The 114519-nt window shown below is 64.6% G+C and carries 103 protein-coding genes (2 of these 103 cut by a window edge); 53 read left to right on the top strand and 50 right to left on the bottom strand.

Annotated features, from left to right (window positions below; genetic code table 11):
* Together ACZYTC_RS22015 and ACZYTC_RS22010 are read left to right on the top strand one after the other, a co-directional pair.
* A protein-coding gene (locus ACZYTC_RS22015; RefSeq protein WP_488990528.1) for a Gfo/Idh/MocA family protein crosses the window boundary here: on the top strand, positions 1–98 show its final stretch. The gene continues 943 nt to the left of window position 1, outside the view; the window shows 98 of its 1041 coding nt (coding positions 944–1041); the start codon falls outside the window, past its left edge; its stop codon occupies positions 96–98.
* A gap of 191 nt (positions 99–289) precedes the next feature.
* Positions 290–1474, top strand: coding sequence for an ABC transporter ATP-binding protein (locus ACZYTC_RS22010; RefSeq protein ID WP_488990527.1), 1185 nt, complete (start codon positions 290–292; stop codon positions 1472–1474).
* A gap of 123 nt (positions 1475–1597) precedes the next feature.
* On the opposite strand, the gene ACZYTC_RS22005 is transcribed toward ACZYTC_RS22010, so the two are convergent.
* On the bottom strand, positions 1598–2500 hold the full coding sequence (locus tag ACZYTC_RS22005) for a LysR family transcriptional regulator (RefSeq protein ID WP_488990526.1): 903 nt from the start codon (positions 2498–2500) through the stop codon (positions 1598–1600).
* A 162-nt stretch (positions 2501–2662) separates the two neighbouring features.
* Here ACZYTC_RS22005 and ACZYTC_RS22000 point away from each other — a divergent pair, with 162 nt between their 5' ends.
* From ACZYTC_RS22000 to ACZYTC_RS21990, 3 genes are all read left to right on the top strand, one after another.
* The gene (locus ACZYTC_RS22000; RefSeq protein ID WP_488990525.1) at positions 2663–3862 is read left to right on the top strand and encodes an MFS transporter; all 1200 of its coding nucleotides are present in this window, start codon (positions 2663–2665) and stop codon (positions 3860–3862) included.
* Positions 3863–3959: 97 nt separating this feature from the next.
* The gene (locus ACZYTC_RS21995) at positions 3960–4160 is read left to right on the top strand and encodes a hypothetical protein (RefSeq protein WP_434958392.1); all 201 of its coding nucleotides are present in this window, start codon (positions 3960–3962) and stop codon (positions 4158–4160) included.
* Complete coding sequence (locus tag ACZYTC_RS21990; protein WP_434958393.1) at positions 4157–4498, top strand: DUF2569 domain-containing protein; 342 nt, start codon at positions 4157–4159, stop codon at positions 4496–4498. Before ACZYTC_RS21995 ends, ACZYTC_RS21990 begins: the two co-directional genes overlap by 4 nt.
* 2 nt (positions 4499–4500) lie before the next feature.
* Here ACZYTC_RS21990 and ACZYTC_RS21985 read toward each other — a convergent pair whose 3' ends face one another.
* Positions 4501–5541, bottom strand: a complete 1041-nt coding sequence (locus ACZYTC_RS21985) for a carbohydrate kinase family protein (protein ID WP_481273099.1) — start codon at positions 5539–5541, stop codon at positions 4501–4503.
* A gap of 494 nt (positions 5542–6035) precedes the next feature.
* Between ACZYTC_RS21985 and ACZYTC_RS21980 the strand changes: the two genes are divergently transcribed.
* From ACZYTC_RS21980 to ACZYTC_RS21925, 12 genes are all read left to right on the top strand, one after another.
* Positions 6036–6515 carry a hypothetical protein gene (locus tag ACZYTC_RS21980; protein ID WP_434958395.1) on the top strand — a complete coding sequence of 160 codons (480 nt, stop codon included), beginning with the start codon at positions 6036–6038 and terminating at the stop codon, positions 6513–6515.
* A gap of 190 nt (positions 6516–6705) precedes the next feature.
* Positions 6706–7194, top strand: coding sequence for a formate dehydrogenase subunit gamma (locus ACZYTC_RS21975; RefSeq protein ID WP_454816348.1), 489 nt, complete (start codon positions 6706–6708; stop codon positions 7192–7194).
* Entirely contained in the window at positions 7191–8744 is a 1554-nt protein-coding gene (locus ACZYTC_RS21970; RefSeq protein WP_488990524.1) for a formate dehydrogenase beta subunit, read from the top strand. Before ACZYTC_RS21975 ends, ACZYTC_RS21970 begins: the two co-directional genes overlap by 4 nt.
* Before the next feature lie 19 nt (positions 8745–8763).
* Positions 8764–11595 carry a formate dehydrogenase subunit alpha gene (gene fdhF / locus ACZYTC_RS21965; protein WP_488990523.1) on the top strand — a complete coding sequence of 944 codons (2832 nt, stop codon included), beginning with the start codon at positions 8764–8766 and terminating at the stop codon, positions 11593–11595.
* A 215-nt stretch (positions 11596–11810) separates the two neighbouring features.
* The gene (gene fdhD, locus ACZYTC_RS21960; protein ID WP_488990522.1) at positions 11811–12641 is read left to right on the top strand and encodes a formate dehydrogenase accessory sulfurtransferase FdhD; all 831 of its coding nucleotides are present in this window, start codon (positions 11811–11813) and stop codon (positions 12639–12641) included.
* Entirely contained in the window at positions 12631–12885 is a 255-nt protein-coding gene (locus ACZYTC_RS21955; protein ID WP_434958400.1) for a formate dehydrogenase subunit delta, read from the top strand. The genes fdhD and ACZYTC_RS21955 overlap by 11 nt, the downstream gene beginning before the upstream one ends.
* 26 nt (positions 12886–12911) lie before the next feature.
* Positions 12912–13277, top strand: coding sequence for a cupin domain-containing protein (locus ACZYTC_RS21950; protein ID WP_434958401.1), 366 nt, complete (start codon positions 12912–12914; stop codon positions 13275–13277).
* A gap of 321 nt (positions 13278–13598) precedes the next feature.
* Positions 13599–15296 (top strand): 30S ribosomal protein S1, encoded by a 1698-nt coding sequence (gene rpsA, locus ACZYTC_RS21945; protein WP_434958402.1) that lies wholly within the window; start codon positions 13599–13601, stop codon positions 15294–15296.
* A gap of 443 nt (positions 15297–15739) precedes the next feature.
* Positions 15740–16705: an ABC transporter substrate-binding protein gene (locus tag ACZYTC_RS21940; RefSeq protein WP_434958403.1), complete on the top strand. Its 966-nt coding sequence runs from the start codon at positions 15740–15742 to the stop codon at positions 16703–16705.
* A 96-nt stretch (positions 16706–16801) separates the two neighbouring features.
* The gene (locus ACZYTC_RS21935; RefSeq protein ID WP_481273104.1) at positions 16802–17782 is read left to right on the top strand and encodes an ABC transporter substrate-binding protein; all 981 of its coding nucleotides are present in this window, start codon (positions 16802–16804) and stop codon (positions 17780–17782) included.
* Positions 17783–17852: 70 nt separating this feature from the next.
* Positions 17853–18794 carry an ABC transporter permease gene (locus tag ACZYTC_RS21930; protein ID WP_488990521.1) on the top strand — a complete coding sequence of 314 codons (942 nt, stop codon included), beginning with the start codon at positions 17853–17855 and terminating at the stop codon, positions 18792–18794.
* A 10-nt stretch (positions 18795–18804) separates the two neighbouring features.
* Positions 18805–19599, top strand: coding sequence for an ABC transporter ATP-binding protein (locus tag ACZYTC_RS21925; protein ID WP_434958406.1), 795 nt, complete (start codon positions 18805–18807; stop codon positions 19597–19599).
* A gap of 255 nt (positions 19600–19854) precedes the next feature.
* On the opposite strand, the gene ACZYTC_RS21920 is transcribed toward ACZYTC_RS21925, so the two are convergent.
* Both ACZYTC_RS21920 and ACZYTC_RS21915 read right to left on the bottom strand, forming a co-directional pair.
* The gene (locus ACZYTC_RS21920; RefSeq protein WP_481274378.1) at positions 19855–20376 is read right to left on the bottom strand and encodes a GNAT family N-acetyltransferase; all 522 of its coding nucleotides are present in this window, start codon (positions 20374–20376) and stop codon (positions 19855–19857) included.
* 200 nt (positions 20377–20576) lie between these two features.
* Positions 20577–21554, bottom strand: coding sequence for a quinone oxidoreductase family protein (locus tag ACZYTC_RS21915; protein WP_488990520.1), 978 nt, complete (start codon positions 21552–21554; stop codon positions 20577–20579).
* A 98-nt stretch (positions 21555–21652) separates the two neighbouring features.
* On the opposite strand from ACZYTC_RS21915, the gene ACZYTC_RS21910 reads away from it, so the two are divergent.
* Positions 21653–22042: a winged helix-turn-helix transcriptional regulator gene (locus ACZYTC_RS21910; RefSeq protein WP_434958408.1), complete on the top strand. Its 390-nt coding sequence runs from the start codon at positions 21653–21655 to the stop codon at positions 22040–22042.
* 23 nt (positions 22043–22065) lie between these two features.
* On the opposite strand, the gene addA is transcribed toward ACZYTC_RS21910, so the two are convergent.
* From addA to ACZYTC_RS21845, 13 genes are all read right to left on the bottom strand, one after another.
* Complete coding sequence (gene addA / locus ACZYTC_RS21905; protein ID WP_488990519.1) at positions 22066–25509, bottom strand: double-strand break repair helicase AddA; 3444 nt, start codon at positions 25507–25509, stop codon at positions 22066–22068.
* Positions 25506–28616, bottom strand: coding sequence for a double-strand break repair protein AddB (gene addB, locus ACZYTC_RS21900; RefSeq protein ID WP_488990518.1), 3111 nt, complete (start codon positions 28614–28616; stop codon positions 25506–25508). The genes addA and addB overlap by 4 nt, the downstream gene beginning before the upstream one ends.
* A gap of 43 nt (positions 28617–28659) precedes the next feature.
* Entirely contained in the window at positions 28660–29196 is a 537-nt protein-coding gene (locus ACZYTC_RS21895; protein WP_488990517.1) for a GFA family protein, read from the bottom strand.
* Positions 29193–29828, bottom strand: coding sequence for a TetR/AcrR family transcriptional regulator (locus ACZYTC_RS21890; RefSeq protein WP_434958412.1), 636 nt, complete (start codon positions 29826–29828; stop codon positions 29193–29195). Before ACZYTC_RS21890 ends, ACZYTC_RS21895 begins: the two co-directional genes overlap by 4 nt.
* A 171-nt stretch (positions 29829–29999) precedes the next feature.
* Positions 30000–30788, bottom strand: coding sequence for an enoyl-CoA hydratase-related protein (locus tag ACZYTC_RS21885; RefSeq protein ID WP_434958413.1), 789 nt, complete (start codon positions 30786–30788; stop codon positions 30000–30002).
* Between the two features lie 79 nt (positions 30789–30867).
* Positions 30868–32934, bottom strand: a complete 2067-nt coding sequence (locus ACZYTC_RS21880; RefSeq protein ID WP_434958414.1) for an acetate--CoA ligase family protein — start codon at positions 32932–32934, stop codon at positions 30868–30870.
* A gap of 163 nt (positions 32935–33097) precedes the next feature.
* A complete protein-coding gene (locus ACZYTC_RS21875; RefSeq protein ID WP_434958415.1) occupies positions 33098–33835 on the bottom strand; it encodes an SIS domain-containing protein in 738 nt (245 codons plus the stop codon).
* Positions 33836–33948: 113 nt separating this feature from the next.
* Complete coding sequence (locus ACZYTC_RS21870) at positions 33949–35112, bottom strand: acyl-CoA dehydrogenase family protein (RefSeq protein WP_434958416.1); 1164 nt, start codon at positions 35110–35112, stop codon at positions 33949–33951.
* A 126-nt stretch (positions 35113–35238) separates the two neighbouring features.
* Positions 35239–36831, bottom strand: coding sequence for a 5-guanidino-2-oxopentanoate decarboxylase (locus ACZYTC_RS21865; RefSeq protein ID WP_434958417.1), 1593 nt, complete (start codon positions 36829–36831; stop codon positions 35239–35241).
* Positions 36832–36957: 126 nt separating this feature from the next.
* A complete protein-coding gene (locus tag ACZYTC_RS21860) occupies positions 36958–38145 on the bottom strand; it encodes a pyridoxal phosphate-dependent aminotransferase (protein ID WP_488990516.1) in 1188 nt (395 codons plus the stop codon).
* A gap of 200 nt (positions 38146–38345) precedes the next feature.
* The gene (locus ACZYTC_RS21855; protein ID WP_488990515.1) at positions 38346–39236 is read right to left on the bottom strand and encodes an NAD(+)/NADH kinase; all 891 of its coding nucleotides are present in this window, start codon (positions 39234–39236) and stop codon (positions 38346–38348) included.
* A 72-nt stretch (positions 39237–39308) separates the two neighbouring features.
* Entirely contained in the window at positions 39309–40364 is a 1056-nt protein-coding gene (locus ACZYTC_RS21850; protein ID WP_488990514.1) for an SPFH domain-containing protein, read from the bottom strand.
* A gap of 176 nt (positions 40365–40540) precedes the next feature.
* Positions 40541–40846 carry a hypothetical protein gene (locus tag ACZYTC_RS21845; protein WP_488990513.1) on the bottom strand — a complete coding sequence of 102 codons (306 nt, stop codon included), beginning with the start codon at positions 40844–40846 and terminating at the stop codon, positions 40541–40543.
* 242 nt (positions 40847–41088) lie between these two features.
* Here ACZYTC_RS21845 and ACZYTC_RS21840 point away from each other — a divergent pair, with 242 nt between their 5' ends.
* The 4 genes from ACZYTC_RS21840 (at position 41089) to ACZYTC_RS21825 (ending at position 45509) form a co-directional block, all read left to right on the top strand.
* The gene (locus tag ACZYTC_RS21840; protein WP_488990512.1) at positions 41089–41784 is read left to right on the top strand and encodes an NUDIX hydrolase; all 696 of its coding nucleotides are present in this window, start codon (positions 41089–41091) and stop codon (positions 41782–41784) included.
* 122 nt (positions 41785–41906) lie between these two features.
* Positions 41907–42308 carry a RidA family protein gene (locus ACZYTC_RS21835; RefSeq protein ID WP_434958423.1) on the top strand — a complete coding sequence of 134 codons (402 nt, stop codon included), beginning with the start codon at positions 41907–41909 and terminating at the stop codon, positions 42306–42308.
* A 276-nt stretch (positions 42309–42584) separates the two neighbouring features.
* The gene (locus ACZYTC_RS21830; RefSeq protein ID WP_441771088.1) at positions 42585–43943 is read left to right on the top strand and encodes a hypothetical protein; all 1359 of its coding nucleotides are present in this window, start codon (positions 42585–42587) and stop codon (positions 43941–43943) included.
* A 324-nt stretch (positions 43944–44267) separates the two neighbouring features.
* Entirely contained in the window at positions 44268–45509 is a 1242-nt protein-coding gene (locus ACZYTC_RS21825; RefSeq protein WP_441771087.1) for an MFS transporter, read from the top strand.
* Between the two features lie 119 nt (positions 45510–45628).
* Here ACZYTC_RS21825 and ACZYTC_RS21820 read toward each other — a convergent pair whose 3' ends face one another.
* Complete coding sequence (locus ACZYTC_RS21820; RefSeq protein WP_481273116.1) at positions 45629–46639, bottom strand: GlxA family transcriptional regulator; 1011 nt, start codon at positions 46637–46639, stop codon at positions 45629–45631.
* Between the two features lie 128 nt (positions 46640–46767).
* Here ACZYTC_RS21820 and ACZYTC_RS21815 point away from each other — a divergent pair, with 128 nt between their 5' ends.
* Positions 46768–47589 carry an alpha/beta fold hydrolase gene (locus ACZYTC_RS21815; protein WP_441771085.1) on the top strand — a complete coding sequence of 274 codons (822 nt, stop codon included), beginning with the start codon at positions 46768–46770 and terminating at the stop codon, positions 47587–47589.
* A 75-nt stretch (positions 47590–47664) separates the two neighbouring features.
* On the opposite strand, the gene ACZYTC_RS21810 is transcribed toward ACZYTC_RS21815, so the two are convergent.
* Positions 47665–48441: a HugZ family pyridoxamine 5'-phosphate oxidase gene (locus tag ACZYTC_RS21810; protein ID WP_488990511.1), complete on the bottom strand. Its 777-nt coding sequence runs from the start codon at positions 48439–48441 to the stop codon at positions 47665–47667.
* Positions 48442–48642: 201 nt separating this feature from the next.
* Between ACZYTC_RS21810 and ACZYTC_RS21805 the strand changes: the two genes are divergently transcribed.
* The 6 genes from ACZYTC_RS21805 (at position 48643) to htpG (ending at position 55559) form a co-directional block, all read left to right on the top strand.
* Positions 48643–49341, top strand: coding sequence for a response regulator transcription factor (locus ACZYTC_RS21805; RefSeq protein ID WP_149253366.1), 699 nt, complete (start codon positions 48643–48645; stop codon positions 49339–49341).
* 130 nt (positions 49342–49471) lie between these two features.
* Positions 49472–51214, top strand: coding sequence for a stimulus-sensing domain-containing protein (locus ACZYTC_RS21800; protein WP_434958429.1), 1743 nt, complete (start codon positions 49472–49474; stop codon positions 51212–51214).
* 10 nt (positions 51215–51224) lie between these two features.
* Positions 51225–51692, top strand: a complete 468-nt coding sequence (locus tag ACZYTC_RS21795) for an HPr kinase/phosphorylase (protein ID WP_441771083.1) — start codon at positions 51225–51227, stop codon at positions 51690–51692.
* A 295-nt stretch (positions 51693–51987) separates the two neighbouring features.
* Positions 51988–52389, top strand: a complete 402-nt coding sequence (locus tag ACZYTC_RS21790) for a PTS sugar transporter subunit IIA (protein WP_068296680.1) — start codon at positions 51988–51990, stop codon at positions 52387–52389.
* Between the two features lie 188 nt (positions 52390–52577).
* Positions 52578–52919 (top strand): HPr family phosphocarrier protein, encoded by a 342-nt coding sequence (locus ACZYTC_RS21785; protein WP_488990652.1) that lies wholly within the window; start codon positions 52578–52580, stop codon positions 52917–52919.
* Positions 52920–53642: 723 nt separating this feature from the next.
* On the top strand, positions 53643–55559 hold the full coding sequence (gene htpG, locus ACZYTC_RS21780) for a molecular chaperone HtpG (RefSeq protein WP_488990510.1): 1917 nt from the start codon (positions 53643–53645) through the stop codon (positions 55557–55559).
* Between the two features lie 91 nt (positions 55560–55650).
* On the opposite strand, the gene ACZYTC_RS21775 is transcribed toward htpG, so the two are convergent.
* The 10 genes from ACZYTC_RS21775 to ACZYTC_RS21730 form a co-directional block, all read right to left on the bottom strand.
* The gene (locus ACZYTC_RS21775) at positions 55651–56625 is read right to left on the bottom strand and encodes an ABC transporter permease (protein WP_488990509.1); all 975 of its coding nucleotides are present in this window, start codon (positions 56623–56625) and stop codon (positions 55651–55653) included.
* 25 nt (positions 56626–56650) lie between these two features.
* Positions 56651–58546 carry a sugar ABC transporter ATP-binding protein gene (locus ACZYTC_RS21770; protein WP_488990508.1) on the bottom strand — a complete coding sequence of 632 codons (1896 nt, stop codon included), beginning with the start codon at positions 58544–58546 and terminating at the stop codon, positions 56651–56653.
* Between the two features lie 202 nt (positions 58547–58748).
* The gene (locus tag ACZYTC_RS21765) at positions 58749–59732 is read right to left on the bottom strand and encodes a substrate-binding domain-containing protein (protein ID WP_488990507.1); all 984 of its coding nucleotides are present in this window, start codon (positions 59730–59732) and stop codon (positions 58749–58751) included.
* A gap of 98 nt (positions 59733–59830) precedes the next feature.
* A complete protein-coding gene (locus ACZYTC_RS21760; RefSeq protein WP_434958435.1) occupies positions 59831–60592 on the bottom strand; it encodes a FadR/GntR family transcriptional regulator in 762 nt (253 codons plus the stop codon).
* Positions 60593–60818: 226 nt separating this feature from the next.
* Positions 60819–61586, bottom strand: coding sequence for an ABC transporter ATP-binding protein (locus tag ACZYTC_RS21755; protein ID WP_488990506.1), 768 nt, complete (start codon positions 61584–61586; stop codon positions 60819–60821).
* Positions 61587–61781: 195 nt separating this feature from the next.
* Positions 61782–63140, bottom strand: a complete 1359-nt coding sequence (locus tag ACZYTC_RS21750; protein ID WP_488990505.1) for an ABC transporter substrate-binding protein — start codon at positions 63138–63140, stop codon at positions 61782–61784.
* Positions 63141–63242: 102 nt separating this feature from the next.
* On the bottom strand, positions 63243–64310 hold the full coding sequence (locus tag ACZYTC_RS21745) for a branched-chain amino acid ABC transporter permease (protein ID WP_434958438.1): 1068 nt from the start codon (positions 64308–64310) through the stop codon (positions 63243–63245).
* A 2-nt stretch (positions 64311–64312) separates the two neighbouring features.
* Positions 64313–65194, bottom strand: coding sequence for a branched-chain amino acid ABC transporter permease (locus ACZYTC_RS21740; RefSeq protein WP_434958439.1), 882 nt, complete (start codon positions 65192–65194; stop codon positions 64313–64315).
* Positions 65195–65203: 9 nt separating this feature from the next.
* Complete coding sequence (locus ACZYTC_RS21735; protein WP_434958440.1) at positions 65204–65974, bottom strand: ABC transporter ATP-binding protein; 771 nt, start codon at positions 65972–65974, stop codon at positions 65204–65206.
* Positions 65975–65979: 5 nt separating this feature from the next.
* The gene (locus tag ACZYTC_RS21730; protein ID WP_434958441.1) at positions 65980–67404 is read right to left on the bottom strand and encodes an LLM class flavin-dependent oxidoreductase; all 1425 of its coding nucleotides are present in this window, start codon (positions 67402–67404) and stop codon (positions 65980–65982) included.
* A gap of 229 nt (positions 67405–67633) precedes the next feature.
* Between ACZYTC_RS21730 and ACZYTC_RS21725 the strand changes: the two genes are divergently transcribed.
* Both ACZYTC_RS21725 and ACZYTC_RS21720 read left to right on the top strand, forming a co-directional pair.
* Complete coding sequence (locus tag ACZYTC_RS21725) at positions 67634–68872, top strand: acyl-CoA dehydrogenase family protein (RefSeq protein ID WP_434958442.1); 1239 nt, start codon at positions 67634–67636, stop codon at positions 68870–68872.
* Positions 68873–69304: 432 nt separating this feature from the next.
* A complete protein-coding gene (locus tag ACZYTC_RS21720; RefSeq protein ID WP_441771076.1) occupies positions 69305–70255 on the top strand; it encodes an AEC family transporter in 951 nt (316 codons plus the stop codon).
* Positions 70256–70264: 9 nt separating this feature from the next.
* Here ACZYTC_RS21720 and ACZYTC_RS21715 read toward each other — a convergent pair whose 3' ends face one another.
* Positions 70265–71182, bottom strand: a complete 918-nt coding sequence (locus ACZYTC_RS21715; RefSeq protein ID WP_434958444.1) for a LysR family transcriptional regulator — start codon at positions 71180–71182, stop codon at positions 70265–70267.
* 220 nt (positions 71183–71402) lie between these two features.
* On the opposite strand from ACZYTC_RS21715, the gene ACZYTC_RS21710 reads away from it, so the two are divergent.
* Positions 71403–73427, top strand: a complete 2025-nt coding sequence (locus ACZYTC_RS21710) for an FUSC family protein (protein WP_488990504.1) — start codon at positions 71403–71405, stop codon at positions 73425–73427.
* A gap of 90 nt (positions 73428–73517) precedes the next feature.
* Here the strand turns inward: ACZYTC_RS21710 and glnT are convergent, their stop codons facing one another.
* From glnT to ACZYTC_RS21660, 10 genes are all read right to left on the bottom strand, one after another.
* The gene (gene glnT, locus ACZYTC_RS21705) at positions 73518–74825 is read right to left on the bottom strand and encodes a type III glutamate--ammonia ligase (protein ID WP_441771073.1); all 1308 of its coding nucleotides are present in this window, start codon (positions 74823–74825) and stop codon (positions 73518–73520) included.
* A 221-nt stretch (positions 74826–75046) separates the two neighbouring features.
* Positions 75047–76372 carry an FMN-binding glutamate synthase family protein gene (locus ACZYTC_RS21700; protein WP_434958447.1) on the bottom strand — a complete coding sequence of 442 codons (1326 nt, stop codon included), beginning with the start codon at positions 76370–76372 and terminating at the stop codon, positions 75047–75049.
* A gap of 90 nt (positions 76373–76462) precedes the next feature.
* Positions 76463–77191, bottom strand: a complete 729-nt coding sequence (locus ACZYTC_RS21695; protein WP_441771072.1) for a GltB/FmdC/FwdC-like GXGXG domain-containing protein — start codon at positions 77189–77191, stop codon at positions 76463–76465.
* A 3-nt stretch (positions 77192–77194) separates the two neighbouring features.
* Positions 77195–78091, bottom strand: a complete 897-nt coding sequence (locus tag ACZYTC_RS21690; protein ID WP_434958448.1) for a class II glutamine amidotransferase — start codon at positions 78089–78091, stop codon at positions 77195–77197.
* Between the two features lie 147 nt (positions 78092–78238).
* Entirely contained in the window at positions 78239–78550 is a 312-nt protein-coding gene (locus tag ACZYTC_RS21685) for a hypothetical protein (protein ID WP_441771070.1), read from the bottom strand.
* An 86-nt stretch (positions 78551–78636) separates the two neighbouring features.
* Positions 78637–79338 (bottom strand): hypothetical protein, encoded by a 702-nt coding sequence (locus ACZYTC_RS21680; RefSeq protein ID WP_434958449.1) that lies wholly within the window; start codon positions 79336–79338, stop codon positions 78637–78639.
* A gap of 21 nt (positions 79339–79359) precedes the next feature.
* Complete coding sequence (locus tag ACZYTC_RS21675) at positions 79360–80784, bottom strand: APC family permease (protein ID WP_434958450.1); 1425 nt, start codon at positions 80782–80784, stop codon at positions 79360–79362.
* Complete coding sequence (locus ACZYTC_RS21670; RefSeq protein WP_434958451.1) at positions 80781–80963, bottom strand: hypothetical protein; 183 nt, start codon at positions 80961–80963, stop codon at positions 80781–80783. The genes ACZYTC_RS21675 and ACZYTC_RS21670 overlap by 4 nt, the downstream gene beginning before the upstream one ends.
* Positions 80964–80973: 10 nt before the next feature.
* Positions 80974–81372 carry a hypothetical protein gene (locus ACZYTC_RS21665; protein ID WP_434958452.1) on the bottom strand — a complete coding sequence of 133 codons (399 nt, stop codon included), beginning with the start codon at positions 81370–81372 and terminating at the stop codon, positions 80974–80976.
* A gap of 9 nt (positions 81373–81381) precedes the next feature.
* Entirely contained in the window at positions 81382–81675 is a 294-nt protein-coding gene (locus ACZYTC_RS21660; protein WP_434958453.1) for a hypothetical protein, read from the bottom strand.
* A 716-nt stretch (positions 81676–82391) separates the two neighbouring features.
* On the opposite strand from ACZYTC_RS21660, the gene ACZYTC_RS21655 reads away from it, so the two are divergent.
* On the top strand, positions 82392–83195 hold the full coding sequence (locus ACZYTC_RS21655) for a helix-turn-helix domain-containing protein (protein ID WP_434958454.1): 804 nt from the start codon (positions 82392–82394) through the stop codon (positions 83193–83195).
* A gap of 9 nt (positions 83196–83204) precedes the next feature.
* On the opposite strand, the gene ACZYTC_RS21650 is transcribed toward ACZYTC_RS21655, so the two are convergent.
* The gene (locus tag ACZYTC_RS21650; RefSeq protein WP_488990503.1) at positions 83205–84308 is read right to left on the bottom strand and encodes a hypothetical protein; all 1104 of its coding nucleotides are present in this window, start codon (positions 84306–84308) and stop codon (positions 83205–83207) included.
* A 313-nt stretch (positions 84309–84621) separates the two neighbouring features.
* Here ACZYTC_RS21650 and ACZYTC_RS21645 point away from each other — a divergent pair, with 313 nt between their 5' ends.
* The 9 genes from ACZYTC_RS21645 (at position 84622) to ACZYTC_RS21605 (ending at position 91945) form a co-directional block, all read left to right on the top strand.
* Positions 84622–85827, top strand: a complete 1206-nt coding sequence (locus ACZYTC_RS21645) for an ABC transporter substrate-binding protein (protein WP_434958456.1) — start codon at positions 84622–84624, stop codon at positions 85825–85827.
* A 104-nt stretch (positions 85828–85931) separates the two neighbouring features.
* Complete coding sequence (locus tag ACZYTC_RS21640) at positions 85932–87773, top strand: ABC transporter permease (RefSeq protein WP_434958457.1); 1842 nt, start codon at positions 85932–85934, stop codon at positions 87771–87773.
* A complete protein-coding gene (locus tag ACZYTC_RS21635) occupies positions 87770–88558 on the top strand; it encodes an ABC transporter ATP-binding protein (protein WP_481273130.1) in 789 nt (262 codons plus the stop codon). The genes ACZYTC_RS21640 and ACZYTC_RS21635 overlap by 4 nt, the downstream gene beginning before the upstream one ends.
* Positions 88555–89259: an ABC transporter ATP-binding protein gene (locus ACZYTC_RS21630; RefSeq protein WP_434958459.1), complete on the top strand. Its 705-nt coding sequence runs from the start codon at positions 88555–88557 to the stop codon at positions 89257–89259. Before ACZYTC_RS21635 ends, ACZYTC_RS21630 begins: the two co-directional genes overlap by 4 nt.
* Before the next feature lie 55 nt (positions 89260–89314).
* Positions 89315–89575 carry an antitoxin gene (locus tag ACZYTC_RS21625; protein ID WP_488990502.1) on the top strand — a complete coding sequence of 87 codons (261 nt, stop codon included), beginning with the start codon at positions 89315–89317 and terminating at the stop codon, positions 89573–89575.
* Positions 89572–90003 carry a type II toxin-antitoxin system VapC family toxin gene (locus tag ACZYTC_RS21620; protein ID WP_434958461.1) on the top strand — a complete coding sequence of 144 codons (432 nt, stop codon included), beginning with the start codon at positions 89572–89574 and terminating at the stop codon, positions 90001–90003. Before ACZYTC_RS21625 ends, ACZYTC_RS21620 begins: the two co-directional genes overlap by 4 nt.
* Before the next feature lie 153 nt (positions 90004–90156).
* Positions 90157–90450 (top strand): hypothetical protein, encoded by a 294-nt coding sequence (locus ACZYTC_RS21615; protein WP_434958462.1) that lies wholly within the window; start codon positions 90157–90159, stop codon positions 90448–90450.
* A gap of 35 nt (positions 90451–90485) precedes the next feature.
* Positions 90486–91160, top strand: coding sequence for a sigma-70 family RNA polymerase sigma factor (locus ACZYTC_RS21610; protein WP_434958463.1), 675 nt, complete (start codon positions 90486–90488; stop codon positions 91158–91160).
* A gap of 2 nt (positions 91161–91162) precedes the next feature.
* Positions 91163–91945 (top strand): anti-sigma factor family protein, encoded by a 783-nt coding sequence (locus tag ACZYTC_RS21605; protein ID WP_488990501.1) that lies wholly within the window; start codon positions 91163–91165, stop codon positions 91943–91945.
* Positions 91946–92015: 70 nt separating this feature from the next.
* On the opposite strand, the gene ACZYTC_RS21600 is transcribed toward ACZYTC_RS21605, so the two are convergent.
* Positions 92016–92876 carry a DUF2189 domain-containing protein gene (locus ACZYTC_RS21600; protein ID WP_434958465.1) on the bottom strand — a complete coding sequence of 287 codons (861 nt, stop codon included), beginning with the start codon at positions 92874–92876 and terminating at the stop codon, positions 92016–92018.
* A gap of 234 nt (positions 92877–93110) precedes the next feature.
* On the opposite strand from ACZYTC_RS21600, the gene ACZYTC_RS21595 reads away from it, so the two are divergent.
* Complete coding sequence (locus ACZYTC_RS21595) at positions 93111–93653, top strand: NADPH-dependent FMN reductase (RefSeq protein WP_454816452.1); 543 nt, start codon at positions 93111–93113, stop codon at positions 93651–93653.
* Between the two features lie 11 nt (positions 93654–93664).
* Here the strand turns inward: ACZYTC_RS21595 and olsA are convergent, their stop codons facing one another.
* The 3 genes from olsA to ACZYTC_RS21580 all read right to left on the bottom strand — a co-directional run bounded on the left by olsA (position 93665) and on the right by ACZYTC_RS21580 (position 99192).
* A complete protein-coding gene (olsA, locus tag ACZYTC_RS21590) occupies positions 93665–94432 on the bottom strand; it encodes a lyso-ornithine lipid O-acyltransferase (protein WP_488990500.1) in 768 nt (255 codons plus the stop codon).
* A 297-nt stretch (positions 94433–94729) separates the two neighbouring features.
* Positions 94730–97924, bottom strand: a complete 3195-nt coding sequence (locus ACZYTC_RS21585; RefSeq protein ID WP_434958468.1) for an efflux RND transporter permease subunit — start codon at positions 97922–97924, stop codon at positions 94730–94732.
* A 17-nt stretch (positions 97925–97941) separates the two neighbouring features.
* On the bottom strand, positions 97942–99192 hold the full coding sequence (locus tag ACZYTC_RS21580; RefSeq protein ID WP_434958469.1) for an efflux RND transporter periplasmic adaptor subunit: 1251 nt from the start codon (positions 99190–99192) through the stop codon (positions 97942–97944).
* Positions 99193–99554: 362 nt separating this feature from the next.
* Here ACZYTC_RS21580 and ACZYTC_RS21575 point away from each other — a divergent pair, with 362 nt between their 5' ends.
* The 5 genes from ACZYTC_RS21575 (at position 99555) to ACZYTC_RS21555 (ending at position 104698) form a co-directional block, all read left to right on the top strand.
* Entirely contained in the window at positions 99555–101138 is a 1584-nt protein-coding gene (locus ACZYTC_RS21575) for an ABC transporter substrate-binding protein (protein ID WP_434958470.1), read from the top strand.
* Between the two features lie 96 nt (positions 101139–101234).
* Positions 101235–102293: an ABC transporter permease gene (locus tag ACZYTC_RS21570; RefSeq protein WP_434958471.1), complete on the top strand. Its 1059-nt coding sequence runs from the start codon at positions 101235–101237 to the stop codon at positions 102291–102293.
* Complete coding sequence (locus ACZYTC_RS21565; RefSeq protein ID WP_434958472.1) at positions 102293–103129, top strand: ABC transporter permease; 837 nt, start codon at positions 102293–102295, stop codon at positions 103127–103129. Before ACZYTC_RS21570 ends, ACZYTC_RS21565 begins: the two co-directional genes overlap by 1 nt.
* On the top strand, positions 103122–104000 hold the full coding sequence (locus ACZYTC_RS21560; protein ID WP_441771060.1) for an ATP-binding cassette domain-containing protein: 879 nt from the start codon (positions 103122–103124) through the stop codon (positions 103998–104000). The genes ACZYTC_RS21565 and ACZYTC_RS21560 overlap by 8 nt, the downstream gene beginning before the upstream one ends.
* Complete coding sequence (locus tag ACZYTC_RS21555; protein ID WP_434958474.1) at positions 103997–104698, top strand: ABC transporter ATP-binding protein; 702 nt, start codon at positions 103997–103999, stop codon at positions 104696–104698. The genes ACZYTC_RS21560 and ACZYTC_RS21555 overlap by 4 nt, the downstream gene beginning before the upstream one ends.
* Before the next feature lie 81 nt (positions 104699–104779).
* Here the strand turns inward: ACZYTC_RS21555 and ACZYTC_RS21550 are convergent, their stop codons facing one another.
* Together ACZYTC_RS21550 and ACZYTC_RS21545 are read right to left on the bottom strand one after the other, a co-directional pair.
* Positions 104780–105910, bottom strand: a complete 1131-nt coding sequence (locus ACZYTC_RS21550) for a lysozyme inhibitor LprI family protein (RefSeq protein WP_434958475.1) — start codon at positions 105908–105910, stop codon at positions 104780–104782.
* Between the two features lie 134 nt (positions 105911–106044).
* Positions 106045–106455 carry an OsmC family protein gene (locus ACZYTC_RS21545; RefSeq protein ID WP_434958476.1) on the bottom strand — a complete coding sequence of 137 codons (411 nt, stop codon included), beginning with the start codon at positions 106453–106455 and terminating at the stop codon, positions 106045–106047.
* A 234-nt stretch (positions 106456–106689) separates the two neighbouring features.
* On the opposite strand from ACZYTC_RS21545, the gene ACZYTC_RS21540 reads away from it, so the two are divergent.
* On the top strand, positions 106690–107430 hold the full coding sequence (locus tag ACZYTC_RS21540; protein ID WP_434959715.1) for a superoxide dismutase: 741 nt from the start codon (positions 106690–106692) through the stop codon (positions 107428–107430).
* Between the two features lie 87 nt (positions 107431–107517).
* Here the strand turns inward: ACZYTC_RS21540 and ahcY are convergent, their stop codons facing one another.
* Positions 107518–108918 carry an adenosylhomocysteinase gene (ahcY, locus tag ACZYTC_RS21535; RefSeq protein WP_434958477.1) on the bottom strand — a complete coding sequence of 467 codons (1401 nt, stop codon included), beginning with the start codon at positions 108916–108918 and terminating at the stop codon, positions 107518–107520.
* Positions 108919–109092: 174 nt separating this feature from the next.
* Positions 109093–109575 (bottom strand): YidB family protein, encoded by a 483-nt coding sequence (locus ACZYTC_RS21530; protein ID WP_434958478.1) that lies wholly within the window; start codon positions 109573–109575, stop codon positions 109093–109095.
* A 231-nt stretch (positions 109576–109806) separates the two neighbouring features.
* Between ACZYTC_RS21530 and ACZYTC_RS21525 the strand changes: the two genes are divergently transcribed.
* Positions 109807–110055: a GlsB/YeaQ/YmgE family stress response membrane protein gene (locus ACZYTC_RS21525; RefSeq protein WP_434958479.1), complete on the top strand. Its 249-nt coding sequence runs from the start codon at positions 109807–109809 to the stop codon at positions 110053–110055.
* A 116-nt stretch (positions 110056–110171) separates the two neighbouring features.
* On the opposite strand, the gene ACZYTC_RS21520 is transcribed toward ACZYTC_RS21525, so the two are convergent.
* Entirely contained in the window at positions 110172–111281 is a 1110-nt protein-coding gene (locus tag ACZYTC_RS21520; protein WP_434958480.1) for a hypothetical protein, read from the bottom strand.
* A 254-nt stretch (positions 111282–111535) separates the two neighbouring features.
* Here ACZYTC_RS21520 and ACZYTC_RS21515 point away from each other — a divergent pair, with 254 nt between their 5' ends.
* The 3 genes from ACZYTC_RS21515 to ACZYTC_RS21505 all read left to right on the top strand — a co-directional run.
* Positions 111536–112210, top strand: a complete 675-nt coding sequence (locus ACZYTC_RS21515) for a GntR family transcriptional regulator (RefSeq protein ID WP_434958481.1) — start codon at positions 111536–111538, stop codon at positions 112208–112210.
* A 125-nt stretch (positions 112211–112335) separates the two neighbouring features.
* A complete protein-coding gene (locus ACZYTC_RS21510; RefSeq protein WP_488990499.1) occupies positions 112336–113619 on the top strand; it encodes an ABC transporter substrate-binding protein in 1284 nt (427 codons plus the stop codon).
* Positions 113620–113892: 273 nt separating this feature from the next.
* Positions 113893–114519, top strand: partial view of a carbohydrate ABC transporter permease gene (locus ACZYTC_RS21505; protein WP_454816477.1) — the 5' portion only. The gene runs 252 nt beyond the window's last position; only the first 627 of its 879 coding nucleotides appear in the window; the start codon lies at positions 113893–113895; its stop codon lies beyond the right edge, outside the window.

Here is a 114519-nt window from a genome sequence, read left to right as displayed (position 1 = left end):
TGGCCGATGCGACGGACGGTCTCAAGGTTACGCGCGTGCTCGCGGCCATCGAGCAGGCCGCCGCCAGCGGCAACGCCGTGACGTTGGCGAAGGGCTGAGGAAATACCCTCCCCTGGAGGGGGAGGGTCGACACGCAGTGTCGGGGTGGGGTGATTTTACGGCTGAAGTACATGGTGGCCGATCCGTCGAATCATAGAGAGGCGGCTTTCACCCCACCCCGGCCTTTCAGGCCGACCCTCCCCCTCCAGGGGAGGGTAAAGGTCGCTTCCCCCCAAAAGGCAGGTGCTTGATGGCAACTCTCTCCTTCAAATCCGTCGGTAAACGCTTCGCCGATGGCACGCTGGCGCTCGCCAATGTCGATCTCGACATCAGGGATGGCGAATTCCTGGTGCTGGTCGGCCCCTCGGGATGCGGCAAGTCGACCTTGCTGCGCAGCGCCGCCGGCTTGGAGGACCTGTCGCAGGGCCAGGTGCTGATCGGCGGCCGCGATGTCACCAATGCCGATCCGGGCGATCGGGACGTCGCCATGGTGTTCCAGAACTATGCGCTCTATCCGCATATGGACGTCTATGAGAACATGGCCTTCGGCCTCGGCCAGCGCAAAGTGCCGCCGGCGGTGATCAAGGAGAAGGTGGAAAAGGCCGCCCGCATTCTCGATCTCACCCCTCTGCTCAGGCGCAAGCCCGGTGCCCTGTCCGGCGGCCAGCGCCAGCGCGTCGCCATGGGCCGGGCCATCGTGCGCGATCCGCAATGCTTCCTGATGGACGAGCCTCTTTCCAATCTCGACGCCAAGCTGCGCGTGCAGATGCGCGCGGAACTCAAGCTGCTCAACGCCCAGCTCGGCGTCACCACGCTTTATGTCACCCACGACCAGGTCGAGGCCATGACCATGGGCGATCGCGTCGCGGTGCTGCGTCCGGTGACGAAGGAGGGCGAAAGCAATCTCCAGCAATGCGCCCCGCCGCGCGAGCTCTATGAGAACCCGGTCAACCTGTTCGTCGCCGGCTTCATCGGCTCGCCGGCCATGAATTTCTTCACCGTGCGCCTCGGCGAGGAGGCCGGCGCCGCCTTTGCAGCGATTGCCGGCACCTCGCTACGCCTGCCCCTACCGGCGGGACTGCTTCAAGCCAATGCCGGGCTCGCCGCCTTCAAGGGTCGCGACGTCATCCTCGGCCTGAGGCCCGAGAGCTTCCGCCTGCCCGTTGCCGCGGGTGAAGGCATTTCCTGCGAAGTGCTGCTCACCGAGATGACCGGCGCCGACGCCTATATCTTCTTCGACCTGCCCGCCGCCTCGTCGGTGGCAGGAACCGTCCGGCTCGCCACCGGATCGGAGGCGGGTGCCGGCGCAGCCAACCGCATCACTGCGCGCGTCGAGCCGGCCCGGCTGCCTGAACGCGGCGCCCATATCGAGATCGGCGTCGACATGGGCCAGGCCCGTTTCTTCGCGCCCGACACCGGCCTCGCGCTGCGATAGGTTGAAAAGCGCTCCGTCATCCCCGGCGGGGCTCTAGGCCCCGGGAAGGGGATCCAGGGGCCTACGTCGCAGTGATTGCCCCTCGATTCCCTTCCCTCGCTTCGCTCGCCGGGAATGACAGCTTCAGGGAGGGGCGAGGGGCGGTATCAGGTCGCTCGCCGCCAGGAAGTCCACGAAAGCGCGCAGCTTGGGGGACAAGTGCCGGCTGGACGGCCACATCACCTGGATGCGGGTGGCCGTTTCGAGATAATCGCCGAGCACGCTCACCAGCGTTCCCGCGCGCAACTGCTCCCGGACGGCCAGATCGGGGACGCAGGCAAGGCCGAGCCCCTCTTCCGCCAGGGTGATCTGCGGCTCCAGCGTGTTCATCACCATGCTGACAGGCAGGTCGATATCCAGCCATTCTCCGTCCCGACGCAGCGGCCATCTGTCGAGCTTGCCACTCGTCCGGAAGCGATAGACGAGACAGGCATGCCCGCTCAGATCCTCGGGGCGCCGGGGCAGGCCGGCCTGGTTGAAATAGCCGGGAGATCCGACGATGGCCCGGCGATAGAAGCCGAGCGTGCGGCTCATCAGGCGGGAATCGGCCTGCTCCCCGGTGCGGATCACCGCATCGAAACCGTCCTCGATCACATCGACGAGCTGGTCGGAGAAATCGAGTTCGATCTCGATCAGGGAATAGAGCCGCCGGAATTCGGCCAGCTTCGACAGGAAGCGCAGCCCCATCGAGGGCAGGCTGATGCGCAGTTTGCCCTGTGGGGCGGCTTGGTTGCGGGCGAGTTCGGTTTGCGCCGCCTCGAATTCACCGAGGATGCGTCGGCAGCGTTCGAGGAACAGCGTGCCTTCCGCCGTCAGGGTGACGCTGCGGGTCGAACGGTGAAACAGGCGCGTGCCCAGCCGGTCCTCCAGCCGCGCCACCGCCTTGCTGACGGCGGAAGGCGAAATGCCGAGCCGCCGGCCAGCCTCAGTGAAGCCGCCGGCATCCACCGCCTGCACGAAGGCATTGAGGGCGCCCAGACTGTCCATGACGGTTCCCGCATCGAGCATTCATGACATAAATGTCAAAAGTGTTTTGCACTATAGCCAGTTATTCGCCCTTGCGAAAACGGCTAAGGTCATGCCCGTACGGCCGGCAAGTCGCCTCCTGTGAAGGGCCCTTTCCATGGCCTTCCCTCAGGAGTTCTTGCAATGAGTTCGACTGTTTCGATCGGCGGCCCTTCGCCCGCCGTCGATCGCCTGCCGGTCGGCGGGCTGCTGGCCCTTGCCATGGCCGGTTTCATCACCATCATGACGGAGGTGATGCCCGCTGGACTGCTGCCGCAGATGGGCGGGAGCCTAGGCGTCTCCGACGCCGTCGCCGGCCAGTTCGTCACCACTTATGCGGCCGGTTCGCTGGTGACCGCCATTCCCTTGATGACGCTGACCCAGGCCCTGCCACGGCGCCTGTTGCTGCTCATCGCCATCATCGGCTTTGCCGCACTCAACGCCGTCACGGCCGTGTCCTCGAGCCTTCCCGTTACGATGGTGGCCCGTTTCCTCGCCGGAGCCTGCGGCGGCCTGGTCTGGGCCTTGCTCACCGGCTATGCCGCCCGCATGGCGCCCTCGCATCTTGCTGGCCGGGCCATTGCCCTCACCGGCATTGGCGCGCCGCTGGCCTTTTCGCTCGGCGTGCCGGCCGGCACCTTCATCGGCACCTTGATCGGCTGGCGCCTCGCCTTCGGCCTGATGAGCGTGGTGGCCCTGCTGCTGGCCGGCTGGATCCTCGCCGTCCTTCCCGATTTCGCCGGCCGCCGCCAGGATCAGCGCCTGGCGCTGCGACCCATCCTGAGCCTGCCCGGCATCAGGCCGATCCTCGCCGTGATGGGGCTGTTCGTCGTCGCCCACAACCTGCTCTACACCTATATCGCCCCCTTCCTGGTACCCTCGGGCCTGGCCGAGCGGGTGGATGTCGTGCTGCTGTGCTTCGGCCTGGCCGGGCTGGCGGGCCTGTGGGTGGTGGGGGCCCTGATCGACCGGCGCCTGCGCCTGATGGTGCTGGGCAATCTCGTCCTTTTCGGCGCCTGTGCGGTCGCTCTCGGCCTGTGGCCGGCTTCTCCCGTCGTCGTGCTGGCCGCCGCGGCCGTGTGGGGCATGGTCGCCGGCGGCATACCGACCCTGTTCCAGACCGCGTCGGTGCAGGCGGCCGGCGAAGCAGCCGATGTCGCCCAAGCCTTGTTCGTCACGGTCTGGAACAGCGCCGTGGCGCTGGCCGGCCTCACCGGCGGCCTGCTGCTCGGCGCCCTGGGCGCTTCAGCCCTGCCCTGGGCCATGGTGGGCCTACTGGCCCTGGCCTGGCTCACGGCCTGGCTGGCGAGGTCGACGGCCTTTCCAAAGCCTCCTGCGATCTGACGGACGCCGCGAGAATCGCCAGGACGCCGGCCGTGCGGTGTTGCATAGGCAGGCATGGGCGTTCGATTATGATCCCCGGCGGCGGCAGGGGGACAACATGACCAATTCGAGCGACACCATAACGGCAGCAGCACAAGTACAGGACGGGCCACGCGGCATCGGCGGCTGGATGATCCTGCCGATCATCGGCCTGGTCGGGACCTTGGTGTTCACCTTGATCAACCCTACAGCGTCGTCACGGAATGGGAAGGCATCAAGGCCATCATCGCCGGCAGCAACCAGACGACGGCAGCCTTGAGACTGCCGGTCGCGGCATCATTCCTTGGCGGCCTTGTGCTGATCGGCCTCGCTGCCCTGTGCCTCTATCGCATCTTCACCTATTCGCCGAGCGTACCCCGCCTGATGACGATCTTCTATATCGGGCTGGTCGTGGTCTCGTTGGCGGAACTGGCCGGGGACTCCTATGTCTCGAGCCTGACCGACACGCCGAGCGATCCGACCCATATCAAGGATCTCGTCCGGGCGCTGGTAGGTTCGGCGATCTGGATTCCCTATTTCCACCGCTCGCGCCGTGTCGCCAACACCTTCCGTACGCAGGAGGCCGCCGTCGATCGCAAGATCGGCGAAATCTTCTGACCTCAGCCGATCTTGTCGTTCCAGCCCCATTCATCCGCGAGGGCGAGGCATTCGCGCCAGGAAGCCACAGCGTCGCAGGTCGTCACCGAGCGCAGCGATGCCGCCGCGGCGGCGTGGGCGAGCGCCAGGCAGCGCCGGAGGTCCCAGCCCTCGTGAAAGCCATAGAGAAAACCGGCGGCAAAGGCATCACCCGCCCCGTTGGCGCCGGCGATGACCTGCTTGGGCACACGGATGGAGGGCTGGGTGACGATGTCGCCGTCCCGGGTCACGGCGACCGCGCCCGTCGGAAAATGCGCCGCCACCACTTGGCAACTGCCGGTTTCCAGGACCTTTCGCGCGGCGTTGATGCAGGCTTCCACCACCGTGCGGTCATCCCGCACCGTCTCTTCCTCGCCGATCGCTCCCATCTCGCTGTCATTGACGATGAGAAGATCGAGATGGGCCAGCAGCGGACGAACCAGTTCGCGCAGCCGTGCCGGCGAAGCGGTGGCCAGTTCCAGATTGGTGATGAGGCCTGCCTGCCTGGCCTTGCGCAGCACGGTCAGCCAGCCATTGGCATCGCCGTTCCAGGGGACATCCATCGTCTTGTGCACGCCGGGCAGGCCGAGATGGAGGATGCGTCCCCGTGTGTCTGTGAAATCGAAATGCTCCGGCGTCATCAGCGAGGCTGCGCCGGGATTGAAGATGTGGGTGCGCCGGCCGCTGCGTTGGGAGGTATAGGCATCGGTGTGCAGCGTACGGGCATCGCGGGTCATCGCCAGGCGGCGGCGGTCGATGCCATAGCGATCGGCCTCGGCATGGAGCAGGCGGCCATCCTCGTCGTCGCCGATCAGCCCCTGCGTCTCCACCCACATATTCGGATCGAGGCGCTTGATATCGATGGCGAGGTTGCAGCCGGAACCGCCGCCGCGTGATTCCTCGTGCAGGATTTCGACGAGGCCGTCTTCACCCGGCCAATACTCCACCAGTTTGTTGCCATCGACGCACCAGGTTCCGGCCGTGATGATCCCGGAACGCGTCGAGGCTGGACGCTCACCCTGCATTTCCTCTACCTGTCGAAATGTCCGGTTGCGATGAATCGCGATGACGACTCACCGGCTGCCCGAGTTTATTTGTAGCGAAAAGAAACAATCATTCGAGGCCATTTGCAATGGCGCGATTGCCACGCCTGGGCGGCGCGTGTCCAGCTGCGCATCAACCTCGAGTAGTATCGCGGAGCGAATACTTGCCGGAACCGGGCGGTTGCAGCGATCGGCCCATGCTCTTTTCAGCTGAAAGACATACACCGGAAATCCCCGACTTGGAATTGTCTCGGTTCGGGCCGCCTCGTCATTTCATGACAAACGCGTCGTTTTGTGCTATCATCTCAAGATCTTAGACGGCTCTACCCGCCAAGATGAACGCCACATGAACGGCGTTGATAGCAAGAGTTCATCTATTCTGGCTTAATGGTTAACTTAAGGTAATTTCCAGGTGGAGAGGCTGCCCGCCGGCCCTGGTACGACGAAGGCCGGAGCCACCTCTCAAGGAGTGTTCCATGTTTCGCAAATTACTAGTGGCCGCATTGGCGGCCGTCACCCTGAGTGCTGCGAGTTTGACGGCGACAGCTCCGGCCGAAGCGCGCAGCAACGGTTATTTCTTTCCCCACCATGGCGGCGGCGGCAACTGGGGCGGCGGTGGCCGTCACTGGGGCGGCGGTGGCGGCTGGGGTGGCAATCGCTGGGGCGGCGGTGGTTGGCGCGGCGGCGGCTGGGGTGGTCGTCACTGGGGTGGCGGCGGACGGCGTTGGTATGGCCGCGGCTATGGCCGGGGCTGGCGCGATGACGGCTGGGGCTTGGGGGCCGGCCTGGCGCTCGCTCCCCTGTTGATGACGCCCGGCCTCTATGGCGGCTATGGCGGCGGCTATTACGACGACGGCTATTATGATTATGCTCCGGCCTGCCGCTGGCGGCGGGTGCGGATCTACACCGATTATGGCTGGCGCATCCGCCGTCAGCGTGTCTGCTACCAGTACTGAGCGTTTTCATGCCCCTCCCGTCTCTCGCCGCTACCGCGGCTGGAGGTTGGAGGGGCGACGCGTCTTGCAGTGTCTCTCGTGACTTGTGGAGCTTAATAGAGAATCTCTATCGTCCGACGAAAATTGATGCTTGATCGCCTTGGAACGAGGGCACATTCTTCCTCTCTAGAACTAGTCGAAAGAGAGTGGCATGCCAGCCCACGAAGATTGGAATACCGCACGCGCGGCTGAACTCATCGCGGCAGGCCAGACGTTGGAAGGCCCGCTTTTGCCGATCCTCCACTCTTTTGTGGAAACCTTCGGCTATGTCCCCGACCCGGCCGTCCCCATGGTGGCCGAGGCGCTCAATCTTTCCCGCGCCGACGTGCATGGCGTGGTGACGTTTTACCATGATTTCCGCAGGGAACCCGCCGGCGAGCATGTCATCAAGCTTTGCCGTGCCGAAGCCTGCCAATCCGCCGGCTGCGAGGCTCTCGCCGACCATCTCGTCGAAAAGCTCGGCATCGAGTTCGGCGAAACGACGCCGGATGGACGGATTACGCTTGAGCCGGTCTATTGCCTCGGCCTGTGCTCCATCTCCCCCGCCGCGATGATCGACGGTCGCCTGGTGGCGAGGCTCGATGCCAAGCGACTCGACCAAGCCATCGAGACTCTGGCCTTGGAAGAGGTGGTGCGATGACCATGCGCATCTACGTTCCACGCGATGCAGCCGCCGTCGCCTGCGGTGCCGACGAACTCGCCGCCGCCCTCAAGGTCGCCGCGATCGCCCGCAGGCTCGACATCGAAATCATCCGCAACGGCTCGCGCGGCCTTGCCTGGCTCGACCCGCTGGTGGAACTGGTGACCCCGGAAGGCCGCATCGGCTATGGCCCGGCCGAGCCAGAGGATGCCGACAGCCTGATCGCCGCCTTTACTGGCGATGGCGCCCATAAATTGCGGGTGGGCAAGCCCGAGGAACTGCCCTTCCTCAAGCGCCAGACACGCTTGACCTTTGCACGCGTCGGCATCGTCGATCCGCGCGATCTCGACGACTACAAAGCCCATAGTGGCCTCAAGGGCCTGGAAAAGGCGATTGCCATCGGGCCATCAGCCATCGTGGACGAGGTTACCAAATCCGGCCTGCGCGGCCGCGGCGGCGCAGGCTTTCCGACCGGCATCAAATGGAAGACGGTCGCCGATACGGCCGGCCCGCAGAAATATATCGTCTGCAATGCCGACGAGGGCGACAGCGGCACCTTCGCCGACCGCATGCTGATGGAAGGCGATCCCTTCTGCCTGATCGAGGGCATGGCGATTGCCGGCGTCGCCACTGGTGCGACCAAAGGCTATGTCTATATCCGCTCCGAATATCCCCATGCCATCGCGGCGATGAATGCAGCCATCGAGAAGGCCCGTCGCGCCAATGTGCTCGGCAAGGCTATCCTTGGCTCGACCCATGATTTCGACATGGAAACCCGCACCGGCGCCGGCGCCTATGTCTGCGGCGAGGAAACCTCGCTGCTCGAAAGCCTGGAAGGCAAGCGCGGCACCGTGCGCGCCAAGCCGCCGCTGCCGGCCCACAAGGGCTTGTTCGGCAAGCCGACCGTGATCAACAACGTGCTCTCGCTCGCCACCGTGCCGATCATCCTGGCCGAGGGCGCCGAGCACTACCGCGATTTCGGCATGGGCCGTTCGCGTGGCACCATGCCGATCCAGCTCGCCGGCAATCTCAACTATGGCGGCCTGTTCGAGACGGCCTTCGGCATCACGCTGGGTGAACTCGTCGATGATATCGGTGGCGGCTGCTTCACCGGCCGTCCTGTGCGCGCCGTGCAGGTCGGTGGCCCGCTGGGCGCCTATTTCCCGCGCGAGCTCTTCGACACGCCCTTCGACTACGAAGCCTTCGCAGCCAGGGACGGGCTGATCGGCCATGGCGGCATCGTGGTGTTCGACGATACCGTCGACATGCGCCGCCAGGCTCGTTTCGCCATGGAATTCTGCGCCATCGAGAGCTGCGGCAAGTGCACGCCCTGCCGCATCGGCGCGATCCGCGGCAAGGAAACCATCGAGAAGATCATCGCCGGCAAGGACGTGACGCGCAACATCGCCGTGGTCGAGGACCTCTGCCAGACCATGAAGTTCGGCTCGCTCTGCGCGCTCGGCGGCTTCACGCCCTATCCCGTCCTTTCGGCAATCCGCCATTTCCCCGAAGATTTCCACGGCACGCCCCAGCGCATCGCCGCCGAATAATCGCCCAAGGAGACAGTCAATGTCCCTCGTCCACGAAGTCGACTACGGCACGCCGCTCTCCAAGTCGGAGAAGATGGTCACTCTGACCATCGACGGCCAGGAAATCACCGTGCCCGAGGGCACCTCGATCATGCGCGCCGCCATGGAGATGGGCACGCAGATCCCCAAGCTCTGCGCCACCGACATGGTGGACGCCTGGGGCTCCTGCCGCATGTGCCTGGTCGAGATCGAGGGCCGCAACGGCACGCCGGCTTCCTGCACGACACCAGTCGCGCCAGGCATCAAGGTCAAGACCCAGACCTCGCGCCTCGCCGAGATCCGCAAGGGCGTGATGGAGCTCTATATCTCCGACCATCCGCTCGACTGCCTGACCTGCGCCGCCAATGGCGACTGCGAATTGCAGGACATGGCTGGTGCCGTCGGCCTGCGCGAAGTGCGCTACGGCTATGAGGGCGACAACCATCTCGGCCTCGACAAGGATACCTCCAACCCCTATTTCACCTTCGACACTTCCAAATGCATCGTCTGTTCGCGCTGCGTGCGCGCCTGCGAGGAAGTGCAGGGCACTTTCGCGCTGACGATTTCCGGCCGCGGCTTCGAAAGCCGGGTCTCGCCGGGCATGAACGAGGCTTTCCTCGATTCCGAATGCGTCTCGTGCGGCGCCTGCGTGCAGGCCTGCCCGACGGCCACCCTCACCGAAAGCAAGGTGATCGAGATCGGCCAGCCCGAACATTCGGTGGTGACGACTTGCGCCTATTGCGGTGTCGGTTGCGCCTTCAAGGCCGAGATGCGCGGCGAGGAAGTCGTGCGCATGGTGCCCTATAAGGACGGCAAGGCCAATCGCGGCCATAGCTGCATCAAGGGCCGCTTCGCCTGGGGCTATGCGACCCACAAGGAGCGCATCCTCAAGCCGATGATCCGCTCCAAGATCACCGATCCGTGGAAGGAAGTGAGCTGGGAAGAGGCGATCGCCTACACCGCTTCCGAGTTCAAGCGCATCCAGGCCAAGCACGGCAAGGCCTCGATCGGCGGCATCACCTCCTCGCGCTGCACCAATGAAGAGACCTATCTGGTCCAGAAGCTGATCCGCGGCGGCTTCGGCAACAACAATGTCGATACCTGCGCCCGTGTCTGCCATTCGCCGACGGGCTATGGCCTCGGCCAGACCTTCGGCACCTCGGCCGGCACGCAGGACTTCGACTCGGTCGAGGACAGCGACGTCATCATCGTCATCGGCGCCAATCCGACGGACGGCCACCCGGTCTTCGGCTCGCGCATGAAGAAGCGCCTGCGCCAGGGTGCCCGCCTGATCGTCATCGATCCGCGCAAGACCGACATCGTGCGCACGCCCCATGTCGAGGCCGATTATCATCTGCCGCTCAAGCCGGGCACCAATGTTGCGGTGGTGACGGCGCTTGCCCATGTCATCGTCACCGAGGGTCTGGTCGCCGAGGACTATGTGCGTGAGCGCTGCGACCTGGACGAATTCCAGAACTGGGCCAGCTTCGTCGCCGATCCCAGGCATTCGCCGGAAGCGGTGGAAAAATATACCGGCGTGCCGGCCGAACTGGTGCGTGGCGCCGCCCGCCTCTATGCCACCGGCGGCAATGGCGCCATCTATTACGGCCTCGGCGTCACCGAGCACAGCCAGGGTTCGACCACGGTGATGGCGATCGCCAACCTCGCCATGGCCACCGGCAATATCGGCCGCCGCGGCGTCGGCGTGAACCCGCTGCGCGGCCAGAATAACGTGCAGGGCTCTTGCGACATGGGCTCGTTCCCGCATGAACTGCCGGGCTATCGCCATATCGCGGGCGATGAAGTCCGTCACATGTTCGAGGAATTCTGGGGCGTCCATCTCGACAAGGAACCAGGGCTGCGCATTCCCAACATGCTCGACGCCGCCGTCGAGGGCTCCTTCCTCGGCCTCTATGTGCAGGGCGAAGACATCGTTCAGTCCGATCCCGACACCAAGCATGTCACGGCGGGCCTCGCTGCGATGGAATGCGTCGTCGTGCAGGACCTCTTCCTGAACGAAACCGCCAATTATGCCCATGTTTTCCTGCCTGGCTCCTCCTTCCTGGAGAAGGACGGCACCTTCACCAACGCCGAACGCCGCATCCAGCGCGTACGCAAGGTGATGGCGCCCAAGGCCGGCTATGCCGACTGGGAAATCACGCTGTTGATCGCCGAAGCCATGGGCTTCCCCATGCCGTACGAGCATCCCTCGCAGATCATGGACGAGATTGCCCGCCTCACGCCTTCCTTCGCCGGCGTCTCCTATGAGAAGCTGGAGCGGGACGGCTCGGTGCAGTGGCCCTGCAACGACAAGGCGCCCGAGGGCACGCCGATCATGCATATCGACCATTTCGTGCGCGGCAAGGGCCGCTTCATGGTCACCGAATATATCCCGACCGACGAGCGCACCGGCGCACGCTTCCCGTTGCTGCTCACCACCGGCCGCATCCTGTCGCAATACAATGTCGGCGCGCAGACGCGGCGCACCGAAAATTCGATGTGGCACGAGGAGGATGTGCTGGAAATCCATCCGCACGACGCCGAGCAGCGTGGCATCCGAGATCATGACTGGGTGCGCCTGGAAAGCCGCTCCGGCTCGACTTCGCTGCGCGTCACCATCACTGATCGCGTGGCGCCGGGCGTGGTCTACACCACCTTCCACCATCCCTCGACGCAGGCCAACGTCATCACCACCGACTATTCGGACTGGGCGACCAACTGCCCCGAATACAAGGTGACGGCGGTGCAGGTCATGCCTTCCAACGGCCCGTCGCAGTGGCAGGAGGAATATGAGGCGATGGCGAAGAACTCGCGTCGCATCGCGGCGGAGTGAGAACAGTACCCTTCTTCCCTTGCGGGACCTAAGGCACTTCCCATGGAAGTGCCTTAGGTCCCGGCGGGGGGATGAGGGGTCTCGTGACCTATGCGAATCATATTGCTGAAATCAGGGATTGAGAGGTTGATCCACCCCCTCGTCCGGCCTTCGGCCACCCATGGCACTTCCATGGGAAGTGCCAGGTCCCACAGGGGGAGAAGGAGAAAAACACCATGACCGATCCCGTCCGTTCCATCTCCCGCTTTGCCTGGCGTGACGGCGTGTTCACGCCGGGCGAGCGCACGGTTCCCGAGGAGATGGCGATCTCGCTGGTCTATGACGGCGGCTCCCATGCCGTGATGATGGGAAGCCCTGTCGATCTCGAGGACTTTGCCTACGGTTTCTCTCTGACCGAAGGCATCATCGCCTCTCTCGACGACATTACCGAGTTCGAACGCGTCGATTACGAGGAAGGCGTCGAATTGCGTATGTGGCTGAGGGGCGATCGCGGCTCAGCGCTTGCCGCCCGCAGGCGCATACTGGCCGGGCCCACGGGCTGCGGCCTGTGCGGCATCGACAGCCTGACCGAGGCAGTGCGCAAGCCGCGACCGGTCACCGGTGAGCTCAAGCTGTCACCGGCCGATATCGAAACCGCCCTCGCTTCGCTCACGTCCGCCCAGGTACTGAACCACAAGACCCGTGCCGTGCATGCCGCTGCCTTCTGGACCAAGGCGGATGGCCTCATCGCCCTGCGCGAGGATGTCGGCCGGCACAATGCGCTCGACAAGCTGGCCGGCGCCCTGGCCAGGCGTTCGATCGCTCCCGCTTCCCAGAGCCTTCCGGGCATCGTCGTCCTCACCAGCCGGATCTCGGTGGAGATGGTGCAGAAATCGGCCGCGATGGGTGCATCCATCGTGGTGGCGGTCTCCGCCCCCACGGCGCTGGCCATCCGCACCGCCGAGGAAGCGGGTATCACGCTGATCGGCATCGCCCGCTCCGACGGCTTCGAGATCTTCACCCATCCCCATCGCATCGTTTCGGAGAAACTCGCCCATGTCGCATGATGAAGCCGCGCATGATGGCCATGCACATGACCCGTCTGCCAAACTGGTGAGGATGGCCAACCAGATCGGCATGTTCTTCGCGTCCCAGCGCGAGGAGGTGCGAGTCCCCGGTATTGCCGAGCATATCCGCAAATTCTGGGAGCCGCGCATGCGCAACCAGATCTTCGCCCACCTGGACGCAGGCGGCGAAGGCATCGATCCGCTGGTCAGGAAGGCTCTGGAGACATTGCGCGAGAAGGCGTGAACTCTCTGGCATCCCAGGAGACTTCCATGTCCGGCACCCTCTTCGACTGGGACAAGATCGAACCACGTACAGTCATTCCCGGCTTCCACGGTCGTTTCATGCATTCGGCTTCGATGACTTTCGTACTCTGGCAGATCGACGCGGGAGCCACGCTGCCCTTGCATTCACACCCGCATGAGCAGGTGGTGCATCAGTTCGAAGGCGAATTGGAAGTCACGGTCGACGGCCAGAGCACGGTGCTGAAGCCGGGCATGGTCGCGGTGGTGCCGCCCCATGCGCCGCATTCCGGCCGGGCGTTGACGGCCTGCCGGACCATGGACGTCTTCCATCCCCTGCGCGAAGACTATCGCACAGGCGCCCCGAGCGTGCTGCAGCAGGCGATGCCGGAATAAGCGGGCGCTTTGCCGCCGCTCAACCGCATCCATCGTCGTTTTGGCCGGGTTCCTGCTCTGAGCGCCCGGGAAACGGCGAAAAATCGCCTTTCATCTTGCTCTACCCCTTCCATCTTGATATGGAACCGCCCATGTGACGCTCAGCTGTCATCTTCGATGAGACAAGCGTCCGAAAAATAGACCAGAAAGACGTTTCCGCAGTGCGGGCCTTGCGCCGGCCGGGCGTGTTTTTCCTAAAACACCCCGCCTGTGGCTGCTCCAGCAGCCCTGCCGCCTTCCGGAAACGATGATCAACACCAACCGCCGGCGCCAGGAAAACATATGTCCGTACAGACAAACGTGCTGCGTGAAGATTTCGCTGCGATGCTCGACGAGACGTTCGGCACCAGCGACATGGCCGAAGGTTCGGTCGTCAAGGGTACTGTCGTCGCCATCGAGAAGGACCTTGCGGTCATCGATATCGGCCTCAAGACCGAAGGCCGCGTAGCTCTGAAGGAATTCAACGGCCCGGGTCGCGACAGCGCGATCAAGGTCGGCGATATCGTCGAGGTCTATCTCGAGCGTATCGAAAATGCCCTGGGCGAAGCCGTCATCTCGCGCGACAAGGCTCGCCGCGAGGAGAGCTGGGTCAAGCTCGAGAAGTCGTTCGAAGCCAATGAAAAGGTCGACGGCGTCATCTTCAACCAGGTCAAGGGCGGCTTCACCGTCGACCTCGACGGCGCCGTGGCCTTCCTGCCGCGCAGCCAGGTCGACATCCGTCCGATCCGCGACGTCACCCCGCTGATGAACGTTCCGCAGCCCTTCCAGATCCTCAAGATGGATCGCCGCCGCGGCAACATCGTCGTCTCCCGCCGCACGGTCCTCGAAGAGAGCCGCGCCGAGCAGCGTCACGAGATCGTCCAGAACCTCGAAGAGGGCCAGGTGGTCGACGGCGTGGTCAAGAACATCACCGATTACGGTGCGTTCGTTGATCTCGGCGGCATCGACGGCCTCCTGCATGTCACCGACATCGCATGGCGCCGCGTGAACCATCCGACGGAGCTTCTGACCATCGGCCAGCAGGTCAAGGTCAAGATCATCAAGATCAACCACGAGACGCACCGCATCTCGCTGGGCATGAAGCAGCTCCAGGCCGATCCGTGGCTGGGCATCGACGCCAAGTACCCGCTGCAGGCCAAGTTCACCGGCCGCGTCACCAACATCACGGACTACGGCGCGTTCGTGGAACTGGAGCCGGGCATCGAAGGCCTGATCCACGTCTCCGAAATGTCGTGGACCAAGAAGAACGTCCACCCCGGCAAGATCGTCTCCACCTCGCAGGAAGTGGAAGTGCAGATCCTCGAGGTCGACCCGATCAAGCGCCGCATCTCGCTCGGCCTCAAGCAGACCCTTTCCAACCCCTGGGAAGATTTTGCCGACAAGCATCCGAACGGCAGCGTCGTGGAAGGCGAAGTCAAGAACAAGACCGAGTTCGGCCTGTTCATTGGCCTCGACGGCGATGTGGACGGCATGGTCCATCTCTCCGACCTCGACTGGAACCGTCCGGGCGAGCAGGTCATCGACGACTTCCGCAAGGGCGACATGGTCAAGGCCGTGGTGCTCGACGTGGACGTCGAGAAGGAGCGCATCTCGCTGGGCATCAAGCAGCTCGCCGGTGACCCCTTCGTCGATGCCGGCGAACTGAAGAAGAACCAGGTCGTCACCTGCGAAGTCACCGACGTCAAGGAAGGTGGCATCGACGTCAAGATCACCGGCACCGATCTCACGGCCTTCATCCGCCGTGGCGATCTGGCCCGCGATCGCGCCGATCAGCGCCCCGAGCGCTTCGCTGCCGGCGAAAAGGTTGACGCCCGCGTCATCCAGTTCGACCGCAAGGCCCGCAAGGTCCAGGTTTCGATCAAGGCCCTCGAAATGGCCGAAGAGAAGGAAGCCATCGCGACCTACGGTTCGTCCGATGCCGGCGCTTCGCTCGGCGACATTCTCGGCGCCGCGCTGCGCGCACGCACCGAGAAGAAGTAAGGTCGGGAACGCCGGCCTCTCAGCCGGCTCTCGGAGCCACCACGATTGCAGAAAGGGCGCGACCTACAGGGTTCGCGCCCTTTCTTTTTGGTCCTCTCGCCAACGTCGTGTGGCCCATGCTGGTCTTCAGACCGGCATGGAAGCACCGTCTGCAAAGAACAGATTGCATGGCTGACCTTACACCACTCGGCCAAAAGCTGCTCAGCCCGCAAAGTTGGTGCTAACGATACACAGGCAAGATTTCGCGTCAGAGCCTCTCAGTTTAATAATCTTTCCAAAACGGGCGCTTGAATGGGCGCCCTTCCATGTTTGGTGAATTTTTCCGCTTTCGAGCGCACGAGCATCTTGCATTGCCGCAGCGTTTGGTTGATCGGTTGTCGCTTGCAAGCCCCGAATGGCCGCCACCCTGGCGGAAAATTCGCGAGCAAGGGGGAAACAACCACATGCGTATCAATCGTTTGACACTCGTAGCCGGCGTGGCACTTGCCCTCCTCGGCAGCGCCGCCTTTGCTGCCGACAAGAAGACCGTGGCCGTAACCTCGATCGTCGAGCATCCGGCTCTCAATGCCGCCCGCGACGGTGTCAAGAAGGCCCTGGAGGATGCCGGCTACAAGGATGGCGATACCCTCTCCTTCCAGTTCGAGACGGCTCAGGGCAGCCCCGCCACCGCAGCGCAGATCGCCCAGAAATATGTCGGCGAGAAAGCCGATGTGATCGTCGGTATCGCCACGCCATCGGCCCAGGCTGCCCTCGCTGCCACCAAGGACATTCCGATCGTGTTCACCGCCGTGACCGATCCTGTCGCGGCCCAGCTCGTCAAGGACCCCGCCAAGCCCGAAGGCAACGTCACCGGCGTGACCGACGCAACCCCGATGCCCGACCAGGTCAAGCTGATCCAGGCGATTGCGCCCAACGCCAAGAAGATCGGCTTCATCTTCAATCCCGGCGAGGCCAATTCGGTCGTCCAGCTCGAGGCCATGAAGAAGGCGACCGCGGCCCTTGGCCTGGAGACGATCGAGGCACCGGCCACCAAGTCGGCCGATGTCGGAGCTGCGGCCCAGAGCCTGATCGGCAAGGCCGACGCCATCTTCGTGCCGACCGACAATCTGGTGGTCTCGGCCCTGGAAGCGGTGATCACGGTGGGAACCGAAAACAAGATCCCCGTCTTCTCCGGTGACACCAATGGCGTCGAGCGCGGCGCGGTCGCTTCCATCGGCGTCGACTATTTCAAGTCCGGCGTATTGGCCGGCGAGATGGTCGTCCGCATCCTCAAGGGTGAGAAGCCCAGCGCCATTCCCGTGGCCGTCCCCTCCGCCACCGACCTCTTCCTCAACCAGAAGACCGCCGGCCCGATGGGCGTGACGCTGCCAGCCGATCTGGTCGCCAAGGCCAAGACGGTCGTGAAATGAGCCTCTCCAAGTAATCCGGATCATCATAACCGGGCAGGCGGCCGCGCGTTGCGCGGCCGCCCTCATAAGATCAACCCATTCCGAGCAAGCCGCGCCATGATCCCCCTCCGTTCTCTCGGCCTTGCCGCCGTTCTTCTCGCCAGCTTCGCCCAGGTCGCGACCGTCACGGGCGCCGCTGCTGCCGACAAACCGGTGGTCGCGATCACCGCCATCGTCGAACATCCCTCGCTCAACGCCATCCGCGAGGGCGTGAAGGCCGGCCTCAAGGACAAGGGCTATGCGGAGGGCGAGGCCATCACCATCCTCTATGAATCGGCGCAGGGCAGCCCGGCCACAGCGGCCCAGATTGCCCAGAAATTCGTCGGCGAAAACCCGGCCGTGATCGTGCCGATCACCACCCCCTCCTCCCAGGCCGTCGCCGCGGCAACCAAGGACATCCCCATCGTCTTCGCCGCCGTGACCGATCCGCTCGGCGCGCAATTGGTGAAGACCCTCGACAAACCCGGCGGCAATATCACCGGCGTCAGCGACTTTCCGCCCGCGGCCGGCCAGCTCGACCTGATCAAGGAGGTCCTGCCCAAAGCCAAGGTGGTGGGCGTCGTCTATAATTCCGGCGAGGTCAACAGCCTGTCGGTGATCGAGGCGCTACGCAAGCTGGCAGGTGAACGCGGGCTGGAAATCCTGCCTTCTCCCGCAACCAAATCCTCCGATGTGGGCGCAGCCGCGCAAAGTCTGGTGGGCAAGGCCGATGCGATCTACATCCCCAACGACAATCTGGTGGTCTCGGCCCTGGAATCGGTGCTGCAGGTCGGCTTCGACAGCCGCCTGCCGGTGTTCGCCAGCGATCCCGACAGCGTCGGGCGTGGCGCGGTCGCCGCTCTCGGCCTCGATCAGTTCGAGATTGGCCGTCAGGCCGGCCATGTCGCGGCCCGCGTGCTGAAGGGCGAGAAGCCCGGCGACATCCCGGTCGAGAATTCCAAAGGCGTCAGCCTGGTCGTCAACGCCAAGGCCGCCGAAAAGATGGGCGCTCCCTTGCCGCAGGCCGTATTGGCGCGTGCCAAGGACGTTGCAAAGTAATAACAAGCCTTGGAGAACGCCGGGGCATGCCAGCGCCGGCGTCTTCTCCTGTTCCTGTTGGGATTGATGCATGAGCCTATTCGCTTTTGTCGGTTCGATTGAAATCGGCCTGATCTATGCGCTGATCGCGCTGGGCGTGTTTTTATCGTTCCGGGTGCTCGATTTTCCCGACTTGACAGTCGATGGTTCCTATCCGCTCGGTGCCGCGACGGCCGCCGCCGCCATCGTTGCGGGCTTCGATCCCTTCAGCGCAACGGCTCTGGCCATCTTTGCCGGAGCTCTGGCCGGGATGATGACGGCCTGGCTCAACATCCGCTTCCGCATCCTGCAATTGCTCGCCAGCATCCTGACCATGACGGCGCTCTACTCGATCAATCTGCGCATCATGGGCAGGCCCAACGTCCCTCTGCTCAACCAGGAAACGCTGGTGACCTGGACACGCGACCATCTGATGGCGATCTTCGGCTGGGCTCCGCCTTCCTATCAGCTGAAAGTCTGGATGCTCGGCGTGATCGTGCTGATCGTCTGGGCGCTGCTCAGCTGGTTTCTCAATTCCGAATTCGGCCTCGCCATGCGGGCGACCGGCGCCAATCCGCGCATGGCGCGGGCGCAAGGCGTCTCCACCCAGCTGCATAATTATGTCGGCATGGCGATCTCGAACGCCCTGGTCGCCCTCGCCGGCGCCCTGTTCGCCCAGACCAGCGGCTTTGCCGACATCACGCTCGGCACGGGCACCATCGTCGGCGGCCTTGCCTCGGTCATTCTCGGGGAGACGTTGTTTCGCACCCGCTCCATCGCCTGGTTGCTGGGCGCCTGCGTTGTCGGCGCCATCCTCTACCGCCTCGCCATCGCGCTCGCGCTCAATTCCGAGTGGTCGCGCACCATCGGGCTCAATTCCAGCGACCAGAACCTGGTGACCTCGGTTCTGGTTGGCCTGGCACTGATCCTGCCGAGCCAGTTCCCCCGCCTGCGTGCGATCTTTGCGCCCGCGCCCAAGTCAGCGTCCAAGTAAGGAGGCGGCGATGATCGAGATCAAGGACATCCACGTCACCTTCGGCCGCGGTACGCCGCTTGAGAACCGCGCCTTGCGCGGGCTCTCGCTGACGATTCCGACCGGCCAGTTCCTCACCGTGATCGGTTCGAACGGCGCCGGCAAATCCACCCTCCTGAATGTCCTGAGCGGTGATGCCCCGGCCGAACGCGGCCGCATCGTTATCGAGGACGTCGATGTGCTGCGCTGGCCGACGCCACGCCGCGCCGGGCTGATCGCCCGCGTATTCCAGGATCCGATGGCCGGCACCTGCGAGAGGCTGTCGATCGAGGAGAACATGGCGCTCGCCTTCGCGCGCGGGCACTCGCGCGGCTTCGGCGCTTCGCTCAACGGCTCCAGGCGCGCGCTGTTTCGCGACAAGCTTTCCATTCTCGGCCTCGGACTGGAAAACCGCCTGGGCGACTCGATGGGGCTGCTTTCAGGCGGCCAGCGCCAGGCCGTCAGCCTCTTGATGGCGACGCTGACGGGTATGAAGATCCTGCTGCTCGACGAGCATACCGCGGCGCTCGACCCGCGCACCGCCGACTTCGTGCTGGAACTCACCCGCAAGATCGTCGAGGAACAGCAGCTCACCGCCCTGATGGTGACCCATTCGATGCGGCATGCCCTCGACTACGGCACCCGCACGGTGATGCTGCATGAGGGACAGGTCGCCTTCGATCTCGACGCCGAGCATCGCCGCGGCCTCGACGTGCCCGATCTCCTCAAGCTGTTCAGCAAGGTGCGCGGCGAGCAGCTCGACGACGACAGCCTGCTGTTGGGTTAATGCCCCCGGGGAGCGCGGACGTCTCAGCGACATGCCTGCATGTCGCGATGTCCGCTTCCTGAAAGCACTGAACAGAGGAAGAGCGGAGGGGACGTCCGCGATTCCAGGAAGACACGTCTTCAATGTGTCATACCAAGCCTCGAATATATTGATGCATACGAGACTTGCCCCCTCCCCGCGATTTCCGACACCAAATCAAAGATTTGGCAAAAATCGCGGGATGGACCCATGAGTCATTTTCAATGCCTCTTGGTATCAGTATCTTCCAGGCTTGGTTTCAAACCGAAAATACCAGAACAGGGCGATTTCTTCGGTACCGGGATGCAGAGCCTCGTAGAAATGGCGATCATAGCCGCCGAGCTCGAAACCATAGCTCTCATAGAAGCGACAGGCGCCGACATTGTTGGATTGCGTCTCCAGGCGTATGCCGGGCAGGCCCTGGCGTAAACCCCAGGCCACCGCGGCATCCATCAATTGCCGGGCCAAGCCGCTGCCTCGATGGTTCGCATCAACCGCAATGTCGTCGACAAAGGCAAAGTCATTCCAGCCATGCGAAACCGCAGCATAGCCGACGGGCAGGCCAACCTGCGTCTCGACCACGAACAAAGTGCTGTCCTCGCCGTCGATATAGCTGCCGACCTCTTGCCCATCGAAGCCATAGTTCTTGCGATAGGCCGGTTCGACCTGCGCGACCCGCCCCAACCGAGGCCCGTCGAATGGGCCGACGGCTATCTGCGTGATGAGGAAGGAGAAGTCGCAGGCGGCAAGCAATGCCATATCCTCGGCTTTGGCGATCCTGACCGCCTTGCATGGCCCTGTTCCATTCCGTGTCCAGGGCGCGTCCACGCCGTATTTGTCTGACGTCATGAACCCTCATCCGTCCGGTGGGCAGCGCGATTGCCGATCCTGAGGCGACCGAGAAAATCGGTTGGCCGCTCCTTCTAGATGGGTGTTGCAAGGGCATGAAGGAAGCCCCGTCATGGCACTAAAACGAGCTTGCCCACGCTCCGGCGCGATTGCAGGCTCTCATGTGCCTCGGCGGCCCGTTCCAAAGGAAAACGGCCTCCGATTGTTACCTTGAGCGAGCCTGCCATTGCTTGCGCGAAAAGATCACCGAGATCGGCGTGCAACGTGTCCGATGTCAGCAAGGGCAGCAAGGCGAAGCCTTTCACGGACTGGTTGCGCCCCAGCAGGGCTTCGACCTCGGGCTTGCCGAGCTCGAATCGCCCCATGGCCGCACAGACGAGCTCTCCAGCCGGAGCGAGCCCTTCCAGACAGGCCCCGGTGCCTGGCCCGCCGACGAGGTCATAGGCGATATCGACACCCAGCCCGCCGGTCGCCGCCAGCACCTGCCCGGTCCAGCCGGCGCTGCGATAGTCGACGCCGAGATCCGCCCCGAGGGATCGTGCAAGATCGAGCTTCTCCGCCGACCCGGCAGCGGCGATTATCTGGCGGGCACCGGCGCTATGCGCGAGCTGGATCAGCAGCGATCCTACCCCGCCCGCGGCGGCGTTGATCAGGATCGACTTAGCCTGCGGCGGGGCCCGGCGAAGGAGGTGCAGGGCGGTCAGCCCCTGCACCATCAGAGCGGCCGCCACCTCGAAGGACAGGCCGTCCGGGAGCGGCACCAGCGAGGCGGCTTCGGCAATGACATAATCGGCATAGCCACCGGCACGGCCCATGGCGAAGAGGGGCACGGCCACTCGCGTACCAATCGCCGGCATGGTGACGCCGGGCCCGAGCGCCTCGACGATACCGGCGACTTCGACACCCAGCACCATCGGCAGTTCGAGCTTCACCGCGTAGCGATCCTGCCGTATCAGCACCTCGAAATAGTTCACCCCGGCGGCCTGCATGCGGATCAGCGCCTCCCCCTCGGCGGGAACGGGGACGGGCAGGTCAATGGGCTTGAGGACGTCGGGAGCGCCGAAGCGGCTCAAACGAATGGCTTTCATGGTTCACCGGGGGGTTGGTCTCGAATGACCCCGGTTCTGTGGTATTTACCGTTTTGTCTCTACACACTCTTTTGTGCCATACAGACTTGGAGGTAACCATGACGGAGCCGATCAAGCGCCTGCCCATGCTCCCCGTCGAGCGAGCCCTCAAGGTGATCTCAGGCCGTTGGAAGGCGGTGATCCTGTATTATCTGCTGGATAGCCCCAAGCGCCTTTCCGAACTGAAGCGACTGGTGCCCGAGATCAGCCAGAAGGTGCTGATCCAGCAATTGCGCGAGATGGAGGAGCATGGGCTCGTCCATCGCGAAATCTTCCGGCAGGTCCCGCCCCGTGTCGACTATTCGGCAACGCTGCTCGGACAAAGCCTCGAACCGGTGCTGCTGGCTCTGTGCGACTGGGGACAGCGACACGCCGCCGAACTGGATGAACTCGACCACACGCGGGATTGCATCATCAGGCCTGTCAGGCATGTGGCGGCAGCCGGATGAGGGGTGAAGCATCCATGCCGATGCTACCCGATGATCGCCCGCACCGCCTCCTCCAGCCGCTCCGCCGGCAACTCCATGATCTCCGCCGTCGCCGTCCAGACCAGGGCGACCCGCACATCTTTCGCCGGATAGAGCCTCTTCATCAGATGTCGGTAGAGCCCAAGCTGGCTGAGATAGGCCTGCGGTACCGCGTCGAGCCCGCGGGGAGGCTGGCGGTTGGTCTTGAAGTCGACGATCCAGACAGCATCCGGCCCGACGGCCAGGCGGTCGATCCGCCCGGACACGGCATAATCCGCCCGGCCTGGACGGGCGATGCGGCCGGCCAAGGCGACCTCGGCACGACTGCCGGGGACGAAGAACGGTTCGAGGGCCGGTAAGGCCAGCACCGACAGGGCCTCCTCGGCCCAGGCTGCGTGATCCTCCGGCCATTGCGCCGCCGCCCGGTCCAGGAAGGCGAGCGCCTGCTCGCGCCGAGCCGACGCATCGACATCGGGCAGATATTGCAGCAAGGCGTGAATCAGCGCTCCGCGCCGCAAGGTCCTGCCGTCAGGCGCCGCCGCGCCCACGAGCCCGGGCAGTTCCTCGGGATGCTCGGTCTCGGAGGGGGCAAGGGAGACCTCCTCGGCCCGCTCCGGCGCCGCCTTCTGGCGCAGCCAGGCCGGCGCCGGCACCGCCGCATCCTCACGCCTTGCCGGCCGGCCTTCGACCGCGCGTCGCGGCGTCGGCTCATAGACCAGCCTTTCGCCCTCGCCGTCCGGCTCGACCCTGGCACCCGCCTCGCGCAGGGCGTCGGCGATCATGTCGTACCAATTGCCTGCCCGCCGCGCCGTGGCACCTTCGAAGCCGGCGATGACGAGCCGGTCTTCGGCCCTCGTCAGGGCGACATAGAGCAGGCGGCGGTGCTCAGCCTCGTTCTCGGCCCGGATCGCATCGCGGGCGGCTGCGACCGGCGTCGGGTCGGAGGCCTTGCTGGGCGACCAGACCGGGATCTCGCTGCCAGCGGGCCGCCCCGGTGCCTGCAAAAAGAAGAGCTTGGGATCGTGCCGTCCGTCCGGTGCGCTGCAGGTATCGGCCAGGATGACGACGCGCGCCTCCAGCCCCTTGGAGCCATGCACCGTCATCACGCGCACTTCGCCGCGCGCCACATCCATGTCGCGTTTGATCTCGGCCTTGGCCTCGGCGAGCCAGGCGAGAAAGCCCTGCAGGCTGGCGGTGTTGGCCCGCTCATAATCGCCGGCCACGCGGAGGAACTCGTCCAGCGCATCGGCGGCCTCCGCCCCGAAGCGGGCGAGCATGATACGCCGGCCGCCGTCGCGAGCCAGGATGTCGGCGAAGAAGGCGAAGGGCGTCTTGCCGGCGGCCTCCGTACGCCAAACGGTGAGGCGGGCAAAGGCGGAGGCAAAGCGCTCATCCTCTTGCGCAGCCACGGCCAAGGCGGCCCAGAGCGTACCCTTGCGGCCCGGCGCCAGGCGGATGAGATCCTCGTCGTCGAGCCCGACGAGCGGGGTCTTGAGCACCGTCGCGAGGGTGAGGTCATCGGCAGGCAGCAAAGCAAACCGGGCAAGCGCCATGAGGTCCATCACGGCGATATGGTCGGTCAAGACGATGCGGTCGGCACCGGCCACCGGCACACCGGCGAATTTCAGGGCGCGGATCACCGCCTCGAACAAAGCGTTGCGGCTTCGCACCAGCACCATGACGTCGCCGGCATCGTAGCGCGCGCCGGTGGCGGAATCACCCTCCCGGATGAGGCTGCTCACCTCGGCGGCGATCTTGCGGGCGAGACGCACCACCGGGCTGGAGACGGGCGTCTCGTCGAAAGGCGCGTCCCAGGCGGTGATCTCGACCGCCGGTTGCGGCTTTTCCACCGGCCAGACCTCGACACGGCCGGGATCGAGAGCCCGCACGGTCTCATGCACGGTGGCGACGTCGTCCGAGGACAGTCCGCGGCGGTTGTCGGCGGCGGCGAAGACATGATCGACCGCCTTGAGGATATCGGGCGTCGAGCGGAAGGATTGCTTGAGCTCGATCGCCTCGAAACGCTCTTCCGCCTCATCCACCTTGTGGCGGAAATGGCTGCGCATGCGGGCAAACTCCGCCGGCGCCGCGCCCTGAAAGGAGAAGATCGACTGCTTCTCGTCGCCCACGGCGAAGATGGTGCGCCGCTCGCTGCGCGCACCCGAGCCCGAGGTGAATTCATGCGCCAGCATCGCGATGATATGCCACTGGGCTGGGCTGGTGTCCTGGGCTTCGTCGACCAGGATATGGTCGATGCCGCGATCGAGCTTGTAGAGCACCCATTCGGCGCCGGCCCGGCTGAGCAGATCGGCCGTACGCTGAACGAGATCGTCGAAATCGAGCGCTGCCCGCATTACCTTGCCGGCTTTGTATCGCCCGAGCAAAGCCGCCGCGACGGCAATCAGAGCCTCGCTGCGCTCATAGGCGGCCGCCGCCTTCCGGCGCTGCAGGAGGTCGGCGATCCGCTCCAACTCGGCGAGGAGTTGCTCGGCATAAGCCGGGTAGTCCTTGCTGAAATCCTTGACGAGGAAGGCATTGGCCGAGCGCGCCTCGCCCGTGCCGGTGAGATAGACAGCGCGCCAGGCTTCACCACGCCGTGCCGGCGCAGCCGCGATTGCGGCGCCGAGCCTGTCGGCAAGATCGAGGATGCGCTTGCTGTCATAGTCCCGCATGGCAGCCTCGATCGCCGCCCATTCGGTGAGGGGGATCGAGGCTTCATCGATCTCGGCTTCGATGGTGGCGACGCTTTCGCCCTCCTTCAGTTCGAGCAGGCCGCGCAACTGGCTAAGCGCATCGGCAGCGCCCTTCCCGCTCAGGAAGGGACGCAGGGCTTCGCGTTCGAAGGTGATTTCGGCGAGCAGACCGTCAAAGGCGCCCTCCCCGGTATCTTCCAGGAGTCGCGCCATGGCGCGCCCGAGCCCGCCGTCCGGATGCGCATTCGCCTCAAGGATCAGGCTGGTGCGGGCTGTATCGAGCAGTTCGCGCGCGGCCCTGTCGTCCAGCACCGAAAACTGCGCCGGGACGTTGGCCTCGAAGGGAAACAGGTGCAGCACGCGCTCGCAGAAGGCATGGATGGTGAGGATCTTCAGGCCGCCGGGTGTCTCGATCGCCGCTGCGAAGAGCTGGCGCGCGCGCTTGAGGCCGGCGCCGTCGGGCTTGAAACCGGTGATGCCCTCGATCGCCTCGATGAGCTTGCCCTCCTCCTCGACGGCCCATTGGCCGAGCGTGGCGAAGATGCGATTCTGCATGTTCGCCGCCGCGGCCTTGGTGAAGGTGAGGCATAGAATGGCGGATGCATCGATACCGGCGAGCAGAAGGCGGATGACACGCCGCGTCAGCACGGTGGTCTTGCCCGAGCCGGCATTGGCCGACACCCAGGCCGACAGCGAGGGATCGGAGGCCAGGCGTTGATGGTGAACCGTGTCGGCAGAGGGCTTGCGCGGGGTCATGCTTCCTCCGCGCTCACAGACCATTCGCGCACCCGGGCAAGATGGTCATAGTCGCCATAGCGCCGCCCCTTGAACATCGGGTGCAGCAGGGAGGTGTAGGGCGTTCTCTCGTTCTCGAAACGGTCGATCAGGGCTTTGAGCCGTTCGAGGCTCTGCAGGGCCACCTCGATCGGCGTGGTGTCCTTGAAGATCAACGGCTTTTCGCTCGGCCCCTTGCCGCCGCCGGCAAGATGCACGATGGCGGGATCGCCCAAAGCCTCGGGTGCCGGCACGCCGCTGAAACCGGCCTCGAGTAGCATCGCCATTTCCAGCGCCAATTGCGGCGCGAGGCCCGTTTCCACCTGCCTGGCCGTCGGCGCCTGACCGGTCTTGAAATCGAGGATGGCAACCCGGCCATCGGGGGCGACCTCGATGCGGTCGGCACGGGCGGACAGTGTGAAGGCCCGGTCGGCCAGGGTCGACCAGGTGAGCTTGCCGGGGATCTCGCTCAGCACGCGGGCAAGGCGTGGCCGACGCTCGCGTTCCCATTCCACCAGGAATTCGGCGATGGCCGCAAAGCGCGGCCGCCAGAAGGCTAGAACCTCGGGAAAATCGACGAGAGGGATGAAGAGCTCCTCGCCGATGGCCATCAAGCGCGCGAGGGCATCCGGCGGCACCCCGTCTGCGCAAAGGGCGGCGAAACGTTCGAGCGCGCCATGGATCAGCGTGCCCCTTTCAGCCGCCCCGGGCGGCATGGCAATCTCGTCGAGCGGTTCGAGCCTGAGGATGTGGCGGGCATAGATCGTATAAGGATCGCGCACGAGGTGCTCGATCTGCGTGACCGACAGACGGGTCGGACGCAGCGCAAGCGATGGTGTGGGCTTGGGCGCGGTGAGCAGGGGCGGTGGCCCTTCGGCCGCGTCGAGCTGGCGCGCGAGGGCGCAATAATGCTCGCCTCTTGCACGCATGGTCCCGAAAACCGGCCCCAGAAAGGCGCCGAGCCGCTGCAGCCAGCGCGACGGCACGCTGGGCGAGCCGCCGCGCTTCAGCGACCGCGTGATCACCACATCGCGATAGCCGAGCGCCTGCTCGAAGTCGTGCGCGGCGAGGCCGATGCGTTTTTCCGGCGGCGACAGGCCGATTGCCGCCCGCATCGGCCGGTTCAGCCAGGGATCGGTCTTGACGTCGGGCGGCCAGACGCTTTCGTCGAGCCCTGCCAGCACCAGCCGGTCGACCGGCAGAAGGCGGGCCTCCAGCAGGCCGTAAATGGCGATGCGTGGGTGCTTGGGCTCGCCGCCCCGAACCGAGCGCCCGGCGATCAGGGCCGCGAACAGGCCGGGATACTCATGCGCCGGCAGGCAGAGAGCCTCGGGCGCGATGGTGCCGAGATCGTCGAGGAAGCCCGTAAGCGCTTCACCGGCTTCACCTTGCTTGAGCCCCTCAACTTCGTCGGGCGCCACTTCGCCCAGGGCCTCCACGGCAGCGCGATGCGCGGCGAAAAAGCTGGCGGCAGGCAAGGGTTCGGATTGGCGCAGCAGTGCCGCGAAGGGTTCGAGCCTGGCGGTCAAGGCCTCGATCACAGCCTCGGCTCCGGTCCATTCCTCCTCGCTCAAAGCCCGCCGGGCGGGTGGGCAATGGGGATCGCCGAGCGAGGCCTTGCCGAGCGCCAGGGCCGCCACAAGACCGGCGGGACCGCCGGCCGGCCTGGGGCCACGCAGGGCGCCGATCTCCAGCGCCGTCACCGCCCGCTCCAGATCCGCACGTAACAGACCAAGGCGCGCCAGCGGGTGCTTGAGCAGGGACAACAGCGTGATGGGGTCGAAATCATGCAGCGCGGCGTCGAGCACCAGGCGCGCGAACAGGCCGGGCGGAGTTTGGGTCAGCGGCTGGCCGGCGCTGTCGTCAGCCTCGATGCCCCAGCGGCCGAGTTCGGTGACCACGCGCTCGGCGAGTTGGCGGTTCGGCGTCACCAGCGCCGCCTTGCGGCCTGCTACCGTCAAGGCCTCGCGTAGCACCAGAGCCGTCGCCAGGGCTTCTTCGCCCTCATGCACCGCCTCTATCAGGGCGACGCCTGCAAAAGCCTCGGTCATCGCCGCGGGATCGACATGCCGCTGGCCGGCCCACAGATCCGTGGTTTCCGCCGGCCGCAGGGCCTGCGACACCAGGGCTGCGCGTAGCGCCAGAGGCGAGGGCGGCGAGGCGAGCTCGGTCACGCTGACGCGTTCGGCGCCGATATCGGTCAGCAAGGCAGCAAGACCCGCCTGGGGATGGCCGGGGGCTCCTTCGCCCTTGCCGATGGCGTTCCAGCCGATGGCGTCGAGGTCGAGGTCAAGGCCCGGCAGGACGACCGCGCCCCGGGGATGGGCGGCAACCGCCTTGATGAGGTCGCGGGTGGCCGGAATGGAGCCGGTCGAGCCGGCCACGATCACCGGGCCTGTCTTGGGGTTTTCGGAAAGCCTGGCGGCCTCGCGCTCCATGCGGGCATTGCGCAGGAGCACGGCGTCGCTGCGGCCGATCTCCTTGAGATGGCCTGGCCAATGCACGGTGGCGATCTCGAGGAAGCGCAGCGTGATGTCCCAATATTTGTCGTAGAGGCCGGCATGGCTCTCGCCGAGATTGAGGATTGCCTCAGGCACCACCCGGTCGATCTGCAGGCCGTCGAGGAAATTGCCGAGCTCGGCCGCGAGCCCTGCCGCATCGCCCGGCGAGGAGGGAATCAGCAGCGGTTCAACCCCTTCCTCACCCGGCACCGGCAGGAGGGCCTGCTTCAGCGCCGCGCTCCATTGCAGGATCAGCCGCGTCAGGGCGACCTGGCGGTCGAGCCCGGCGACCGGTTCCGGCAGATCGTCGCTCGCCTGCGCAAAGGCGACCTCGTCATCGTCGATTTCGCCGAGCGCCCTCAGGCGCGGCAGCAATGCGGCGTCACTGCCCAGCCTGTCGAGGAAGATGCCGCGCAAGGCGCGGATGGCGCGGCGGGTAGGCAGATAGAGCGTCGCGCTTGCGAGCGCGAGCGGATCCTCGCGCGGCGCAAAGCCCGGCACCAGCCGGCCATCCAGCAGGGCGTCGACCAGCGTCTCCAGAAAAGGCGAGCCGGGAGCGATGGTCAGGAGATTCGGGCGATGCGCCATGGCCCAGAGATAAACAGCGCGATCGCCGCCATGACAAGAGGTGTCAGGCCTCGACCTTCGTCGCGACGTCCAGCTTCGGAACGCGGAAGCCCATGGCGATCCAAGCCCCGAGCAGCTTGGCATAGAAGGATATCGTATGGGTTTTCAGATTGGGGATGTCATCAGGCAGGCCGGACGCATCGGGCAGGTCGCCGACCATCGTGCGCATCTGGGCCTTCGGCCGCGCCCGTTCGGGCCACAGATGGAGATAGAGGCTGATCCAATGTGCGCCCTTCATTTCCAGGAAGACCGGGGTATTGCAGCAGGTGGCGACGATACGGCGTGACCCTGCCTTGTCGGAAAGCCGGAATTCGCTCAGATGCTCGGCGCCGGACAGTATCCGCATGCGGTCCTTGCGATATTCGGCGCTGGGCGTGGCCTCGTGGCAGGTGAGTATGGGCCTGGCGCCGGGCAGCTTCACCAAGCGGCCCGCGGCAGCCCGGCAGGAATTGCACAGGCATTCGGACACCAGGATGGGTGCGCCCCTGACCTCCAGGCGTGTCCGTCCGCAGTCACAGCCGATCGTCGTAGTCTGGCTCATTGCGTGTGCTCCCCACTGAGATGAAACAAGTGACGGATGTATCGGTCGAGATGATCGAGGCTTTCACGCGCCAGTTCGGGATCGTTGCCCGCCTTGGCCAGGACGAAGCCGCCCTGGATGACGGCCTGGGTGTGCCGCGCCAGGCTTTCGGCTGTCCAGTCGCCGGCAATGCCGTGCTCGCGCCGCGCCGCCTCGATATCGGCCTCCAGCGTGGCGGCATGGCCGAAAATGCTGTGCCCGCAGGCATCGCGAATGTCGGGGGCGGTCGCATAGACCTCCTGCGCCATGGTGCCGACCAGGCAGGTGAACTCGGGCAGGTCGCCCACGATGATCGCCTTGCGGAAGGCCACATAAGCGAGAACGCGCTCCAGGGGATCCGCCGGGGCGTGATAGGGCGCGACCTGAAAGAAGCCGGTGGTCGTCTCCTCCCAGAATTCCGCCGCGGCGACGCCGAGCGCTTCCTTGCTGCCGAAATGATGGAAGAAGGCTCCCTTGGTGACATCGGCCGCGCGGCAGATGTCATCGACGGAGGTGGCGGCGAAGCCCTTGGCGCGGATGACGTCCCGCGCCGCCTCCAGGAGGCGGTTTCGGGCATGGCCACGTTCGGGCGATTGCTTTGTGGGTCTTGACATGCGATAAACATACCAAATGGTTGGTATGCGTCAAGTATAAATACAAGATGGCGCGCGGGGATCATCGTTTTCCTCCGCACGAGCTCCATCTTGCACACGGCTTTGTCAGGTGTGTCTGGAGAGACCGATACCAGGCCGCAATAAGCCGGCTCTTCCTGGGAGTGCCCCCGGTTACCGCCCCTTCCAGACCGGTGCGCGCCTTTCGACGAAAGCCTTGGCTCCCTCGCGTGAATCCTCGGAAAGCTGCATGGCGCGGTGCTCCGGCACCTTGCCGGCATAGACATGCTCATAGGCCTCGCGCACGCCCATGCCTTCGGTGGCGGCGAGGATGGCCTTGACCGCGGCGATGGACAGCGGCGCGTTGGCCGCGATGGTATCCGCCAACTCCCGCGCCGTGGTCATCAGCTCGGCCATCGGCACGACGCGGTTGGCGAGACCCCAGCCATGCGCTTCCTGTGCCGTGAAGCGGCGGCCAGTGAGCAACAATTCGCTGGCGATGGCGAGCGGGATGCGGCGCGGCAGGCGCTGAATGCCGCCGGCATCCGCGACGAGGCCGACGGTGACTTCCGATAAGGCGAATTCGGCGTGATCGGCCACCACCATGAGATCAGCGGCCAGCGCTAATTCGCAGCCACCAGCGATGGCGACGCCGTTGACGGCTGCGATCACCGGCTTGGTCAGTGCCCAGAAGGCGGTCAGGCCGGCAAAGCCGCCCGGCCCGAAATCGGTGTCCGGCTCTTCGGCGCCGGAAGCGGCGGCCTTCAGGTCCCAACCGGCGGAGAAGATGCGCTCGCCTCCACCCGTGAGGATCGCCACACGCAGCTCCGGATCATCCTGCAAGGTGCGGAAGGCGGCGTGCAGGGCCTTGGAGGTGGCGAGATCGATGGCATTCGCCTTCGGGCGATCCAGCGTGACCTCCAGCACCGCGCCGCGGCGTTCGAGCTTGACGGATTCAGACATGGCAATCTCCCTGGCAGGCCGGTTGCCCGCTCTAAAATCAGCAAATGGCAGAGCGAACTGGAAGTCCGCACTCCTGGTCTCAATCCAGCATGCGGACCAGCGCGTCGGCTGCGATGGCCCCACGGCCCTCGGGCAGCACGAAGAGCGGATTGACGTCGAGTTCGACCAGCCGGTCGGCATGGCGCTCGGCAAAGTCGGCGATCGCCAGGATGGCCTTGATGGTGCCGCGAATGTCGCCGCGCGGCTTGCCGCGAAAGCCTTCCAGCAGGCGGGCGACACGCAGGCTCATCAGCTTTTCTCGGATCTCCTCGGCGGTAACAGGCAGCAGCATCACGGCCGCGTCCTTGAGCATCTCAACCAGGACGCCACCGGCCCCGACGGTGAGCGTCGGCCCGAACTGGGGATCGCGCACCACGCCGACGATGAGTTCGGCGACGGCACCCTCCACCATGCGCTCGACCAGGAAGCGATCGCCGAGATGCGACATGGAGGCGACGGCATCGGTCACGTCGGCGCGCGAGCGCAGGCCTAGCTTGACGCCGCCGACATCGGATTTATGGGCGATCTTGTCGCTGTGGATCTTGATCGCCACCGGAAAGCCGAGAGCGGCAGCCGTCGAGGCGGCCTCGACCGTGCCGGCGATACGGCTGGGCGGCAGCTCCAAGCCGTGACGGCCGAGCAAATGCTTGGATTCATATTCGCTGAGCAGGCGCGCCTTGCCGACCTCGATGCGCGCGACCTTGCGCAGGGGGACGAGCTTCTCCCAGCCTGCGCGCGCCGTGGTGAAGTCGACGCCGTGGGTGATGGCGGTCAGCGCGTCGCCCATGCCCTGCATCGGCAGCACGCCATCGGCGAGCAGCGCCTTGGCATCTTCCTCCTGCATGTTCTCCGGAAGCGAAGAAACCACGGCGGCGCGGGCACCCGATGCTGCGGCAGCCCGAGTGATCGCCGCGCGGGCGGCGGCAAAGCCGCCATCCGGCACCAGGCCGCGATCGGTGCGCGGCTGATCCAGCACCAGCAGGTTGAGGTCGAAGCCCGAGTTCAGCATCTCGGTGAAAACCGCCTCGTTGGCCGGCTCATTGCCCCAGATATAGGTGTGGTAGTCGAGCGGGTTGGAAATATGCACCTTGTCGGTGAGCAATTCCTGCAGGCGCGCCGCGTTCTCCGGCGGGATCGGCGCGAAATCGAGATCCCGGTCGGCCGCGAGGTCGGCAATCAGGGCCGCCTCGCCGCCCGAGCAGCTCATCGAGGAGATGCGCTTGCCGGGCAGGCCACCGAACAGATGCATGAGCTTCAGCGTCTCGACGAAGGCCGGTACATCGATGACGCGGGCGACACCATAGCGGGCGAACAGGGCGTTGTAGAGCGCATCGGCACCGGCGAGCGAGGAGGTGTGGCTCATGGCGATCTCGGAGCCGATCTCCGAGCGGCCCGTCTTCAGGACCACGAGCGGCACGCCCTTTTCCAGCGCCTTGATCGCCGCCTTGGAGAACAGGGCGACATCATCGATCGATTCCACATGCAGCCCGATGGCGGTGACGCGCTCGTCCGCCAGCAGCGCCTCGATATAGTCGCCATGATCGCCGACCGCCTTGTTGCCGACGGCGATGACATAGGCGATCGGCAAGGCGCGCCGCTGCATGGTCATGTTGAGGGCGATATTGCCGGACTGGGTGATGATGGCGACGCCCTTCTCCACCCGCTCGGCGCCATGGGTATCGGGCCAGAGCACGCAGCCATCGAGCAGGTTGAGCACTCCATAGCAATTGGGGCCGACGATCGGCATGCCCTTGGCGAGCTCGACCAGTTTCTTCTGAAGCGCCGCGCCCTCCTCGCCGACTTCGGCGAAACCGGCGGCATAGCAGACGGCCGCGCCGGCTCCCCGCTCGGCGAGGGCCGCGACGATGTCGACTGTGGGCTCGCGCGGCGTCGCCACGAAGACCGCGTCGGGCGCCTCCGGCAGATCCGCTACGGTCTTGTAGGCCTTGTGTCCCGCGATTTCGGTCTTGTCGGGATGAATGGGCCAGATCGGTCCGGCATAGCCGATGCGGTCGCATTCGCGGATGATCACGGACGCCAATCGCCCCCCCGCGACGGCGATATGGCGGGGTTTGAGCAGGCGGCGGAGGCCATCGACGACGGACATGCGGTAGGACCTATCGAGACAAAGCGGGCGGGAAACCTCGCACCCTAGGGAGGAGGCGTTGCTACAAGGTTGACGAGCGCGGCATCGGCGTCAATCTGCTCATGTAGATTGATACCGCTTCGCGTAAAAATTCTGTCATGGACCGCCCTTATCGACGATGGTCTCATAGATGCGGATTGCGTGGTCGATACCGCGCAACCAATCCGGCATTGATCTCCTGGGCGCCCGGCATATTGGCGCTGCGATAGATCGGAGCATTGCCGCCCTCGGCCTGCAGGCGCGCAGCCGCCTCCGCAAAGACCGCGTTGAGCAGGGCCGCGCCAATCGAGGTCGACACCGGGCCGGTGCGCAATTCGCTGCCTGGCAGCACCATCACGGCATCGCCGGGCGGAGCGCCATTGTCGAGCACGACATCGGCCAGATCGGCAAGCCGGGGCCGGCCCCGCGCCACCTGGCTCGAATAAGCGAGCGAGGTGATGGCGACGATGGTGGCGCCGGTAGCCTTGCCGATCTCCGCCGCCTCGATGATGGCGGCGTTGACACCGCTGTTGGAGGCGATGAACAGCACGTCCTTGGCCCCGATCGGATAGCGCGCCAGCACGGGAGCGACCAGGCCCGGGATCCGCTCGAAGACCGTGCTGGCCACCGAGCCGTCATGCAGCATGGTCACCGCCGACAGGATCGGCACGGTCAGTGCGAGGCCGCCGGCGCGGTAGTGCGCCTCCTCCGCCAGCATGTGACTGTGGCCGGTGCCGAAGACATAAACCAGGCCGTCCTGCCGAGCCGTGCGCTCGACGGCGGCTGCCGCTGCCGCGATCGCCTCGGCATTGGCCCAGAACAGGGCTCCGATGCGCCGGGTGAGCTCGGCGAGATAGGCGGCGGCGGTCGGTATTTCGGTCATGGCAATCTTCCGGGAACTGGCTATTGCATGCGGGAGAGGTGTTCCTTCCTGCACGATCATGATGCTCCCGCCAAGCATTGCCTCTCATCCAAGCGCCGCCGTTTACCGCCGCCTCAACGCCCCTCATGCGGGCGCAGCATCTGGCGCGCGATGATCAGGCGCTGGATCTCGCTGGTGCCGTCCCAGATGCGCTCGACCCGGGCATCCTTCCACCAGCCGGCGATCGGCAGGGTGTCCATGAGGCCCATGCCGCCGAAGGTCTGGATGGCGCGATCGGTCAGCTTGCCCAGCATCTCGGACGCCGCCAGCTTGGCCATTGCGAAATCGGCATCGGTGGCCTTGCCCTGGTCGAGCAGCCAGGCGGCCCGCAGGGTGAGAAGATCGGCCGCCTCCAGCTCCACCGCGAGATCCGCCAGCGGGAAGGAGATGCCCTGGAACTGCGAGATCGCCTGGCCGAACTGCTTGCGCTGGCCGGCCCAGGCCAGTGTCTCGTCCATGACGCGGCGCGCCCGGCCGACGGAAGTGGCCGCCACGGTGAGGCGGGTGGCGCCCAGCCATTCGCTCATCAGGTCGAAGCCCTTGCCTTCCTCGCCGAGAAGCTGGTCGGCCGGAATGACGCAGTCGTCGAAATAGAGCTCGCAATTGTGGTAACCGCGATGCGACAGCGCATGCGGGCCTGGGCGCACGGTCAGGCCGGGCGTATCCTTGTCGACCAGGAAGCCGGAGATCTGATTGCGCGGGCCGCGCTTGGTCTCCTCGGTTCCGGTGACGGCGAACAGGATGATGAAATCGGCCTTGTCGGCATGGCTGATGAAATGCTTCTGGCCGTTGATGACGTAGCTGTCCCCTTTACGGACAGCCTTGGTCTTCATCGAGCGCACGTCGGAGCCGGCGCCCGGCTCGGTCATCGCCAGACAGTCGACGCGCTCGCCACGAATCGCGGGCAGCAGCCAGCGCTGGCGCTGGGCGCCTTTGCAGCCCTGGAGAATGTTGGAGGGACGGGCCACCACCATCTGCAGGCCGTAATTGGCCCGGCCAAGCTCGCGCTCCAGAAGTGCGACGCCGACGGCGTCGAGACCACCGCCCCCTAGTTCCACCGGCATGTTGGCGGCGTAGAGGCCGAGTTCCATCGCCTTCTTCTTGATCCCGGCGGCGAGGTCGTCGGGCACTTCGTCGGTACGCTCGACCAGCGCCTCATGCGGATAGAGCTCTTCCTCGACGAAACGGCGCACCGTTTCGACCAGCATGTCCTGCTCTTCGGTCAATGCGAACTGCATCGGCGTTTCCCCTCCAGTCGAGCGGAATTCGATTCGCGCCCATCGATCGGCGCTCGAAACTTCCAGCAAATGAAGGCGCCATTTCTAGTCTTTTCAGGGCGCCCTTCATGCCGATCGCGACATGGATCAGGCGTATTGCGACGCGTCCATCTCGATGATGGTGGTGACCGGCGCACCGGCCGCGGCAAGCAGGGCTTCCTTGACCTCGTCGAGGGAGCGGGCGGCGACATGCTTCGCCCCGAAGGCCTTGGCGGCGGCACTGAAATCGGTCGCCTGCAGACGCACGCCGAGCGGGGCGATCTGATTGCGGATCATATATTCCTCGATCTCGCCATAGCGCTGGTCGTTCCACAAGAGCACGATGATCGGCGTACCGGCGTCGGCCGCGCTGGCAAGTTCGGGCAGCGTGAACTGCAGGCCGCCATCGCCGATGATGCAAACCACCGGCACCGTGGGACGGCCGACCTTGGCGCCGACGGCGGCCGGCAGGGCATAGCCAAGCGTGCCGAAGCCGGTTGCCGCGCTCATCCAGCGTCGGGCCGCCGGCGGTTCGGCCATGAAGTTGCCGCCATAGCTGGCCGCGGTTGAGTCGGCCGCGACGACGGCCTCCGGTAGTACCTGCCAGATCGCGTCGAGCAGCGGACGATGCCGGACATAGCGCGGGTCTGCCCCGTCGAGGCGCGCGGCCTGCAGCTGTTTGGCATAGGCCGCCCCGCCCTCGGCCGTCTTTACCAGCGGCGCCAGCGCGGCGGCAAAGCGGCCGGCATCGCCCACCACCGGAAGGATCGGGCGGGCATTGCGATGCAGCTGGCGCGGATCGATGTCGACGCGGATCACCGCCCCGTTCAGCTTCAGCCCCTCGAGTTCGTACCAGAATTCCGTCTCGCCGAGCTCGGTGCCGAGGGCCAGCACGAGATCGGCCTCGCCGATCGCCTGATGCAGCGCCGGCGTGAGCATGCAGCCGCCGGCCAGCAGCGGATGACCTGATGGCAGGATGCCCTTGGCATTGGCGGTGAGCAGCGTAGCGGCGCCCAGCTTCTCGATCAGCCCGCGAACGGCATCGCCACCTGTGACGGCACCACCACCGGCGATCACCAGCGGCTTTCTCGCCTTGGCGATCAAAGCGGCCGCGGCTTCGACGTCATCGGCGCGCGGCACCGGCGGCCCCGCCGGCTTGCGCATGGCGGTCACGGGGGCCGGGAAGGGTTCGGACAACAGGTCGATCGGAATCTCGATCAGCACCGGGCCGGGTCGCGAGGAGGCCATGAAGGCGAAGGCCTCGTCGAAAGCGGGAATGAGCTGATCCTTCGTCCAGATCGTCAAGGCGAGTGCGGACACCTCGCGGCCGACCACGGACTGGCCGCGTAATTCGTGAAGGCGTCCCTCGCCGCGACCAAGGGTCTGGCGCGGGTTCAGCGTGGTGATCACCAGCATGGGGATGCTGTCGGCCAGGGCCTGCCCCATCGCCGTGGCGATGTTGAGAAGCCCGGGGCCGGTGACGATGAAGCAGGCGGCGGGCTTGCCGGTCGCCCTGGCATAGCCATCAGCCATGAAGCCGGCGCCCTGCTCGTGGCGCGGCGTGATGTGGGTGAGCCCGGAGCCGGGAATGCCGCGATAAAGCTCGACCGTGTGCACGCCGGGAATGCCGAACACCGTGTCGATGCCGCGTTCGACCAACAATTGCGGAATGAGCGTGCCGAGATGAGGATGTTCGGCCATGGTTCCCCCGGGAATGGATTTGTCTTTGATTGGATCGGTCTTGCAGAACTATCGCCTTCTCCCCTTGCGGGTGTCGTCAACTCAAGAGAGTTGACGACACCCGCAAGGGGAGAAGGGAACGTAGGCTCAGGCGGCCTTGCCCTGGCTCAGCCGGATCGCGAGGCGAACCATGCGGCTGGCAGCCTCGCGCAGTTGCGAGGCATCGGAACTGAGGGCGACGCGGACATGGCCCGCCGCCTGCTGGCCGAAGGAGGCGCCGGGCATGACGGCGACCTTCTCCTCCTCGAGAAGGCGCCAGGCAAAAGCCTCGCCGTCGATGCCCGTGCCGGAGACGTCGACCATGGCGAACATGCCGCCTTCCGGCTTGGGGCAGCGCAGGCCCGGTGCATTGGCGAGCATCTCGGGCAGGATCTCGGCCCGCACCCGGAAGCTCTCAGCGCTCTCGGCGCATTCGGTGAAGGTTTCGCTGAGCGCATAGGCCGCCATGTCCTGGATGAAGGGCTGGCCGCCGAACAGCATCATCTCCGACAGCGGCAGCAGGCGCTCGATGAATTCCACCGGCCCGACGCACCAGCCGGCGCGCATGCCCGGTACCATATGCGACTTGGAGAGCGACGACACCACCACGGTGCGCTCAGCTCCCTCCGGCAGGTCGAAGGGCGAAGCGAAGGGCGCGCCATAGGACAGCATCTCATAGACTTCATCCGAGACGATCCATAGATCGTGGCGGCGGCAGACGTCGACGATGGCGGCGATCTCGTCACGCGACAGCGTGGCGCCGGTCGGGTTGTGCGGAGAGTTGAGCAGCAGGACGCGCGAGCGCGGCGTGATGCGGGCCTCCAGGTCCTCGGCGCGCAGATGGAAGCCATTGGCCGGGTCGAGCGGCACCAGCACGATGTCGGCGCCGCTGGCACGGATCACGCCTTCATAGGTGGCATAAAGCGGATCGCCCACCAAGACCTCGTTGCCGGCTTCCGCCAAGGCGGCGATGGCGGCATAGAGGGCGGTCTGGGTGCCGGGCATATAGGCAGCGTTATCGGTGGTGACGGTGCGGCCGGTGCGCTTGGAATATTTGGCGGCGATCGCCTGCAGAACGGCCGGCTCTCCACGCCCGCCCGAATAGCGGATGCGACGGGCCTGGAGGCTGGCAATGGCGGTGTCGACCAGCGCCTGGGGCGCCGGCGTGTCGGGTTCACCGATGGTGAGCTCGATGATCGGCTCGCCGGCAGCGACCCGGCGGCGCGCCTCAAAATGCACGGCCCATTTCGCCGCACCCAAATCGGCCAAACGATCGGTCACGGAAGCAAAGCGCACAGTACACTCCTAAGAACAGGCCTCCCGGGATGTCGGTGTTTCGGGGAGGAGACGCATCGAGGCCAACCTGACGGACGGTTGACGACACCGAATGAGATGAGCAAGCGGATACCATGGCGCGCGATCCGGCGTAACCCCCGCGACGTCTTGCCCCAAGGGCCTGACACCAAAGGCCTGACACCAAGGCCTGGCCCCAACGCTCACGGCACGGCCAGCCTCAGCCGCCTTGCCGATGGCGCGATCTCGACGCGGCGGCCCCAGTCGAAGGCGAGATGATCGCTTTCGATGCCGTCGGCAAAAATGGTGCCGCCATCCATTTCGGAAGTCACGACGACAGGTGCATCCTCGACCAGGCCTCTGACGAGTTCGGTGCCGGTTGCCGGGCCGGGCCAGGCCTCGCGCACCAGGAAGCCGAGACGAGGCTGCACCGGCGAGAGGTCCAGGCTGGCATGGGTGGCGTTGAGGATCGAGGCTGCCCAGCCGGTCGCTCCGGTCCCCGTGGCGACGATGAGGCCGGAGGAGGATTGGCGCTCGCTTTGCCCGCCTGATGACAGCGTGTAGCGTGCCGACTGATGGCTGGCATGGCCTACGAAAATCTCGTTGAGGGCCAGCAGGCGTTCACCCTGATCGAGGCGCGCCTCCGCCATCACCCGCTCCTCCACCCGGATGCTGCCCTTCACCGCCTCCCGCAAGGCCTGCGCGATATCGCCGACGCCGAACCGGACCAAGGCGCCGGCATTCAGGCCCGGGAAGGGGTCGATGCCGATGACGACCTGCCCATCGAGATATTTGGCGACATTGGCGACAAGACCGTCCTGCCCGACCGCCAGCACGACATCCTCGGGGCCGAAGACGAAGCGCTCGACATCGGCCCTCAGAATGGTGGCCTGGCGCCAGTCGGCCGGAATGGCGGCCCTGATGCGATGCAGCGCCTCGGTGAAACGCCGATGCATGTCCTCCACCGCTTCCAGGCTCAGGCCCTTGCGCTCCAGCACGAAGCGCGCCGCGGCAGCGCTGGTGTAGCTTGCCCGGATGCGATCGAGATCGGTCTCGCGCCTGACAAGGATGACGCGGGGGGCGAGAAGGGACATGGCGGATTCCGAGGTTGAAGGGATCGGAGGAATGTCTCCTTCACCCCTTGCGGGAGAAGGAAAACGTGGAGGCTACCCACCCTGCTTCTCGCCCTTGGCGAGGGCCGCGCCGAGCACGGTGCCGAGCTGGGCCAGTACGTCGGGGCCGAGATTGAGCGTGCCGACCTTGGCATTGACGAAGGCTTCCTTCAGGGCCTCCGCCACCGGGATCAGCACCGGCAGAGTGTTGGCGATCTCGGCTCGGACGCGTTCGCCGACGAGCTTCGCCTCGTCGAGCCGGCGGATCGCTTCGGCTTCGGCCGCGGAAGCGACACCGCGTGTCACCGCCTGGCTGCGCGCCGTCAGCTCACGCGCCGTCGCCTCGCCCTCGGCTGCCACTATGTTCTTGTCGACAGCCGTGCGTGCCTGCGCGAGTTCGTTTTCGCGCTCGCGCTCGAACAGCCTGCCGCGCTCTTCCTCCAGCCGGATCTTCGCCTTGGTCTCGTTCTCGGCGATCGCAGCCTCCTTCTCGACCGCAGCGGCGCGGCGGGCAAAGGTCGCCTCGTCGGCGGCCTGCTGCAGCTTCTCCGCCGTCGGCTGGCGCAGGGCCCTCACCAGTTCCGGTGCGGGAGTGAGATCGGACAAATGAATGCCGGTGAGGGCAATGCCGATCACCGACAGCGCTACGGTTGCGGCAAGATCCCGCTCCACCTCGGCCAGCAAAGCGCCGACGCCTTCGGCCAGCACGGCACCGATGCTGCGGGCCGAGAGGAAACGCTCGACCGTCGTCTTTACCAGACCGTCGATCAGATTCTCGACCTGGGTCAGAGGATCGGCGCGATAGGAGCCGGTGCGCAGATCGATGGAAAAATCGATGCGCTCGGCCAGTAGTGCCGGCTCTTGAGCACGCCAGCTCGCAAGCCCCTGCACGCTCACCGCCTGGAAATCAGCAGTGCGCCCGGCGACAGCAACGACATGATTGCGGTCGTCGGCCGGCACCTCGACCAGCGAAGTGCTGCCCTGGGGCGAGAACCACACGGCCTGCCCCCTGCCCGACCGGGCGAGGCGGCCTTGCCGGTAGACGCCGAGGAAGGACGAAGCCTCGACGCGGGCGTGGCTGAAGAATGGATAGCGGCGAATGGTGGCCATGGCTGGCTCCTGGGCTGGTCGAGATCGATTGGGTTCGTTGTAATTCATTAAATTACAAAGTGCAAATTGTATTTTGTATATTTATTCCACGCCGATATTGGATGTGTGTCGGACCACACATGCAGATGGGTGGAGCGCGCAAACTCCGCCCGGGAAAGACGGAGGCCAGGCTTCTCCTACCGCCTATCCTTGGTCCGATAGCCGTGCTTGTTGCACCAGCGATAGGAACTGTGCGTGGGCGTGACGACCCCGGCACAATAATTCTCGTCGACAGAGTTCCCTGTCTGATCGAACGAACTGCTTGAAGAGGAAGGCGGTGCCGGCTCCGGCCGCGGAGGCTCCGGCAATCGGGCCGCCGCTTCGTAGTTGCCGGGTATCCTCGGCACATGGCCGATAAAAGGCTTGATGACGACTTCAGATTGCGGCGCCGTGCAGCCCGCGACGAAGACGGCAAACAAGGCAGCCGACAGAAACGAGCGCATATCTTCCTCCGCTCCGGATCGGATGTCGTTTCACCACGGATCGCACCGCCGGTCAGTTCCCGAGCGAACACGCGGTGACAGGAATGCACCTCCGCCAGCCAAAAAATCACAAATTGCATTTTGCGCCTTGCTCTTGCCTCCGCGTCCGGCTTTGCTATGGCGACTTGGTGGAATTGGCAGCGCAGGCGAGGAGCGTTCACAGACCCCGCCATTGCTCCATGCTCTAGCGAATGGATGTCGAAATGCCCTCCGCTCCCCCTTCCGGGCCTGAACAGCGCCCGATCGCTACGGTCGATATCGTGCTCGTCACCTTGAACGAGGATGGCCTGCGGCTCTGCCTGCAACGGCGCGAATACGATCCCCATGCCGGCGAACTCGCCCTGATCGGCGGCTATGTCAGGCCGGAGGAGGATGCCGACATCGAGGCATCGGCGCGGCGCATCCTGGCCAACAAGGCGAGGCTCGACGGCCTCTATCTCGAACAAGTGCGTAGCTTTGGCGGTCCGCACCGCGACCCGCGCGGTTGGTCGATCGCCATCGTCTATCTCGCTTTGGTGCCGGAAGAGCGCCTGGCCGCCGCCGAGGCGGCCGGCGCGCCCCGTTTCGAGCGCATCGATCCCGACCACTGCCCGTCCTTGCCCTTCGACCATGGCAGGCTGATCGCCGCCGCCCTGGCACGGCTGCGCTCGAAGGCGAGCTATTCCACCCTGCCGGCCTTCCTGCTCGGCGAGCGGTTCACTTTGCCCGAACTCAAGGCCGTCTATGAGAAGGCCATCGGCACCCCGCTCAATGACAGCGCCTTCCGCCGCAAGCTGATGGAAATGCAGATTCTCGAGGAGATCGACGCCAAGGCGAGCGCCACCGCCGAACGCAAGCGCCCGGCACAGTTTTACCGGCTGGCTAAACGCGCACTGACGGAATTCGACAGGACGGTGTGATCCAGCCTTTCTCCGTCCTGCATCCCTAACCAAGAACCCTGCCAGCCTTCCTGGAGAGTGTTCCAGTCGAGGCAGCGTCATCATCGTCTGCGAAAATAGGCCGACAGATTGAGGAGATCTTCATGCTGCGCCCGATCAATCCGCCCGGCTCCACCATTCCTGGCATCTCGCAGGCCATGCTGGTCGAAAGCGGCCGCCTGTTGCTGCTCTCGGGCCACGTCCCCTTTGACGAAGCGGGCAAGGTCGTGGGCGACGACCTCGCCTCCCAGCTCGACAAGGTCTTCGCCAATCTTCTCGCCACGCTGCAGGCGGCCGGCGCCGATTTCAGCGCCCTGGCGCGGGTGACCATCTATGTGCGGGACTACGATCCCAGCCAGTTGCCGACCATCCGGGCCGTGCGCGATCGCTGGATCGGCAAGGAGCGACCGCCGGCCAGTTCCCTCGTCGGCGTCGCCTCGCTGTTCCTGCCCGATGTCCTGGTGGAGATCGACGCCATCGCCGTGCTGCCGGACGAGAAGCCATGAACGTCTCGGCGGTGCCGGGCAGCGACGGAAAGTGCGTCATTTTCAATGGATCTTGGTTCCATCGGAGCAGGCGATACCACAACGCGCCCCCAATGTACGCCCGCCCGTCCTGATCTCACCCACCGCCCGAAGCAATGGACACGGGCCGACACCGGGCAGGTCACGCGTCTTCCCCTATAAAGTGGATACTCAAAACGCCGGGCTTCACTAAGGTCAGGCAATCCGAGACAGTACCGATCGCGAAAAACAGTGCCAATCGCGAGAAGGAGGATCGCCATGCCCCTTCGTGCGCGCGTAGGTCGCCACGCCTCGACCGGCGCCCAGTGTCAGAACTGGGCCGAAGACCAACAGATCGTCATCGCGCTCCTCAACCTCATTCCCAGGATTGACGGCGGAACCGAGGCCGGCATTGCGGGCCGTGTCGTCGGCGGCATTGCCAGCGATGCGCTCTGCAGCGCCATCCTGACGTTCCAGAAGAAATATTTTCCCGCGCAACAAACCGGCTTCATTGAACCCGTGGGCGCGGCGATCGCCAAATTGGAGGAGCTCGCGACACGTCCCTCACCGACACCGACTGCCGCTCCCACCGGGCCGTGGGGCGTGTTCCAGAGCAGATCGGTGCCGAAGGCGCTGCGCGCAGCCCTGCAGGACGATCGCCTTCTCAATCATGTCGAGATCGTCGAGATCCTGCGCGCCACCATGCAGGATGGTCGCGTGACGCAGAATGAACTCGCCGACCTGAAGATGATCAGCGAGAAATCCAACACCATCATGCCGCGTTCGAAGACAATGCTGGAGACCTTCGTCGACCAGGCCGGCAAGATGATCGCCAAATGGCCCTTCGACGTCTCCTCGGTCCAGCGCAGCTATGCCGTTGGCCGCGCCTGCGACTTCATGCGCAAGCTCGGTCGCGGCCAATGGCCCAACCTCGACCGGGACGAAGTCGGCATCGGCATCATCATCCGCGTCGCCTATCCGGGCACGCTCGACCAGAACCAGACGAATTTGTGCGGACCGGCCGCGCTGGTCTTTAACGTCCTGCGCGACCGCCCGGGAACCTATGCCGCCTACGCCTGCGACATGTACGACAAGGGCGAGGGCAAGCTCTACAACCTGCCGATCAAGCCGAAATCCGATCTGCGCCACGCCACGCCCTCGTCCTCCGACATTGCTCCGGTCGACTGGCTGACGCTGGCGAGCATCCGCAACTCCAACGACTGGGTCATTCATTACGATTCGACCGCTGGCGCGTTCTCGGGCATGACGACACCCATGGAACTGGCCTATTGGTTCGACCAGGCCGGCTACACGGACGTGCGGGAGGATGCGAACTTCTTCCGCCACCAGCGCGACACGGACAACATGAAGGAAGCCAACCGGCTGCTCGCGGCGGGCTACCATGTCGTCCTGCTCATCGGCTCCAACATGGTCGACGGCCATCAGACCCAGAGTTCGGACATCCGCGACGATCATTGGGTCGTGCTGCAATCCGAGATGAAGCTGGAGAACGGCGAGGTCAAGTTCCACATCTACACTTGGGGCGACGGCTATCGCGAGGTACCCCTGGGTGGAACGCTCAAGCTGGATGACTTCCTGATGAACTACTATGGCTATGTGGCGGCGAAGCCGTATTAGCCGACGCGACATCTTGGGCTCGCGGGCATCCTTGCCTGCCCTTGGAAATGACAGTTGGCTAATCCCGTGAGAAAATCCGGATATTGGCGCTTCCGGCCGAAACTCCGCTTCCCCGGGCCGCCGCATTTCCCCCGGGCATAGCTCGGCCCCGAGCCATGCCGAAATGCAGACGTAAACCGATTTACTTTTTGCCTGCCGCCAGCGATATTGCGACGCAATAGATAGTTCCCAAATCGCTGATTCAAGCCATTGCCAGCCTGCGGCTCCGCGCTGCCGGCTTTCTCACTTCGTTTGTTTCGCGCCGTTCGCCCTGAAAGACTTCCCGTGACCCATCCGGCCACCGCCTCCCTCGCCGATCTGCCCGCAGACAGCTCTTCCCATCGCCATCGCGCCGCCTGGATCGAATTCGCCCTTGCCGTCGGCGCTTTCGGCGTCGGCGCCGGGGAATTCGCCTCGATGGGCATCCTGCCCAACGTCGCCAACGGTCTCCTGGTCACCGAGCCGCAGGCCGGCCACATGATCAGCGCCTATGCGCTCGGTGTGGTCGTCGGCGCGCCGGTGATCGCCGTGCTTTCGGCCCGGATGGCACGACGCACCCTGCTGCTGTGGCTGATGGTGGTATTCACCGCCGCCAATGCCGCCAGCGCCCTGGCGAACGGCTATTACCAGTTGATCGGTTTCCGCTTCCTGGCGGGCCTGCCGCACGGCGCCTATTTCGGCGTCTCCTTCCTGGTCGCCGCCGGCATGGCCGAACCCAATCGCCGCGCCCAAGCGGTCGGGCGGGTGATGATGGGAATCACGCTCGCGACGCTGGTGGGCTCCCCCCTCGCCACCTGGCTCGGCCAGGCCCTGGGCTGGCGCCTCGCTTTTGCAACCGTCGGTGCCATCGGCGCTCTTACCGCCGTGCTGATCCTGGCCTTCATGCCGCTCGACAAGGTCCAGCCGGGCGCCAGCCCGCTGCGCGAACTCGGCGCCCTCAAGCGCAAGCAGGTCTGGCTGACCCTGGCGATCCCGGCTATCGGCCTCGGTGGCATGTTCGCCGTCTACACCTATGTCGCCTCCACCCTCACCCAGCTCAGCGGTTTCTCGCCTGCTTTCGTGCCGGTGGCGCTGGTGCTGTTCGGCATCGGCATGAATGTCGGCAACATCGCCGGCTCCTGGCTGGCCGATCGCGCCCTGATGCCCACTATCGGCGGCATGCTGGTCTGGGTCACCGTGGTGATGGCGCTCTACAGTCTCACCGCGACCAACCCGTGGATGATCTCGCTCTGCATCTTCCTGATCGGCTGCAACTTCGCCATCTGCCCGGCGATCCAGACCCGCCTGATGGACGTGGCGGGCGATGCCCAGACGCTCGCGGCCGCGCTCAACCATTCGGCCTTCAACATCGCCAATGCCCTCGGTGCCTGGCTCGGCGGCGTCGCCGTCGCGGCCGGCTTCGGCTGGGCGTCGACCGGCTGGGTGGGAGCCCTCCTGGCCGTAGCCGGCCTCATGGTCTTCCTGGTGTCCTGGATCCTGGAACGAGCCGACAGGCGCGAGCCCGAAGCCGCCGCCGTCGCGGGCTAAGAGCCAAGGGGAACCCGCTTAGAGCGTTTTCCAGAAAAGTCGACAGACTTTTCGATTAGGAAAACGCGTCTAAACAAAGGGTTAGAGACAATGACGATTCAGAGAAAAGTCATTTTGCTCTAGGCGGCCACCCCGATCGCCGGCCCTGCGGCGAAGCGGCGCCTATAGTCGCGCGGCGACAGACCCATCAGCTTGGCGAACACCTTGCGGAAGGCAGCCGGATCCTCATAGCCGACCGACCAGGCGATCTGATCGACATTGCGATTGGTGGTTTCGAGCAGCGAGCGGGCCCTGCTGACGCGGATATGCTGGAAATATTCGGTCGGCTTCAGGCCCGTCGCCTTGTGGAAGCGACGCAGGAACGTGCGCTCCTCCAGGCCAGCCCTTTCAGCCATCGCGGACAGGGAAACCGGCCGCATGTCTTCCTCGGCTCCCTCCTGGTCCTGCAGCCAGCGCTGTACCTTGAGCACGGCTTCATCGCCATGGCGCAGATTGGGCACGAAGCTCGAGTAATAGCGCTGTTCTCGTCCGGGCGGATCGACCAACAGAAAGCGTGCGGTTTCCAGCATCACCTCCGGCCCCAGCACCCGATCCACCAGCGTCAGCCCGAGATCCGTCCAGGCCATGATGCCACCGGCTGTAATGATATCGCCATCGTCGACGATCATCTTGTCCGTATCGATCAGGATATCGGGAAAGCGCTGGGACAGGGCCTGGGCAAAGCTCCAATGCGTGGTGACCAGCCGCCCGGCCAACAGACCGGTCTCTGCGAGCAGGAAGGCGCCGGCGCAGACCGAGCACAGCATGGCGCCCTCGTCATGGCGCTGGCGCAGCCAGGCGGCGAAGGGAGCGGAGACGGCATGGGACGGCAAATCGCCGAGCCCCGGCAGGGCAACGATCGCCACCGGCTTGTGGGGCGCCTGACCATGGCTGTCCGCCACGCATTCGATGCCGCCCCCCTCGGCGATCTTCCATTGGGAGACACGAATGCCGATACTCGCATCGCCAGCCCTGCGGCGTGCGATGTCGTTGGCGGCGTCGAAAAGATCGACCATGCCGTAGACAGCGGCCGTGCGCACACCAGGATACAGCAGCAGGCCAATCTCAGGTAGAGTGCTACCCATCGCCATTTGTCAGTTTTGCCCCGAACAATGTCAGTTTCGCCAATCCGTATCACGCCCATGGCGCGTTATTCAATGTTTCACAAGGCCGGCACGTACCGAGGCGCCCCGCATTTCAACCCAGCAGGAGACGGACGATGAGCACGATCACCACCGAAGACGGGACCCAGATCTACTATCGAGATTTCGGCAGCGGGCAGCCCGTGGTGTTTTCGCATGGCTGGCCTCTGAGCGCCGATGCCTGGGACGCCCAGATGGTGTTCCTCGGACAGCACGGCTACCGGGTGATCGCGCATGATCGCCGCAGCCATGGCCGCTCGACCCAGACCTGGGACGGCAACCACATGGACCAATATGCCGACGATCTCGCCGAACTTATAGAGGAACTGAACCTCAAGGATGCCGTTCTCGTCGGCCACTCCACCGGCGGCGGCGAAGTTACCCGCTATCTCGGCCGCCACGGCACCAAGCGCGTCGCCAAGGCCGTGCTGGTCGGCGCCGTGCCGCCCCTGATGCTGAAGACCGACGCCAATCCCGGCGGCCTGCCGATCGAAGTCTTCGACGGCATCCGCAAGGGCACCTTCGACAACCGCTCGCAGTTCTACAAGGACCTGACCCTGCCCTTCTACGGCTACAACCGTCCGGGTGCGCAGGTTTCCGAGGGTGCGCGCGAATCCTTCTGGCTGCAGGGCATGCTGGGCGGCCTCAAGGGCCAGCTCGACTGCATCAAGCAGTTCTCGGAGACCGATTTCACCGAGGATCTGAAGAAGATCGACGTGCCGACCCTGATCATTCATGGCGACGACGACCAGATCGTGCCGATCGGCGCTGCCGCACATCTATCGGTCAAGCTCATCCCCAACGCCACCCTCAAGGTCTATCCGGGCGGCTCGCACGGCCTGACCCTGACGCAGCAGGACCAGTTCAACGCCGACCTGCTCGCCTTCATCAAGGGGTGATGCAAGCCGGAAAAGACGCAGACAACCTTCTCCCCCCGCGGGAGAAGGTTTTGTTGCGGTTCTTTCTGCCTGCCTTCAGCCTCGCGCCTTCTCGGCCAGGTGCACCAGGGTCAACCGCAGGGCCGTGGCGTCCAGGACGGGCTTGTCGAAGACAAGGCGCAGCGTGTCGTCGGCAAAGGCGAGATCCAGGCCTTCGGGATCGATGCCGGTGATGCGCCACGGCCCCTCGCGGCCACCGAGCAGCTTGGTGGCGTACAGCCTGACCGCGTCGGCATGGTCCGCGTTCATATGCTCGATCGCCCCTGCCTCCGCCGTGCGCAGGGCCTCGGCGCCGGCGACATCGCTGAGGAGTTCCTCGGCCGACAACAGCGCAGCACGCGCAAAACCGCCATTGAGATGGCCACCGCCTACCGTCACGCGAAAGAAGCTGAAATCGGGAAAATCGGCATAGAGCGCTGATTTGGGGTGCCGGGCGAGGAAGCGGGCCTTGCAGCGAGCCTTGGCGCCCTCCTCCTCGACGATCTCGGCCAGTCCTTTCACGGTCAAGCGGGCATGGGCGAGCGGATCGCCCTTGCCGCCTTCGCTCAGCAACAGGGAAATACGTGCATCCTTCTCGATATTTGTGCGGTGAGCCGCCAGTTTCGACAGGAGCAGCAGCGGCGCGCCGTCGAAGTCGGTGGCGACGTTGACGAGGCTGGCGAAGGGGGAGCCGTCGGCCGAATCGAGCGTCGCCAGCGCGCCGGCGCGGACACGCCGCAACAGAGTCTTGGCCTCCGTGACGGGCTCGAAATCGGCAGGCTGGTTCGCCGGGACCGGCTGGCCGGGCAGACGCGTGGTATCGCTCGAAGACATCGCTCTAGAAGACTCGGTTGGATTGAGAAGATACGAAAATGCCGTTTTGCTGCCGACTGGCAACAAGAAGTACCGTTTTGAACCGATAATTGTCACACTTCCGCCGGTTTAGGCGTAGAATGGCAAGGCAAGTATGGTGATTTGCCGCGCAAAGCATCATAATAGCCTTTGGCGGTTACACCGCGTCATGAAAGGATTGCAATGCCGACGATTGCGCTGGTCGATGACGACCGCAACATTCTGACCTCAGTTTCCATCGCGCTGGAGGCGGAAGGCTATCGCATCCAGACCTACAATGACGGCATGTCGGCCCTGGACGGCTTGAAGGCCAATCCGCCGGACCTCGCCATCTTCGACATCAAGATGCCCCGCATGGACGGCATGGAGCTGCTGCGTCGCCTGCGCCAGAAGTCCGAGCTGCCGGTGATCTTCCTCACTTCCAAGGACGAGGAGATCGACGAATTGTTCGGCCTGAAGATGGGCGCCGACGATTTCATCCGCAAACCCTTCTCGCAGCGCCTGCTGGTGGAGCGCGTGAAGGCGGTCCTGCGCCGTTTCCAGCCCAAGGATGCCGCCGCCGCCAAGGCCTCGGACGCCAAGATCCTGGAACGCGGCCTGCTGCGCATGGATCCCGAGCGCCATACCTGCACCTGGAAGGGCGAGGCCGTGGTGCTCACCGTCACCGAGTTCCTCATCCTGCACGCCCTGGCCCAGCGCCCGGGCGTGGTCAAGAGCCGCAACGCCCTGATGGATGCGGCCTATGACGATCAGGTCTATGTCGACGATCGCACCATCGACAGCCACATCAAGCGCCTGCGCAAGAAGTTCAAGCAGGCCGACGACGATTTCGAGATGATCGAAACGCTCTATGGCGTCGGCTATCGTTTCAAGGAAGCGTGAGGCTTTCCTCCCGGCCAGTTCCGAGGGCCTTCTCCGCGCAACGGAGAAGGCCACTCTGTCAAACGATGCCTTCTTCATGCCGTGAAACAGGCTTTCGCGCTCCTCTCGATAGAATTTCGTACCAGATCCGATGAGCCCCGAGCGCGCGCACCAATCCGAGCACCTGAAATCGAGATCAATCATCCGGCGGCGTTTGCGGCTGGCCCTGCGCGCCATCACCGTGCAGACCTTCTCGAGCCTGACGCGGCGCATCGTTGTGCTGAACCTGGCCGGCCTGGTCGCCCTGGTCGTCGGCATCTTCTATCTCAACCAGTTCCGCGAAGGCCTGATCGACGCGCGTGTGCAGGCCCTGCTCACCCAGGGTGAGATCATGGCGAGCGCCGTGGCCGCATCGGCCTCCGTCGAGACCGGCTCGATCCGCATCGATCCGGAAAAGCTGCTGGAACAGCAGGCGGCGGGCGAGGACGACAGCGACGACGCAAGCTCGCTCGATTTTCCGATCAATCCCGAGAAGGTCGCGCCCTTGATGCGGCGCCTGATCTCGCCGACGAAATTGCGCGCCCGGGTCTATGATCGCGACGGCAATCTGGTCATCGATTCCCGGGCCCTGTTCATCTATTCCGACATCGTCCGCACCGACCTGCCGCAGCCCAAGCAGGAACCGAACCTGGCGGAGCGCGTCTGGAACACGGTCAAGCGCTATCTCTTCCGTTCCGATGCACCGCTCTACAAGGAACTGGGCAACCAGAACGGCAAGGGCTATCCGGAGGTGATAACGGCGCTCGACGGCGCTCCCTCCACCCAGGTGAGCATCAACGAGCAGAATGAATCCATCGTGTCGGTGGCGGTGCCGATCCAGCGCTTCAAATCGGTGCTGGGCGTGCTGCTGCTCTCCACGCGTCCCGGCGAGATCGACGAGATCGTCACGGCCGAGCGCCTCGCCATCCTGCGTGTCTTCGCCGTCGCTGCCGTGGTGATGGTGATCCTGTCGATCCTGCTGGCGAGTACCATCGCCGGCCCGATCCGCCAATTGGCGCGGGCGGCCGAGCGCGTGCGCTACGGCGTGAAATCGCGCCAGGAAATCCCCGATTTCACCGAGCGCTCCGACGAAATCGGCCACCTCTCCGGCGCCCTGCGCGACATGACCAACGCGCTGTTCAAGCGCATCGAGGCGATCGAGAGCTTCGCCGCCGATGTCGCCCACGAACTCAAGAACCCGCTGACCTCGCTGCGTTCGGCCGTCGAAACCCTGCCGCTCGCCCGCAACGACACCTCGCGCACCCGGCTGCTCGAGGTGATCCAGCACGACGTCCGCCGGCTCGACCGCCTGATCTCGGACATCTCCGACGCCTCTCGCCTCGATGCCGAGCTGCTGCGTTCCGGCGCCGAACCCGTCGACCTCGTCAGGTTGCTCACCGCCCTTACCGGCGTGTTCAACAGCGTCGAGCGCGAGGACGGGGTCACGGTGCGCCTGTCGATGCCGACAGGCCTGCCGCCGACGGCCCTCTTCATCAGCGGCCACGATTCCAGGCTCGGCCAGGTCATCAACAATCTCGTCGACAATGCCCGCTCCTTCTCGCCTGAGAACGGCGAAGTACGGGTCGAATTGCGGCGAAACAAGAACGACGTCGAAATCACGGTGGAGGATGACGGACCGGGCGTGCCGGACCACGCCATCGAGCGGATCTTCGAGCGCTTCTACACCGACCGCCCCGAGGAGCAGGGCTTCGGCCAGAATTCGGGCCTCGGCCTGTCCATCTCCAAGCAGATCATCGAGGCCCACGGCGGCAAGCTCTGGGTCGAGAACCGCAAGGATGGCGACAAGGTGCTCGGCGCCCGTTTCGTGGCGCGCCTGCCGGCCGCGCAGGCTTAGGCCCTTAGCCATGCCAACCTCGCCGACCGTGCATGCCACCTGCTTCGTCATCGACGGGCAGGGTATCTTGCTGCGCGGGGCCTCCGGCGCCGGCAAGAGCCGGCTGGCGCTGCATTTCATCGAGACGGCGCCGGCTCGCGGCCGCCAGGCCCGCCTGGTGGGTGACGACCGCGTCTATCTCGAACCCGTCGACGGCAAGCTGATCGCCTCCGTGCCATCAACCATCGCCGGCCTGATCGAACGGCGCACCACCGGCCTGCGGGATTCGGGCATCGAGAGGATCGACTGGCAACCCTCGGCGCCGGTCAGCCTGATTGTGGATATTCTCGACGATGACGCAGAGATCGTCATCCCCAGCAAAAAAATTCGGCACATCCGCCTGAAGGGCGTGAACTTGCCCTATTTGCCGGTTCCGCGCGATTTTCACGGGGCTGTCGCCCTGATCGAGGCAATCCTGCCGCAATTGCCGCCGGTTTGACCTGATTTTTGGGCACGAACCGCCCCTGGCTCCGTTAACGAAACATTGACGCCTATGGCCGTGATGTGACGAGACTGCGACAATGTGAGCCGGACAGAGGCTTGTTTTTGTGCAGCGCGGGAATAATATCAGCGCTCGGAGCTACGGGTTGCAGGGTGTCCGAAGGGCATCCTGGCCGTGCGTTGCGGAGGCGTCGTCTCATTTTGCTCAACACCGGGTGGCGCGAAAGCGAAACGGACCTGGATAGTTGTCGCGATAGCGACGGCGACCGGAAAGATTCAATGCGGATCATCCTATGATCGGCATGGTGCTTGTCACGCATGGTCATCTCGCAACCGAGTTCCTGTCGGCCCTCGAGCACGTCGTGGGGCCGCAGCGAAATGTCGAGGCCATCGATATCGGCCCCGAAGACGATGTCGAGCAACGACGCCGCGACATCATCGATGCCATCGGCCGGGTCGAAGACGGCTCCGGCGTGGCGGTTCTCACGGATATGTTCGGAGGAACACCTTCAAATCTGGCGATTTCCGTGATGAGCGGCCCCTCCATCGAGGTCGTGGCCGGCATCAACCTTCCCATGCTCGTCAAACTGGCGCGGCTCCGCAGCGAGGTTCCCCTCGCCGAGGCAGTCACGCGCGCCCAAGAGGCAGGCAGGAAATATATCAATATTGCCAGTCGTGTGTTGTCAGGCCAATGATTCGACGTTCGCTTAACTATGCTGGCCGCGGCCAGAAACTTGCCGAGGCGGCTCTTGCGGTACCGCTCGCATTCAGCAATCCTTGGGCAAAATGTTGGGGCAGCAGTGCCCCAAGCGGGTGCACCCCGGTGCAGATGCAGGCGGAGACCCCCTCGATGCACAAGCAGCAGATGCAAGGCGGCCAGCAGATGCAGGCCGACAGCACCGACGGCCAAGCCTGCGCGGAACCGGAGGCAGTTCCCGCTCCCTCGATGGAAGGCGGTATCGTCCGCATCCTCCCGATCATCAACCTCAAGGGCCTGCATGCCCGCGCTTCGGCGAAATTCGTGCAGACAGCCGAAGCCTTCGATGCCACCGTCAAGGTAACGCGCTGCGGCGAAACGGTCGGCGGCCAGTCGATCATGGGCCTGATGATGCTGGCTGCGGCGCGCGGCACCAGCATCGTGGTCGAGACATCGGGCAATGATGCCCAGGCTTGCATGGACGCCCTGGAAACTCTGTTGGCTGACAAGTTCGGCGAGGAAGCCTGACGGTAGAAGGCGCCCCTCTGGCAGCGTCAAGGTATCAGCGGCGACACAAGGGCGGTAGCCGCCCATTTCTCCAATTCTCCTCATCATACCCGCCAGCATTGCCGTGGCGGGATTTTCATGCGTGGGTTGCACCCTTCGCAGCGGCCAATTTTGCTGCAGCGCACACCGGCAATATAACTTCACCAAAAGTCACAACTTTGCCGCAATCCAGCCAAGGGGCCGCCCCAGCCCGGCGCGACCTTCCTCCTCGTTACCTCGGCACCCGGTCCGGCGTAAGCCGGAAACCTCAGCCCCCCAGCCCCCCGACTTTGTCGGACCGGGTCCGCCGAGGTGGCGTTTGACGACATGTCTTGAGATTAAAGGCCGGCTCCTCTGGAGCCGGCCTTTCTTTTTGTGCGCCAATCTTCCGGGTGCACGGACGTCACAGCCACATGCCCGCATGTGGCGCGTCCGTTCTTGGAAACGCTGCATTTGCAGGAGAGGAAGAACGGACGAGACGTCCGTGCACCCGAAGATTCAAACCCGCTCTTGAATCCCCCGGCCAGATTGTCCATCTGTGCAGCGGCGTTTCCGTTGCCGGACACGCCAAGAGCAAAGCGCGTTCAAGCGTGAACGCTTATTTGCTCTAACTTCTCGTTCCGACGCGTCTTTGCGATTCTTGGTGATTCCACCAAATCGCAAAACGCTTTAGCCAAGACGATCATCAAACAAGAGTGAGTTTTCATGAGCGCTGAAGCCGAAAGCGCCGGCCCGGACATTGCCGCGCCGCAGAGCCATACCTTCGAGGCCGACGTCGCCAAGCTGCTGCATCTGATGGTGCACTCGGTCTATTCCGACAAGGATGTCTTCCTGCGCGAATTGATCTCCAATGCGGCCGATGCCTGCGAGAAGCTGCGCTACGAAGGCCTGTCCGACCCCGCTTTGCTCGGGGAAGACCAGAAGGGCACGATCCGCATCATCCTCGATGCGGATTCACGGCGCATCACGGTTGAAGACAACGGCATCGGCATGAGCGCGGAGGAGATGATCGAGGCTCTCGGCACCATCGCGCGCTCCGGCACCAAGGCCTTCGTCGAGCGCCTGGAAACGGCGCAACAGGCCGAGGGAACCCAGCTGATCGGCCAGTTCGGCGTCGGCTTCTATTCGACCTTCATGGTGGCAGACAAGGTGGAGGTGTTCTCCCGCCGCGCCGGCAGCGATGTCGCCAATGTCTGGAGCTCGGATGGCAAGGGCTCCTATTCTGTGGCAGCGGCCAGCCTCGACGAGGCCCCCGCCCGCGGCACCAGGGTGGTGCTCCACCTGATGGAGGACGCCAAATCCTATGCCGAGAGCTACACCATCGAGCGGCTGATCAAGACCCATTCCGGCCATGTCCCGGTGCCGATCCTGCTCGCCGACAAGCCGGACGCCGAGCCACAGCAGATCGGGGACGGCGCGGCCCTGTGGACCCGTCCAAAGTCCGATATTTCCGAAGCGGACTACACCGATTTCTACCGCAGCGTCGCCGGCCAGTTCGACGATCCCGCGCTCACCATCCATTTCCGCGCCGAGGGCCGGCAGGAATACACGATGCTGGCCTTCGTGCCCGGCTCGCGCCCGTTCGACCTGTTCGACCCGCAGCGCAAAGGGCGCATGAAGCTCTATGTGCGGCGTGTGCTGATCACCGACGAAGCCGACCTGCTTCCCGGCTATCTGCGCTTCGTACGCGGCCTGATCGATTCCGCCGACCTGCCGCTCAACGTCTCCCGCGAAATGATCCAGGAAAGCCCGCTGCTCACGGCGATCCGCAAGGCGGCGACCGGCCGCGTGCTCTCCGACCTCGAGAAGCTCGCCACCTCGGACGCGGCAGCCTATGCGAAGGTCTGGGAGAATTTCGGCTCTGTCCTGAAGGAGGGCCTCTACGAGGACTTCGAGCGCCGGGACGCCCTGCTCGGCCTCGCCCGCTTCAAGAGCACGACCTCCGGCGGCGAATGGCGCTCGCTCAAGGATTATATCGCCAGCCTCAAGGACAACCAGACGGCGATCTATTATCTCGCCGGCGACGACGCCAAACGCCTGGAGAACTCGCCTCATATCGAAGGTTTCCGGGCACGTGGCATCGAGGTACTGCTGCTCTCCGATCCGGTCGACAGCTTCTGGGTGACCTCGGCACTCGGCTTCGAAGGCAAGCCCTTCAAGTCGGTGACGCAGGGCACCGCCGATCTCGACCTGATCCCGCTCGCCGAAAAGCCGGAGGAGCAGACGCCGGAAGTGAGCGCGGCTATTGCCTCCTACATCGCCTATCTCAAGACCACGCTGGGCGAGGATGTTTCTGACGTGCGCGCTTCCGAGCGGCTGACTTCCAGCGCGGTCTGCCTGGTGGCGCCTGATAGCGGCATGGACAAGCGCATGGAGCAGATCCTCGCCAGCGCCGGCAAGCTCGACGGTGCCCTGCAGAAACCGATCCTTGAGATCAATCCGCGCCATGCGCTGGTGACGCGCCTCGCCACCGCCCGTGAGGCCGGCGGCGACGCCGCCCTCATCGAGAGCGCCACGCGGCTTCTCCTCGACGAGGCCCGCATTCTCGACGGTACGGTGCCTACCGATCCGGCCGGCTTTGCCGAGCGTCTGTCGCAGGTGCTGGCGAAAAGCCTGGGGTAAAGAGTTTGGGGTGATTTGGGGAGCGGGTCTTCGGACCCGCCTCTCTCTTTCAAACGAACAGCATTCCGGCTGGTCTGACGACCCGCCCGCCTCACCGTCCAACCCGCTGCCCGATCAGGCGCTCGAACAGCAGCGCCACGATGATGATGGTGCCGATGGCCGAGCCCTGCCAGAAGGGCGAGACACCCATCAGATTGAGGCCGTTGCGAATCATCACCATGATCAGGACGCCGATCAGCGTGCCGATGATCGAGCCACGCCCACCGAACAGGCTAGCGCCGCCGATCACCACGGCAGCGATGGCGTCGAGTTCCCAGGCGTTGCCCATCAGCGGATCGGCCGAGAGGATCTGGCCGATCGAGAAGGTGATCGCCACCGCCGAGAGCGCGCCCGAAATCACATAGGGCAGGATGGAGTAGAACATCACGCTGAGGCCCGCCGCCCGCGCCGCCTCCTTGTTGGAGCCGACGGCATAGATGGTGCGCCCGCCCTTGGTGCAGGTCAGATAAGCCCAGGCGAGGAGATAGAGCAGCGCCAGGAATAGCACATTGGCCGGAAGGCCGAAAAAGTCGGTATAGACGATCGCCTGCATAGAATCGGGGATCGAGGCGATTGCCGTCTGGCCGGAGAGGATATAGGCGAGGCTGCGGCCGATCGCCATCATGCCCAGGGTCACCACGAAGGCGGCGAGCCCGAAATAGGCGATCAGAACGCCCGAGATGAGGCCGATGCCGGCTCCGCTGAGAATGGCGAGCGCCACGGCCAGAGCCGGCGGATATTGCTGCACGGCAAGGCCCAGGATGATGCCGGTCAACCCGGCGACCGATCCCACCGAAAGGTCGATGCCGCCGGTGAGGATGACGAAGGTCATGCCGACGGCGACGATGCCGATCACCACCGACTGATCGAGAATGTTGAAGATGTTCGATCGCGTCAGGAAATAGGGCGAGAGCAGCGACAGGCAGATCGCCAGCACGATGGCGAGGCCGAGCATGCGCACTTCGAGCCGCCCCGTCAGCCAGCCGAGGCGCCGTCGCGTGGGATCGGGGGAGGTGGTGGTCGACATGCGGCGGTCCTTGGCAAACGAGAGGTCAGAGCGTCGCAGCGAGCTTGGCGACACGGCTGCGGACGATTTCGGGCGATGGCAGGGCAGCACCCTGCGGCAGAGTGAGGCCGACCCAGCCGAGATCGTGCCCGCGCGGGCTGATGATCGGCAGGAGCAGGGTCGAGCGCGAGCCGTCGGCTTCGGGCGTGAAGACGGGTTCGCGCCCGGCAAGCGCCGCGGCGATGCAGGTCGCGGACAGTGATTTCACCTCGCCCGCCGCAAAGCCCGGATCCGCCGCCTTGTCCGCCATGACGAGGTTGAGGCAGATCAGGCGGTCCTGGTCGATCAGGGCCCAGAAGCCGGCGCCGCCGCATTCGCCCGTGAGGCCGCGCAGGACCTCGGTGTTGCCAGCCATCGAGGTGCGCGGCGCCGCCAGCAAAGTGAGCTTTTCCTCGTCGAGCAGATCGGCAGGCAGGTCGGCGACGCTATAGCCGTCGCTGATGACGACGATACGGTGCGAGAGCCCCAGCAATTCCTCGAAATCGGAAGACACCACCACCACGGCGACGCCCTTGGCGGCAATGTCGCGCAGGATGGCATAGATGGAAGCGCGCGTGCCGATATCCACGCCCTTGGTGGGTTCGTCGAGAATCAACACGCGCGGCTCGAGCAGCAGCCAGCGTGCGATGATGATCTTCTGCTGCATGCCGCCCGAGAAGTTGAGCATGTTGGCGTCGAGCAGCCGGTCTGGCGGCAGGCCAAGGCTCTTGAGGAGCGCATCGACGGCTTTCTCGCGGCTGCGATAGCCGAGGCCGAAGCCCTTGTGCGCGCCGAGATGGGCGAGCAGCAAATTCTCCTTCACCGACAGATCGGGCACGATGTTCTGGGACCGCCGGTCCTCGGCCACGAAGCCGATGCCGGCCCTCACCGCTTGCGCAGGCTTGCGCGGATCGATCGGCTTGCCGTCGACGAGGATGCTGCCCGCACTACGCGGCCTCAGGCCGAAAATGGCCTCCACGGTCTCCGAGCGCCCGGCGCCGACCAGGCCGCCCAGCCCCAGGATCTCGCCGTGGCGGACCTGGAAGGAGACGTCACGCACCAGAGGCGGCGTCGCCAGTCCCTTGACCTCCAGTGCAACCGGGGCGTCCTTGGCCGTCCCGGCCGCGTCCCGCGCATAGATGGCACCGACATCCTGGCCGACCATGTGACGGATGAGTTCGGCCTGGCTCAGGCTGGCGGTGGCGAGCGATGCCGCCACCGTGCGCCCCTCGCGCATGATGGTGACGCGATCGGTGATGGCGAAGACTTCCTCGAGTCGATGCGAGACGAAGACGAGCCCGCGCCCATCCGCCCTGAGCCGCGTCATGATGTCGAACAGGCGCTCGACCTCGCTTGGGCTGAGCGAGGAGGTCGGCTCGTCGAAAATGATCAGCTTGGCGTTGACGCCGAGCGCCTTGGCGATCTCGACGAGCTGGCGCTGGGCCGCCGACAGGCGCCTAACCTCCACATCGAGGGGTAGCGCATCGCCCTGGCCGAGCACCGAAAGCAGTTCGGCCCCGCGCCGATGCAGCGCCGAATAGGACAAGCGACCCGGCCGGCCGAGCTCGGGCAGGAAGATGTTCTCGGCGACGGTAAGATCCGGCACCAGGCTCGTCTCCTGCATCACGATGGCGATGCCGATATCGAGCGCGTCGCGGGTGGAACGCAGGCGCACCGAGCGGCCGCGATAGACGAGGTCCCCCTCGTCCGGCCTGACATGGCCTGAGATCACCTTGGACAGCGTCGACTTGCCGGCACCATTGGCGCCGAGCAGGCCGTGGACTTCACCCGCGCGCAGCTCGAAGCCAGCCCCCGCCAAAGCGCGGGTGCGGTCGAAGGTCTTGGCGATGCCGGTGGCGACCAGTAGAGGCTCCGCCGGCGCGAGAGTGGGCTGCACGTTCATACGATCGATCCGAGGGTATTCCGGTGTGAAAGCGTGACGATTGAGAATAAGTCATGGTCTGATCGGCAACGAGAATGGCGCCGCGCTTGTCATGCCCGGGCTTGACCCGGGCATCCAGAGTTTCGGCGCCAGCCCCCGACGGCCTGGCTTGCCGGGTCAAGCCCGGCAATGACAAACCGCCCCCGAACACCGGCAAGAACGCTCACTTCATCTCGTTGGCGAACACCGTCTCCTTCACGATGGGCAGCTCCTTGTCGATGTTCTCGCTGGTCACCACCAGGATCGGCACCGAGACCTCCTTCTCCACAGAGCCGCCGGCAAGCTTGGCCAGCAGGGCCTCGCCCGACTTCTGGCCCATCAGATAGGGCTGCTGCATGCCGGAGGCGACGATCTGCTTGGACTTGAGGAGATCGACGAATTCGGGGATGCCGTCGAAGGCCGCGACCAGCAGGTCCGATCCCCGCCGTGCCGCCTTGATGGCGCGCAGGGCACCGAGGGCCGGCTGGTCGGTCTGGATGAACAGGCCGCGCATGTCCGGATTGGCGGTCAGCATGTCCTGCGTGAACTTGAAGGTCTCGTCCGTCGTATAGGATTGCATCTGCTGCAGCCCCGCCTCCTTGCCGGTCCAGCCGCCGGCCGTAAGGCCGTCCCGGAAGCCCTTGGTGCGGGCCTGGCCGTTCTTGCGGGCCTGGGAAATGGTGATGAGGCCAACCGAGCCGCCTTCCCAGCCCTTGGCCTTGAGCGCGGCGGCCAGCGCCTCGCCCACACCCTTGGCGCCGTCATAGTTATTGGAGATGATGAAGGAGGCGTAGTCGCCGCTATTGGTGCCGATATCGCCGATCACCACCGGGATGCCCGCCTTGGCGGCGAGCGCCAGCACGCTCGGCGCGGTGGAGGAATCGGTCGGCGAGATCACGATACCCGCCACGCCCTTGGCAATCGAGTCCTGGGCATTCTGCAGCTGCGTCTGCGGGCTGTTGTGGGAATCGAGTGCCTGGAAACCGTAGCCCTTGGCCTTGGCGGCAGATTCGACGCCCTTGGCGAGATAGCGCCAGAACGGCAAATCGAGACCCGGCGTCAGATAGACGATGTCCTTGCCGGCGGCGCGCGCCGGCTGGAAGCCGAAGCTGCCGGTGCCGACAAAGGCGGCGCCGGCGGCAAGCTGCAGGAACGTTCTTCTCTTCATGTTGTCCTCCCTCCCGCCCTCGGGCGGCTCCTGTGGTTCTCTTCCGGCCGTTACAGGCTCTTTGTCTTGGAAACCGGACCTTCTTTCACGGGCCCGTTTCACGTGTGCGACAGCGCAGCCTCCTCCTCGAGGATGGAGCGCGTGCTGGCATAGATCCGGTCGAGATGAATGCCGAAGGCTTCGACGACAGCCCTGGGATCCCGGGCGTGCAGCCCCGCCAGGATGGCGGCATGGTCCTGGCAGCTTTGCGCGATTGCGCCGGGCCGCGACACGGCCTTGCGCCGGTGCGCCATGGCATAGAAATAGAGATCGACGACGAAGTCAGCGAGGAGATCGTTGCCGCAGGACCGATAGATCGCGGCGTGGAACTCGCGATCGCAGATCAGGAAGCGGACGGGATCGTCGAGGGCCTCGCGCTGCGTTTCCAACGAGGCGTCGAGCATGACCAGGGTCTCGTCGTCGATGCGCCGCGCCGCCTCTTCCACCACCGGGCGCTCCACCAGCAGGCGGGCGGCATGGATGGCCTCGATATCGTAGCTATTGATCAGTTTCGGCTCGCGCGCACCAATCGCCAGCGAACCGACCTCGGCACTGAGCACGCGGGTGCGCGCGCCTTGCGAAATGGCGATGATGTCGCGGGCGGCCAGGGTCTGTAGCGCCCCGCGCACCGTCTCGCGGCTGACCTGCAGGGCCGCGGCGAGATCGCGCTCACTCGGCAGGGTCTCGCCGACCTGCAGCATGCCCGCCGCAATCAGGGAGGCGATCTTGTCGGCGACCAGTTCGCGCACATTGCGCCTGACCACGCCGTGGCGCAGCTCGGGCACGCGTTCGAACACCGAAAGGGCAGTGGGCAGGGTCATCGGAATGGCGCTTGGGAACGACGCTCGGCATCTGATCTACTGGACCAGCCAGCAGACCAGTTAGGCCAAGTTTTCGGCAGGCTGTCAAGCGGTAGATGGGTAATGGTCTGACGAGTGGGGGGCGGCGAGATGAGCCTGGGATCACAGCGCAAATTCTTTACCCTCCCCTGGAGGGGGGAGGGTAAAGAATTTGCCTCTGCCTGGAACCCTGTCCAATCTCGGGAACCTACTTGGCACCGCCGAGATAGAAGGCCTTCACATCCTCGCGCGCCGCGAGGTCAGCGGCCAGTCCGGAAGCGGCGACGCGGCCGTTCTCGAGAATATAGCCATAATCGGCGTGGCGCAGCGCCAGCGCGGCGTTCTGCTCGGCCACCAGGAAGCTCACCCCCTGCTCGCGATTGAGCGTGCGGATAATCTCGAAGATCTCCTGCACCACGATCGGTGCGAGGCCCATGGAAGGCTCGTCGAGCAGTACCAGTTTCGGCTTGGTCATCAAGGCTCGCCCGATCGCCGCCATCTGCTGCTCGCCCCCGGAGGTCAGGCCGGCCTTGGTGCGGCGCTTATGCTTCAGGCGGGGGAACCAGGCATAGATCTGCTCGAGATCCTGGGCGATCTGCCGCCGCCCCGGGCGACGCAGGAAGGCGCCGGAAAGAAGATTCTCCTCTATCGTGAGCTGGGGAAAGCAGTGGCGCCCTTCCAGCACCTGCACCACGCCGCGGGCCACCAGTACGGACGGCGTCAGGCGGCTGACCGGTTCGCCCCGCCAGTTGATGCTGCCGCGCGTGACGGTACCTCGTTCCGGCCCGAGCAGGTTGGAGATCGCTTTCAGCGTGGTCGATTTGCCCGCACCATTGGCGCCGAGCAGCGCGACCACGGCGCCATCACCGACGGTGAGGGACACGTCCCTGACAGCCAGGATTGCCTGGTAATGCACCTCGATGCCTGCGACGGCGAGAATGTCGTTTGCGCGCAGCGCCGCGGATGGTTCGTTCATCGCATCTATCTCCCCGAGGGCGACGTCCCGTCGTCGTGTTGAGCGGGGCCATTCCGGAACAAGCGCGACCTTTTTCATTCCCGGCTTGCCCCGGCAATGCAGCCAGCCTTTCGGCACCGGGTTTCTGGATGCCCGGGTCAAGCCCGGGCATGACAAAGGTTCGTGCTTTTTCGTGTCCGGGCAGGCCCGGCCCGCTCAGTTGGTCTCGGCCACCGGCGTGATGCCCTTCTCCTGGGCATAGGCAGCGGCCTTGGCGCGGGTGGTCTCGGCAAAGAGCGAGGCATCGGCCTTGATCCAGTCTGTCAGCGTGGTCCAGGACTTGCCATCCCACTGGATGATCTTGGCCGCGACGGTCTCGCCCTTGTGGTTCGCCGGCGAGGTCTTGAGGGGGGAGATCAGGCCCTGCGCGCCCAGTTCGGCGATGCGCTTGTCATCGATGTTGAGGTTTTCCAGGGCCCAGCGGCCCTCCTCAGCGGTGAGGGGGCGGTTTCCGAACTTCTTGTGGCCGACGCGCAGGGCCTCCACGAAGGTGATCGCCTCGATCACCCCGTAATTGTAGTAGACCGTGCCGAACTTGCTCTTGTCCTTGAGATCGCTCTTGCCGGCGTCGACGATCTTCTCCTTCAGCGTCTTGAGGATAGCGTAGTCGGTTCCGGGCGGAAACACCGAGACGGCGAGATAGCCCTTGGCGGCGCCGCCGGCCGGGCGGGCATCGTCCTCCGAGCCGCTCCAGATGTCGCCGATGATGCGATCGGCCGGGAACCCCACGCGCGCGGCCGTCTTGATCCCCACCGGCGTCATCACGCCCCAGCCGCGCAGGAACACCCAGTCGGCACCCGCACTGCGGATCTGCTGCCACTGCGCCTGCTGCTGCTCGCCGGGGTGGGGTACCGGGATCTGGATGTCGGTGAAGCCGTATTTCTTGGCGAGAATGCCAAGCGGCTCGATCGTATCGCGGCCATAGCCGGAGTCGTGATAGAGCGTGGCGATCTTGACGCCCTTGAGCTTGTCGTAGCCGCCTGATTTCTGGGCGATATAGTCGACGATAATCTGGGCTTCACTCCAATAGTCGAAGATCAGCGGATATTGATAGGGAAAGACCCGCCCGTCGGTGGCGATGTTCTGGCCGCCGCCCGGTGAGACGATCGGCACCTTGTCGATGCGCGCCTTGTCGGTGAGCGCCACGTCCAGGCCGCTGGAGTGGGGATAGATCGCCGCCGTCGGCGCGCCGTCATAGCCGTTCTTGTAGCGCTCGTAGCATTCGATGCCCCGCTCGATCGTATAGGCCGTCTCGCATTCCTGGATCAGGATCTTGACGCCGTCGACCCCGCCTTCGACCTCGTTGATATAGGTCAAATAGTCCCGGTTTCCGGCGCCGAAGGGGATGAAAGAGGGCGCATAGGGACCGGTACGATAGGTGAAGAGCGGATAGAGCTGCTCATTCTTGTGGTCCTGGGCCGCAGCGGGGCCGGCGGCCGCAAGAGCGGCCAGGCCAACACCTGCAAAGCCGAGCCCGGTCGCCAGTGCGAGGGCCTTGATGAGGGAGGATGACATCCGGTTCGTCTCCATTCGGTTGGGATGTTCGAGGGCAAAGCTCTCCCTTTGGCGGAAAACGCTTCCGCCCTTCCGGGATGCAAATCTGTTGGGGAGGCTTGTTCAGTCCCCGGTCGTGGCTGCCGACCGCCGCCGCGGCAAGCGGATCCGCCTCACCAGGCGAGCGAGTCCTTCCGGTTCCTTGATCAGCAGCGCGATGATGATCACGCCGAAGATGATGTGCTGGATATTGGCGAGCGCCCCCTGGTCCGCCAGGAACTGCAGGCCGGTGAGCGGGGCGAGGCGGTCGAGCAGGATCGGCATCAGCACGATGAAGGCTGCGCCAAGGAAATTGCCGGCAAGGGTGGCGGTGCCGCCGATCAGCACGATGAACAGCACCTGGAAGGACTTGTCCAGGTTGAAGGCATGGGCGTCCGCCGTGCCGAGATAGCCGAAGGCCCAGAGCGCGCCGGCAATGCCGCAGACGAAGGAGCTGATGGCAAAGGACAGGAGCTTGCGGCTGGCGACATGGATGCCGATCACCGAGGCGGCCGTGTCCATGTCGCGGATCGCCATCCATTCGCGTCCGACGCGGCTCTTGACCACCGCATGGGCAAAGGCGATCAGCGCGGCCGCCGTCACCGCCACCAGGAGATAGCGCCCGGTGGCCGAGGAGAGGTCATGGCCGAGGAATTGTAGCCGCGGCGCCGAGACGGTGAGGGACTGGCTGCCATTCGAAAACCAGTTGTAGTTGGTGAACAGCCATTCGAAGAAGAACTGGGCGCCCAGCGTCGAGGCGCCGAGATAGAAGCCCTTGATGCGCAGGCTCGGCAGGCCGAAGACGATGCCCGCCGCCGCCGCGATCAGGCCTGCCAGCACCAGCACCACAGGCAGCGGCAGCAACGGGGCGCGCAGCAGGAGATTGTAGCTTGCAAAGGCGCCGACCGACATGAAGGCGGCAGAGCCGAGCGACACCAGCCCGGTATAGCCCATCAGGAGGTTGAGGCCGAGGCCGGCCACGCCCATCACGAGGGTGGGGATGATGATGGAGGAAAGCCAGTAATCGCTGGCGAGGAGGGGCACGACCACGAAGGCTGCCGCCAGCGCGCCCGCGACGGCGAAGATTCGGGGATTGAGGCTGCGCCCCTGAGTCAGGACAAGGCCTTCGCCGGATTGCGATAGGAGGGACATCGCTAGACCCTTTCGATAGCGCGGTCGCCGAACAGCCCCGCCGGACGCACCAGCAGGAAGGCCACGGCGAGGATATAGGCGAACCAGGTCGACACGCTGCCCTGCAGCAGCGGCCCCAGATAGATGTCGGCCAGGGCTTCGGCAGCGCCGACCAGAAGGCCGCCGACGATGGCACCCGGCACGGAGGAGAAGCCGCCGATGATCAGCACCGGCAGGGCCTTCAGCGTCACCAGCGACAGCGAATATTGCACACCCTGCCGGGCGCCCCAGACCAGCCCGGCGACCAGAGCGACGATGCCGGCCACGCTCCAGACGATGCGCCAGATCGTCGGCAGGCGGATGCCGATCGACTGGGCGGCGAGCGTGTCGTCGGCGACGGCCCTCAGCGAAATGCCCATGCGGGTGCGGTCGAACAGGATGGAAAGCACCACGACCAGGACGAGGGCGCCGCCGGAGACGAAGAGATCGAACTGGCTGATCGAGAGGCCCGCGACCGAGATCGGCACGTCGTCAATGCCGAGGTCGAGCATGTGCACGTCCGAGCCCATCAGCAATTGCGCCAGCCCCTCGATCACGAAGGTGAGGCCGAGGGTCGCCATGAACAGGGTCAGCGCATCGCGATTGACCAGAGGCCGCAGGACCAGGCGCTCGATCAGCACCGCGCCGAGCACCATCACCGCGACGGTCAGCAGGATCGCCGCCCAGAACGGCACCTCGCGCTCGACCAGCGTCACGAAAGTGAGCGTGGCGAACAGCAGCATGGACCCTTGAGCAAAATTGAAGACGCCGGAGGCCTTGTAGATCAACACGAAGCCGATCGCGACCAGGCCGTACATCACACCGGCCAGCAGGCCGCCGATCAGGGTTTCGAGGAAGAAGGTCATGGCGATCCCTCAGTGAACCGTGCCGAGATAGGCGGCGATGACATCGGGATTTTCGCGCACAGCATCGGGCGTGCCATCGCCGACCTTGCGGCCGTAATCGAGCACGACGACGTGGTGGGCGAGGCCCATGACAATGCCGATATCGTGCTCGATCAGCACGACGGTGGTGCCAAGCTTGAGGTTCACATCGGCGATGAGCCGGCTCATCGCCTGCTTTTCCTCCTGGTTCATGCCGGCCATGGGCTCGTCCAGGAGCAGCAATTTCGGCCAGGCCGCCAAAGCGCGGGCGAGGTCGACGCGCTTCTGCAGGCCATAGGGCAATGTGGATACGATCGTGTTGGCATGGCGCTCCAGGCCGAGAAAAGCCAGGATCTCATGTGTCCGCGCTTCGAAGCGCCAGCGCTCCGCCGCATCCCGCCCTACCCGGAAGATATTCTCCACAAAGGTCGCGCGGCCCCAGCGCGCCAGCCCCGCCTTGACGTTTTCGACGACGCTCAGCCGGTCGAACAAGGCATTGTGCTGGAAGGTCCGGCCAATGCCGAGATGAGCCGCCTTGTAGGGATGAATAGCCTCGAATCTGGCGCCGTCGAAAACGACATCGCCTTCGTCGGCCCGGTAGACACCGTTGATCACATTGAGGAGGGAACTCTTGCCGGCGCCGTTGGGCCCGATCAGCGCGCAGATCTCCCCTTGCTCGACCGAAAAGCTCAGCCGGCTCAGGGCGCTGACGCCCTTGAAAGACAAGGAGACGTCCTGAAGCTGCAGGAGAGGCGCCGGCATCGGCATCACCGTCCGGTGGCGAGGCGGGAGACACCGGCCTCGCGTTCGTCAGCCTCGCGGCGCTTCACGGCTTCAATGTCGCGATAGGCATGGGCGGGATGGCTGGCCGGCAGATAGGGACCTTCGCCGAACAGCTTCTCGCGAAGGGTGCCCGGCTTGTAGGCGGTGGGATAGGCCCCGCGCTTCTGCAGCTCCGGCACGAGATAGCCGACGGCGTCCTCGAAGCTCTCGGGCGTCACCGCATAAGCGAGGTTGAAGCCGTCGACATCGGTCTCCTCGACCCATTCCTGCAGCGTATCGGCGATATGGGAAGCCGAACCGACGAAAACCGGGCCGAGGCCGCCAATGCCGCCCCAGCGCGCCAGCTCCTCCATGGTCCAGGTCTTGTCCTCGCCGGCGAAATGCTCGACCACCGAGATGATGGCGTTGGTCTCGACCTTCTTGATCGGATCGCTGGGCGCATATTGGCCGAAATCGATGCCGCTCCAGCCGGAGAGGAAGACCAGCGAGCCATCATAGGACGTATAGGATTCATAGTCCTTGAACTTGGCCTGAGCCTTGGCCTCGGTCTCGTCGACGATCACCGTGGTGAGGTTGTAGATCAGGATCTTGCGCGGATCTCGGCCGGCAGCCGCGGCCTGGCGGCGGATATCGGCGACATAGGCCTTCAGCAGCGACTTGGTCGGCGCCGCCACGAAGACGCATTCGGCGTGGCCCGCGGCAAAGGCCTTGCCCGGCCCCGAGGCACCGGCCTGGTAGAGCACCGGCGTGCGTTGCGGCGAGGGTTCGGTAAGTTGGTAGCCGGGCACCTCGAAATATTTGCCCTTGTGGCCGATCTCATGGACCTTGTCGGGATCGGTGAAGATGCGGTTTTCACGGTCGCGCCGCACCGCCCCTTCCTCCCAGGAGCCTTCCAGGAGCTTGTAGAGCACCTCGACATATTCGCTGGCGACCTCGTAGCGGTTGTTGTGCTGGCGCAGGCCGCCCTGGCTGATATTCTTGGCCCCGCTCTCCAGATAGGAGGTGACGATGTTCCAACCGACGCGCCCTTTGGAGTGATGATCGGCCGTGGCGAGGCGCCGGGCGAAGGTATAGGGATGCTCGAAGGAGGTCGATGCGGTGATGCCGATGCCCAGATGCTCGGTGGCCAGCGCGATCGGCGCCGCCAGTTGGAGAGGATCGTTGACCGGGATCTGCGCCGCCTGGTGGAGGGCGTGGTAGTTCGAGCCCTTGTAGACGTCGTAATAACCGATGACGTCTGCGATGAAGATGCCATCGAAGATGCCCTTCTCCAGCGTCCGCGCCAGATCCTGCCAGTAGTCGAGATCCTTGTATTTCCACGATTTATCGCGCGGATGCGCCCACAGGCCCGGCGATTGGTGGCCCACGCAATTCATGTCGAAGGCGTTGAAGCGTATCTGGCGGGGCATTCCCAATCTCCACATCTGAAAACAGCGGCAGCGCCGCGGCTTTGAAACAGCGGCGGGGCCGCACCCGGCTACCGCATCGGTCAGGGCGTATGAAAACGCCCTCCAAACTAAATGTCTAGTATTTTTATAGAGAATATATACAAAATAGTCCGGATCGATGCTACGGCAGACTGGGCAGGCAGCCGCGCCGGTATCGGATCGTTCGATAAAAGCTAAGAGAATCAGATAGATGACACAGAAGGCATCGACAGTGACGGCGGGTTGGGGCAATGGGCCAGGTCGCAACTATGAGGAACTCGCCGCCAGTTTCCGCCCGGTTTTCGATCGCATCCGCGAGGGCGCCGTCGAACGGGAACTCAATCGGACCTTGCCGCACGAGCCGATCGGCTGGCTCAAGGATGCCCGCTTCGGCGCCCTGCGTGTGCCGGAGAAGGAGGGAGGCTTCGGCGCCAACCTGCCACAGCTCTTCGCCCTGCTGATCGAGCTGTCTCACGCCGATTCCAACGTCACGCAGGCCCTGCGCGCCCATTTCGGCTTTGCCGAGGACATCATCAACGCCCGCGCGCAGGATCGCCGCGACCGCTGGCTGCCGCGCCTCTCCCGCGGGGAGATCGCCGGCAGTGCCTGGACGGAGATCGGCGAAGCCAAGCAGGCGGCCTTCTCCACCATCGTGAAGCTCGGGGACGGCAAGGCCGCTTCCGTCACGGGTGCCAAATATTACACGACCGGTTCCCTCTTCGCCGACTGGATCGATATCGGCGCCAGTGGTGAGGAAGGCCAGTCGCTTTCCGCGGTGGTTGCCCGCCATGCCCCGGGTGTTGACGTGATCGACGACTGGGACGGTTTCGGCCAGATCCTCACCGCCAGCGGCACCACCACCTTCACCGACGCGCCCGTCGACCCCGCCGATGTCGTCATCGACGATGACCGCTTCAAGTATTCGGCCGCCTTCTATCAGCTCGTGCATCTGGCGACGCTCGCGGGTATCGGTCGCGCCGCCAGCGACGACGTCGCCAAGGCGGTGAAGGCCCGCCGCCGCAGCTATTCCAACGCCCCCTCCCCGCGTCCCAGCGAGGATGCCCAGGTACTGCAGGTGGTCGGCCGGATCCGCGGCGCGGCCTATTGCGCCAGCGCCATCGTGCTCAAGGCCGCCGAAGCCGTGCAGCGCGCCTTCGATACCCGCTTTGCCGGCGACGCCGCGGCGGAGGAAGAGGCGAATGCCATCGCCGAGCTCGAGGTGGCGCAGGCCCAGACCGTGGTCACCACCCTGATCCTCGATGCCTCCACCATCGTTTTCGACGCGCTCGGCGCCTCCGCCACGCTGCGCTCCGCCGCTCTCGACCGCCACTGGCGCAATGCACGCACGCTCTCCTCGCATAATCCGCGCATCTACAAGGACCGGATCATCGGGGACTTTGCCGTCAACGGCACGCCGCCGCCCTATCAATGGCGCATCGGGCAGGTGTGAAGGGGCGAAAGCGCCCCAAACAGACGCCACCTCACTGTACTCACCAGCGCCGGCATAGGCACATCGCTTGAGCCCTCAAGAAAGAGCGCAGACATCCTTCCCCGGGTTCGGGGAAGGTGGCGCTGCGCAGCAGCGACGGTAGGGGGAGAGTGGCGCTGCGGAGGCTGCATAGTTGCAAAATCGCGCCACTCGCCCCCATCCGGCCCGGCTCTGCCGGTCCACCTTCCCCGAAACCGGGGAAGGATTTCTTCGCCTTACTCGGTCAATCGAGACGCCACGTCAGCCGGCCTGAATCGAACATAAAGACTGGTTCGACGGCCTTCGGGGAGCCAACCATTTCCGCTCGCCATTTGACGGAATCACCGGGCATTGCGAGATCTTGGGACAGAATGAGGCGGCGCCACGCCGCTACTCGAAAGCCCCAAGGAGCCGATGTCGCCTCTGGTCGAAACCGTGCTGTTCGTCTTCGGCCTGGTCGCGCTCGGCTATGGCGCGGGGGCGAGCGGCTATCTCAAACCCGAGACCGGCGACGCCCTTTCCGATTTCGCCGTCCGCGTGGCACTGCCGCTGCTGCTGTTCCGCACCATGGTCACCTCGAGCTTCCACGGCTCGGCACCCTGGCAGTTATGGGCCACCTATTTCACCGCCGTCATCGTGGCCTGGATCGCCGGCCATCTCGCGACCACCCGCCTGTTCCGGCGCGATGGCCAGGCCGGGGTGATCGGCGGCGTCTCCGCCGCCTTCTCCAATCTGGTGCTGCTCGGCATTCCCTTCATGCTCGGCGTCTTCGGCAATGAAGGCTTCGAGATCCTGTCTCTGATCATCTCGGTGCATCTGCCTACCATGCTGATGGCCTCGATCCTGCTGTTCCACTGGCTCGGGCCACGGCGCCAGGAGCCGCTGCATCCCCTGGCTGTTATCCGCGACTTCCTGGGCAGGCTGCTCACCAATCCCCTGATCATCGGCATCTTCGCCGGCCTGGCCTGGCGGGCGGGCGGGCTTCCCCTGCCTGCTATCGCCAATCGCTTCGTCGATGCTCTCGCCGATGTGGCCGGGCCGATCGCCCTGTTCGCCATGGGCCTCGGCCTGAAGAAGTTCGGGCTAACCGGCAATCTCAAGCCGGCGCTGGTCCTGTCCGGCCTGAAACTGCTGCTGATGCCGGCGGTGGCCCTCGGCGCAGCCTGGCTGTTCGGCTTGCCGCCCTTCCCGGCCAAGGTGGCCGTGGCTGCGGCGAGCCTGCCGTCGGGCGTGAACTCCTATTTGATCGCGATCCAGCTCAAGACGGAGCAATCCCTGGCTTCCAACCAGATCACCATCGCGACGGCGTTTTCCGTGGTGACCACCGCGCTCTGGCTCGAGATCGCTACCGCGCTGCTGGGTTGAGGCGTCTCCTCAGACCTCCTCGTCTGGATTCCGGGTCCAGGGCGCGAAGATCTCGGCCGCGAATTCGACGAAGGCCTGTATCTTGCGGTCACGCGTGGCGCGCTTGGAATAGAGCGCCCAGACTTCGGCATCCTCGGCCCGATGCCAGTCCGGTAGGACGATCTCGAAGGGCTGGTCTCCCGCCCGATTGGCCATCAGCCGGGTGGACACCAGGGCAATGCCGGCGCCCTTGAGCATCTGGCGGATGATGGTGTCGGATTCGTTCGACATCAGGATCGGGCGGACGGCGACCTCGACTTCGCTTCCGGCCTTGCTTCTCAGCCGCCAGGTGGTCAGGAGCTCGCCCTGGCCATGGGCCAGCACGGCATGGCCGGAGAGATCCTGCGGCGAGGCGGGGCGCCCCGCCCGATCGAGATAGCCGGGACTCGCGAGCAGGCGGGCCCGTGATCGCCCCAGCCGCCGGGCGACATAGCTTGAATCGGGCAGAACGCCAGTCCGCAGCGCCACGTCGAAACCATGTTCCACCAGATCGAGCGGATGGTTATCGAAGGTCAGCGCCAGCCTGATCCTGGGATAGCGGCGCCGAAACTCTTCCAGGGCCGGCTCCAGCGCAATCAGGCCAAGGGCATAGGGAACCAGCAGCCGCAGCGTGCCCTCCGGTTCGATCCTCAAGGCGCGGACCGACAGATCGGCTTCCTCCAGGATCTCCTCCGCGAGGCTGCAGCGCTCATAGAAATCCCGTCCGGCTTCGGTGAGCGACACGCGCCTCGTCGTCCGGTTGAGCAGGCGCACGCCGAGATCTTCCTCGAGCGCCGTGACACGCCGGCTCACCGTGCTGAGCGGCAGACCGAGCTGGCTCGCCGCAGCGGTGAAACCGCCTCTTTCGACCACGCGCAGAAAGATCCAAAGGCTCTGGAGATTGTGCAATCGGCACTCCAATGGAATCCTGCCAAGCCTCGAAAATGCTGACGCATTCTCGGCTTGGACACCTGGTGGTCTTCGACATCAAATCAAAGATTTGGCGAAAACCACCAGAAGGTGCCGAGAGTCATTTTCAATGACTCTCGGCATTATTCCATATTCAGCAATAGTTTTTGCCAGATAGCCATAGTTATTCCATTCCCGGCCCCGCGCTATAAGCGCTCCCATGACCGCCCTGTCCACGTCCACGCATGGGCCGACGCCCTTCTGGACGCGGCTGACCCAGGCACCGCCCGGCACCAGCTGGAGCAGCATCGCGTTTGCGTTGCGAACGACGGCTGCCTCGCTGATCGCGCTCTACATCGCCTTCCTGATCAATCTGGACAGCCCGAAATGGGCGGCCATGACGGTGTGGATCGTGGCCCAGGGCAGCCGCGGCATGACGCTGTCGAAGGCGCGCTATCGCGTCCTCGGCACCTTCGCGGGAACGGGCATCGCTGTCTCCCTCACAGCGCTGTTCGCCCAGGCGCCGGAATTGCTTCTCTGCGCGCTCGCCGTCTGGGTCGGGCTGTGCACCGGCGTCGCCACGGCGCTGCGGAATTTCCGCGCCTATGGCGCCGTGCTGGCCGGCTATACCGCGGCGATCATCACCCTGGATGCGGCTGCCAACCCCTCGCAGATCTTCGACGTCGCCGAGGCGCGCCTTATCTACATCCTGCTCGGCATCGGGGTGGAGGCAACGCTGAGCGCCATCCTTGCTCCCTCCCGGCCCCTGGACGATGTCCGCGCAGGCCTCGACGCCTATATCCGGCAAGCCGCCGGTATCTGCGCCCGTGCCCTCGGCGGCGAGGCGGCGGCAACACCGGCGCTGCAGCGCCTCTTCGCCAAGGCCCTGGCCCTGGACACCACGGCCGAATATGCCGCGTCCGCCTCCGCTGTCGCACGTGGCGCTCTCGGGCATGTGCGCGCAGCTGCGAGCGCAACCGTGGCCCAGCTCGCCGCCGCGCACAGCCTGCGGGACTATCTGGCCCGGCGGGACGGCCAGAGCGGTATTCTCCTGGCTGAAATTTCCGCCCTGCTGCAGGCCGTCGCCAATGGCAGCACCAACGAGCAGACCCCAATTGCCGCCTTGCGCGGGGGCCTTGGTGCAGCCTTCGCCTGCTCCGATGATCGAGGCGAAGGCGGGAACGAGCGGCTGTTCCTGTATGACAGGCTCGATGCGCTGCTCTCTTCCCTGCAGACGGCCCTTGCGCGCCAGGCTCTCCTGGCCCGCCCGGAACCGCCTCCCTCGCGCCTCGACTTCGCCTTCCACATCGACTTGACCGCTGCGCTGCATAACGGCATCCGTGCTATTGCGGCCGTCCTGCTCGCCTCGGCCGCCTGGATCCTGACGGCAGCGCCCACCGGCTCGGGTTTCGTCACCATCGTCAGCGTGGTCTGCGCCCTGTTCGCTACGCGGGACAATCCGGTTGCCGCCGGTCTCGGCTTCCTGAAGGGTACAGGCTGGGCCTTTGCCGCCAGCGCCATCTGCAATTTCGCGCTGATCCCGATGATTTCGAGCTTTCCCTTGCTCGCTGCCTTGGTCAGCCTGTTCATGGTTCCCGCCGGGATCGCCATGCGCCATCCACGCACGGCGGCCCCCGCCGCGAGCTTTGCCATCTTCTTCTGGGACCTCGTCGGGCCGAGCAACGAAGTCCGTACTGAAGCCGCCGGTTTCTTCAACGGCGGCATGACACTGGTGGCCGGCATCGCCTGCGGCACGCTGGCTTTCGCCTTGCTGTTCCCGCCGAATGTCCAGGCGACGCGACGCCGCCTGCACCGGGCCATCCGGCGCGATCTCTCCCTGATCGGCAGCACCCCGGGGTTCTGGACCGCGGCGGAATGGTTCAGCCGGACCGCCGACCGTTTCGGCCGGCAGCTTGCGGCCGAAAAAACCCTGCCCGCCGCTGTGATGGATCGGGACATGGCCGGCATGCTGGCAAGCCTGACCATCGGCGCGGCCGCCATGGATCTCGACCGGCTGGCGCAGACCCGCAAAGGCACCATGCGACCGGTTCGCGCCGTGTTGCGCCGCCTTGCCGCCGCCGATCCGCACATCCTGGCACGGGCCGCCCGGCAGGCGGCGGCGCATCTGATGCGGCAGGCCAGGCGGACTGGCAGCCCTGCCTCGCGCGAGTTGCATCGAGGCGCCGTGCTGCTGCAGGAAATCGCGCGCGAAGCCACCGAACAGGCCGCGTTTCTGAAGGGGTGAAAGGCAGCACAGGCCTCTGCGAGCCATTCCAAAAAAGAAGGGCGCCGGATGGTTCCGGCGCCCTTGGTGTTTCTGGTCTGCCCGCGGCAATCAGATGTCGAGCGTGTGGTCGCGCTCCCACTGGGTCAGATGGCTGGCGTAGCTGTTCCACTCCTGACGCTTGAGCTTGAGATAGGCAGCCGAGAAGTCATTGCCCAGAGCGGCTTTCAGCGACTCGTCCCCGTCGAAATTGCGCAGGGCGTCGAGCAGGTTCAGCGGCAGCTTGGGCGCGTCGGTCACGGTATGGCCTTGCTGGTACATGTCGATGTCGTAGCGCTTGCCGGGATCGGCCTTGGAATGGATACCGTCGAGGCCGGCCGCGACGATCACTGCCTGCATCAGATAGGGGTTGGCGGCACCGTCCGGCAAGCGCAGCTCGAAGCGCCCCTTGCCGGGCACGCGCACCATGTGGGTGCGATTGTTGCCGGTCCAGGTCACCGAATTCGGCGCCCAGGTCGCGCCGGAGATGGTGCGGGGCGCATTGATGCGCTTGTAGGAGTTCACGGTCGGATTGGTGATCGCCGACAGGCTTTCGGCGTGCTTCATGATGCCGCCAAGGAAGTGATAGCCCTGCCGCGACAGGCCCATCTCGTCCTTGTTGTCGTAGAACATGTTGACCTTGCCGGTCTCGTCCCACACCGAGATATGAGCATGGCAGCCCGAGCCGGTCAGCCCCATGAAGGGCTTGGGCATGAAGGTGGCGCGCAGGCCGTGCTTTTCGGCCACCGAGCGCACCATGAACTTGAAGAAGGAGTGCCGGTCGGCCGTGATGAGGCAGTCGTCGAAGTTCCAGTTCATTTCGAACTGGCCGTTGGCGTCCTCGTGATCGTTCTGATAGGGACCCCAGCCGAGCTCCAGCATGTAGTCGCAGATCTCGGCGATGATATCATAGCGGCGCATCAGGGCCTGCTGGTCGTAGCAGGGCTTGGCGGCGCAATCCATGGCATCGGAGATGGCCGTGCCGTCGGCATCGATCAGGAAGAACTCGGCCTCGACGCCGGTCTTCACATAGAGCCCTTCCTTGGCCGCATTGGCCATGACGTTCTTGAGCACCACGCGCGGTGCCTGGCCGACATGCTTGTCTTCCATGACGCAATCGGCGGGGACCCAGGCAACCTCCTTCTTCCAGGGCAGCTGGATGACGGCGCTGGGATCGGGCAGGCCGAAAAGATCGGGATGGGCCGGTGTCAGGTCCAGAAAGGTGGCAAAGCCGGCAAAACCGGCACCGTCCTTCTGCATGTCGGCGATCGCTGCTGCCGGAACCAGCTTGGCACGCTGGGCGCCGAACAGGTCCGTATAGGAAATCATAAAATAGCGAATGCCTTTTTCCCTAGCGAGCGTCGCCAAATCCTGGGTCATGGTCAAAGTTCCTGGTTCGGGATGTCTATCGTTTTGATTTATGAGGTATTCTGTCATTTCCGATGGCTTCGGCCCTGATGCCTTTTTAATCCGGGGGGATCGGAAGGCCTGCTCGGCTCTTTGAAGCCCACAGGGAAATCCGACGTCCGGAGAGCCGATTTCATCTGGGGATGGCAGTACGCAAAGGGCGCCCGCTTACCGGCGGGCGCCCTTTCATGATGTCAGAAGCCTTGTCCGGGGATCCAGCTCGTACCGGCCAGCGGCACGCGGGCCATGGCGGCGGCCTCGATGGTGAGGGCGCACAGATCTTCCGGCTCGAGATTGTGGACGTGGTTCTTGCCGCAGGCACGGGCGATGGTCTGGGCCTCCAGCGTCATCACCTTGAGATAATTGGCGAGGCGGCGGCCGGCCTTGACGGGGTCGAGCCTTTCCATCAGCTCGGGATCCTGGGTGGTGATGCCGGCCGGATCCCTGCCCTCGTGCCAGTCGTCATAGGCGCCGGCCGTGGTGCCGAGCTTGCGATATTCGTCCTCGAGCGCTGGGTCGTTGTCGCCGAGGGCGATCAGGGCGGCTGAACCGACGGACACCGCGTCCGCGCCGAGCGCCAAGGCCTTGGCGACATCGGCGCCGTTGCGGATGCCGCCGGAGACGATCAACTGCACCTTGCGATGCATGTTGAGATCCTGCAGCGCCTGCACGGCGGGACGGATGCAGGCGAGCGTCGGCTGGCCGACATTCTCGATGAAGACTTCCTGGGTGGCAGCCGTGCCGCCCTGCATGCCGTCGAGCACCACCACGTCGGCACCGGCCTTCACTGCCAGGGCCACGTCGTAATAGGGACGGGCGCCGCCGACCTTCACATAGATCGGCTTCTCCCAATCGGTGATCTCGCGCAGCTCCAGGATCTTGATCTCGAGATCATCCGGCCCGGTCCAGTCGGGGTGGCGGCAGGCGGAGCGCTGGTCGATGCCCTTGGGCAGCGTACGCATCTGGGCGACGCGGTCGGAGATCTTCTGGCCAAGCAGCATGCCGCCGCCGCCGGGCTTGGCACCCTGGCCAACCACCACCTCGATGGCGTCAGCCTTGCGCAGATCGTCCGGATTCATGCCGTAGCGCGAGGGCAGATATTGATAGACCAGCGTCTTGGACTGGCCGCGCTCCTCCGGCGTCATGCCGCCGTCACCCGTGGTGGTCGAGGTGCCTGCCAGCGAAGCGCCGCGTCCGAGGGCTTCCTTGGCGCGGCCCGACAGGGAGCCGAAGCTCATGCCGGCGACGGTGATCGGGATCTTCAGCTCGATGGGCTTCTTGGCGAAGCGCGAACCGAGCACGACATTGGTGGCGCAGCGCTCGCGATAGCCTTCGAGCGGATAGCGCGAGATCGAGGCGCCGAGAAAGAGCAGGTCGTCGAAATGCGGGACCTTGCGCTTGGCGCCGCCGCCGCGGATGTCATAGATGCCGGTGGTGGCAGCGCGGCGGATCTCGGACAGGGTGTAATCGTCGAAGGTCGCGGACTTGCGCGGAACGGTCGGTGGATTGTGATAGCTCATGAGGTCAATCCTGGGATCGCAGGCCTGTAGCCTGCTCTTGAAACGGTCGATGCAGAGGGGAAGAGCAGGCCAGAAGCCTGCGATCCCAGGTCAGTACGCATCCGCATTGTCGATGTTGAAGTTGTAGAGCGTACGGGCGGAGCCGTAGCGCTTGAACTCCTCGGGCTTGGCGTCGGCAAAGCCCGCCTTGGCCAGCAGCCCTGCCAGGATTTCGAGATGCTCGGGGCGCATCTCCTTCTCGATGCAGTCGGCTCCCAGGCTCTTGACCTTGCCGCGCACGAACAGCCGGGCCTCATAGATGGAATCGCCCAGGGCGTCGCCGGCATCGCCGCAGACCACCAGATTGCCGGACTGGGCCATGAAAGCGGACATGTGGCCGATATTGCCCTTCACCACGATGTCAATGCCCTTCATCGAGATGCCGCAGCGCGAGGAGGCATTGCCCTCGATCACCAGGAGGCCGCCCTTGCCGGTGGCGCCGGCATATTGGCTGGCATCGCCCTTGATGCGGACCTCGCCCGACATCATGTTCTCGGCCACGCCGGGGCCAGCCGAGCCGTGCACGACCACGGTGGCTTCCTTGTTCATGCCGGCGCAGTAATAGCCGACGCTGCCCCTGACATCGATGCGCACAGGCGCGTCGACACCGACGGCCAAAGCGTGCGAGCCCTTTGGATTGCTCACCTCCCAGGAGGTGGCGTTGGTACCGGCCTTCAGAGCATGCAACGCCTGATTGAGCTCGCGCAACGGCGTCTTGGCCAGATCGATCTTCTCAACGTCCACACTCACGCTCGCGACCTTTTTCGCAAGTTGATCCATGCCTCAGCGCTCCCAGAAGTAAACGGTGGCGGGCTCGGGCTCCCACACCTTGGCATCCTCGATGCCGGGCAGGTTCACCAGAGCGCGATATTCGGAACCGAAGGCGACATACTGATCCGTCTCGGCGAGCACGGCCGGCTTGCACGCGACAGGATCGCGCACGACACCGAAGCCGTCCTTGGTGCCGACCACGAAGGTGTAGAAGCCGTCGAGATCGTCGAGCCCCTTCTCCATGGCATCGCCCAGGTTGAGACCCTGATTCATGCGCCAGGTCAGATAGGCGGCCGCGACCTCGGAATCATTCTCGGTCTCGAAGGTCATGCCGTCATGCTTAAGCTCGCGGCGCAGATTGTTGTGATTGGACAGCGAGCCATTATGGACCAGGCACTCGTCGGCACCGGTCGAGAACGGGTGGGCACCGAGCGTGGTCACCGCCGATTCCGTCGCCATGCGGGTGTGGCCGATGCCGTGGCTGCCGGTCATCTCCGCCAGGCCGAAGCGCTTGGCGACCTCGGTGGGATAGCCCACCTCCTTGTAGATCTCGATCGCCTCGCCGGCACCCATGACGCGGATCGAAGGCCGCTCCGCCTTGATTGCCCCGCGCGCCGCTTCCGCCTTGTCGGCATCGAGGGTGAGGACAGCGTGGGTGTCCTTCGGCGTGATGGAGACCTTGCCACCGACAGCCTTCTCGACCAGGGCCGCGAGCCCGTCGAAATCCTTGGCCGCATCCGGCGACTGCACGGTGATCTTGGCCTTGCCGGCTTGCGGCGCGCCATAGATCGCGAACCCGGCCGAATCCGGGCCGCGGTCGCACATGGTGGCGAGCATACCGGACAGGAGCGCACCCAATTGTGGCTCCAGGCTCTTATCCTTCAGAAACAGGCCGACAATGCCACACATAGCACGGGTCCTTCATGCGATTGATTTTAGGGAGGCTAGCAATTTCCTGAGGCGCCAGCAATATCCGCCTGAACATTTTTTTCCTGTGAGGAATATTTTTTAGGAATCGGATTTTCCTGACAGGAAACTAGGTGAAAAACCAGGGACTCAAGCCTGATGACGCCAGCGCTCCCAGCGCAGGCGTGCCACCCGATAGGCATCCGGAACCGAAAGCGCCCAGACGAAGAGCCCCCCGGCCATCCGACCGATCGGAGACGTCTCCGGCGTCGACAGATGCCAGCTCAGGAAAGCAAACAGGAGCGTGAAGAAAGCAAACCCCAGCCCGCGCATCTGGCGGCCGAGGGCGACATGGCCGACCCCCGGCAGCACCACGGCAAGTATGAGGATGACATAGGGGTGAAAGGGTTTCACGAGCATGGCTGCGGCCACGGCGGCCTCCTCGGGCGGTGATTCAAGCATGACGATTGCGGTCTGATCGTCATTGCGGACATCGTTGTAATTCTTGGCGACTCCGCCCAATCGCAAAACCGTTCGCGAACAGCCTCTTAGGCCCGCTGTCCGCGCGTTTCGGGCAGTTGCGCCAGCATCGCCGCGGGCAACAGCGTTCGGGCGATCTCCTCCAAACCGTCATAAAGCCGCATGAACAGAGCGGGATCGAAGCGTTCGTCGCCAAAGTCACATTGGCGCAGCAGCAGATGCTGGCCCCGGTTTCCCTCGGCGGCCTGGAAGATTACCCTGAGGCCGGCCGGCATCACCAGCACTTCCTTGACCCTGGCGTCGGCCATGAGGTCGGCAACGGCCCGCTCCGCCTGGGCCAGGAAAGCAGCGCCGCGGCGCCGGCCTCGCACCATCACGTCCTCGGGCAAGCCGATCGGCGGCTCGAGACGCACGGGCAGATCGGGCGTGCGTGCATAGAATTCGCTGCCGGAAGGGCGCGCCAGCGCACCGAAAGCGGCACCATCAGGCAGCGGCGTCATCACTGTTAGTGATAGCCAGAGCTGCGGCAAGCGCCGCAGCGTCATGGTGTCGGGTAGCAATTCCACCACAACGCGGCGGCCGGCGATCTCGCCGGCGAGGCGGGGGAAACCTGCGACGCCATCCACCTGTTCCGCCCGCTCGAACAGCGGGCGGCAATCGGCCAGCAGGGCCTTGCGCCGGCGCCAGAGCGCCGACCTCTCGCGGTTGACCAGCCAGAACAGGCCGGCAAGCCCCGCCACGATGATGATGAGGAACGCAAAAGTAGTCATGCTGGCCGCCTCCTCATCGCCTCAATATCCCCTGGGCTTGGGCCAGGGCATGGTGAACTGGTCGCCCCGCCGCACGAATTTATAGCGGTGGAAGGCGAACCACATCGAGACCACGATATAGAACACCATCATGGCAATGAGCTGGGTGCCGTAGCCCAGGAACACCGCGAAATAGGCGGTCGAGCACAGCACGAACAGCACGATCGCCGGCAGCGGATGCATGGGATGCACATAGCCACGCTTGATGGTGCCGATCGGCCATTTCGAGCGGAACATCGTGATGTTGAAGGTCATGAAGGAATAGCCGAGCAGGCCCGACAGGATCGAGAAGGTCACCACCTGGTCGAGCGGCGCTCCCAGGGCGAAGATCAGGGCGATCGGCACCAGGAAGAAGATCGACCGGAAGGGCGTGCGGTATTTGGGATGCACCGCGCCGAACCAGGCCGGCATGTAGCGGTCGCGCCCCATGGAGAACCAGGCGCGCGAGGCGTCGTTAATGCAGCCATTGGCCGAGGCCAGCGTGGCGAAGATTGTGCCGACGAAGAGCAGGACCATCAGCCCAGTCGAGCCGGTCATGCGGGCCGCGTCGAACAGCGGCGTGGTGGCCTGGCCGAGATATTCCCAAGGCATCAGGCTGACGCAGACATACCAGGTCATGGCGGCGGCGATCAAAAGGGTGATCATGCCGAGCATAGTGCCGAGCGGCAGCGAGCGTGCGGGAGAGCGCACCTCTTCAGCCGCCTGGCAGGTGCCTTCGATGCCCAGATAGAACCACAGGCCGAAATGCAGCGAAGCAACCACGCCGAGCCAACCATACGGCAAGCCAGACAGCAATTCTCCGGGCTTGAGCAGGTCTTCCGACCAGGGCTTGGCGCCGATGAACAGGAAGACGATGGCAAGAAAGGCGATGGCCGTGATCACCAGGTTGAAGGTGAGCGTGGCATAGACGCCGCGATAGTTCAGCAAGGCGAGGCCCATGATGGTCAGCACGATGAAGGGCTTGTCATGCACCCCTTCGAAGCCCGCCATGCCGCCGACTGTCTGGATCAGATAGCCGGCCGTGATCGCATTGGCCGCTTCCAGCATGGTATAGGCCATTACCAGGAAGAGGCCGACATTGAAGGCCATCAGCGGCCCGACGATATGCTTGGCCTGCGCATATTGGCCACCGGCCGCGGCAACCGTCGAGGTCACTTCGGAATCGATCATGGCGACGCAGGTATAGAGCAGCCCCGCCGTCCAGCAAGCGATCAGCGCCGCGAGGGCACCGCCCTTGCCGACGGCGAAGTTCCAGCCCATGAACTCGCCGACCAGCACGATGCCGACCCCGAGCGCCCAGACATGGGCGGGGCCGAGCACACGCAACAGCGAGATCTTCTCGCCATGGATGACGGTGTGCTGGACGTGCGCCTGCGCCCCCGTCGCATTGGAGGTGATCTCACTCATTGGGCGCCCCTGTGCGTTGGGTCGATGATCAGTTCATCTTCGATTTCGCCTTCGCGGGAAGACATCAACATGTCCTCGGAATAGGCGGCATTGGTCTTGATGAGATCGTAAAGCAACCAAGCGCCGATCAGGATCGAGATCGCCCAGGCGGCATATTCGAGAAGTTGGAATGCATTCATGGTGCCGCCCTCACTTGTCGTCGAAGCGTTCGGCGATCACGTCCCGGTATTCCTTGTCCGAGAAATAGATCAGGAAGCCGAAATAGATCACGATGATCGCCGCGGTGAGCAGGAAGGCCGGCAGCGAAAAGGAATAGTCGAAACGCGAGGCGATGATCGGCGCCGCCGTCTCGGCGGTGAAGCCGAGCTTCTCCCAGAGCGACTGGGCGAGCGACGATTGGCCCATGCCGGTCCAACTCTTGTCGGCGAAGGCGATATCCATCTTGCCGCCACCTGCGAGGCCGAAAAAGATGGGCGCGAACAGGCTGGCGACCACCAGGACGAGGAGGACGAGTGAATCGATGATCTGGCCGAACGCCGATTGCTCGGGCGGCTGATAGGGGGTCTTGGCAGAGGGGGCTTTGGCCATGTCAGGTCCTCACCGCTTGTTCTTCTTCATTTCGTCGATGTAGTGGAGGTCGAGCCCGTAGAGATGCTGCTTGTCCTCGTGGTAGTGACGCACCAGCGCGGCGATTGCAGCTGTGTTGAACAGCAGCACGAGGCTGCCGGCGACGAGCAAGGCGACGGTGACGCCTGTCGAACCGGTGTCGGGCATGATCTTGAAAAAGACGAATAAGAGGATGAGCCAGAGAACGCCGACGGCGGCGAAGGCCCAAGCGCGGTCGCGGCGATACATCACCTCGATCCGCGGATCTTCCGATCCCGGTGTCATAGATATTTCCTCCCGATTACAGCCTCTTGCGGGTTCGCTTTTGTTACTGAGAGGCAATTTGTTTTTATACCAGGAAAGTCTGCGCCCGTTGCGCGGCCGCTGTCAAGCGCTTGTCTGACAAAAAACTTCGCATTCACGACACTTTTTGGCTGATTCAGGCCATTTTCGCAGTCGTTTAATGCTCGGAAAATTTCTTGCACTTCAGGAAGACCCGCCGCAAGATCGCTGGGAGCAGGAGGCGGGCATGAGGGTCCACTGCAGTTTGCGCGAGCGCAGACCGCGCCGGGAGCGGGCGGGCGATTCGCTAATGGTGCTCGCGCGATCGCAGGCAGGACCGCCACCGCGGGGCAGAAATGCCGCCTCGCGCATCCCCGGCTTCAAAAATCGTAGCTCTTTGTCTGGAATCCCGACCTATGCTCGCCATATTGGCGGGATAACGGGCGGCATCCAGCTTGTCGCTCGGTGGGCCGCACGGTATTTTTCAAGCGTCAGCCCAATGCAGCCAGTGACTTGGCGGCGATACAGCTGGGCAGCCTCCACTGGGTTGCCTTCATACGAGCCGGAACAACTCGTCTCTCCTTGGGGGAGAACGTGTTTTTTCTGCCGCCGGCCGAGTGCTCGAAGTTTAGAACTTCGGGCTGCGAGGCGAATGGGAATGAGCGAAGGGGGCATGCCAAGCGCCAGCCCCTCTGCGCAGGGACGTGAAAGGAGCGAGCATGACGAAGCGGGTGGTTACGCCGGCTGTCAGGACAGTGCCGACGCACGCCGCCGGGCGTGGAGACCAGACGGTCATTGCCCCGACATTAGGTCCCCGTTATGCCGATCCGATCGATCCGGGTGACGGCGAGGGCTTGTTCTCCGATGCGTTCCCCACCCGCGAGCTGCCGCCTGCCTCCGCCTTTCCCGGCCAGGATCCGCATGCACTCGGCGGCGCGCGCGACAATATCCTGGAAGTGGCGATCGGGCGCGAGGTTCGCTCTTTCCGCAACAAGCTCGGCATTACGGTCGCCGACCTCGCTGCCGCGACGGGCCTGTCGCTCGGCATGCTCTCCAAGATCGAGAACGGCGTGACCTCGCCGTCGCTCACCACGCTGCAGACCCTGTCGCGCGCGCTCGGCGTGCCGGTGACCGCCTTCTTCCGCCGCTTCGAGGAACGCCGCGAAGCCGTGTTCGTCAAGGCGGGCGAAGGCCTGCTTATCGAGCGGCGAGGCACGCGCGCCGGCCATCAATACCGCCTGCTCGGCCACAATGCCGGCAATACCGGCCGCGTGGTGGTCGAACCCTATGTCATCACGCTGACGGAAGAATCCGACGTCTTCCCGCTGTTCCAGCATTCCGGCCTGGAGTTCATCTACATGCTGGAAGGCGAGGTGATCTACCGTCACGCCGACAAGCTCTACCACCTCACGCCCGGCGACAGCCTGTTCTTCGACGCCGATGCCCCGCACGGCCCGGACGAGATGCGGCAATTGCCGATCCGCTTCCTGTCGATCATCTCCTATGCGAAGGATGAGGTGTAGGGCGCCTCGCTATCCGCGACCCGCAGCCGTCTTTGGTGCATCAAGGAAGGAACCGAGCGGCAGGCCACGCAAGAAGCTCATCGCCACCGTGATGCAGAGAATGAGCGAGGCACCGTGAAGGCTGAAAGGCAATTTCAGGTGGCGCTCGAGCCATTCCCCTCCCAGGCAACTGGTGATCTGAAGCGCGCAAAGCATCCCGAAAACAAGTCTGGAGCGTGTCACCCAACCAGCCTGTGCGCCATCACGAAGCCAAGTTCGCATGTAGGCAAAGCAAAAGAGTGGAAGCAGTACGGCGAGCAAAAACAGGCGAACCGGGCGTCCATAGCCCAGCCACGCATAGGCTGTATCGACCGATGGGCCCAACGCCAGAAACAGTGACATGACATAGCCCAGAACGATATTGGCAAGCAGCGGCGGCCAGATCAGTGCCAGGCTCGCCGTCCTGGCGGATAGGATCGCCTCGTGGTTCGAGGCCGCCTGAGGTCCGACATCGAGATAGGTCTGATCGACAAGCAGCAAGTTCACGATGACGGCTGCAAGGCATATGGCCAACAGGAAGCCGGCCAAGATCAACCAGATATCAGTCCCCACCCAGCCGGTCTGCGTCAGGTCCACCAGCTGCGCCGCATTCTTCGGGAAGTTTGAAACGATACCGGCCGCCCAGACCAGCCAGAAACCGTTGCCAAGTCCCAGCAAGGTGATGCGATCGACGAGCCACCACAGCAGGACACAGCCTCCGAGCAAGGTTGCGATCGTCGCCAGGACGAAACCGCCTTGTGCTTCGGCGACGAGATTGGCTCCCTGTTGCAACCCCACCGCCACGCCATAGGCCTGAAAGACGGCGATCACGACGGCAACGAGACGCGCATAATCGTTCAGCTTGAACATGTTGTCGGCAGATGCCCTCTGCCATCGCGCCAGCCCTGGAAACAGCAGTTTTGCCATCTCCAGATAGGCCAGCACCGCGAAGAGCGGATTGAGGCCGAGAGCAAAGATGGAAATCTGCTTCAGCATTCCATGGCTGAAGGGGCCGAATAGCGACTCCATCGCCTCCTGGCTCAATCCCGGAAGCGAGATGGCGTTACCCAGCCTGCATAGCGCCAGAAGCAACACCAGCAATGTCAGGCGAAACCATAATCGTCTGCCACCTAGCGCAACCATGCCAGCCCCTTCCAGCCCATGGTCGTATCCTGCTCCAGTGCCCCATCCTCGACAAGGCGCCCGCCACAAGCTGCCCGAGCATTCGACTTGACAACGGCGACCTTCACAGCCGAAACTCATTTGTATACGAACGATTTTCCGCCTTTTCAGCCTGCCTGCGGCGGTTTGCGCCCTCTCCCAGCAGCCATGACGCTGGACCGCGAGGACGCGAGCCGACACAGTTCAAGAATCATAAAGCCTCCAACATCCAGAGCGGAGACCCTGAATGCGGATCTTGTCTCGACTGGCCCTCGCCGGCACCGTTGCCGTGACCTTGTTCACCGCCCTTCCTTCCCTAGCGGCCGACAGCATCAAGATCGGCGAGATCAATTCCTATTCCGGCCTGCCCGCCTTCACCGAGCCCTACCGCAAGGGCTGGCAGCTCGCGCTGGAGGAGATCAACGCCGCCGGCGGCATCAACGGCAAGCCGCTCGAAGTGATCTCCAAGGACGATGGCGGCAAGCCGGCCAGCGCCATCACCGCCGCCAACGAGCTCACGTCGAGCGACGGCGCGGTCATGCTGATGGGCACCTTCTTCTCCAATGTCGGCTTGGCCGTCTCGGACTTCGCCAAGCAGAAGAACGTGATGTTCCTGGCGGCCGAGCCGCTGACGGACGCCATCACCTGGTCGAAGGGCAATGCCCAGACCTTCCGCCTGCGTCCCTCCAACTACATGCAGGCGGCGATGCTGGCGGAGGAAGCCGCCAAGCTGCCGGCGAAGAACTGGGCCACTGTGGCGCCCAATTACGAATATGGCCAGTCGGCCGTGACCGTGTTCAAGCAGATCCTCAGTGCCAAGCGCCCCGACGTGAAATGGGTAGGCGAGCAATGGCCGACACAGGGCAAGATCGATGCCGGCCCCGTGGTGGAAGCGCTGATCGCCACCAAGCCGGATGCCATTCTCAATGTCACCTTCGGCGGAGACCTGGTAAAGTTCGTGCGCGAGGGCTCGACCCGCGGCTTGTTCAAGGACCGGGCGGTGGTGAGCTTCCTCACCGGCGAGCCGGAATATCTCGCTCCCCTCAAGGACGAAGCGCCGACGGGCTGGATCGTCACCGGCTACCCATGGAACGCCGTGAAGACACCGGCGCATGAGGCTTTCCTGAAGGCCTATCAGGCCAAATACAACGACTATCCCCGCCTCGGCTCGATCGTCGGCTACGTCACCATGAGGGCCGCCGCTGCCATCCTCGCCAAGGCCGGCTCGACGGAGACGGAGGCCTTGATCAAGGCGGCGGAAGGCCTGCCGCTGGATACCCCGTTCGGCCCGATCAGCTTCCGCGCCATCGACCATCAATCGACCATGGGCGCCTTCGTCGGCAAGACGGCCGTGCAGGACGGCAATGGCGTGATGACTGATTTCGTCTATCGCGACGGCAAGGACTATCTGCCGGATGACGCCACGGTGAAGGGCATGCGGCCGGCCCAGTAAGGAAGACCAAGCCGAGAAGGGCGCGATATGCCTCCTCCACGAAGCAGGGGGAGGCGAATTGCGCTCCAGGTGACAGGTCGAGAACCCCCTGATCCGAGGTCTTCGTGGGAACCATCATCGCCCAATTCCTGAGCGGCCTGGCCGGGGCCGCTTCCCTGTTCCTGGTCGCGTCGGGCCTGTCGCTGATCTTCGGCGTCACCCGCATCGTCAATTTCGCCCATGGTGCCTTCTACATGCTGGGCGCCTATATCGCCTGCACGCTCGCCAACGCCTGGTCCGGCCCGCTCGGCTTCTGGCTTGCTCTGCCGGCTGCCGTGGTAATCGTGGCCGTCCTGGGCGGGTTGCTGGAGATGACGCTGCTGAGAAGGATCTACCGGGCGCCGGAACTGTTCCAGCTGCTCGCCACCTTCGGTGTCACGCTGGTGGTGCAGGACCTCGTTGTGATCGTCTTCGGTGCCGACGACCTGCTCGGGCCGCGCGCGCCGGGATTGAAGGGCGCGGTCGAGATCGCCGGGAAGGCCATTCCCAGCTATGACCTTTTCCTCATCGCCATGTCGCCGCTGGTGCTCGGCCTGATCTGGCTGCTGCTCAACCGCACCCGTTGGGGCATCCTGGTGCGTGCCGCCACGCAGGATCGCGACATGGTCGCCGCTCTCGGCGTCAACCAGAAATGGCTGTTCACCGGCGTATTCATGCTCGGTGTCGGCCTCGCCGCGCTCGGCGGGGCCCTGCAGATCCCACGCGATGCCGTGACCCACCAGATGGACCTCGCCATCATCGTCGAGGCCTTCATCATCGTGGTCACCGGCGGGCTCGGCTCCATCGTGGGAGCACTCGTCGCCGCCATCCTGATCTCCGAGCTCAACGCTTTCGGCATCCTTGCCTTCCCCAAGATCTCCATCGTGCTGATCTTCCTGGTGATGGCGGTGGTGCTGGTGGTCAGGCCCTGGGGGCTGTTCGGCAAGCCGACAAGCCCGCAGCGCACCGCTCCAGGCCTCACGACACAGCCCTGGCAGCCCATGCGCATTTCCGGACGGCTGGTCGCGGCAGCCGCCATTGCCCTGGCGGCCCTGCTTCCGCTCGGCGCCAGCCCCTATGTGCTGTCGGTCGGCAGCGAGATCCTGATCTTCGTGCTTTTCGCGGCCAGCCTGCAGTTCCTGGTCTCGGTGGGCGGCCTCGTCTCCTTCGGCCATGCCGCATTTTTTGGCCTGGGCAGCTATGGCGCCGCTTTGCTGACGACGATGCTGGGTTGGCCGATGGAAGCCGTGCTTCTGGTCGCGCCCCTGCTGGCGCTGGCGGGGGCGGTGCTCTTCGCAGGCTTCGCGGTCCGGCTCTCTGGCGTCTATCTCGCCATGCTCAGCCTCGCCTTTGCGCAGATCTGCTGGTCGATTGCCTCGCAATGGGTCGATTTCACCGGCGGCGACAATGGCATCTTGAGCGTGTGGCCGGCAACATGGGCGTCGAAGTCCTGGGCCTTCTACGAGTTGACATTGGTTCTGGCCATGCTGGGTGTTGGCCTGCTCAGGCTCGCTACCTTCGCGCCTTTCGGCTTCATGCTGCGGGCCGTGCGCGATTCCGACCTGCGTGCCGAAGCGGTCGGCATTGCCAAGGCGCCGGTGCAATGGGCCGCCTTCGTGCTGGCCGGCCTGCTGGCCGGTGTTTCCGGCGCCCTGTTCGCCTTCCTGAAAGGCAGCGTGTTCCCCGACGCGTTCGGCGTCACCACCTCGGTGGACGGGCTGGTGATGGTGCTGCTTGGCGGCATGGGCAGCGTCTCCGGCGCCGTGCTCGGCGCCGGCGTGTTCAAGACCCTGTCGATCTGGCTGATGAGCGCAACCGACTATTCCAAGCTCGCCATCGGCCTGTTCATCGTCGCCGTCGTGGTGCTGCTGCCGCGTGGTCTGGCGGGCCTGCGCGATCTCCTGCCCACCAAGGAGAATCGGCCATGACGGCGCTGCTGGAGGTCCGGGGGCTCGCCAAGACCTATGGCGGGGTCGAAGCGGTGAAGGACGTTTCGCTCACCGTCGCGGCGGGCGAAATGGTGGCGCTGATCGGCCCCAACGGCGCCGGCAAGAGCACCTGCTTCAACATGATCCACGGCCAGATCAAGCCCGACCGCGGCTCCATCCGCCTGTTCGGCCGTGAGACGGCCGGGATGCGGCCCGCCGCAATTTCCCGCCTCGGTGTCGGGCGCACCTTCCAGATCACCGCCACCTTCGCCTCCATGCGCGTGATCGAGAACCTTCAGGTCGCCCTGGCGAGCCATGACGGCATCATTTGGCGGCGCTTTTCCCGCCTCGACCGCTACAAGCGAGCAGAGGCCCAGGCCCTGCTCGATCTCGTCGGCATCGGCGCCCTGGCCGATCATCCCTGTGCCGAACTCGCCTATGGCGATCTCAAGCGGCTGGAACTGGCCGTGGCTCTTTCCAACGAGCCGCGCCTTCTCCTGATGGATGAACCGACGGCCGGCATGGCGCCTGGCGCGCGCATCGCCATGATGGCCCTGGCAGCGGGCATCGCCCGTGGGCGCGGCATCGGCATCCTGTTCACCGAGCACGACATGGACGTGGTGTTCGAGCATGCCGACAGGCTCCTGGTGCTCGATCGCGGCCGCCTGATCGCCGCGGGCGACGCCGAGACCGTGCGCAACGACCCGCAAGTGCGCGCCGTCTACCTTGGCGATGGCACGGTCTTCGCGCCCGCCGGGACTCATGCGGAGGAACAGGCCCGATGAAGCTGGAGATCGCCGACCTCGACAGTTTCTATGGCCCCGCCCACATCCTGCACCAGGTCAGCCTCGAGATCAGACAGGGCGAGGTCGTGGCCTTGCTCGGCCGCAACGGCGCCGGCAAATCCACCACCTTCCGCTCGATCATCGGGCTGGTCGCCGACCGGCGCGGCGCCATCCGCCTCGACGGCGCCGACATCATCCGCCTACCCGTCTACGAGATCGCCCGCCTTGGCATCGGCTATGTACCGGAGGATCGCCGCATCTTCACCGACCTGACGGTCGCCGAGAATCTGGAGGTGGGCCGCCGACCGCCCCGCCAGGGCCTGAAACCCTGGACGCCTGAACGGCTCTACGAGCTCTTTCCCAATCTTGCCGCCATGCCGGGCCGGCTGGGCGGGCGGATGAGCGGCGGCGAGCAGCAGATGCTGACCATCGCTCGCACCTTGATGGGCAATCCCGCCATCCTGCTGCTGGACGAGCCCTCCGAAGGCCTCGCGCCCAAGATCGTCGAGGACATGGCGCGTGCCATCCTGCTTCTCAAGCAAGAGGGGCTGTCGATCCTGCTCTCCGAGCAGAATCTGCATTTCGCCCGCCTGATCGCCGATCGCGCCTATGTCATCGAGAGCGGCGTGATCCGTTATTCCGGTACGATGGCGGCACTGGAAGCCGACAGTGCCGTGCAGACGGAGTATCTGGCGTTGTAGCCGCGCCGAAATGGGCGTATATACCGACCCGTATATACGCCCATTGGGATTGGCGATGCCACACTACACTAAGGTTTTTCGCTCCGGGAATTCCCAGGCCGTCCGCCTGCCAAAGGAATTCCGCTTCCAGGTCGACGAGGTCGAGGTCATCCGGGAAGGCGATGCTCTCATCCTGCGCCCCCGTGCCGACCCCGCCCAGAACTGGGCCTCCCTGCGGGCGGCTCTCGAACTCGGTTTCAGCAACGACTTTCTGGCTGACGGCTGCGAAGAGCCAGCGACGCCGGATCGGCCTGGGCTCGACGAGTTCTTCGAATGATCCGCTACCTCATCGACACCAACGCGATTATTGCTCTCAAGAACCAGCGTTCACGCGTATTGCTCGATCGCATACTGGCCTGCAGGCCGGGCGAGATCGCCCTTTCCACCATTGGCCTACATGAACTCTATTACGGCGCCTATCGCAGCCAGAAGATCGACCGCAATCTCGAGGTCATCCGCCTGATCAAGCGCGATTTCGAGGTTCTCGACCTCGATGACGGCGATGCCCGCGAAGCCGGTGATATCAGGGCCGCTCTGGCGGCGGCTGGAACGCCGATCGGGCCCTATAACCTGCTGATAGCCGGGCAAGCTATCGCCCGATCGCTGACTCTGGTGTCGAATAATGTGGGCGAATTCAGCCGGATTCCAAAGCTCAGCCTGGAAGACTGGACGCTGCCGTCGCCAACGGGCTTTCACGAATCCTGAGGCGCAAGCCCGCCTGTCCTCCTTCAGGTCCGCGCTCCCCTCGCTCACAAGCTACATCGGAAAAAAGTTGAACGCTCGGGAATAAAACCCCGATCGCCGTGATCTGGATCGGCATGGGCTGCCGGCAGCCCCTTTCAGCATCCGGAGCGAGAGATGATCCATTCCCACAATACACCTTCTCCAGATGGAGATGGAGACGGTGCCGGCCGTCGCCGCCGCGCGGACCTGTTTGGATTGCCTCCGGCCGCCCGCCTCTACCGCCATGCCTTGGCGCGCCTCGCCCTGCAATTCGCCCTGCTGTCCCTACCCGCCTTGGTCGGCGCCCGCTGCCCTCTCCAAGCAACCGCAGACAACTTCGCCTTCGCGCAGGCCCGGGATTTCAGCTATTCCTGTTCCCGGCCCACGCCGATGACCGGCAAAGTCGCGATGCGGTGGGCTACGCATTGATCGAACTAGGGTTGGGGCGGGAAGGACGAGTGGCGATGACGGCGCATGCCGGCACGAATCCCGACACGCCATGGCTGCTGCCATCTATCCGGCGGCTGGCTGCATGGTGGCATGGCGTCTGGGCCATGGCCGCAACCGGGCAACCTTCCGCCCGGGCGGCCGGGAATGCCGAAACGCTCGCCCGATTCCAGGCCGTGATACTGCCCCATCTCGACGCTGCGCATAATCTGGCACGTTATCTCTGCCGTGATGCCGACATCGCCGAGGACATCGTGCAGGAGGCTTTCCTGCGCGCCTTTCGCGGCTTTGCCGACTATCGCGGTGGCAGCGCGCGCGCCTGGCTGCTGACCATCGTGCGCAATTGCCATCGCTCCTGGTGGCAGGCGCGCCAGCGCAGCATCCATACCGAACCGCTCGATGATGGCGAAGGCGGGGAAGAACGCACCGACCTGCCGCATGACGAGGCGAGCCCGGAAGCCACCTTGCTGCAGGGCGCCGAAGCGGGTGAGATCCGCGAGGTTCTCGACGGCCTGCCCGAAGTCTTTCGCGAGATCCTGGTCCTGCGCGAAATGGAGGATCTGTCCTATCGGGAGATCGCGGACACCATAGTGGCCCCCATGGGCACAGTGATGTCGCGGCTTGCCCGCGCGCGGGCTTTGTTCGCCGCGGCGTGGAAAAGCCGGCAGGCGGGTCTGGGGGAGGAGGCATGAGCATGCCAGAAACATCCCACCAGGACTGGGACAAGCTGCTACAGCTCTATGCCGATGGCGAACTCGACGCTGCCAACGCCATGCGGGTGGAGGACCATCTCACCGGCTGCCCCGACTGCAACGCGCGACTTGCCGAAATCGAGGCGATCCGGGCAATGATCACCCAAGATGGCGTGCGCTGGCCGGCCTCCGCAACCTTGCATGGCCGAGTGGCCGCGGCCCTGCGCCGCGAAGCCGGTGCTCCCCGGACTTCCACCCTCGCCGGCCTCGACTGGCGCCTGTTTGTCGACCGTTTCACGCGCTGGAGCCTACTGCCTTCGCTGGCCGTCCTGGCCGCCTGCGCGCTGTTCGTGACGATGCGGCCGCAACCGGGCCCGTCACTGGAAGACGAGCTGATTTCCAGCCATGTCCATTCCTTGCTCGCCAACCACCTGACCGACGTCGCCACCTCCGACCAGCACACTGTCAAGCCCTGGTTCAACGGCAAGATCGATTTCTCGCCGCCGGTGATGGATCTTAAGACCCAGGGCTTCCCGCTGGTCGGCGGGCGTGTGGACTATCTCAATGGCCGGGTGGTCGCCGCGCTGATCTATCGGCGCAGCGGCCATGTCATCAATCTCTTCATCTGGCCTGATACGGACGCCCCTGCCCCAGCCGGCGAGCGCGAGGGCTACACGCTCCTGAACTGGACCCAGGCAGGGCTGAATTTCTGGGCGGTTTCCGACCTGAACCAAGCGGAGTTGAAGCAATTCCAGCAGGATTTCGTCGAGGCCTCACCGAAATGAGGGCTGTACTTCGGCCCACCAACGCTGGATGCCCGGGTCACCCCCCGGGCATGAGCATATCTGGAGCCTGCTATCCTACCGCGCGGCGGTAGAGATGCCAGGTCGCATGTCCCAGCACCGGCATGGCGACGATCAGGCCGAGCAGTGCGGGTAGCGAGCCGAGCACCAGGGCGCAAGCGACGATGAAACCCCAGGCCAGCATCGGGCCGGGATTGGCGCGCACCACATCCACCGATGTCCTGACCGCGGTGCCGATCCGCACCTTGCGGTCGAGCAGCATGGGAAAGGACACCACACTGATCGCCAGGACCACCAGGGCGAACAGGAAGCCGGCTCCCACGCCGAGCACGATCATCGCCCAGCCGGCGCCGGTGGTGAAGACATCCGAGACGAAGGCGGAAACCGAGACCGGCAGGGCCGGGCCGAGCGTATAGCGATAGATCAGCGCGGCGACACCGAGCCAGAGCGCGAAGATCACGGCCAGGATCAGGCTAAGCCCAAGGATGGCACCGAAATTGGGCGATCGCGCCACGTCGAGCGTATGCGCCCAGGTGGCCTCGAGACCCTGCTCGCGGCGGCGGCTCATTTCGTAGAGCCCGATCGCAGCAACCGGGCCGACCAGGGCAAAGCCCGATACCAGCGGGAAGAGCATTGGCAGCATGCCGTTGCCGAAGGCGAACTGAGCCAGTACCAGGCCGGCCAGCGGATAGATCAGGCCGATGAAGATGACGTCGGTGCGATAAGCGCCGAAATCCTGGAAGCCCTTGATCAGGACCTCGCGCAGATCAGCAAAACCGATCTGGCGGACGACGGGCGTCGAGGTCTCGAACTGGGCGGCGGGGCGATGCAGGGTGGTACCGAGGGCGCCCACGCCATTGGCGGCGCCGCGGACGGCATCGATACCCCATTCGATGGGATTTCTGATCGTCATGGTCCTACTCCCGAAAGGAATTTCGAGAGGCCGCAACCGAAGTGGGAAGCGTCGAACGGGGATATCGACGCGGGAACAACCACGACGAACACGACCTGGAGAGCCGCGACAATACGCCTCATGAGGGCGAATGTCAGCCTCCTATCTCGCCCCGGTCCTGTCACTTGCGCGTGTGCTTGCCGCCCGCCCGGCCGTCGGTAAGAGTGGGCCTTCGGAACAGCATCGGATTCGCCAATGATCACACTTCTCGCACTATCCGGCAGCCTTCGCCTTGGCTCGTCGAATACCGTGCTGCTCGAAGCGGCGGGGTTGCTGGCGCCGGCCGGCATGCGGATCGAGCCCTATCACGGCATCGGCACGCTGCCCCATTTCAACCCGGATCTCGACGGTGATAATCCGCCCGAGGCTGTTACAGCCCTGCGGCGCCAGGTCGGCGCCTCCAACGGCCTCCTGATCTCCTGCCCGGAATATGCCCGCGGCATTCCGGGCTCCTTCAAGAATGCTCTCGACTGGCTGGTCGGCAGCTTCGAATTTCCGGGCAAGCCGGTCGCCCTGTTCAATGCCTCCCCGCGCGCCAGCGACGCGCAGGCGGCCTTGCGCCTGGTCTTGACCACGATGTCGGCCCGCATCGTCGAGGAAGCCTCGATCACGCTGCCTTTGCTGGCGTCCAGGCTGGACGCAGCCGGCATGGCCGGGAACGCCGAGATCGCTACGTCGGTCATGGCGGCACTGACGGCCCTCGCGCGGACGATCGAAGCCTCCGTACAGACGGAGTAGGGAGGCCCCGGCTAACTCACCCGTACCAGCCGACGGACATCGGCCTCGAGCTGGCGAGTCAGGGCCTTACGATCGGTGGTGGCGTCGCAGGCGATCGCTTCGCCCCAGTTCACCACCGCGTCGATCGGTGGACCGGAGAGAATGCCGACGAGATGCGGCGCCAGATCCATGTCGCCGATCCAGACGACCTCCTTCATCGCCCCGCGCCCGATCGGCAGCCCGCCGCGCTTGGCATAGCGCAAGGCGAGCGGCTGGACATAGGCGGCGGCCTCGCCGCCATCGAGCGCCTCGCGCGCCGCACCCACCAGAGCCGAGCGGAAGGGCAGCACATGCACCCCGTCACCGGTGGTGCCTTCGCCGAACAGCACCATGGCATCGCCCGACTTCAGCCGGGCACCGATGGCGGCGGTGGCGTGGCCGGTCTTGTGGCGGCGTTCGCGCTCGATGAAAACCGAACGCTGCAGCTGGGCGAACAGGCCGATCACCGGCCAGCCGCGCACCTCGCTCTTGGCGATGAAGGACAGGGGAGCCAGAGCGCCGAGCACCACGATGTCGAGCCAGGAGACATGGTTGGCGACGATCAGCAGCGGCCGTTGCCGAGCCTGGACGCCGTTGACGGCAACCTTGACGCCGATGATGGCGAGCACGCTGCGATGGAAAAACACCGGCAGGCGGCGGGCGAGCGCCCAGTCCCGTTTCACCGCCAGCCATTGCAGCGGGATCAGGGGCAGGGCCAGCAAGGCGACGGCAGCAATACGGCAGATCGCCTTGAGGCGCATGGGAAGGCATCCGGGGAATCGGGGCCTTCATAGGCGAAAGCTGGGGTGGAGGGCAAATGGGGTTCGCCGGGTGCGCGGACGTCCCTGCCCATAGGCGCTAACTTTGGGTGGTGGCACCAGATTAGATGGTCGATCTTCAGATCGACCATCTTGGCAATGTCGAGCCAGATAGAGGACAAAGGTGGTCGATCTCGCTCCATCAATTGATGGAGCTGTGGAGATCGACCCTCCACGCTACCCGCGCCTCCGGCCGCAAAATTAGCGCCTATGGGCTGGAAGCCTGCGATCCCAGGAAATTTACTCCGCCGCGGTCATCAGGCCGGACTTCTTCTCGGCGGCGATAGCGGGCACATCCGGCGCGGACGGCTGCACGTCGTGCTGCTCAGGTTCGGGCAGGACGTCGTCGGTGCGTGCCGGCAGATCCTCCGGCTTGCGGGAAAACCAGCCGGCGACACGGTCAAGGGCGAGGTAGACCACCGGCGTGATGTAGAGGGTGAGCATTTGCGACACGATCAGGCCGCCGACCACGGTGACACCGAGCGGCCGGCGCAGTTCGGCACCGGCGCCATGGCCGAGGGCGATCGGCAGCGCACCGAGGATGGCAGCGAGCGAGGTCATCATGATCGGGCGGAAGCGCAGCACCGCCGCCTCTACGATGGCCTCCTTGGCGGAAAGGCCTGCCGAGCGGCGCTGCACGGCGAAGTCCACCATCATGATGGCGTTCTTCTTGACGATACCGATCAGCATGATCAGGCCAATCATGGCGATGATGGAGAGGTCCATAGAGAACATCTGCAGGGTCAAAAGAGCCCCAATACCGGCCGTCGGCAGGCCCGACAGGATGGTGATCGGGTGGATGAAGCTCTCATAAAGAATGCCGAGCAGGATATAGACCACCAGCACCGCGGCGAAGAGCAGGAGCGGCATGCTGGCCAGCGAATCCTGGAACTGCTGCGCCGTGCCCTGGAACTGGGTGGAGATCGTCTTGGGAATGTCGAGCTCCGCCGTCGCCTGCTGGATGGCGTCCACCGCCTGGCTGAGTGCGACGCCGGGCTGGAGGTTGAAGGAGATCGTCACCGAAGGCAGCTGGCCGATATGGGAGAGCGAGACGGCCGACGGCTTTTGCTCGACTCGCGCCACGCTGTCGAGCGGGATCAGCACTCCCGAGTTCGAGCGAACATTGAGCTTTCGCATCAGGTCCTGCGGCGAGCTGTAGGCCTGGCTCGCCTCCAGGATCACTTCATAGGTATTTTCGGGCGCATAGATGGTCGAGACCTGGCTGGTGCCATAGGCCGAATAGAGCGCGGAGCGGATCTGGTCGACGGTGATGCCCAGCTTGGCGGCATTGTCACGGTCGATCGAGACGACGGCGTCGCGCGCCTTGATCTGCAGGTCGGAATTGACGCCAGTGATGCCCGGAATCTGGGTCATGCGCGTTTGCAGCTTCTGGGCGTTGGCCCTGAGCTCATCCACGTCGGGCGACATCAGGGCGTATTGATACTGGCTGCGCGAGCGGGTGGCGCCGATATTGATCGACTGCACCGCCTGGAAATAGGTGTTGATGCCCGGCACCTTCGCCGCTTCCTGGGAGAGGCGCTTGATCACCACATCGATCGGGTCCTGGCGTGCCGGCTTGTCGCGCAACTGGATATTCATGGAGCCGGAGCTGATCTGGCTGGTCGCTCCGCCGCCGATGCTCGACAGGATGGAGACGACGTCGGGATCCTTGCGCAATTCGGTGACGACGGCCTGCTGGCGCGCCATCATGGCCTCGAAGGAGACATCGTCGGGGCCTACCGTCGAGACGCTGACAAAGCCCATGTCTTCCTGCGGGAAGAAGCCCTTGGGGATGTTGACGAACAGGATGGCGGTAACGACGAAAGTCGCTGCCGTGACGGTGAGCATGAAGCCAGGCGAATTGACCGCCCAGCGCACCGTGAGGGCATAGCCCCTGGTCAACCAGTTGAAGCCGGCCTCGAACAGACGCAGCAGCAGACCCGGACGCTTTTCCTCCTGATGCTCCTTGATCAGCCGCGAGCACAGCATCGGTGTCAGCGTCAGCGAGACCACGCCGGAGATCAGGATGGCGATGGCCATGACATAGCCGAATTCGGAGAACATCCGCCCGACGATGCCACCCATGAAGATCACTGGGATGAACACGGCGATCAGCGACAGCGTCATCGCCAGGATGGTGAAGCCGACTTCGCGCGAGCCGATCAGAGCGGCCGCGAAGGGCTTCTGCCCCAGTTCGACATGGCGGACGATGTTCTCCAGCATGACGATAGCGTCGTCGACCACGAAGCCCACGCACAGCGTCAAGGCGAGCAGGGAGATGTTGTCGATCGAAAAGCCGAGCACATACATGCCCGCAAAGGTGCCGATCAGCGAGATCGGCAGGGCGATGGCCGGGATCAGGGTGGCCCGCGCGCTGCGCAGGAAGAAGTAGATCACCATGATCACCAGCAGGATCGACAGGCCCAGTGTGAACTCGACGTCCTCCACCGCGGCGCGGATCGGCACGGAGCGATCCAACAGCATGTCGAGGCTGACCCCGACCGGCAGGCTTTCGCGGATCTTGGGCAGGGTGTTCTTGACCGCGTCGACCACGGCGACCGTGTTGGCGTCAGGCTGGCGCTGGATGGCGATGATGATGCCGCGGGTATCGTTGCGCCAGGCTGCGGTCTTGTCGTTCTCCACGCTGTCGACGGCCCGCGCCACATCCTGCAGCAGCACGGGGGCGCCGTTCTTGGACGACACCACGATCGGCATATAGCCCTTGGCATAGCGGATCGGGCCGGTGGCATCGAGGATGAGGTTGCGGCCGTTATTGCTGGTCGAACCGACTGGCGTGTTGGAATTGGCGGCCGCAACGGCCTTCTGCACATCGTCGAGGGTCAGGCCACGCGCAGTGAGCTGGTCGAGGTCCGCCTCCACCCGCACGGCATATTGCTGCGAACCCCAGATATTGACCTGGGCGACGCCCGGCAACGTCGCCAGCAGCGGCTGAATGTTGGACTGGGCGAAGCGGTCGATATCCGATGTGCGCGCCTGGTCGGAGGTCAGCGCCATGAAGATCACCGGCTGGTCGGCCGGGTTGACCTTCCTGAAGCTTGGCGGTGTCGTCATCTCGTTCGGCAACTGGCGCTGCGCCGTAGCAATCGCCGCCTGCACGTCCAGCGCCGCGCCATCAACGTTGCGGTTGAGGTCGAACTGCAGGACGATCTGGGTCGAGCCGAGATAGGAGGTCGACGACATCGTCGAGATGCCGGAGATCGCCGAGAACTGCTTCTCGAGAATGGCGGCCACCGAAGACGCCATGGTTTCGGGGCTGGCGCCCGGCAGGGTCGCGGTCACCGAAATGGTTGGGAAATCGACGCGTGGCACGGCCGCCACCGGCAATTGCCGGTAGCCGAACCAACCGGCCGCAATGAAGGAGACCATCAACAGGATGGTCATGACCGGGCGGCGGATGCACAGTTCCGAAAGCAACGGCTTGTCTCCCGGCTTCAGCTCTTGGCACTGGTATTGGCGGCGGTGCTCTCCTTGGCTCCCGCATTGATGGCGACCGGCGCACCGTCGACCAGGCGCAACACGCCGTCGACCACCACCTGCTCGCCGCTCTCGACGCCGCTGGTGAGCACGGCATCGGCGCCGGTGACGCGCGCCACGGTCACGGGCCGAAGCTCAGCCGTTTTACCATCTTTCACCACGAAGACGTAGCTCCCCTTTTGGCCGAGCTGAACGGCAGCGTCCGGAACCACCACCTGCGGGCTGGCATCGGGCAGGACCACCTGCACATTGACGAAGGCACCGCCCCACAGGACCTCGTGCGGATTAGGAATGTCGGCCTTGACCAGGATGGTTCCCGTGGCGGCATCGATGGTGTTCTCCACGAAGGAGACCTGCCCGGTGAGCGTATTCTTGCCGGTGATGGCGTCGACACGCACAGGCCCCTTCGCCATGCCCTCACGCAACTCGGCCAGGCGTGCCTGCGGGATCGAGAAGGCCACCACGGCCGGATCGAGCTGGTTCACGGTGGCGAGCGGACTGGTGTCGGAGGTGCGCACCGTCGAACCGGGCTTGACCGGGATCGAGCCGATGCGGCCGGGCACGGGCGCGCGGATCACGGTATAATCGAGCGTCACCTGCGCCGCTTCCAGCGAGGCCTGGTCTGCCTGGAGCTGAGCCTGCCCGACCTTGAGAGCGGTGGCGGCCGTATCGCGCGTGGTCGCCGCGCCGGCATTGCGGGCGAGCAGGTCATTGGCGCGGGAAAGGTCGATCTGGGCCTGAGCGATCTGGGCCTGGTCGCGCGCGATCTGGGCCTGGATCTGCGCGACCTGCGCCTTGATGGCACGATCGTCCAGGGTGAAGAGAATGTCGCCCTGCTTGACCTCGGATCCCTCGGCGACGTTGACGCTCGTCACCGCGGTGTTGTCGAGGCGGGTGCGGATCTGGATGGAGGCATAGGGCGTGGCGGTGCCGACGGCATCGATCACCATCGGCATCTGCTTGGCGACCGCCTGGGTGAGCACCACGGGCACGGGCGCGACGTTGCGCTGCGCGGACTTGCTGCCGCCGCCGGCTGGCTGGGGCTCCTCGGGCTTGTGCAGAGCATCGGCAAAACCGGGAAGAGCAGCGATAAGTGACTTCGAGGCCGGCACCGTCTGTACCAGCCAGGGCACCAGGGCGGCACGCTGCCACCAGGCCAGGCCAACGACCACAACGAGAATAAGCACGAAATTGAGAAGACGCTTCATCGAGCCGCCATCAGATCTTCATTAAATCCGGGCAGGCGAGGCCTCCCCCTTTTTCAAAACGACACGCCCCGCTCCCGAATATATCCGGAAACGGGTGCTGCAGTGTATCCATGCGCACAAATTGCAGCGAGTATGTGAACGCATTGTTTCTCGCCCGGCATAACAAGGCTCCGCCCGCACACGTTTTCGTGTAAAGGAACCGAAATTTCGTGATCACGGCTCGGGCGGATCGCGGTCGCGACCAACAGTCTACAAGATTGATAGAAATATATTGACCGTTATAACCGGCTTGCCTAATCGTCACGGCTGAAGGGCCGTGAACCGGGCATTCATCGAAGGTTCCGGCTGTCATGAGGTGTGAAATGGGTAAGTTCTGGAAGAAGGCCGGCATCGCCATGCTGGCTGGCCTGTCGACCATGCTGGTGGCCACGGCACAGGCCGAGACGCCGCCCGGCCTGCTGGTGGTCGGCCAGTCAATCGACGATGCCGTCAGCTTCGATCCGGCCGAAGGCTTCGAGCTGACGACGGTGCAGGCCTTCAACGCCCTCTACCAGCGCCTCGTGCAGTCGAACCGCCAGGAGGGCACCCGCATCGAGCCGGCGCTCGCCACCTCGTGGGAGGCAGGCAGCGATGGCAAGAGCCTGACTTTCAACTTGGCCAAGGACGCCAAATTCGCCTCCGGCAATCCCGTCCGCCCGGAAGACGTGATTTTCTCCTTCTCCCGGGCCGTGAAGCTCAATAAGGCGCCCTCCTTCATCCTGGGCGAACTCGGCTGGAACGCCGACAATGTCGACAAGTCCATTACCAAGGTCGATGACGGCAAGCTCAAGCTGAGCTGGCAGGCCGATGTCGGCCCCGCCTTCGTGCTCGCCATCCTGACCGCGCCGATTGCCTCCGTCGTCGATGAGGCCACGGTCGCTCCGCAGGCTGCCAATGGTGATTTCGGCAATGGCTGGCTGAAGTCGCACTCGGCCGGCAGCGGCGCCTTCAAGATCAACACCTATACCGCGCATGAGGCGCTGGTGCTGGATGCCAACCCGACCTCGCCGGGTGGCGCCCCCAAGCTGCAGGGCGTGATCCTGCGCAATGTTCCCGATGCCGCCGCCCGCCGCCTCCTGGTGGAGCAGGGCGACATCGACATCGCCCGTGGGCTCGGCGCCGATCAGATCGACGCTCTCAAGAAGGAGGGCAAGCTCAACGTGCTCGCCGTACCCTCGGCGCGCTCGGACTATCTCCTGATCAACACCAAGGCCAAAGCCGCCCTCGGCAATCCGGCCTTCTGGGAGGCAGCGCGCTATCTTGTCGACTATGAGGGCATCGCCAAGAATCTCTTGCGCGGCCAGTCGCAGGTACACCAGGCCTTCCTGCCCGCCGGCTTCCCGGGTGCGCTGAACGACAATCCCTACAAGCTTGACGTCGAGAAGGCCAAGAAGATCCTGGCCGATGCCGGCATCGGCCCGACGAAGATCGCCTTCCCCGTCTTCAACGAGGAACCCTATCTGCAGATCGCCCAGTCCCTGCAGCAGACCTTCGGCCAGGCCGGCCTCACGCTCGACATCCAGCCGGGCGTCGCCAGCGACATCTATGCCAAGGGCCGCTCGGGCCAGTATGAATTCACGCTGCGCTACTGGATCCCGGACTATTTCGACCCGCATTCCAATGCCAGCGCCTTCGCGATCAACCGCGACAACAAGTACAACACCATCGCCAAACAGGCCGGCTGGGTGATCCCCGAGCTCAGCAACGAGACGGCCGCCGCGGTGAAAGAGCAGGATCCGGCCAAGCGCGCCGCCCTCTATGAGGAACTGCAGCGCAAGATCCAGAAGAGCGCCCCCTATGTGCTGATGTTCCAGGGCAGTGATCAGGTGGTGCTCAGCAAGGCCGTCAAGGGCTATGCCCAGGGCCTGAACGCCGATCAGGTCTATTACGATCAGGTCGAGAAATGACTTGAGGTCTCGTTCCAATCGCCGAGAGTGGAACGAGACGGCTTTCTCCCTCATGACGCCGTGGCGTAGCACCTGCGCCACCTCCAGGACCCGGACATGCAAACTGACGAAACGTCGGGCACCAGGCCCTTCTTCCGCCCGGTGCTCAGGGTGCTGCGCTGGCTGCTTTCCGTCGCGCTCACGCTGTTCGGCCTGATCGTCGTCACCTTCGTCCTGACCCGGCTCTCCACCATCGACCCCGCGCTGCAGCAGGTCGGCGATCACGCCAGCCAATCGAGCTATGAGGCCGCGCGCCGCGAGCTCGGGCTCGACCAGCCGCTGGTGATGCAATTCCTGCGCTATCTCGGCCATGTCGTCCAGGGCGATCTCGGCATCGCCTCCTCGACCGGCCAGCCCGTCCGCTCCGACATCCTGCGTACCTTCACCGCGACGCTCGAACTCGCCACAGCCGCAGCGCTGATCGGTGCATTGCTCGGCCTGGCGCTCGGCATCCTGGCGGCGCTGCGGCCGCGCGGCCTTTTCGACAATATTGCCCGCCTGTTGTCGCTGATCGGCTATTCGACTCCGATCTTCTGGCTCGGCCTGATCTTTCTGCTGCTCTTCTATGCCCGACTGCACTGGGCGCCGGGGCCCGGCCGTCTCGACATCGTCTTTCAATATACCATGAAGCCCGTCACCGGTTTCGCCCTGATCGACGCCTGGCTTTCGGGAACGCCCGGCGCCCTGCGCAGCGCCCTTGCCCATCTCGTCCTGCCGACGGCGGTGCTGGCCCTCTATGCCATGGCCGGCATTTCGAGGCTGACGCGCGCGGCCATTCTCGAACAGCTTTCCAAGGAATATGTGCTCACCGCCCGCGCCAAGGGAGCCGGCGCCCTGCGGGTGGTGCTGGTCCATATTCTGCCCAATGTGGCCGGCACGCTGATCACCGTGATCGCCCTCGCCTATGCCAGCCTGCTCGAGGGCGCCGTGCTCACCGAGACCGTGTTCGCCTGGCCCGGCATCGGGCGCTACCTCACCGTCGCCATGTTCGCTGGCGACACCGCCGCCATCCTCGGCTCGACGCTGGCGATCGGCATGGCCTTCGTGCTGCTCAACAGCCTTACCGACCTGATCGTCACCCGCGTCGATCCGGCTGCCTTGGCGGAGCGCTCCTGATGGCCTCCCTTGCAATCTCTCTCGCGGCGCTGCGCCGTTCGTCATCCGCCCTAATCGGGGCCAGCGTGCTCGCTCTGCTCGTCTTCATGGCCCTGGCCGCCCCGCTGATCGCTCCCTACGATCCCAACCTGCAGGACAGTGCCATCCGCCTCGCCGCTCCGTCCTGGCAGCACTGGCTCGGCACGGACGGCTTCGGACGCGACCTACTTTCGCGCCTGATCTACGGTGCCCAGCCGACCCTGCTCTTGATCGTCCTGGTCACCGTGCTGATGGCCCCGCTCGGCGTAGCGGTCGGCCTTCTCGCCGGCTTTTTCGGCGGCCTCACCGAGCGGACACTGATGCGCCTGACCGACATCGTGATGTCCTTCCCGCGCCTGGTGCTGGCTTTCGCCTTCGTCGCCATTCTAGGCCCGGGCCTGGTCAACGGCGCCCTCGCTCTGGCCCTGACGAGTTGGCCGGCCTATGCGCGGCTCGCCAGGGTGGAGACCGCAGCCCTTGCTCGCAGCGACTATCTTGCCGCCGCGTCCATGGTCGGCATCAGGGGGCCACGCCTGCTTCTCGGCCATGTGCTGCCCCTCGTGCTGCCCTCGGCCATCATCCGCCTGGCGCTCGATCTCGCTGGAATCATCCTGGCCGCCGCCGGCCTCGGCTTCCTCGGCCTCGGCGTGCGCCCACCCATGGCCGAATGGGGCTCGATGGTGGCCGATGGCACCAAGGTAATCTTCGATCAATGGTGGATCGCCGCCGCACCGGGCCTTGCCATCTTCATCACCAGCCTTGCCCTGAACCTGCTGGGGGATGGACTGCGCGACATATTGGATCCGCGCCATGACTGATACCCTGCTGCAGGTCGAGGATCTGGTGATCGAAACCAAGAGCCGGACAGCCGGGGGCAAAGCGGACGGCGGTGCGGCACCCCGGCAGCTCGTGCACGGCATCTCCTTCGAGGTCGGGCGCGAGAAAGTGGCTGTTGTCGGCGAATCCGGCTCGGGCAAGTCGCTGACCGCGCGGGCGATCATGGGCCTGCTGCCGACGAGCCTTACGGCACGGGCCGCGGGGCTGCGGCTCGGCGAAACGGACCTCGCCGACCTCGACACCCGGGGCTGGCAGCGCCTGCGCGGCCGACGGATCGGCCTGGTGCTGCAGGATCCGAAATTTTCGCTCAATCCGGCCCACCGTATTGGACGCCAGGTGGAGGAAGCTCTGCTGCTGCATGGTCGCCTGCCCAGGGCCGAACGACGACGAAAGGCTCTCAGCATGCTCACCCAGGTCGGGCTCGACGATCCGGAGCGTGTCTATGGCAGCCTGCCCGCCGAGCTCTCCGGCGGTATGGGCCAGCGCGTGATGATCGCGGCCATGCTGATCGGCGAGCCGGAGCTGCTCATCGCCGACGAACCGACTTCCGCTCTCGACCATGTCGTGCGCGATCAGATTCTCGAATTGCTGGAGCGGCTGGCGCGCGAGCGCGGCATGGGCCTGCTCCTGATCAGCCACGACCTGCAGCAGGTCTCCCGCTTCGCCGACCGTGTCCTGGTGATGCGCCAGGGGTCGATCGTCGATGCCCTCCCGGCCAACGAACTCGCCCACGCAAGCCATCCCTATACGCGCGGCCTGTGGCAGGCGCGGCCGTCGGCAGCGACCTACGGCACCCGCCTGCCGACCCCCGACATGCCACAAGCGCTTCTCTCGGGGTATGAACGGCCATGATGGCGCTGTCGATCGACAATCTCGAGGTCAGCTTCCAACGCCGGGGCCGAAGCTTCGCCGCCGTGCGCGGAGTGAGCTTTGCCGCAGCGCCCGGCGAGACCTTTGGCCTGGTCGGCCCGTCGGGCTGCGGCAAGAGTACGGTGCTACGAGTCATTGCCGGGCTGAACCTGAACTGGCAGGGCGCGATCTCGGTATTCGGGCCCCCCCTGCAGCCGGGACGCGCCATCGAGGGCGCCCTGAGGCGTGACATCCAGATGGTGTTCCAGGACCCCTATGCCTCGCTGCATCCGCGCCATACGATCGCGCGCGTGCTCGGCGAGCCCCTCGAAGTGCAGGGGGAGACCGATATTCCCGGGCGTGTCGACAGCATTCTCGCCGATGTCGGCCTCGCCGCCGAGATCGCCGGGCGCTATCCGCACGAGCTGTCCGGCGGCCAGCGCCAGCGCGTGGCCATCGCCCGGGCCCTGCTGCTCAAGCCCCGCCTGCTGCTGCTCGACGAGCCGACCTCGGCGCTCGACATCTCGGTCCAGGCCGGCATTCTCAATTTGCTCAACGACCTCAAGCGGCGCCATGGCATGACGCTGGTATTGGTGAGCCATGACCCGGACGTGATCGGCCATATGTGCGACAGGGCGGCGCGCATGGCGGGCGGCAGGATCGAGGCGCTGCTCGACCGGCAGGATCTGGCACGCGGCTGAGGTCCCCTCCGTCGGTAAACGCGGACGTCCTCGCGTAGAGGCCCAATCATCCGCCACCTTTTCTGGAAAACGCTCCAAAATCTACTTCTTGTCTTCGAGGATCCTGAAATCATCGAGGCAGGTCTTGCGGTCGATGTCCGGCTTCGACAGACAAGCCGTGAGTTGTTTACCGCGCAGCTCGAAAGCGGAACGTACGCAAGCACGCCCCAGCACCGGCGGAATGCCGCCAACCGCGCCGAGCGGACAGGTTCCTTGCACGAAGGAGAGCCATAAGCGCTGGCTTTCAACCAGAAGCTTCCTGTCCGGCTCACCGCCCGCGGTCTTCTTCACATTTTCGTAGATGGCAGCGAGCTTGATGTCCGCTTGCCCGAGGTCCGAGTCGGCGCAGATGGCGATTTCCAGCGGCGTGGAGGGTTTGTCGCAATCGAAACTCGCCCGCCGGGCCGGAGCGGCCGCATTGGCTGCGCCGTCCTCCGTCCCGGCAAGGCAATCGACGCTGATGCCCGCCTCGCCGCAACTGTCGAGCAAGGCAAAGCGCTGCTCGAAAGCGCCGCGGACACAGGCAAGGCTCTTGGCAGAAAACGGCGTGCCGCCATCGGCAAGTTGGCATTTTCGGGCGACACGATCGAGCCAGCGACGCTGATCGGCTATGAGAGCACCGCGCGTCTCCCCGTCAGCATCCAGGCTCGCGACCGCCTCGCGATAGCTCTGCGCCAAGACGAGATCGGCCCGTCCCAATTTCCGGTCGGAACAAATCGCCTTCTCCAGCGCCGTTACCGCCTTGCCGCAGTTGAAGCTCGCGCGGCCAAGCGGCTCGCGGGCAGCGTCCGGATCGGCAGAGCGCGCCGCGACCTCGCTCTGGCACGTCGCTGCCATCGACATATAGAGCGTGCCCTGCTGGCCGGCATAACGGTAGGCACATAGCTGCATGCGCTCGCCATAATCGGTCTGAGCCGCCTTGGAGAGCCGCTGGTAAAACTCCTTTTCGCAGATGGAGACGACGATGGCGCTGAATCCGGTATCGGCGCTGGAACCCCACCGACATTCGCTCAGCAGCGCCGTCGCCGCCTTGCAGCTCTTCTGCTCTCGCAGCAGGTTTTCGAGGCCCTCTATACCGGTCTCCCCCGGCTTGGCGCAGGCATTGTCTTGCGCCAAGGCCGGCTGCGCGACCGCGAGCAGGATCGAAAGGATCAGAAAACCCAAATAGCGCATCGCCGACACTCGCAAAGGAGAATGGCGAGAGGCTATAGAAGGTCAGACCTGTCCGGCCATCGCCTTTGACCGGCATTCTCGGTACAAAACCGGCGGATCCATGCCGGAATGTACGGATGGTCCGCGACTGAAGCTCAGCTCAGGATAGGACTGCTCTTGAGCGTGTTGCTGACCGTGCAGATCCGCTCCGCATCGGCAATGATCGCCGCTTTCGTCGCCTCGTCGAAATCGCCGCTGATCTCGATCGCGACATGGAAGCGTTCGATGCGCGAGGGTTCGTCCGCCGCCTTCTCGCCCTTCACCTCGGCTCGCACCTCGCCGAGCCTGTCGAGCACGCCGAGATTACTGGCGGCGATACGGGCGCTCAGCACGAGGCAGGCCGACAGCGAGGCATAGAGCAGGTCGAGCGGATTGAAGCCGGCCTCCGAAGGGCGGGTGACCACGCCGATCTCGCCACCAGTGGCCGATGTCACCACCGGCTGTCCCAAACGGGACAGCACGGCCGTCGCCCCCGTCTGCCTCGGCTTCACTTTTGCAACCGACATGCCGTTCTCCCAAAAACGCTTTGCGGTCAGACGGAAGCGCCAGAAATCACAAAGACGCCTCGAAACGCGGTACCAGAGCAAACAGACGCTCAGTCATGAACGCGCTTGCGGCCTCGGTACCACCAAATTACCGCAATAGCTTCATTACGCTCCGCCCGCGGTACTCGACCGCGGGCGATCCGCCTCATTGCTCGAGACTCTTCATCCAACAGGCCGGAGACGTTTTCAATGACCATGACCATGCTGAACCGTCGCACCCTCCTTGCCGCCGCGACAGGCGCTGCCTTGGCCGCCAGCGCCAGGCTTGCTCCCGCCAGCGCCGCTGCCTCGGCGTCGACGGACCCGAAGGGGCCGGCCGAACTGCCGCCTCTCCCCTACGAGGCCTCGTCGCTGGCGCCGACCATCGATGCCGAAACCATGACTCTGCATCACGACAAGCACCACCAGGCCTATGTCAGCAATTTCAACGCGGCCCTGAAGCAGGAACCGTCATTGGCAGACCTGGCTTATACCGACATTCTGGCCAGCCTGGACAAGGTGCCGCAGAGTGTCCGCCAGATGGTGCGCAACAATCTCGGCGGCCATGTCAATCACTCCATGTTCTGGCAGATCATGGGCGCCAAGGGCGGCGAGCCGGAAGGCGAGGTTCTCGCTGCCATCGAGCGCGATTTCGGCGGTGTCGCCAAGCTGCAGGAAGCCTTCGGTGCCGCCGGCGCCAAGGTCTTCGGCTCGGGCTGGGTCTTCGTCACGGTGACGAACGAGGGCAAGCTCGCCCTCGACAGCAAGCCCAATCAAGACACGCCGCTGATGGACGGCAAGCGCGCTCTCTTCGGCAACGACGTCTGGGAGCACGCCTATTACCTGACCTACCGCAACCGCCGGCCGGATTATCTCAAGGCCTGGTGGCAGGTGGTCGACTGGCGCAAGATCGGCGACCGCTACGCACTCGCCAAGCAGGGCAAGCTGGTGATCTGACGGCCGTAGCAGGGCGGTACGGCAAGCGACAAAAAAGCCCTCCCCGCAGTTGCGGGAAGGGCTGAAACGCATGCGTGTCGAGCGAACTCAGTAGCGGTAGAGTTCCGGCTTGAACGGGCCGTTCTGGTCCACGCCGATATAGGCGGACTGCTTGTCCGAGAGCTTGGTCAAGGTGGCGCCGACCTTGGCGAGGTGGAGCGAGGCGACCTTCTCGTCCAGATGCTTGGGCAACGTGTAGACCTGCTTGCCGTACTGGCTGGGATTGGTCCACAGCTCGATCTGAGCCAGCGTCTGGTTGGTGAAGGATGCCGACATCACGAAGGAGGGATGGCCGGTGGCATTGCCGAGATTGACCAGGCGGCCTTCCGACAGGAGGATGATGCGGTGGCCGTCGGTGAACTGGATCTCGTCGACCTGCGGCTTCACATTGGTCCACTTCAGGTTGCGCAGGCCGGCGACCTGGATCTCCGAATCGAAGTGACCGATGTTGCAGACGATGGCACGGTCCTTCATGGCGCGCATATGGTCGAGGGTGATGACGTCGACATTGCCCGTGCAGGTGACGAAGATGTCGGCACGCGGCGCAGCCTGCTCCATGGTGACGACTTCATAGCCTTCCATCGCGGCCTGCAGGGCGCAGATCGGATCGACTTCCGAAACCAGCACGCGGCAGCCGGCGTTGCGCAAGGAAGCAGCCGAGCCCTTGCCGACATCGCCGAAGCCGGCGACCATGGCGATCTTGCCGGCCATCATGACGTCGGTGCCGCGGCGGATGCCGTCCACCAGCGATTCACGGCAGCCATAGAGATTGTCGAACTTCGACTTGGTCACCGAGTCATTCACATTGATGGCCGGGAACAGAAGCGTGCCCTTCTTGGCCATCTCGTAAAGGCGATGCACGCCCGTGGTGGTCTCTTCGGTCACGCCGGTGATGGCGAGGGCATTCTTGGTGTACCAGCCCGGATGGGTGGTGAGCCGCTTCTTGATCGCGGCGAACAGTACTTCCGCCTCTTCATTGTCGGCGGTCTCGAGGAAGGCGACGTCACCCTTCTCGGCGCGCAGGCCCAGATGCATCAGCATGGTGGCGTCGCCGCCATCGTCGAGGATCAAATTGGGCGTGCCGCCATCGGCCCATTCGAAGATCTTGTGGGTGTATTCCCAATATTCTTCGAGCGACTCGCCCTTGACGGCGAAGACCGGCGTACCGGCGGCGGCGATGGCTGCGGCGGCATGATCCTGGGTCGAATAGATGTTGCACGAAGCCCAGCGCACATCGGCGCCGAGGGCCTTCAGCGTCTCGATCAGCACGGCCGTCTGGATGGTCATGTGGAGCGAGCCGGCGATGCGGGCGCCCTTGAGCACCTGGCGCGGACCATATTCGGCGCGCGTGGCCATCAGGCCCGGCATTTCGCTCTCGGCGATCTCGATTTCCTTACGGCCCCAATCGGCCAGACCCATATCCTTGACGATGTAATCGTGCGTGCTCATTCGATGCATCCCGCATTTGACATGGCGGGCGTCTAGCACAGTCGGCAGCCATCGGCAATAAGGATATAAGGATTTCTTTATGTGACGCACGCACTGCTGCCGGCCGATCATGCAAAAGGGCGAGCCGTCAGGCCCGCCCTTGCTGAGAGCTTCATCCGGCTCGCAAACCGGCCTTTACTGCCCGAGTTCGTTCTGATTGGGCAGGCGGCCGTTCGGCGTGAGCTTGTTGATGATCTCGGGCAGGTGCTGGGCGAGTTGGCCGAGCAGATCGTTGGGATTGACGCCGGCCTTCTGGGCCAGGTTGTTCAGCGTGTCCTGGCCGAGGACCTGACCGAGCTGGCCCGGCTGGATGGGCTGGTTCTGCCCGCCGCCGATCCAGGATTTGATCACGTCCCCCTGGCCCGACTGCTGGAACTTCTCCAGGAGGCCGCCGAGCCCGCCAAGCAACCCGCCATCGCCGGAGGTATCCGCCTGCTGTGCAGACGGCTCGGGAGCCGGCGCCGGCACGGGAGTGGAAGCTTGCGTATCGGGCTGGGCATCCTCGCTGCCCCCCTTCAGCCATTTCGCGAGCAGGAGCGCACCGGCCGCGATGATCAGCGGCTTGGTGAGACTGTTCTGTGGCACGGCATCGTTCACGGCGGTGTCGAAAAAGCCCATGTCTGCGTCTCCTCGTGAAAGAATGGGGTGCCGCGATAACCGCGGTCTCCTCCAATGTTGTGTATCCTGTCTCCAACGACAAGCATTTTACAACAGTGAATGCGGCAAAAATTTTTCCAAGATTGACTTTGCCTTACGGCATGTTCCCTCTTGCCAAAAGAATTTGCGCCCCTACGATCATTTAATGGTAAGATTCGGATCTGTCATCCGCCACGAGGGAAAGGCGACTCCATGGGTATCTTGTCTTGGATTATTCTGGGCCTGATTGCGGGCTTTGTCGGCAGCAAAGTCGTCAACAAATCGGGTTCCGGTTTGCTGATGGATATCGTGATCGGCATCATCGGCGCCCTCGTCGGCGGCTTCATTGCCAAGGCCATGGGTATCGGTACCGTCGATGGCATCAACATCGGCAGTATTCTCATTGCCATTGCCGGCGCGATCATCGTGCTGGTGGGTTACAACGCCCTGGCCCGGCGCTGACCCTGCCGAGATCAAATCGTGCTGAAAGGCCGGTCGCATGACCGGCCTTTTTCTTGTCGGCCCCTAGCTCCTTGTTTCGATGCGTCTTTGCAATTTTCGCCGATGCCGGCAAATCGCTAAACGCCTTGGCGATGCAGCACGAAGGCGGGATCATAGGGCACGCTGAATTCGCCGACGTCGGACAGCACGGCCAGCCGGTCTGCGCGCGTCTCCACCTCCGTCACCCGGTCCCAGCCCGGCGGCACCGGCATGATGCCGATGGCCTGCCGCAGGTCGACCTCTCCCGACGGCGTCAGGCTGATCGAGGTCGGGATGCCCTGCTCGCTATAGTCATTCGGTTCGACCGACGCCCTGTGGCCCGCCAGCAGATAGGTCCGCACTTCCTCCAGGCCGAGCACGCCGCGATGGCGGCTGTTCCAGGGGCTGTAATAGCGCCCCCCATTGCTCATCCACAAAAGGGTGGAGGGAAAATCTTCCGGCCGCTTCAGGCTCAGCACCAGATCCGCCTCGTGGTGCCGCAGTGCGGCGCCCCAGGCGAGCTCCCGGCCAGGCGCCTCGGGCATCATCACGCAATCCTCGTGATTGCGATCGAAGGGGTAGCAGCTGAGATTGGCCGTGCCGCCATCGGCAAGCGGCGCCTTCTTGAGATCGCTGAAGCGCGCGGGATAAGCCAGCGCCGAGCGCCCCTTGAGCGGATCGGCCTCTTGCGGATCGGCTGGCGTCTCGACGAACCGCTTGGGCGAAAAGCTCAGATGTCCGCCCTGCGGCAGCGACACCATCATGTGCAGGCCGACCGAGACGGCACCATCCCCGCCCTGGAACAGATGGCGCTGGTAGAGGAAAGGATGGCCGTCGCGAACAGTGAGTTCCTTGACGACGCGTGCGCCCATCACCCGTTTTTCCAGCTCGAAACGAGCCTGGCGCCCACCATCGATCGCGCGGATTTCGACAGGTTTCCAGGCCGAATTGGCCGGCCAGCCATGGGCCGGCGAACCATCGACATCGCTGAGGCCGAACGGGGCGCAGAGAAAGTCGCCCGACAGGCGCCGGAGATGGGCCGGCGTATCGGCGGCATGCGCCTCCTCCAACCAGGGCGCACGATGCAGGGGCGCGACCTGACGGCCGTCCCGTTCCACCATGAGTTCCCGGATATGCCCGACCGCAAGATCCAGAGTCACGCGGATGCCGCGCGCCTCGACCGTGACAAACTCCTCATCGGCGGCCATGAACTGCATCTCCCCTGAATCGGCTGTTTTTATTCGTGTCAAAACAACAAGATAGACTTCCCTTGCCGCCAGTATGATCCAAAAGCGGCCAGACGCAACAGGCGGCAAGCTGCCGCAAAGTGCCGCTCCTCGGCGCTTGTCTTCTGTCCCGCCGGAGGATTTCGAACCCCGGCGAAGAAGGCGCTTGCAACAATATAAATGCACTAATATATTAATCGACGTCACGCAGGAACCGATCATCGGAGCTATCCGCCATGCTGGACACGCTGCGACATGCGAATGTGAGGCCGCGCTCCACCGCTACCAATGTCTATGAGATGTTGCGCAGCGACATCGTGCTTGGCGTGCTCAGGCCCCAGCAGCCGATCCGCGAGGCGGAGATCGCCGCCAGCCTTTCCGTGTCCCGCACGCCGGTGCGCGAAGCCCTGCTGCGTCTTGCCAATCTCGGCCTGGTCGAGATCTTTCCGCAGAGCGGTACGGTCGTTGCGCCGATCCGGGTGGAAAAGGTCAAGGCTGCCCAGCTCATTCGCGAGGTCGTCGAGGTGGAAGTCAGCCGCAGGGCCTGCCAGGCGGCGAATCAGGCCGACCTCGACGCTCTGGCCGGCATCGTGGACGAGCAGGAATTCGCCGCCGGCCGCAAGGATTTGCGCCGTTTCTACGAATTGGATGAAGCCTTCCATCGCCGCATCTTCGCAACGGTCGATTGCCTCGCCGCCGCTGACGAGCTGGAGGACATGAAGGCCCATCTCAACCGCCTGCGCTTCGTCACCGTGAACTGGCCGAACCGGTCGGACGCCATCATCGCAGAACATCGCGACATCCTTGCCGGCCTCGCCGCCGGCGACCAGGACGCCGCAGCCATCGCGATGCGCAACCATCTGCGCACGATCCTGCAGGCGCTCGACAGTTTCGTCGCGCGCACGCCTTGAACCAGAGCCGCCGGAAAGGCGGCCGCCCTAACGACAAAACCAAAGCTTCGGCAACGACCGCAAGCAGGAGGGAACCCATGATCGTCACGAAGCTCCGCCAATTTCTGGCATCTTGCAGATTCCCCTTGAGCGGGCCCAGGGCTCGATCAGGGGGAATCTGCCTGGCGGCCGTCGCCGGCCTGCTCGCCGCGGGATTGTTGGCCTCGGCGACCCACGCCGCCGACAAGCCGCAGCTGACGGTCTCGCATGACAAGGCTGGCTGGCAGGCCAATTTCGAGGCCTATGGCAAGGACGACCCTACTGCGAGCTGGCAGGTCACGCCTTTCGGCGACACCACCAATTACCAGGCCGCCGTCCGAGCCGCCCTGCCGACCACCTCGGCGCCGGGCATGTTCACCTGGTGGTCCGGCTACCGCATGAAGGACCTGGTGGAAGCAGGCCTGCTGGAGGACCTGACGGCGATCTGGAAGCCTCTGCTGGCCGAAGGCAAGGTCAAGCAGGAAGTGGCCGATGCCTTCAGCTTCGATGGCAAGATCTATGCCGTGCCCAACAATGTCGCCTATTGGGCGATGTTCTATAACAAGAACGTCTACAAGGAACTCGGCCTCGAGGTTCCCAGGACCTGGGAAGAACTGGAGGGCAACCTCGCCAAGATCAAGGCTGCCAACAAGATCCCGATCGGCCAGACCATCGAGGGACGCTGGCCGGCCTTCATCTGGTTTTCCGAGTTCCTGGTGCGATCCGATCCGGATTTCTATGTGAAGCTGATGGCCGGCAAGGCCAAATATACCGATCCGCAGGTCGCCGCCGCCTTCGCCACCTGGAAGGACTGGATGGCCAAGGGCTGGATGGATGACGGCACCTCGCCCTTCGGCTTCACCACCGGCGACAGCATGAACAATTCCTTCGCCCAGGGAAAAGTCGTTCACATGCTGGTCGGCACCTGGTTTGCCGACACCGTCACCAAGGCCGGCACGATCGAGGGACGCGATTGGGGCCTGTTCGTGCTGCCCAACAAGAAGGCCAGCCTGCCGCCCAGCGTGATCTTCGAGGCGGGGCCGCTGCTGGTGTCGAAGAACTCCGACACGCATGAGACCGCCGTGAAGGCCGCCGCGTATTGGATGAGCAAGGCAGGCGAGCAGCGCTGGGCCGACCTCACCGGTTTCCTCGTTGCCAATACCGATGCCAAGCTGCCGGATGACAAGGAGGTGGCGAAGCTGAACGATGCGGTTGTCAAGGGCAACTACAAGCTGCTCGGCCGCTATTGGGAAACCACGCCCTCGCCGATCGCCGAAGCGGCCGTCGACGAGATCTCCAAATTCGTGCTCGACCCGAATTCCGCGCCGGAGGTGATGCAGAACCTGCAGAAGATCGCCGACGATTACTGGGCGGCGCATCCCAAGCCGTGAGAGACGGCACTTCTCCACGACGCTCGCAGAATGAGGCTCAGTTCGCCTCCCCCACGAAGCTGGGGGAGGTTGTCCGACGAAGTCGGGTCGGAGGGGGGGGGCGGCGGGCGCGGTTGGCCTTGGCACGCCTGCTCGACCGTCGTGTCAGCTCGGCATGTTCCACGCGCTGCCCGCCACCCCCCCCTTCCGTCGTTGCTTTGCAACGACACCTTCCCCAGCTTCGTGGGGAAGGAGAATGGCGCCTTATCCTGAACCCCAGCACTCGGCTCTCCCATGTCCCCCCTGTCCGACCACAAGCAGCGCGAAGCCTATCTCTATGTCGCCCCGGCGGCGCTGATGGTGGGCGTCTTCCTGATCCTGCCGATGCTCTACACCACCCTGCTCGCCTTCACCGACTGGAACGGCATGACCGCGCCGCGTTTCATCGGCCTGCAGAACTTCTTCAAGCTGGTGACGGATGCCAATTTCACCCGCCCCTTCGTCAACACGCTGAAATGGATGGTGCTGGGCGTGGTTTTGCCGGTCGGGCTCGGCTTCTTCTTCGCCTATGCCATTTCAGGGCTGAAGGGGGCGAAGCTGATGCAGATCTGCATCTACATTCCCGCCACCATCTCGGCCTCCGCCGCCGGCATCGTCTTCGGCTTCGTGCTGCGCGACCAGGGCGCCCTCAACATCCTCCTGGACACCATCGGCCTGGGGGCACTCAAGGTGAACTGGCTCTATGTCCAGCCTTACAACACCTATGCGATGATCGGTGCCTATACCTGGCAGGCGACCGGGCTGAACGTGATGATCTTCCTGGTCGGCCTGCAGGGGTTGCCCAAGGAACCGGTGGAAGCAGCCACCCTCGACGGTGCCGCCGGCTTCGTGCTCGCCACCAAGATCATCATCCCCATGCTG

This window comes from Labrys sp. F242 (assembly GCF_057813875.1).
Note: the sequence above shows the minus strand (reverse complement) of the source record. Positions and strands in the feature narration are given on the sequence as shown.

Bases quoted from the DNA above. Each gene is read 5' to 3' on its own strand.
- ACZYTC_RS22010 (WP_488990527.1), top strand. From the start codon at position 290: ATGGCAACTCTCTCCTTCAAATCCGTCGGTAAACGCTTCGCCGATGGC.
- ACZYTC_RS22005 (WP_488990526.1), bottom strand. From the start codon at position 2,500: ATGGACAGTCTGGGCGCCCTCAATGCCTTCGTGCAGGCGGTGGATGCC.
- ACZYTC_RS22000 (WP_488990525.1), top strand. From the start codon at position 2,663: ATGAGTTCGACTGTTTCGATCGGCGGCCCTTCGCCCGCCGTCGATCGC.
- ACZYTC_RS21995 (WP_434958392.1), top strand. From the start codon at position 3,960: ATGACCAATTCGAGCGACACCATAACGGCAGCAGCACAAGTACAGGAC.
- ACZYTC_RS21985 (WP_481273099.1), bottom strand. From the start codon at position 5,541: ATGCAGGGTGAGCGTCCAGCCTCGACGCGTTCCGGGATCATCACGGCC.
- ACZYTC_RS21980 (WP_434958395.1), top strand. From the start codon at position 6,036: ATGTTTCGCAAATTACTAGTGGCCGCATTGGCGGCCGTCACCCTGAGT.
- ACZYTC_RS21975 (WP_454816348.1), top strand. From the start codon at position 6,706: ATGCCAGCCCACGAAGATTGGAATACCGCACGCGCGGCTGAACTCATC.
- ACZYTC_RS21970 (WP_488990524.1), top strand. From the start codon at position 7,191: ATGACCATGCGCATCTACGTTCCACGCGATGCAGCCGCCGTCGCCTGC.
- fdhF (WP_488990523.1), top strand. From the start codon at position 8,764: ATGTCCCTCGTCCACGAAGTCGACTACGGCACGCCGCTCTCCAAGTCG.
- fdhD (WP_488990522.1), top strand. From the start codon at position 11,811: ATGACCGATCCCGTCCGTTCCATCTCCCGCTTTGCCTGGCGTGACGGC.
- ACZYTC_RS21955 (WP_434958400.1), top strand. From the start codon at position 12,631: ATGTCGCATGATGAAGCCGCGCATGATGGCCATGCACATGACCCGTCT.
- ACZYTC_RS21950 (WP_434958401.1), top strand. From the start codon at position 12,912: ATGTCCGGCACCCTCTTCGACTGGGACAAGATCGAACCACGTACAGTC.
- rpsA (WP_434958402.1), top strand. From the start codon at position 13,599: ATGTCCGTACAGACAAACGTGCTGCGTGAAGATTTCGCTGCGATGCTC.
- ACZYTC_RS21940 (WP_434958403.1), top strand. From the start codon at position 15,740: ATGCGTATCAATCGTTTGACACTCGTAGCCGGCGTGGCACTTGCCCTC.
- ACZYTC_RS21935 (WP_481273104.1), top strand. From the start codon at position 16,802: ATGATCCCCCTCCGTTCTCTCGGCCTTGCCGCCGTTCTTCTCGCCAGC.
- ACZYTC_RS21930 (WP_488990521.1), top strand. From the start codon at position 17,853: ATGAGCCTATTCGCTTTTGTCGGTTCGATTGAAATCGGCCTGATCTAT.
- ACZYTC_RS21925 (WP_434958406.1), top strand. From the start codon at position 18,805: ATGATCGAGATCAAGGACATCCACGTCACCTTCGGCCGCGGTACGCCG.
- ACZYTC_RS21920 (WP_481274378.1), bottom strand. From the start codon at position 20,376: ATGGCATTGCTTGCCGCCTGCGACTTCTCCTTCCTCATCACGCAGATA.
- ACZYTC_RS21915 (WP_488990520.1), bottom strand. From the start codon at position 21,554: ATGAAAGCCATTCGTTTGAGCCGCTTCGGCGCTCCCGACGTCCTCAAG.
- ACZYTC_RS21910 (WP_434958408.1), top strand. From the start codon at position 21,653: ATGACGGAGCCGATCAAGCGCCTGCCCATGCTCCCCGTCGAGCGAGCC.
- addA (WP_488990519.1), bottom strand. From the start codon at position 25,509: ATGACCCCGCGCAAGCCCTCTGCCGACACGGTTCACCATCAACGCCTG.
- addB (WP_488990518.1), bottom strand. From the start codon at position 28,616: ATGGCGCATCGCCCGAATCTCCTGACCATCGCTCCCGGCTCGCCTTTT.
- ACZYTC_RS21895 (WP_488990517.1), bottom strand. From the start codon at position 29,196: ATGAGCCAGACTACGACGATCGGCTGTGACTGCGGACGGACACGCCTG.
- ACZYTC_RS21890 (WP_434958412.1), bottom strand. From the start codon at position 29,828: ATGTCAAGACCCACAAAGCAATCGCCCGAACGTGGCCATGCCCGAAAC.
- ACZYTC_RS21885 (WP_434958413.1), bottom strand. From the start codon at position 30,788: ATGTCTGAATCCGTCAAGCTCGAACGCCGCGGCGCGGTGCTGGAGGTC.
- ACZYTC_RS21880 (WP_434958414.1), bottom strand. From the start codon at position 32,934: ATGTCCGTCGTCGATGGCCTCCGCCGCCTGCTCAAACCCCGCCATATC.
- ACZYTC_RS21875 (WP_434958415.1), bottom strand. From the start codon at position 33,835: ATGACCGAAATACCGACCGCCGCCGCCTATCTCGCCGAGCTCACCCGG.
- ACZYTC_RS21870 (WP_434958416.1), bottom strand. From the start codon at position 35,112: ATGCAGTTCGCATTGACCGAAGAGCAGGACATGCTGGTCGAAACGGTG.
- ACZYTC_RS21865 (WP_434958417.1), bottom strand. From the start codon at position 36,831: ATGGCCGAACATCCTCATCTCGGCACGCTCATTCCGCAATTGTTGGTC.
- ACZYTC_RS21855 (WP_488990515.1), bottom strand. From the start codon at position 39,236: ATGTCCCTTCTCGCCCCCCGCGTCATCCTTGTCAGGCGCGAGACCGAT.
- ACZYTC_RS21850 (WP_488990514.1), bottom strand. From the start codon at position 40,364: ATGGCCACCATTCGCCGCTATCCATTCTTCAGCCACGCCCGCGTCGAG.
- ACZYTC_RS21845 (WP_488990513.1), bottom strand. From the start codon at position 40,846: ATGCGCTCGTTTCTGTCGGCTGCCTTGTTTGCCGTCTTCGTCGCGGGC.
- ACZYTC_RS21840 (WP_488990512.1), top strand. From the start codon at position 41,089: ATGCCCTCCGCTCCCCCTTCCGGGCCTGAACAGCGCCCGATCGCTACG.
- ACZYTC_RS21835 (WP_434958423.1), top strand. From the start codon at position 41,907: ATGCTGCGCCCGATCAATCCGCCCGGCTCCACCATTCCTGGCATCTCG.
- ACZYTC_RS21830 (WP_441771088.1), top strand. From the start codon at position 42,585: ATGCCCCTTCGTGCGCGCGTAGGTCGCCACGCCTCGACCGGCGCCCAG.
- ACZYTC_RS21820 (WP_481273116.1), bottom strand. From the start codon at position 46,639: ATGGCGATGGGTAGCACTCTACCTGAGATTGGCCTGCTGCTGTATCCT.
- ACZYTC_RS21815 (WP_441771085.1), top strand. From the start codon at position 46,768: ATGAGCACGATCACCACCGAAGACGGGACCCAGATCTACTATCGAGAT.
- ACZYTC_RS21810 (WP_488990511.1), bottom strand. From the start codon at position 48,441: ATGTCTTCGAGCGATACCACGCGTCTGCCCGGCCAGCCGGTCCCGGCG.
- ACZYTC_RS21805 (WP_149253366.1), top strand. From the start codon at position 48,643: ATGCCGACGATTGCGCTGGTCGATGACGACCGCAACATTCTGACCTCA.
- ACZYTC_RS21800 (WP_434958429.1), top strand. From the start codon at position 49,472: ATGAGCCCCGAGCGCGCGCACCAATCCGAGCACCTGAAATCGAGATCA.
- ACZYTC_RS21795 (WP_441771083.1), top strand. From the start codon at position 51,225: ATGCCAACCTCGCCGACCGTGCATGCCACCTGCTTCGTCATCGACGGG.
- ACZYTC_RS21790 (WP_068296680.1), top strand. From the start codon at position 51,988: ATGATCGGCATGGTGCTTGTCACGCATGGTCATCTCGCAACCGAGTTC.
- ACZYTC_RS21785 (WP_488990652.1), top strand. From the start codon at position 52,578: ATGCAGGCCGACAGCACCGACGGCCAAGCCTGCGCGGAACCGGAGGCA.
- htpG (WP_488990510.1), top strand. From the start codon at position 53,643: ATGAGCGCTGAAGCCGAAAGCGCCGGCCCGGACATTGCCGCGCCGCAG.
- ACZYTC_RS21775 (WP_488990509.1), bottom strand. From the start codon at position 56,625: ATGTCGACCACCACCTCCCCCGATCCCACGCGACGGCGCCTCGGCTGG.
- ACZYTC_RS21770 (WP_488990508.1), bottom strand. From the start codon at position 58,546: ATGAACGTGCAGCCCACTCTCGCGCCGGCGGAGCCTCTACTGGTCGCC.
- ACZYTC_RS21765 (WP_488990507.1), bottom strand. From the start codon at position 59,732: ATGAAGAGAAGAACGTTCCTGCAGCTTGCCGCCGGCGCCGCCTTTGTC.
- ACZYTC_RS21760 (WP_434958435.1), bottom strand. From the start codon at position 60,592: ATGACCCTGCCCACTGCCCTTTCGGTGTTCGAACGCGTGCCCGAGCTG.
- ACZYTC_RS21755 (WP_488990506.1), bottom strand. From the start codon at position 61,586: ATGAACGAACCATCCGCGGCGCTGCGCGCAAACGACATTCTCGCCGTC.
- ACZYTC_RS21750 (WP_488990505.1), bottom strand. From the start codon at position 63,140: ATGTCATCCTCCCTCATCAAGGCCCTCGCACTGGCGACCGGGCTCGGC.
- ACZYTC_RS21745 (WP_434958438.1), bottom strand. From the start codon at position 64,310: ATGTCCCTCCTATCGCAATCCGGCGAAGGCCTTGTCCTGACTCAGGGG.
- ACZYTC_RS21740 (WP_434958439.1), bottom strand. From the start codon at position 65,194: ATGACCTTCTTCCTCGAAACCCTGATCGGCGGCCTGCTGGCCGGTGTG.
- ACZYTC_RS21735 (WP_434958440.1), bottom strand. From the start codon at position 65,974: ATGCCGGCGCCTCTCCTGCAGCTTCAGGACGTCTCCTTGTCTTTCAAG.
- ACZYTC_RS21730 (WP_434958441.1), bottom strand. From the start codon at position 67,404: ATGCCCCGCCAGATACGCTTCAACGCCTTCGACATGAATTGCGTGGGC.
- ACZYTC_RS21725 (WP_434958442.1), top strand. From the start codon at position 67,634: ATGACACAGAAGGCATCGACAGTGACGGCGGGTTGGGGCAATGGGCCA.
- ACZYTC_RS21720 (WP_441771076.1), top strand. From the start codon at position 69,305: ATGTCGCCTCTGGTCGAAACCGTGCTGTTCGTCTTCGGCCTGGTCGCG.
- ACZYTC_RS21710 (WP_488990504.1), top strand. From the start codon at position 71,403: ATGACCGCCCTGTCCACGTCCACGCATGGGCCGACGCCCTTCTGGACG.
- glnT (WP_441771073.1), bottom strand. From the start codon at position 74,825: ATGACCCAGGATTTGGCGACGCTCGCTAGGGAAAAAGGCATTCGCTAT.
- ACZYTC_RS21700 (WP_434958447.1), bottom strand. From the start codon at position 76,372: ATGAGCTATCACAATCCACCGACCGTTCCGCGCAAGTCCGCGACCTTC.
- ACZYTC_RS21695 (WP_441771072.1), bottom strand. From the start codon at position 77,191: ATGGATCAACTTGCGAAAAAGGTCGCGAGCGTGAGTGTGGACGTTGAG.
- ACZYTC_RS21690 (WP_434958448.1), bottom strand. From the start codon at position 78,091: ATGTGTGGCATTGTCGGCCTGTTTCTGAAGGATAAGAGCCTGGAGCCA.
- ACZYTC_RS21685 (WP_441771070.1), bottom strand. From the start codon at position 78,550: ATGCTTGAATCACCGCCCGAGGAGGCCGCCGTGGCCGCAGCCATGCTC.
- ACZYTC_RS21680 (WP_434958449.1), bottom strand. From the start codon at position 79,338: ATGACTACTTTTGCGTTCCTCATCATCATCGTGGCGGGGCTTGCCGGC.
- ACZYTC_RS21675 (WP_434958450.1), bottom strand. From the start codon at position 80,784: ATGAGTGAGATCACCTCCAATGCGACGGGGGCGCAGGCGCACGTCCAG.
- ACZYTC_RS21670 (WP_434958451.1), bottom strand. From the start codon at position 80,963: ATGAATGCATTCCAACTTCTCGAATATGCCGCCTGGGCGATCTCGATC.
- ACZYTC_RS21665 (WP_434958452.1), bottom strand. From the start codon at position 81,372: ATGGCCAAAGCCCCCTCTGCCAAGACCCCCTATCAGCCGCCCGAGCAA.
- ACZYTC_RS21660 (WP_434958453.1), bottom strand. From the start codon at position 81,675: ATGACACCGGGATCGGAAGATCCGCGGATCGAGGTGATGTATCGCCGC.
- ACZYTC_RS21655 (WP_434958454.1), top strand. From the start codon at position 82,392: ATGACGAAGCGGGTGGTTACGCCGGCTGTCAGGACAGTGCCGACGCAC.
- ACZYTC_RS21645 (WP_434958456.1), top strand. From the start codon at position 84,622: ATGCGGATCTTGTCTCGACTGGCCCTCGCCGGCACCGTTGCCGTGACC.
- ACZYTC_RS21635 (WP_481273130.1), top strand. From the start codon at position 87,770: ATGACGGCGCTGCTGGAGGTCCGGGGGCTCGCCAAGACCTATGGCGGG.
- ACZYTC_RS21630 (WP_434958459.1), top strand. From the start codon at position 88,555: ATGAAGCTGGAGATCGCCGACCTCGACAGTTTCTATGGCCCCGCCCAC.
- ACZYTC_RS21625 (WP_488990502.1), top strand. From the start codon at position 89,315: ATGCCACACTACACTAAGGTTTTTCGCTCCGGGAATTCCCAGGCCGTC.
- ACZYTC_RS21620 (WP_434958461.1), top strand. From the start codon at position 89,572: ATGATCCGCTACCTCATCGACACCAACGCGATTATTGCTCTCAAGAAC.
- ACZYTC_RS21615 (WP_434958462.1), top strand. From the start codon at position 90,157: ATGATCCATTCCCACAATACACCTTCTCCAGATGGAGATGGAGACGGT.
- ACZYTC_RS21610 (WP_434958463.1), top strand. From the start codon at position 90,486: ATGACGGCGCATGCCGGCACGAATCCCGACACGCCATGGCTGCTGCCA.
- ACZYTC_RS21605 (WP_488990501.1), top strand. From the start codon at position 91,163: ATGCCAGAAACATCCCACCAGGACTGGGACAAGCTGCTACAGCTCTAT.
- ACZYTC_RS21600 (WP_434958465.1), bottom strand. From the start codon at position 92,876: ATGACGATCAGAAATCCCATCGAATGGGGTATCGATGCCGTCCGCGGC.
- ACZYTC_RS21595 (WP_454816452.1), top strand. From the start codon at position 93,111: ATGATCACACTTCTCGCACTATCCGGCAGCCTTCGCCTTGGCTCGTCG.
- olsA (WP_488990500.1), bottom strand. From the start codon at position 94,432: ATGCGCCTCAAGGCGATCTGCCGTATTGCTGCCGTCGCCTTGCTGGCC.
- ACZYTC_RS21580 (WP_434958469.1), bottom strand. From the start codon at position 99,192: ATGAAGCGTCTTCTCAATTTCGTGCTTATTCTCGTTGTGGTCGTTGGC.
- ACZYTC_RS21575 (WP_434958470.1), top strand. From the start codon at position 99,555: ATGGGTAAGTTCTGGAAGAAGGCCGGCATCGCCATGCTGGCTGGCCTG.
- ACZYTC_RS21570 (WP_434958471.1), top strand. From the start codon at position 101,235: ATGCAAACTGACGAAACGTCGGGCACCAGGCCCTTCTTCCGCCCGGTG.
- ACZYTC_RS21565 (WP_434958472.1), top strand. From the start codon at position 102,293: ATGGCCTCCCTTGCAATCTCTCTCGCGGCGCTGCGCCGTTCGTCATCC.
- ACZYTC_RS21560 (WP_441771060.1), top strand. From the start codon at position 103,122: ATGACTGATACCCTGCTGCAGGTCGAGGATCTGGTGATCGAAACCAAG.
- ACZYTC_RS21555 (WP_434958474.1), top strand. From the start codon at position 103,997: ATGATGGCGCTGTCGATCGACAATCTCGAGGTCAGCTTCCAACGCCGG.
- ACZYTC_RS21550 (WP_434958475.1), bottom strand. From the start codon at position 105,910: ATGCGCTATTTGGGTTTTCTGATCCTTTCGATCCTGCTCGCGGTCGCG.
- ACZYTC_RS21545 (WP_434958476.1), bottom strand. From the start codon at position 106,455: ATGTCGGTTGCAAAAGTGAAGCCGAGGCAGACGGGGGCGACGGCCGTG.
- ACZYTC_RS21540 (WP_434959715.1), top strand. From the start codon at position 106,690: ATGACCATGCTGAACCGTCGCACCCTCCTTGCCGCCGCGACAGGCGCT.
- ahcY (WP_434958477.1), bottom strand. From the start codon at position 108,918: ATGAGCACGCACGATTACATCGTCAAGGATATGGGTCTGGCCGATTGG.
- ACZYTC_RS21530 (WP_434958478.1), bottom strand. From the start codon at position 109,575: ATGGGCTTTTTCGACACCGCCGTGAACGATGCCGTGCCACAGAACAGT.
- ACZYTC_RS21525 (WP_434958479.1), top strand. From the start codon at position 109,807: ATGGGTATCTTGTCTTGGATTATTCTGGGCCTGATTGCGGGCTTTGTC.
- ACZYTC_RS21520 (WP_434958480.1), bottom strand. From the start codon at position 111,281: ATGGCCGCCGATGAGGAGTTTGTCACGGTCGAGGCGCGCGGCATCCGC.
- ACZYTC_RS21515 (WP_434958481.1), top strand. From the start codon at position 111,536: ATGCTGGACACGCTGCGACATGCGAATGTGAGGCCGCGCTCCACCGCT.